Annotated in this window: 111 protein-coding genes and 3 tRNA genes (2 of these 114 only partly in view); 49 read left to right on the forward strand and 65 right to left on the reverse strand. The window is 67.9% G+C overall.

The window, feature by feature from the left end:
- The 7 genes from CAL29_RS25785 to fba all read right to left on the reverse strand — a co-directional run.
- On the reverse strand, nt 1–192 hold the start of the coding sequence (locus CAL29_RS25785; protein ID WP_094855768.1) for an L-threonylcarbamoyladenylate synthase. It extends 840 nt beyond the left edge of the window; 192 of the gene's 1,032 nt are visible here — the first part of the coding sequence; its start codon is at nt 190–192; its stop codon lies beyond the left edge, outside the window.
- Nucleotides 193–209: 17 nt separating this feature from the next.
- The gene (locus tag CAL29_RS25790; protein ID WP_094855769.1) at nt 210–1,424 is read right to left on the reverse strand and encodes a 5-(carboxyamino)imidazole ribonucleotide synthase; all 1,215 of its coding nucleotides are present in this window, start codon (nt 1,422–1,424) and stop codon (nt 210–212) included.
- Nucleotides 1,421–1,951 (reverse strand): 5-(carboxyamino)imidazole ribonucleotide mutase, encoded by a 531-nt coding sequence (gene purE / locus CAL29_RS25795; RefSeq protein WP_094855770.1) that lies wholly within the window; start codon nt 1,949–1,951, stop codon nt 1,421–1,423. Before purE ends, CAL29_RS25790 begins: the two co-directional genes overlap by 4 nt.
- 97 nt (nt 1,952–2,048) lie before the next feature.
- Nucleotides 2,049–2,711, reverse strand: coding sequence for a disulfide bond formation protein DsbB (locus CAL29_RS25800; RefSeq protein ID WP_256977750.1), 663 nt, complete (start codon nt 2,709–2,711; stop codon nt 2,049–2,051).
- A gap of 2 nt (nt 2,712–2,713) precedes the next feature.
- On the reverse strand, nt 2,714–2,878 hold the full coding sequence (locus tag CAL29_RS31735) for a DUF5993 family protein (protein ID WP_179284189.1): 165 nt from the start codon (nt 2,876–2,878) through the stop codon (nt 2,714–2,716).
- 366 nt (nt 2,879–3,244) lie between these two features.
- Nucleotides 3,245–4,126 carry a phosphoribosylaminoimidazolesuccinocarboxamide synthase gene (locus tag CAL29_RS25805; protein WP_094855771.1) on the reverse strand — a complete coding sequence of 294 codons (882 nt, stop codon included), beginning with the start codon at nt 4,124–4,126 and terminating at the stop codon, nt 3,245–3,247.
- Nucleotides 4,127–4,138: 12 nt separating this feature from the next.
- Nucleotides 4,139–5,203 carry a class II fructose-bisphosphate aldolase gene (gene fba, locus CAL29_RS25810; RefSeq protein WP_094855772.1) on the reverse strand — a complete coding sequence of 355 codons (1,065 nt, stop codon included), beginning with the start codon at nt 5,201–5,203 and terminating at the stop codon, nt 4,139–4,141.
- A 267-nt stretch (nt 5,204–5,470) separates the two neighbouring features.
- Between fba and CAL29_RS25815 the strand changes: the two genes are divergently transcribed.
- Nucleotides 5,471–5,827, forward strand: a complete 357-nt coding sequence (locus CAL29_RS25815; protein ID WP_094855773.1) for a hypothetical protein — start codon at nt 5,471–5,473, stop codon at nt 5,825–5,827.
- Nucleotides 5,828–5,963: 136 nt separating this feature from the next.
- Nucleotides 5,964–6,488, forward strand: a complete 525-nt coding sequence (locus tag CAL29_RS25820) for a hypothetical protein (protein ID WP_094855774.1) — start codon at nt 5,964–5,966, stop codon at nt 6,486–6,488.
- Nucleotides 6,489–6,566: 78 nt separating this feature from the next.
- Here CAL29_RS25820 and CAL29_RS25825 read toward each other — a convergent pair whose 3' ends face one another.
- Entirely contained in the window at nt 6,567–7,001 is a 435-nt protein-coding gene (locus tag CAL29_RS25825) for a hypothetical protein (protein ID WP_094855775.1), read from the reverse strand.
- A gap of 237 nt (nt 7,002–7,238) precedes the next feature.
- Here CAL29_RS25825 and CAL29_RS25830 point away from each other — a divergent pair, with 237 nt between their 5' ends.
- The 3 genes from CAL29_RS25830 to CAL29_RS25840 are packed head-to-tail and all read left to right on the forward strand — an operon-like array spanning nt 7,239 to nt 9,600.
- A complete protein-coding gene (locus CAL29_RS25830; protein WP_179284190.1) occupies nt 7,239–7,817 on the forward strand; it encodes a YfiR family protein in 579 nt (192 codons plus the stop codon).
- Nucleotides 7,814–9,100: a diguanylate cyclase domain-containing protein gene (locus tag CAL29_RS25835; protein WP_094855777.1), complete on the forward strand. Its 1,287-nt coding sequence runs from the start codon at nt 7,814–7,816 to the stop codon at nt 9,098–9,100. Before CAL29_RS25830 ends, CAL29_RS25835 begins: the two co-directional genes overlap by 4 nt.
- Entirely contained in the window at nt 9,097–9,600 is a 504-nt protein-coding gene (locus CAL29_RS25840) for an OmpA family protein (RefSeq protein ID WP_256977752.1), read from the forward strand. Before CAL29_RS25835 ends, CAL29_RS25840 begins: the two co-directional genes overlap by 4 nt.
- 73 nt (nt 9,601–9,673) lie before the next feature.
- On the opposite strand, the gene CAL29_RS25845 is transcribed toward CAL29_RS25840, so the two are convergent.
- From CAL29_RS25845 to phnG, 7 genes are read right to left on the reverse strand one after another with little or no spacing between them, the layout of a single operon-like run.
- Complete coding sequence (locus tag CAL29_RS25845) at nt 9,674–10,870, reverse strand: alpha-D-ribose 1-methylphosphonate 5-triphosphate diphosphatase (RefSeq protein ID WP_094855778.1); 1,197 nt, start codon at nt 10,868–10,870, stop codon at nt 9,674–9,676.
- Between the two features lie 3 nt (nt 10,871–10,873).
- On the reverse strand, nt 10,874–11,596 hold the full coding sequence (gene phnL, locus CAL29_RS25850; protein WP_094855779.1) for a phosphonate C-P lyase system protein PhnL: 723 nt from the start codon (nt 11,594–11,596) through the stop codon (nt 10,874–10,876).
- Between the two features lie 20 nt (nt 11,597–11,616).
- Nucleotides 11,617–12,405, reverse strand: a complete 789-nt coding sequence (gene phnK / locus CAL29_RS25855; RefSeq protein ID WP_094855780.1) for a phosphonate C-P lyase system protein PhnK — start codon at nt 12,403–12,405, stop codon at nt 11,617–11,619.
- Nucleotides 12,402–13,277, reverse strand: a complete 876-nt coding sequence (locus CAL29_RS25860; RefSeq protein ID WP_094856915.1) for an alpha-D-ribose 1-methylphosphonate 5-phosphate C-P-lyase PhnJ — start codon at nt 13,275–13,277, stop codon at nt 12,402–12,404. Before CAL29_RS25860 ends, phnK begins: the two co-directional genes overlap by 4 nt.
- 32 nt (nt 13,278–13,309) lie before the next feature.
- Nucleotides 13,310–14,512, reverse strand: a complete 1,203-nt coding sequence (locus CAL29_RS25865) for a carbon-phosphorus lyase complex subunit PhnI (RefSeq protein WP_094855781.1) — start codon at nt 14,510–14,512, stop codon at nt 13,310–13,312.
- A gap of 1 nt (nt 14,513) precedes the next feature.
- Entirely contained in the window at nt 14,514–15,131 is a 618-nt protein-coding gene (phnH, locus tag CAL29_RS25870; RefSeq protein ID WP_373559838.1) for a phosphonate C-P lyase system protein PhnH, read from the reverse strand.
- A gap of 46 nt (nt 15,132–15,177) precedes the next feature.
- On the reverse strand, nt 15,178–15,645 hold the full coding sequence (gene phnG, locus CAL29_RS25875; protein ID WP_094855782.1) for a phosphonate C-P lyase system protein PhnG: 468 nt from the start codon (nt 15,643–15,645) through the stop codon (nt 15,178–15,180).
- Nucleotides 15,646–15,838: 193 nt separating this feature from the next.
- Between phnG and phnF the strand changes: the two genes are divergently transcribed.
- From phnF to phnN, 4 genes are all read left to right on the forward strand, one after another.
- Nucleotides 15,839–16,561 (forward strand): phosphonate metabolism transcriptional regulator PhnF, encoded by a 723-nt coding sequence (gene phnF / locus CAL29_RS25880; RefSeq protein WP_094855783.1) that lies wholly within the window; start codon nt 15,839–15,841, stop codon nt 16,559–16,561.
- Between the two features lie 158 nt (nt 16,562–16,719).
- Nucleotides 16,720–17,910, forward strand: a complete 1,191-nt coding sequence (locus CAL29_RS25885) for an alpha-D-ribose 1-methylphosphonate 5-triphosphate diphosphatase (protein WP_094855784.1) — start codon at nt 16,720–16,722, stop codon at nt 17,908–17,910.
- 17 nt (nt 17,911–17,927) lie between these two features.
- Nucleotides 17,928–18,809, forward strand: coding sequence for a DUF1045 domain-containing protein (locus tag CAL29_RS25890; RefSeq protein ID WP_094855785.1), 882 nt, complete (start codon nt 17,928–17,930; stop codon nt 18,807–18,809).
- Nucleotides 18,806–19,450 carry a phosphonate metabolism protein/1,5-bisphosphokinase (PRPP-forming) PhnN gene (gene phnN / locus CAL29_RS25895; protein WP_094855786.1) on the forward strand — a complete coding sequence of 215 codons (645 nt, stop codon included), beginning with the start codon at nt 18,806–18,808 and terminating at the stop codon, nt 19,448–19,450. Before CAL29_RS25890 ends, phnN begins: the two co-directional genes overlap by 4 nt.
- On the opposite strand, the gene CAL29_RS25900 is transcribed toward phnN, so the two are convergent.
- The 11 genes from CAL29_RS25900 to CAL29_RS25950 all read right to left on the reverse strand — a co-directional run bounded on the left by CAL29_RS25900 (nt 19,404) and on the right by CAL29_RS25950 (nt 30,049).
- On the reverse strand, nt 19,404–20,729 hold the full coding sequence (locus CAL29_RS25900) for an MFS transporter (protein WP_094855787.1): 1,326 nt from the start codon (nt 20,727–20,729) through the stop codon (nt 19,404–19,406). The genes phnN and CAL29_RS25900 overlap by 47 nt on opposite strands.
- A 168-nt stretch (nt 20,730–20,897) precedes the next feature.
- Nucleotides 20,898–21,692, reverse strand: a complete 795-nt coding sequence (phnE, locus tag CAL29_RS25905; protein WP_094855788.1) for a phosphonate ABC transporter, permease protein PhnE — start codon at nt 21,690–21,692, stop codon at nt 20,898–20,900.
- A 12-nt stretch (nt 21,693–21,704) separates the two neighbouring features.
- Nucleotides 21,705–22,679, reverse strand: a complete 975-nt coding sequence (gene phnD / locus CAL29_RS25910) for a phosphonate ABC transporter substrate-binding protein (protein ID WP_094856917.1) — start codon at nt 22,677–22,679, stop codon at nt 21,705–21,707.
- A gap of 59 nt (nt 22,680–22,738) precedes the next feature.
- A complete protein-coding gene (phnC, locus tag CAL29_RS25915; RefSeq protein ID WP_094855789.1) occupies nt 22,739–23,575 on the reverse strand; it encodes a phosphonate ABC transporter ATP-binding protein in 837 nt (278 codons plus the stop codon).
- Nucleotides 23,576–23,772: 197 nt separating this feature from the next.
- The gene (locus tag CAL29_RS25920) at nt 23,773–24,777 is read right to left on the reverse strand and encodes a D-2-hydroxyacid dehydrogenase (RefSeq protein WP_218831897.1); all 1,005 of its coding nucleotides are present in this window, start codon (nt 24,775–24,777) and stop codon (nt 23,773–23,775) included.
- A gap of 60 nt (nt 24,778–24,837) precedes the next feature.
- A complete protein-coding gene (locus CAL29_RS25925) occupies nt 24,838–25,596 on the reverse strand; it encodes an amino acid ABC transporter ATP-binding protein (RefSeq protein WP_094855791.1) in 759 nt (252 codons plus the stop codon).
- A gap of 9 nt (nt 25,597–25,605) precedes the next feature.
- Nucleotides 25,606–26,262: an ectoine/hydroxyectoine ABC transporter permease subunit EhuD gene (gene ehuD / locus CAL29_RS25930; RefSeq protein ID WP_094855792.1), complete on the reverse strand. Its 657-nt coding sequence runs from the start codon at nt 26,260–26,262 to the stop codon at nt 25,606–25,608.
- Nucleotides 26,255–26,911 (reverse strand): amino acid ABC transporter permease, encoded by a 657-nt coding sequence (locus CAL29_RS25935; protein ID WP_094856918.1) that lies wholly within the window; start codon nt 26,909–26,911, stop codon nt 26,255–26,257. The genes ehuD and CAL29_RS25935 overlap by 8 nt, the downstream gene beginning before the upstream one ends.
- A 24-nt stretch (nt 26,912–26,935) precedes the next feature.
- Complete coding sequence (gene ehuB / locus CAL29_RS25940; RefSeq protein ID WP_179284191.1) at nt 26,936–27,802, reverse strand: ectoine/hydroxyectoine ABC transporter substrate-binding protein EhuB; 867 nt, start codon at nt 27,800–27,802, stop codon at nt 26,936–26,938.
- 78 nt (nt 27,803–27,880) lie between these two features.
- Nucleotides 27,881–29,044, reverse strand: coding sequence for a mandelate racemase/muconate lactonizing enzyme family protein (locus CAL29_RS25945; protein ID WP_094855794.1), 1,164 nt, complete (start codon nt 29,042–29,044; stop codon nt 27,881–27,883).
- A 108-nt stretch (nt 29,045–29,152) separates the two neighbouring features.
- Nucleotides 29,153–30,049: a GntR family transcriptional regulator gene (locus tag CAL29_RS25950; protein ID WP_094855795.1), complete on the reverse strand. Its 897-nt coding sequence runs from the start codon at nt 30,047–30,049 to the stop codon at nt 29,153–29,155.
- A gap of 196 nt (nt 30,050–30,245) precedes the next feature.
- Between CAL29_RS25950 and CAL29_RS25955 the strand changes: the two genes are divergently transcribed.
- Nucleotides 30,246–31,346, forward strand: coding sequence for an acyltransferase family protein (locus CAL29_RS25955; protein ID WP_094855796.1), 1,101 nt, complete (start codon nt 30,246–30,248; stop codon nt 31,344–31,346).
- On the opposite strand, the gene mctP is transcribed toward CAL29_RS25955, so the two are convergent.
- Entirely contained in the window at nt 31,314–32,822 is a 1,509-nt protein-coding gene (gene mctP / locus CAL29_RS25960; protein ID WP_306430701.1) for a monocarboxylate uptake permease MctP, read from the reverse strand. The two genes, CAL29_RS25955 and mctP, sit on opposite strands and share 33 nt — an antisense overlap.
- The gene (locus CAL29_RS25965; RefSeq protein WP_094855797.1) at nt 32,822–33,001 is read right to left on the reverse strand and encodes a DUF3311 domain-containing protein; all 180 of its coding nucleotides are present in this window, start codon (nt 32,999–33,001) and stop codon (nt 32,822–32,824) included. Before CAL29_RS25965 ends, mctP begins: the two co-directional genes overlap by 1 nt.
- 589 nt (nt 33,002–33,590) lie before the next feature.
- Between CAL29_RS25965 and infA the strand changes: the two genes are divergently transcribed.
- Together infA and CAL29_RS25975 are read left to right on the forward strand one after the other, a co-directional pair.
- Nucleotides 33,591–33,863 (forward strand): translation initiation factor IF-1, encoded by a 273-nt coding sequence (infA, locus tag CAL29_RS25970; RefSeq protein WP_088598683.1) that lies wholly within the window; start codon nt 33,591–33,593, stop codon nt 33,861–33,863.
- Between the two features lie 224 nt (nt 33,864–34,087).
- Nucleotides 34,088–34,321: a hypothetical protein gene (locus CAL29_RS25975; RefSeq protein WP_094855798.1), complete on the forward strand. Its 234-nt coding sequence runs from the start codon at nt 34,088–34,090 to the stop codon at nt 34,319–34,321.
- A gap of 34 nt (nt 34,322–34,355) precedes the next feature.
- On the opposite strand, the gene CAL29_RS25980 is transcribed toward CAL29_RS25975, so the two are convergent.
- The 3 genes from CAL29_RS25980 to CAL29_RS25990 form a co-directional block, all read right to left on the reverse strand.
- Nucleotides 34,356–34,694, reverse strand: a complete 339-nt coding sequence (locus tag CAL29_RS25980) for a hypothetical protein (protein WP_094855799.1) — start codon at nt 34,692–34,694, stop codon at nt 34,356–34,358.
- Between the two features lie 83 nt (nt 34,695–34,777).
- Nucleotides 34,778–35,422, reverse strand: a complete 645-nt coding sequence (mog, locus tag CAL29_RS25985) for a molybdopterin adenylyltransferase (RefSeq protein ID WP_094855800.1) — start codon at nt 35,420–35,422, stop codon at nt 34,778–34,780.
- Between the two features lie 33 nt (nt 35,423–35,455).
- A complete protein-coding gene (locus CAL29_RS25990) occupies nt 35,456–36,394 on the reverse strand; it encodes a DnaJ C-terminal domain-containing protein (RefSeq protein ID WP_094855801.1) in 939 nt (312 codons plus the stop codon).
- Nucleotides 36,395–36,676: 282 nt separating this feature from the next.
- Between CAL29_RS25990 and CAL29_RS25995 the strand changes: the two genes are divergently transcribed.
- The 3 genes from CAL29_RS25995 to yfcF all read left to right on the forward strand — a co-directional run bounded on the left by CAL29_RS25995 (nt 36,677) and on the right by yfcF (nt 38,568).
- Nucleotides 36,677–37,108, forward strand: coding sequence for an Hsp20/alpha crystallin family protein (locus CAL29_RS25995; RefSeq protein ID WP_094855802.1), 432 nt, complete (start codon nt 36,677–36,679; stop codon nt 37,106–37,108).
- 25 nt (nt 37,109–37,133) lie between these two features.
- Nucleotides 37,134–37,541: an Hsp20/alpha crystallin family protein gene (locus CAL29_RS26000; protein WP_094855803.1), complete on the forward strand. Its 408-nt coding sequence runs from the start codon at nt 37,134–37,136 to the stop codon at nt 37,539–37,541.
- A gap of 400 nt (nt 37,542–37,941) precedes the next feature.
- Nucleotides 37,942–38,568: a glutathione transferase gene (yfcF, locus tag CAL29_RS26005; protein ID WP_094856920.1), complete on the forward strand. Its 627-nt coding sequence runs from the start codon at nt 37,942–37,944 to the stop codon at nt 38,566–38,568.
- 21 nt (nt 38,569–38,589) lie between these two features.
- Here yfcF and CAL29_RS26010 read toward each other — a convergent pair whose 3' ends face one another.
- From CAL29_RS26010 to tkt, 3 genes are all read right to left on the reverse strand, one after another.
- Nucleotides 38,590–39,786 (reverse strand): phosphoglycerate kinase, encoded by a 1,197-nt coding sequence (locus CAL29_RS26010; protein WP_094855804.1) that lies wholly within the window; start codon nt 39,784–39,786, stop codon nt 38,590–38,592.
- Nucleotides 39,787–39,927: 141 nt separating this feature from the next.
- The gene (gene gap / locus CAL29_RS26015) at nt 39,928–40,938 is read right to left on the reverse strand and encodes a type I glyceraldehyde-3-phosphate dehydrogenase (RefSeq protein ID WP_094855805.1); all 1,011 of its coding nucleotides are present in this window, start codon (nt 40,936–40,938) and stop codon (nt 39,928–39,930) included.
- A 14-nt stretch (nt 40,939–40,952) separates the two neighbouring features.
- Nucleotides 40,953–42,998 carry a transketolase gene (tkt, locus tag CAL29_RS26020; protein ID WP_094855806.1) on the reverse strand — a complete coding sequence of 682 codons (2,046 nt, stop codon included), beginning with the start codon at nt 42,996–42,998 and terminating at the stop codon, nt 40,953–40,955.
- 242 nt (nt 42,999–43,240) lie between these two features.
- Here tkt and CAL29_RS26025 point away from each other — a divergent pair, with 242 nt between their 5' ends.
- The gene (locus tag CAL29_RS26025; RefSeq protein WP_094856921.1) at nt 43,241–43,975 is read left to right on the forward strand and encodes a 16S rRNA (uracil(1498)-N(3))-methyltransferase; all 735 of its coding nucleotides are present in this window, start codon (nt 43,241–43,243) and stop codon (nt 43,973–43,975) included.
- 1 nt (nt 43,976) lies between these two features.
- On the opposite strand, the gene CAL29_RS26030 is transcribed toward CAL29_RS26025, so the two are convergent.
- The 3 genes from CAL29_RS26030 to CAL29_RS26040 form a co-directional block, all read right to left on the reverse strand.
- A complete protein-coding gene (locus CAL29_RS26030; RefSeq protein WP_094855807.1) occupies nt 43,977–44,444 on the reverse strand; it encodes a barstar family protein in 468 nt (155 codons plus the stop codon).
- 429 nt (nt 44,445–44,873) lie between these two features.
- Nucleotides 44,874–47,174, reverse strand: a complete 2,301-nt coding sequence (locus CAL29_RS26035) for an NADP-dependent malic enzyme (protein WP_094855808.1) — start codon at nt 47,172–47,174, stop codon at nt 44,874–44,876.
- A gap of 103 nt (nt 47,175–47,277) precedes the next feature.
- Complete coding sequence (locus CAL29_RS26040) at nt 47,278–47,820, reverse strand: hypothetical protein (RefSeq protein WP_094855809.1); 543 nt, start codon at nt 47,818–47,820, stop codon at nt 47,278–47,280.
- On the opposite strand from CAL29_RS26040, the gene CAL29_RS26045 reads away from it, so the two are divergent.
- Complete coding sequence (locus tag CAL29_RS26045; RefSeq protein WP_094855810.1) at nt 47,819–48,448, forward strand: hypothetical protein; 630 nt, start codon at nt 47,819–47,821, stop codon at nt 48,446–48,448. The genes CAL29_RS26040 and CAL29_RS26045 overlap by 2 nt on opposite strands.
- 249 nt (nt 48,449–48,697) lie before the next feature.
- Nucleotides 48,698–49,876, forward strand: a complete 1,179-nt coding sequence (locus CAL29_RS26050) for a pyridoxal phosphate-dependent aminotransferase (RefSeq protein ID WP_094855811.1) — start codon at nt 48,698–48,700, stop codon at nt 49,874–49,876.
- Between the two features lie 10 nt (nt 49,877–49,886).
- On the opposite strand, the gene CAL29_RS26055 is transcribed toward CAL29_RS26050, so the two are convergent.
- Nucleotides 49,887–50,729, reverse strand: a complete 843-nt coding sequence (locus CAL29_RS26055; RefSeq protein ID WP_094855812.1) for a lytic transglycosylase domain-containing protein — start codon at nt 50,727–50,729, stop codon at nt 49,887–49,889.
- Between the two features lie 133 nt (nt 50,730–50,862).
- Between CAL29_RS26055 and CAL29_RS26060 the strand changes: the two genes are divergently transcribed.
- Nucleotides 50,863–52,407 carry a UbiD family decarboxylase gene (locus CAL29_RS26060; protein ID WP_094855813.1) on the forward strand — a complete coding sequence of 515 codons (1,545 nt, stop codon included), beginning with the start codon at nt 50,863–50,865 and terminating at the stop codon, nt 52,405–52,407.
- A gap of 3 nt (nt 52,408–52,410) precedes the next feature.
- On the opposite strand, the gene CAL29_RS26065 is transcribed toward CAL29_RS26060, so the two are convergent.
- From CAL29_RS26065 to CAL29_RS26080, 4 genes are all read right to left on the reverse strand, one after another.
- Complete coding sequence (locus CAL29_RS26065; RefSeq protein WP_094855814.1) at nt 52,411–52,803, reverse strand: hypothetical protein; 393 nt, start codon at nt 52,801–52,803, stop codon at nt 52,411–52,413.
- 19 nt (nt 52,804–52,822) lie between these two features.
- Entirely contained in the window at nt 52,823–53,263 is a 441-nt protein-coding gene (locus tag CAL29_RS26070; protein WP_094856922.1) for a phage holin family protein, read from the reverse strand.
- Between the two features lie 114 nt (nt 53,264–53,377).
- Nucleotides 53,378–53,695, reverse strand: a complete 318-nt coding sequence (locus tag CAL29_RS26075; protein WP_094855815.1) for a DUF883 family protein — start codon at nt 53,693–53,695, stop codon at nt 53,378–53,380.
- Between the two features lie 203 nt (nt 53,696–53,898).
- The gene (locus CAL29_RS26080) at nt 53,899–54,627 is read right to left on the reverse strand and encodes a hypothetical protein (RefSeq protein WP_373559813.1); all 729 of its coding nucleotides are present in this window, start codon (nt 54,625–54,627) and stop codon (nt 53,899–53,901) included.
- Between the two features lie 374 nt (nt 54,628–55,001).
- Between CAL29_RS26080 and cysG the strand changes: the two genes are divergently transcribed.
- Nucleotides 55,002–56,414 (forward strand): siroheme synthase CysG, encoded by a 1,413-nt coding sequence (gene cysG, locus CAL29_RS26085; RefSeq protein WP_094855816.1) that lies wholly within the window; start codon nt 55,002–55,004, stop codon nt 56,412–56,414.
- Between the two features lie 99 nt (nt 56,415–56,513).
- Here cysG and upp read toward each other — a convergent pair whose 3' ends face one another.
- Nucleotides 56,514–57,152: a uracil phosphoribosyltransferase gene (upp, locus tag CAL29_RS26090; RefSeq protein WP_094855817.1), complete on the reverse strand. Its 639-nt coding sequence runs from the start codon at nt 57,150–57,152 to the stop codon at nt 56,514–56,516.
- A 76-nt stretch (nt 57,153–57,228) separates the two neighbouring features.
- Entirely contained in the window at nt 57,229–58,707 is a 1,479-nt protein-coding gene (dacB, locus tag CAL29_RS26095; RefSeq protein ID WP_256977755.1) for a D-alanyl-D-alanine carboxypeptidase/D-alanyl-D-alanine endopeptidase, read from the reverse strand.
- A 171-nt stretch (nt 58,708–58,878) separates the two neighbouring features.
- Here dacB and queA point away from each other — a divergent pair, with 171 nt between their 5' ends.
- The 5 genes from queA (at nt 58,879) to secF (ending at nt 64,651) form a co-directional block, all read left to right on the forward strand.
- The gene (queA, locus tag CAL29_RS26100; RefSeq protein ID WP_094855818.1) at nt 58,879–59,967 is read left to right on the forward strand and encodes a tRNA preQ1(34) S-adenosylmethionine ribosyltransferase-isomerase QueA; all 1,089 of its coding nucleotides are present in this window, start codon (nt 58,879–58,881) and stop codon (nt 59,965–59,967) included.
- On the forward strand, nt 59,964–61,100 hold the full coding sequence (gene tgt / locus CAL29_RS26105) for a tRNA guanosine(34) transglycosylase Tgt (RefSeq protein ID WP_094855819.1): 1,137 nt from the start codon (nt 59,964–59,966) through the stop codon (nt 61,098–61,100). Before queA ends, tgt begins: the two co-directional genes overlap by 4 nt.
- A gap of 204 nt (nt 61,101–61,304) precedes the next feature.
- Nucleotides 61,305–61,652 carry a preprotein translocase subunit YajC gene (gene yajC, locus CAL29_RS26110; RefSeq protein WP_094855820.1) on the forward strand — a complete coding sequence of 116 codons (348 nt, stop codon included), beginning with the start codon at nt 61,305–61,307 and terminating at the stop codon, nt 61,650–61,652.
- A 111-nt stretch (nt 61,653–61,763) separates the two neighbouring features.
- On the forward strand, nt 61,764–63,644 hold the full coding sequence (gene secD / locus CAL29_RS26115; RefSeq protein ID WP_094855821.1) for a protein translocase subunit SecD: 1,881 nt from the start codon (nt 61,764–61,766) through the stop codon (nt 63,642–63,644).
- Between the two features lie 77 nt (nt 63,645–63,721).
- Nucleotides 63,722–64,651: a protein translocase subunit SecF gene (secF, locus tag CAL29_RS26120; protein ID WP_094855822.1), complete on the forward strand. Its 930-nt coding sequence runs from the start codon at nt 63,722–63,724 to the stop codon at nt 64,649–64,651.
- A 78-nt stretch (nt 64,652–64,729) separates the two neighbouring features.
- Here the strand turns inward: secF and CAL29_RS32215 are convergent, their stop codons facing one another.
- Nucleotides 64,730–65,314 carry a winged helix-turn-helix transcriptional regulator gene (locus CAL29_RS32215; RefSeq protein ID WP_306430702.1) on the reverse strand — a complete coding sequence of 195 codons (585 nt, stop codon included), beginning with the start codon at nt 65,312–65,314 and terminating at the stop codon, nt 64,730–64,732.
- Nucleotides 65,315–65,339: 25 nt separating this feature from the next.
- On the opposite strand from CAL29_RS32215, the gene CAL29_RS26130 reads away from it, so the two are divergent.
- Nucleotides 65,340–66,221 carry an SDR family oxidoreductase gene (locus CAL29_RS26130; RefSeq protein ID WP_094855824.1) on the forward strand — a complete coding sequence of 294 codons (882 nt, stop codon included), beginning with the start codon at nt 65,340–65,342 and terminating at the stop codon, nt 66,219–66,221.
- Nucleotides 66,222–66,228: 7 nt separating this feature from the next.
- On the opposite strand, the gene CAL29_RS26135 is transcribed toward CAL29_RS26130, so the two are convergent.
- On the reverse strand, nt 66,229–66,972 hold the full coding sequence (locus CAL29_RS26135) for a phosphatase PAP2 family protein (RefSeq protein ID WP_094855825.1): 744 nt from the start codon (nt 66,970–66,972) through the stop codon (nt 66,229–66,231).
- A gap of 374 nt (nt 66,973–67,346) precedes the next feature.
- Here CAL29_RS26135 and miaB point away from each other — a divergent pair, with 374 nt between their 5' ends.
- From miaB to lnt, 5 genes are all read left to right on the forward strand, one after another.
- Nucleotides 67,347–68,786: a tRNA (N6-isopentenyl adenosine(37)-C2)-methylthiotransferase MiaB gene (gene miaB, locus CAL29_RS26140; protein WP_094855826.1), complete on the forward strand. Its 1,440-nt coding sequence runs from the start codon at nt 67,347–67,349 to the stop codon at nt 68,784–68,786.
- A complete protein-coding gene (locus tag CAL29_RS26145; RefSeq protein WP_094855827.1) occupies nt 68,783–69,817 on the forward strand; it encodes a PhoH family protein in 1,035 nt (344 codons plus the stop codon). The genes miaB and CAL29_RS26145 overlap by 4 nt, the downstream gene beginning before the upstream one ends.
- Nucleotides 69,807–70,298, forward strand: coding sequence for an rRNA maturation RNase YbeY (gene ybeY, locus CAL29_RS26150; RefSeq protein ID WP_094855828.1), 492 nt, complete (start codon nt 69,807–69,809; stop codon nt 70,296–70,298). Before CAL29_RS26145 ends, ybeY begins: the two co-directional genes overlap by 11 nt.
- Nucleotides 70,299–70,422: 124 nt before the next feature.
- Nucleotides 70,423–71,298, forward strand: a complete 876-nt coding sequence (locus CAL29_RS26155) for an HlyC/CorC family transporter (RefSeq protein ID WP_094855829.1) — start codon at nt 70,423–70,425, stop codon at nt 71,296–71,298.
- A complete protein-coding gene (lnt, locus tag CAL29_RS26160; protein ID WP_373559814.1) occupies nt 71,295–72,926 on the forward strand; it encodes an apolipoprotein N-acyltransferase in 1,632 nt (543 codons plus the stop codon). The genes CAL29_RS26155 and lnt overlap by 4 nt, the downstream gene beginning before the upstream one ends.
- 165 nt (nt 72,927–73,091) lie before the next feature.
- Here the strand turns inward: lnt and CAL29_RS26165 are convergent, their stop codons facing one another.
- Nucleotides 73,092–74,177: an aldo/keto reductase gene (locus CAL29_RS26165; RefSeq protein ID WP_094855831.1), complete on the reverse strand. Its 1,086-nt coding sequence runs from the start codon at nt 74,175–74,177 to the stop codon at nt 73,092–73,094.
- A 383-nt stretch (nt 74,178–74,560) separates the two neighbouring features.
- Here CAL29_RS26165 and CAL29_RS26170 point away from each other — a divergent pair.
- The 3 genes from CAL29_RS26170 (at nt 74,561) to CAL29_RS26180 (ending at nt 74,882) form a co-directional block, all read left to right on the forward strand.
- Nucleotides 74,561–74,636, forward strand: a tRNA-Ala gene (locus CAL29_RS26170).
- A gap of 55 nt (nt 74,637–74,691) precedes the next feature.
- Nucleotides 74,692–74,767: transfer RNA gene (locus CAL29_RS26175), tRNA-Glu, on the forward strand.
- A 38-nt stretch (nt 74,768–74,805) separates the two neighbouring features.
- Nucleotides 74,806–74,882, forward strand: a tRNA-Asp gene (locus CAL29_RS26180).
- A 148-nt stretch (nt 74,883–75,030) separates the two neighbouring features.
- Here CAL29_RS26180 and CAL29_RS26185 read toward each other — a convergent pair.
- On the reverse strand, nt 75,031–76,041 hold the full coding sequence (locus tag CAL29_RS26185) for a Bug family tripartite tricarboxylate transporter substrate binding protein (protein ID WP_094855832.1): 1,011 nt from the start codon (nt 76,039–76,041) through the stop codon (nt 75,031–75,033).
- Between the two features lie 222 nt (nt 76,042–76,263).
- The gene (locus tag CAL29_RS26190) at nt 76,264–76,533 is read right to left on the reverse strand and encodes a metal/formaldehyde-sensitive transcriptional repressor (protein WP_094855833.1); all 270 of its coding nucleotides are present in this window, start codon (nt 76,531–76,533) and stop codon (nt 76,264–76,266) included.
- A 182-nt stretch (nt 76,534–76,715) separates the two neighbouring features.
- On the opposite strand from CAL29_RS26190, the gene CAL29_RS26195 reads away from it, so the two are divergent.
- Complete coding sequence (locus CAL29_RS26195; protein WP_094855834.1) at nt 76,716–77,588, forward strand: nickel/cobalt efflux transporter; 873 nt, start codon at nt 76,716–76,718, stop codon at nt 77,586–77,588.
- A 160-nt stretch (nt 77,589–77,748) separates the two neighbouring features.
- Here the strand turns inward: CAL29_RS26195 and CAL29_RS26200 are convergent, their stop codons facing one another.
- From CAL29_RS26200 to CAL29_RS26210, 3 genes are all read right to left on the reverse strand, one after another.
- On the reverse strand, nt 77,749–79,152 hold the full coding sequence (locus CAL29_RS26200) for an MmgE/PrpD family protein (RefSeq protein WP_094855835.1): 1,404 nt from the start codon (nt 79,150–79,152) through the stop codon (nt 77,749–77,751).
- A 75-nt stretch (nt 79,153–79,227) separates the two neighbouring features.
- Nucleotides 79,228–80,586 (reverse strand): MmgE/PrpD family protein, encoded by a 1,359-nt coding sequence (locus tag CAL29_RS26205; protein WP_094855836.1) that lies wholly within the window; start codon nt 80,584–80,586, stop codon nt 79,228–79,230.
- Between the two features lie 15 nt (nt 80,587–80,601).
- On the reverse strand, nt 80,602–81,645 hold the full coding sequence (locus tag CAL29_RS26210; protein WP_094855837.1) for a Bug family tripartite tricarboxylate transporter substrate binding protein: 1,044 nt from the start codon (nt 81,643–81,645) through the stop codon (nt 80,602–80,604).
- A 425-nt stretch (nt 81,646–82,070) separates the two neighbouring features.
- Between CAL29_RS26210 and bioB the strand changes: the two genes are divergently transcribed.
- A complete protein-coding gene (bioB, locus tag CAL29_RS26215) occupies nt 82,071–83,195 on the forward strand; it encodes a biotin synthase BioB (protein ID WP_094855838.1) in 1,125 nt (374 codons plus the stop codon).
- A gap of 6 nt (nt 83,196–83,201) precedes the next feature.
- Here the strand turns inward: bioB and CAL29_RS26220 are convergent, their stop codons facing one another.
- From CAL29_RS26220 to CAL29_RS26235, 4 genes are all read right to left on the reverse strand, one after another.
- Nucleotides 83,202–84,623 (reverse strand): MFS transporter, encoded by a 1,422-nt coding sequence (locus CAL29_RS26220; protein WP_094855839.1) that lies wholly within the window; start codon nt 84,621–84,623, stop codon nt 83,202–83,204.
- Nucleotides 84,624–84,692: 69 nt separating this feature from the next.
- Entirely contained in the window at nt 84,693–85,196 is a 504-nt protein-coding gene (locus tag CAL29_RS26225) for a peroxiredoxin (RefSeq protein ID WP_094855840.1), read from the reverse strand.
- Between the two features lie 213 nt (nt 85,197–85,409).
- Entirely contained in the window at nt 85,410–86,291 is an 882-nt protein-coding gene (locus CAL29_RS26230) for a dienelactone hydrolase family protein (RefSeq protein ID WP_094855841.1), read from the reverse strand.
- An 18-nt stretch (nt 86,292–86,309) separates the two neighbouring features.
- A complete protein-coding gene (locus CAL29_RS26235; RefSeq protein ID WP_094855842.1) occupies nt 86,310–89,960 on the reverse strand; it encodes a DUF748 domain-containing protein in 3,651 nt (1,216 codons plus the stop codon).
- A 462-nt stretch (nt 89,961–90,422) separates the two neighbouring features.
- Between CAL29_RS26235 and moaC the strand changes: the two genes are divergently transcribed.
- Genes moaC through CAL29_RS26260 form a run of 5 tightly spaced genes read left to right on the forward strand, consistent with a single transcriptional unit; the run spans nt 90,423 to nt 93,527 of the window.
- Nucleotides 90,423–90,917, forward strand: coding sequence for a cyclic pyranopterin monophosphate synthase MoaC (gene moaC / locus CAL29_RS26240; protein ID WP_094855843.1), 495 nt, complete (start codon nt 90,423–90,425; stop codon nt 90,915–90,917).
- Nucleotides 90,918–90,972: 55 nt separating this feature from the next.
- Nucleotides 90,973–91,263, forward strand: a complete 291-nt coding sequence (locus CAL29_RS26245; RefSeq protein WP_094855844.1) for a MoaD/ThiS family protein — start codon at nt 90,973–90,975, stop codon at nt 91,261–91,263.
- A gap of 4 nt (nt 91,264–91,267) precedes the next feature.
- The gene (locus CAL29_RS26250; RefSeq protein WP_094855845.1) at nt 91,268–91,744 is read left to right on the forward strand and encodes a molybdenum cofactor biosynthesis protein MoaE; all 477 of its coding nucleotides are present in this window, start codon (nt 91,268–91,270) and stop codon (nt 91,742–91,744) included.
- Nucleotides 91,741–92,259, forward strand: a complete 519-nt coding sequence (gene moaB / locus CAL29_RS26255; protein WP_094855846.1) for a molybdenum cofactor biosynthesis protein B — start codon at nt 91,741–91,743, stop codon at nt 92,257–92,259. The genes CAL29_RS26250 and moaB overlap by 4 nt, the downstream gene beginning before the upstream one ends.
- A gap of 50 nt (nt 92,260–92,309) precedes the next feature.
- The gene (locus CAL29_RS26260) at nt 92,310–93,527 is read left to right on the forward strand and encodes a molybdopterin molybdotransferase MoeA (RefSeq protein WP_094855847.1); all 1,218 of its coding nucleotides are present in this window, start codon (nt 92,310–92,312) and stop codon (nt 93,525–93,527) included.
- 49 nt (nt 93,528–93,576) lie between these two features.
- On the opposite strand, the gene mobA is transcribed toward CAL29_RS26260, so the two are convergent.
- Both mobA and moaA read right to left on the reverse strand, forming a co-directional pair.
- Nucleotides 93,577–94,293: a molybdenum cofactor guanylyltransferase gene (gene mobA, locus CAL29_RS26265; protein ID WP_094855848.1), complete on the reverse strand. Its 717-nt coding sequence runs from the start codon at nt 94,291–94,293 to the stop codon at nt 93,577–93,579.
- Between the two features lie 7 nt (nt 94,294–94,300).
- Nucleotides 94,301–95,428 (reverse strand): GTP 3',8-cyclase MoaA, encoded by a 1,128-nt coding sequence (gene moaA / locus CAL29_RS26270; RefSeq protein WP_094855849.1) that lies wholly within the window; start codon nt 95,426–95,428, stop codon nt 94,301–94,303.
- Between the two features lie 176 nt (nt 95,429–95,604).
- On the opposite strand from moaA, the gene fdhD reads away from it, so the two are divergent.
- A complete protein-coding gene (gene fdhD / locus CAL29_RS26275) occupies nt 95,605–96,435 on the forward strand; it encodes a formate dehydrogenase accessory sulfurtransferase FdhD (RefSeq protein ID WP_094856925.1) in 831 nt (276 codons plus the stop codon).
- 12 nt (nt 96,436–96,447) lie between these two features.
- Here the strand turns inward: fdhD and CAL29_RS26280 are convergent, their stop codons facing one another.
- Nucleotides 96,448–97,353 (reverse strand): AraC family transcriptional regulator, encoded by a 906-nt coding sequence (locus tag CAL29_RS26280; RefSeq protein WP_094856926.1) that lies wholly within the window; start codon nt 97,351–97,353, stop codon nt 96,448–96,450.
- 146 nt (nt 97,354–97,499) lie between these two features.
- On the opposite strand from CAL29_RS26280, the gene CAL29_RS26285 reads away from it, so the two are divergent.
- The gene (locus CAL29_RS26285; RefSeq protein ID WP_094856927.1) at nt 97,500–98,711 is read left to right on the forward strand and encodes an MFS transporter; all 1,212 of its coding nucleotides are present in this window, start codon (nt 97,500–97,502) and stop codon (nt 98,709–98,711) included.
- Nucleotides 98,712–98,890: 179 nt separating this feature from the next.
- On the opposite strand, the gene CAL29_RS26290 is transcribed toward CAL29_RS26285, so the two are convergent.
- The 3 genes from CAL29_RS26290 to CAL29_RS26300 form a co-directional block, all read right to left on the reverse strand.
- A complete protein-coding gene (locus tag CAL29_RS26290) occupies nt 98,891–99,358 on the reverse strand; it encodes a universal stress protein (RefSeq protein ID WP_094855850.1) in 468 nt (155 codons plus the stop codon).
- 104 nt (nt 99,359–99,462) lie between these two features.
- Nucleotides 99,463–99,804, reverse strand: coding sequence for a TIGR01244 family sulfur transferase (locus tag CAL29_RS26295; RefSeq protein ID WP_094855851.1), 342 nt, complete (start codon nt 99,802–99,804; stop codon nt 99,463–99,465).
- Between the two features lie 215 nt (nt 99,805–100,019).
- Complete coding sequence (locus CAL29_RS26300) at nt 100,020–101,423, reverse strand: aminotransferase-like domain-containing protein (RefSeq protein ID WP_179284260.1); 1,404 nt, start codon at nt 101,421–101,423, stop codon at nt 100,020–100,022.
- A gap of 189 nt (nt 101,424–101,612) precedes the next feature.
- Between CAL29_RS26300 and CAL29_RS26305 the strand changes: the two genes are divergently transcribed.
- The 3 genes from CAL29_RS26305 to CAL29_RS26315 all read left to right on the forward strand — a co-directional run bounded on the left by CAL29_RS26305 (nt 101,613) and on the right by CAL29_RS26315 (nt 104,207).
- Nucleotides 101,613–102,551, forward strand: coding sequence for a DMT family transporter (locus CAL29_RS26305; RefSeq protein WP_094855853.1), 939 nt, complete (start codon nt 101,613–101,615; stop codon nt 102,549–102,551).
- Nucleotides 102,548–103,198 carry a LysE family translocator gene (locus CAL29_RS26310; protein WP_094855854.1) on the forward strand — a complete coding sequence of 217 codons (651 nt, stop codon included), beginning with the start codon at nt 102,548–102,550 and terminating at the stop codon, nt 103,196–103,198. The genes CAL29_RS26305 and CAL29_RS26310 overlap by 4 nt, the downstream gene beginning before the upstream one ends.
- A gap of 61 nt (nt 103,199–103,259) precedes the next feature.
- Nucleotides 103,260–104,207, forward strand: a complete 948-nt coding sequence (locus tag CAL29_RS26315; protein ID WP_094855855.1) for an alpha/beta hydrolase — start codon at nt 103,260–103,262, stop codon at nt 104,205–104,207.
- Nucleotides 104,208–104,319: 112 nt separating this feature from the next.
- Here the strand turns inward: CAL29_RS26315 and CAL29_RS26320 are convergent, their stop codons facing one another.
- Entirely contained in the window at nt 104,320–105,129 is an 810-nt protein-coding gene (locus CAL29_RS26320) for a ChbG/HpnK family deacetylase (RefSeq protein ID WP_179284192.1), read from the reverse strand.
- A 90-nt stretch (nt 105,130–105,219) separates the two neighbouring features.
- Between CAL29_RS26320 and CAL29_RS31740 the strand changes: the two genes are divergently transcribed.
- Entirely contained in the window at nt 105,220–105,615 is a 396-nt protein-coding gene (locus tag CAL29_RS31740) for a GtrA family protein (protein WP_179284193.1), read from the forward strand.
- Here the strand turns inward: CAL29_RS31740 and CAL29_RS26330 are convergent.
- Together CAL29_RS26330 and CAL29_RS26335 are read right to left on the reverse strand one after the other, a co-directional pair.
- Entirely contained in the window at nt 105,575–107,251 is a 1,677-nt protein-coding gene (locus CAL29_RS26330; protein ID WP_094855857.1) for an ArnT family glycosyltransferase, read from the reverse strand. The genes CAL29_RS31740 and CAL29_RS26330 overlap by 41 nt on opposite strands.
- A complete protein-coding gene (locus CAL29_RS26335; RefSeq protein WP_256977756.1) occupies nt 107,248–108,237 on the reverse strand; it encodes a glycosyltransferase family 2 protein in 990 nt (329 codons plus the stop codon). Before CAL29_RS26335 ends, CAL29_RS26330 begins: the two co-directional genes overlap by 4 nt.
- 411 nt (nt 108,238–108,648) lie before the next feature.
- Here CAL29_RS26335 and CAL29_RS26340 point away from each other — a divergent pair, with 411 nt between their 5' ends.
- Together CAL29_RS26340 and CAL29_RS26345 are read left to right on the forward strand one after the other, a co-directional pair.
- Nucleotides 108,649–109,689, forward strand: coding sequence for a TRAP transporter substrate-binding protein (locus tag CAL29_RS26340; protein ID WP_094855859.1), 1,041 nt, complete (start codon nt 108,649–108,651; stop codon nt 109,687–109,689).
- 55 nt (nt 109,690–109,744) lie between these two features.
- Nucleotides 109,745–110,309, forward strand: partial view of a TRAP transporter large permease gene (locus CAL29_RS26345; RefSeq protein WP_373559815.1) — the beginning only. Its footprint extends 1,364 nt past the window's final position; the window shows 565 of its 1,929 coding nt (coding positions 1–565); it begins with the start codon at nt 109,745–109,747; its stop codon lies off the right edge, out of view.

Below are 110,309 nucleotides of genomic sequence, written 5' to 3' on the forward strand. Positions count from 1 at the left end.
GACGTGGACGATGACGGGATGATTCGAGGGCCGGCCCTTGGCGGCGTAGATGCGCGCCACCGCCCGCGGGTCTTCCGCGTCGGCGCCCAGGCCGTAGACGGTCTCGGTCGGGAAGGCGACCAGGCCGCCGCGCAGCAGCACCTGGGCGGCGTGCTCGATGTCCTGGTCGCTGGCGGCGCGGGCCTGGCTCATGTTCGCGTCCCCGCCGCTCACTGCGGCGCCGGCAGGCCCAGCGCCGCGGCCACGCGCGTGGCGTCGGCGCGGGCCTGCGCCATGGTGGCGGCGACGATGGTCACGTGGCCCATCTTGCGGCCGCGCCTGGCCTCGCGCTTGCCGTAGAGGTGCAGCTTGGCGGTGGGCACGGCCAGGGCGGCGGCCCAGTCCGGCTCGCGCTGCGCGTCGCCGGCGTCCGGGTACCAGATGTCGCCCAGGATATTCAGCATGATGGCCGGCGCCAGCAGGGCGGTGCTGCCCAGCGGCAGGCCCGCCATCGCGCGCGCCTGCTGCTCGAACTGGCTGGTGACACAGGCGTCGATGCTGTAGTGGCCGCTGTTGTGCGGCCGCGGCGCGATTTCGTTGACCAGCAGGCGGCCGTCGCGCAGGACGAAGAACTCCACGCACAGCACGCCGTGGTAGTCGAGCCCCTGGGCGATGGCGAGCGCGGACGCGGCGGCCTGCTGCTCCAGTTGCGCGTCGGGCCCCGACAAGGCGGCCAGGGCGACCGTCGACACCGCCAGGATGCCGTCGCGATGCGCGTTGCGCGCCACGGGAAACATCACGGTGGCGCCATCGAAGCCGCGCACGATGACCACGGAGATTTCATGGTCCAGCGCCAGCAGGGCTTCCAGCACGCAGGGCACGCCGCCGAACTCGTCGAACGCGGCCAGGGCCTCGGCGCGCGTGGCGACGCGGGCCTGGCCCTTGCCGTCGTAGCCCAGGCGCGCCACCTTGAGGATGCCGGGGAACAGCGCCTCGTCGGCCTGCTCCAGGTCGGCGCGAGCGCGCACCGCGGCATGCGGGGCCACCGCGATGCCCTGGGCGGCGACGAAAGTCTTCTCGGCGATGCGGTCCTGCACCACGGCCACGGCGTCGGCGGCCGGGCTGACGCGGCAATGCGCGGCCAGGCTGCGCAGGCTCTGCGCCGGCACGTTCTCGAATTCGGTGGTGACGGCGCGGCACAGGCGGGCCAGCTCGGCCAGGCCCTGCTCGTCGTCGTAGGCGGCGTGGATGTGCTTGTCGGCCACCATGGCGGCGGGGCCGTCGGCGGCGGGGTCCAGCACCGCCACCTTGTAGCCCAGGCTCTGCGCGGCATGGCAGAACATGCGGCCCAATTGGCCTCCGCCCAGCAGGCCCAGCCAGTCGCCCGGCGCGATGGGGGTGAACGCGGCGCCCCCGGGCGCGGAAGTGGTCGGCGCGCCGCTCATGCCGATGCTCCTTCGGGAGGGACTTTCATATTGCGGGCCGCCTCGGTCTGGCGCGCGCGGAATTCGAGCAGCCTGGCGTGCAAGGCATCGTCGGTGGTCGCCAGGTTGGCGATGGCATGCAGCGCGGCATTGGCGGCGCCGGCCTCGCCGATGGCGAACGTGGCCACCGGGACGCCCTTGGGCATCTGCACGATGGACAGCAGGGAGTCCTCGCCACGCAGGTAGCGGGACGGCACGGGCACGCCGAAGACCGGCACTTCCGTCAGCGCGGCCATCATACCCGGCAGGTGGGCGGCGCCCCCGGCCCCGGCGATGATGGCGCGCAGGCCGCGCGCGCGGGCCTGCGCGCCGTACTCGGCCATGTCGTGCGGCATGCGGTGCGCGGAGATCACCCGCGTTTCGCAGGGCACGCCGAAGTCCTGCAGCATGGCGACAGCATGCTTCATGACCTCCCAGTCGCTGGAGGAGCCCATGATGACGCCGACCCGCGGCGCGGTCGGGGACGAGGTGGTCGTAGAGGCAGTCATAAGCCGGAGCGCAGTCGTAAAACCTGGGATTTTAACCGGCCCCGCCCGCCGGTTCTCAGGCGGCTCGCCGGCGGCGCTCCCGCCGCGCTTCGGCGCCCTACCTCGGCGCGTCGGCGGACGGCGGCGACGCCGGCTGGGCGGCGGGCTGCAGGTCGGCCAGCACGGGCGTGGGCCACCATTCCGGCGGCAGCCAGGCGTATCCCTGGCCGGGCGCCGGGCAGTCGGAGAGACCGCATTGCAGGCCGGCCGCCCCCGTCGCGGCCAGGGCCACGGCCAGGAACAGCCACATGGGCAAGGCCGCCAGCACGCCGACGCGGCGCGGCATGGCGTTGTCGCCGGCCCGGCGGTCGAAGGCCAGCATGAAGGTGCAATAGACCAGCAGGACCGCGTAGCCCGCCAGCGCCCAGGTCGCCGGCCGCAGGCCCAGCAGGGCCGGGGGCGCCAGCGGTCCCGGCGCGGCTGCGACCGCGCCGACCAGGGGCGGCAGCACCTGCAGGCCAGCCGCCGCCGCGCCGCCCAGCGCCGCCGCGAGCACCACGGCGTAATGCGCCGGCGAGGGGCCGAAGCGCAGGTTCAGGAGCAGGCCGGCGCCGGCCAGCAGATACGCCAGGCGCTGCAATTGCGCGGCCGCGTCGGGCGCATAGCCATAGCCGAACTCCCAGACGAGCGAGAGGCCCAGGATCGCGCAGAGGACCAGCAAGGCCAGGGCATTGAGCAGCACCGAGGCGGGCCGCGGCGGGCGCATGGAGAAGATCATCATGATCAGAGCCGCAGTCCGGCGAGCGGCGCCAGGTGCCACTGGCCGGCCGTGGTCACGGCGAAGAGGACCAGCGTCAATATCCAAAACGTGAAGCTCGCGCCGCGGCGCCCCCGCAGTCCGAACCAGACCGCCAGCGTGCCGAGCAGAAACGGCAGCAGCATGACCATGTCGACGCCTCCCCTTTTAGCCCCCATCCGAGCGAATGCGCCGCACTATAAATGAAGCGCGCGGAAAAGACGACTTCAGGCGTCAAGGCGGCAAAAAATGCCCCCACGCTGCGCGGCTACGCCGCTTGCTGTCCCCCGAGGGGGCGTTTTTGCCTTGGGACGGCCCAGCGGCAAAAAACCGCGGCGGCAGGAAAAACGGCCTCGGTATAAGGCAGCGGCGGTATCAGGCAACGGCATAACGCAAGGGGCATAACGCAACCCCATGAAAGCAGACGGCCGCCCCAAGGGGCGGCCGTCATGCGTATCCGTCATGCGTATCGGAAGAGGTAGCGATGGCCTTGCGCGCAGGCCATCGTCAAGCAATCCTCAGGCCATCAGGCGGTCCAGGGCCTCGCGATACTTGGCGGCGGTCTTCGCCAGTACGTCGGCGGGCAGGCGCGGCGCCGGCGGCGTCTTGTCCCAGTCCTGGGTTTCCAGCCAGTCGCGCACGAACTGCTTGTCGAAGGACGGCGGGCTGATGCCGACCTTGTAGCCGTCGGCCGGCCAGAAACGCGAGGAGTCCGGCGTCAGCACTTCGTCCATCAGGTGCAGCGTCCCCTGCTCGTCCAGGCCGAATTCGAACTTGGTGTCGGCGATGATGATGCCCTTGGTGGCGGCGAAGCGCGCGGCCTCGCCGTACAGCTTGAGCGTCACGTCGCGGATGCGCTCGGCCATTTCCTGGCCCACTTCCTTGACCACATGCGCGAAATCGACGTTTTCGTCATGCGTGCCGAACTCCGCCTTGGCGGCCGGCGTGAAGATGGGCTGCGGCAACTGGCTGGCCTGCTGCAGGCCGGGCGGCAGCGCGATGCCGCACACCGCGCCGGTCGCCTGGTAATCCTTCCAGCCCGAACCGATCAGGTAGCCCCGCGCCACCGCCTCGACCAGGATGGGCTTCAGGCGCTTGACCACGACGGCGCGGCCGCGCACCTGGTCGACTTCGTCGGGCGCGACCACGTCCTCCGGCCGCACGCCGGTCGAATGCGTGGGCAGGATATGGCCCAGCTTGCCGAGCCAGAACTCGGTCAGCTCGGTCAGGACCTGGCCCTTGCCGGGAATGGGGTCATCCAGGATGACGTCGAACGCGGAGATGCGGTCGGTGGCCACGATGAGCAACTTGTCGTCGCCCACCGCGTACATGTCGCGCACCTTGCCGCGTCCCAGCAGCGGCAGGGACTTGATGCTGGATTGATGCAAGGCGGTAGTCACGTGCTGGTTTCCTTACTGCACGACCTGGGCCAGCTTGCCGCTGGCGTAGGCCTGGGCGATATCGGTCAGCGGCGTCGCCTTGATCTTGCTGGCGTTGCCGGCGGTGCCGAATTCCGTATAGCGCTTGACACAGATCCCCTTGGCCGCGGCGCGCGCCGGCTTCAGGTATTCGCGCGGGTCGAACTTGGCGGGATTCTCGGCGAAGAAGCGGCGGATGGCGCCGGTCATGGCCAGGCGGATGTCGGTGTCGATGTTGATCTTGCGCACGCCGTACTTGATGGCTTCCTGGATTTCCTCGACGGGCACGCCGTAGGTTTCCTTCATGTCGCCGCCGAATTCGCGGATTTCGGCCAGCAGTTCCTGCGGCACGCTGGAGCTGCCGTGCATCACCAGGTGGGTGTTGGGCAGGCGCTTGTGGATTTCCTTGATGCGGGAAATCGACAGGATGTCGCCGGTGGGCTTGCGGGTGAATTTGTAGGCGCCGTGGCTGGTGCCGATGGCGATGGCCAGGGCGTCCAGTTGCGTCTTGCGCACGAAGTCGGCCGCCTGCTCGGGATCGGTCAGCAACTGGTCCATGGTCAGCTTGCCGTCGGCGCCGTGGCCGTCTTCCTTGTCGCCCTGCATGGTTTCCAGCGAGCCCAGGCAGCCCAGTTCGCCTTCCACCGTCACGCCGACCTTGTGCGCCATGTCCACCACCTTGCGGGTGACGTCGACGTTGTAGTCGTAGTCGGCGATGGTCTTGCCGTCTTCCTTCAGCGAGCCGTCCATCATCACGCTGGAGAAGCCCAGGTTGATGGCGCCCTGGCAGATGGCCGGCGATTGGCCGTGATCCTGGTGCATCACCACGGGGATGTGCGGATACGATTCGACGGCGGCCTGGATCAGATACTTCAGAAAGCCCTCGCCGGCATACTTGCGGGCGCCGGCCGAGGCCTGCATGATCACCGGGCTGTCGGTTTCGGCAGCCGCTTCCATGATGGCCTGGACCTGTTCCAGATTATTGACGTTGAAAGCAGGGATGCCATAACCATGCTCGGCGGCGTGGTCGAGCAACTGGCGCATCGAAACTAGGGCCATGAGAGAGATCCTCCAGGGGTGCTTATTGAAAAATGATGGAAACCGGTGAATGCGGCGATTTTACCGGGGACCGGAGGAAAGTTCTTGCAACCATGGATTTACGTCTTCCAGCGGATTGTTTCCGGGTTTATCCCTGGCCACCCCGGGCGCCGATGTTACGCTGAACCTCGTGCCGCGCCGGCGGTCATTAACGACGTGTCGCGGACGTTCGCGCCCGGCCCTGTCGTTCCGGCGGGCCGCGTCTCTGTCTCTTCGAAGGAAAGCCCCATGAAAATCAGGATCTCCGCTGCTTTGCTGCTCCTCGCCGCCGGCGCCGGCGCCCAGGCGCAAGTGCCGATCTCGGCCCAGACCGCGCCGCCGCCGGCCGGGGCGGGCGGCGTGCAGGAATACAGTTTTCCTTCGCAGCCCGGCAGCTATTCGCCGCCGTCCACGCTACGCATGACCGTGTCGCCGCAGGCCGCCCCGATGCAGCCGCCGCCGGTCCGCGATACGCCGGAAAGCCTGCGCAAGTACACCGAGTGCCGGGATGAGGCGGACCGGGCCTCGACCTCGGCGGCCAAGATGCGGGATGCGGTGGGCCAGTGCCTGCAGGAACTCAATGCCCGCCGGGCGCAAGGCGAGTAAGGCACATCCGAGGCACACCCGAGGCAAACCCGGGGCACGCCCGGGTCGCACCAAGGTCACACCAGGGACGGGCGGCGCGGTTAAACTCCGTTTCGACGCATCAAGTTACTTTTCTCGTACGCCGCGCCTGCCCGTCATGACTGAGAACGCCAATTCCGCCCCCCCGACCATATTCCTGTACACCGAGGAAAAACGCGGCAATCAGCTCGTCGAATCGGTGGTCATCGGCCAGATTTCCGATTTTTCCGGGTCGGAGAAGCTGATCGTGGTGCAGGATCCGCATACGCGCATCAATTTCGTCTATCGCATCGACGCCTTCAGCAATAACCTCGACGCCGTCTCGATCACGCACTGCGCGGAGGCGGATTTCGCCGCGCGCAAGAACATCACGATCCGGGGCGCCACGTTCAAGCTGGGCCCTCCCTCCGACGCCATCAAGCTGCTGCGCGGCAAGAACCAGTGGATCCAGGACAAGGGGTCCATCCTCTCCGTCCTGCTGCAAGGCGCCGCCACCAACACCAAAAGCGTCGGCATGGTGCGCACCCAGATCCAGCGCGAACGTCTCGACCGGATTCCGCCGGGCGTCCAGGTGGAATACCTGCGCGACCGCGCGCGGGAAGCCGAGCCGCCCCCGGCCGGCGAGGATCCCGCCGTCTCCTGAGACCAGCGCCGCCGGCGCGGTCCGCGCGCCGGCAAAAGGTCCGAAGGTTCGCCAACGCCCGGGCGGGCGCGCCGCCGCCTACTCGTTCACCGAACAGGCGATGGGCTCGCCGCCCTGGAATTCCACGTCGTAGGTGTGTTCGTCGTCCCACGGCAGCGTAAACCACAGCTCATAGTCCTCGGCGTCCTCGTCGAACAGCCAGACGGCGCGCAAGGTGGCGTGGTCGACCATGGCGGACACGGAATCGCCGGGCGGCAACTGGTCGGGCGGCACGCCCGCCTCCAGCCAGTCGTCGCGGGAATAATTCTCCAGCAGCAGTTCGGCGGCCGCTTCGATGCGCTCCTCCAGAACCCGCAGCAGCGCCTTCAGGTTACGCACGCCATAGGCCGTCGGCGCCTCGCCGGCGGTCTGCATCATGACGTGGATGGGCGGACGGCCGGACGCAAAGGACACCTGTTCGGCGGCCCATAGTTCCGGTTCTTCCTGGTCCTGGACAAAATGGGGGTCAACCATGAGGGGTCTCCTGAAGACAAAACGCGATTCGGCGCGCCAATTTTTGGAAATTTTCAAAACGAAACGGCAGCGACGGGGTTACAGTCCTCATCGTAGCGTGTAATCTTTGCCGCCAAATAGGCGATGAAGCGTAACTATATTCCTCCCTTCCGGCGGTTTCAGGACATTCTGGCTTCAAATTTCCGCCGAATAATGGCTACGGTTCCCGCACAATAAATAACGAACCCCAACACTTCCTTGTCACAGGTAGCATCCATACGCCTTCCGAACGGTCTTCTGTCGTGCGTCGCTTCGTGCGGACTGAGCCTGGGCCTGCTGCTGGGCGGCGGGCCGGCGGCGCGGGCGGACGGCGCGCCGGCCCGCGCCGCCGCGTCGGCCCGCGCGGTGGCGCAGGTGGTGACGGGCATACTCGGATACGCGCGCTGGCCCACGCCGCCGCATCCGGAATTGCCGCTGCTGTGCGTGACGGGCGCCTCGCCCTATTCCGCCGTCCTGCTGGCGGGCGGCGAGGCGATGTCCAGCGTGCGCACGCGCCGGGTGGCGCCCGACGATGACCGCCTCGCGCAGATGTGCGAGGCCATCTACGTCGGCGAACTGCCCCGCGCCGCGTTGACGCATTTGCTGCAAGGGGTCGTCGGCAAGCCTGTGGTCACCATTCTTGAAAAAGATCCCGACTGCAGCGCCGGAGGCATGTTCTGTTTGAACATCCAGGGCGCCCAGGTCGGTTTCCTGATCAATCTGGATATCATCGCCCGCAGCGGCGTGCGTATTCATCCGAGCGTGCTGCAGTTGGCGCGCCGCAAGCCTCAGCCATGACAACCCCACCGAGCTCCTCCGGTCCCCGTCTTCCCACGCTGCGCGATGCGCTGCGCCGGGCGCAGGTGTCCGTGACCATCATCGCGGTCGGCCTGGTCGGCCTGGTGCTGACCATCATGGGCCTTGTCGCGCTGCGCGCCTACGCCGAACACAACACCGGGCTGATCGCCCGCTCCATGCTCTATACGGTGGAGGCCTCGGCCGTCTTCCACGACGCGCCCGCGGCCCAGGACGCGCTGGCCCTGATCGCCAACGCGGAAAGCGTGGGCACGGCCATCGTGTTCGACCGCGACGGCCTGGTGCTGGCGCAATGGGGCCGTCCGCCCGACCAGCGATTTGCCTGGATACGGCGGCCGTTCGAAAGAATCTTCACGCCTCCGCCCATCGTCACCCCCATCGTGCATCGCGGCCATACGGTCGGCACGCTGCTGGTGACCGGCCACCCGGGCACCATGCTGGCCTTCCTGCTCAAGGGGGTGGCCGGCATCCTGGCCTGTCTGGTTGCCAGCGCCATGCTCGCGCGCGCCATCGCGCGGCGCACCTTCGAGAACATCGTCGAGCCCCTGCGCAACCTGGCCCAGGTGGCGCACGCGGTGCGCAACGAACGCGCCTTCGGCGCGCGGCTGCCGCCGGCCGACATCGCCGAGCTCAACGCGCTGGGCGAGGACTTCAACGCCCTGCTGGACCAGTTGCAGGCGTGGCAGAACCAGTTGCAGCACGAAAACGCCGCGCTGGCGCACAAGGCGGCGCACGACAGCCTGACCGGCCTGCCCAATCGCTCGCATTTCGAGGAAAGGCTGCAACAGGCCATCCACGACGCCGGCGTGCTGGGGCAGCAGGTCGCGGTGCTGTTCATCGACAGCGACCGCTTCAAGGAAATCAACGACCAGCAGGGCCATGCCTCGGGCGACGCGGTGCTTATCCACATCGCCGCGCGCGTGCGCAACCTGCTGCGCGAAGGCGACCTGGTGGCGCGGCTGGGCGGCGACGAATTCGCCGTGCTGATCTCGCCGCTGCGCGATGTCGAGACGGCCCGCCGGCTGGCCGCCAAGATCCTGGCGAGCATGCGCGAGCCCATCCGCCTGCCGGGCGGCAGCGAAACGGTGAGCTCGCTGAGCATCGGCGTCGCCGTCTACCCGGACCACGCCAAGGACGCGCGCAGCCTGTTCGAGGCCGCCGATAGCGCCATGTATCACGCCAAGCGGCAGGGCGGCGACAGCCAGGCCCTGGCCCAGCCGCGGCCCGAGACGCCCACCCTCTATCCCAAGGAGATCCCATCGTGAACGTTTCCCGTCCCTTCCTTGCCCGCCTGGCCGGCGCCATGGCCATCGCGGCGAGCGCCCTGCTGCTGGCCGCCTGCCAGAGCGTGCCGGGCGGCCTCACGCCGGCGCAGATCGCGGTGCTGAAGGAAGAAGGATTCACGCAGACCGACGAAGGATGGGAATTCGGCATCTCGGACAAGGTGCTGTTCGACAGCGACCAGGCGGCGGTCAAGCCGGAGAGCGTGGCCAACATCAAGCGCCTGACCGGCAGGCTGCTGGGCGTGGGCCTGGACCGCATGCAGTTGAACGGCCATACCGACAACCGGGGCAGCGACGCCTATAACCGGCAGTTGTCCCTGCGCCGCGCCCAGGCCGTGGCGGACATCGTCGTCGCCGCCGGCGTGCCGGCCGCGAACGTCCAGGTGCACGGCCTGGGCGCGGCGCATCCGGTGGCCGACAATGGCAGCGCCGCCGGGCGCGCCGAGAACCGGCGCGTGGCCGTGGTGATCGTCACGCCGTAGCGCCCTCTCCGCGTTCCAAGGAAACGGGCCGGCGTTGCCGGCCCGTTGCGCTTCGGGTGTCAAGCCACGACCTTCAGGCCACGACCTCCAGCCCGCCGCCGCCGGCGTGCGCGGCCACGGCCACGGGGTAATGCGCGGCGAACACCAGCCGGCCGCTGCTCCACGTATGGCTGACCAGGGGCAGCCCGTTCACCACGTTGACCGCGATCAGGTCGGCGCGCAGGCCGACGCGGATATGGCCGCGGTCGTCCAGGCCGCAGGCCCGCGCCGGATTCCCGGCCACCAGGGCGCTGGCCTGGGACAGGGTCAGGCCGGCCTGCGCGGCGGCGGCGAAGGCCGCGGCGATCAGGGTCGACGGCTGGTAATCCGAGCACAGGCAACTGGCGACGCCGGCGCGGATGGCGTCGATGGCGCGCATCGATCCGCTCTGGCTCTGCCCGCGCAACACATTGGGCGCGCCCAGGATGGTAGGCAGGCAGCAGGACACCGCCGCCTTGGCGGTATCCAGGTTGATGGGGAATTCGCTCATCGACACCCCCAGGTTGCGCATGGCGGCGATGCGATGCACCGAGTCGTCGTCGTGGCTGGCGGTGGGCACGCCGGCGGCGCGGGCCTGCGCCAGCAGGGTCTCCACGCGCTGCGCCGAGCCCTCCATGCCGGCCAGCTTGGCGCGCGCGGCCTCCTCGGCCTGCTCGCGGCTGAAACCGTGGTTGCCCATCACGTAATCGAGATAGGCCTCCAGGGTCTTGAACTGCCCTTGCCCCGGCGAATGGTCCATCACGGACAGCAGGTCCACCATGCCCGCCTCGATCAGGCATTGCAGATGGGGCATCGCCGTCTCGTCGCTGATTTCGTAGCGGCAGTGGATGCGGTTGTCGACCAGGCCGTGCCGGCGGAAGGCGTGCACGGCGCGGATCAGCTCGGCGACGGTCTCGTTGTTGCGCACGCCCCATTCGCGGTTGGCGAAGGACAGCGCGTGATACGGCGTGCTGATGCCGGCGGCGGCGTTGCGGCGATCCACCTGGGCGACCGCGAAGTCGAAGGGGAACAGCACGCGCGAGCGCGGCTCGGCTTCCTTCTCGATGGCGTCGCAATGCAGGTCCACCAGGCCCGGCATGAGGATCTGTCCTTGCAGGTCCACCTCCCGCGCGGCCCCCGCGGCGGCGGGCTCGATGGCGGCGATGCGGCCGTCCTCGATCAGCACGGCGCCGTTCTCCAGCACGGTGTCGGGCAGCACGACGCGGGCATGGGTCAGTAGCGTGGCGGTCATCGTCTACTCCGTCAAGGCGGCAACGCCGGCCGGGCTGGCGGGCTTGAGGGCCAGCACGCGGCTGGCCACGGCGTCGCGCACCGCTTCGTCGTGGAAGATGCCGACCAGGCAGCGGCCCTCGGCCATCGATTCGCGGATCAGTTCGACCACCACGGCGCGATTCTCGGCGTCCAGCGAGGCGGTGGGCTCGTCCAGCAACAGCACGGGATGGCCGCCGATCAGGCCGCGCGCGATGTTGACGCGCTGCTGCTCGCCGCCCGAGAAGGTGGCCGGCGGCAGGCGCCACAGGCGTTCCGGCAGGCGCAGGCGCGCCAGCAGCACGGCGGCGCGTTCGCGCGCCTCGTCGAGGGCGACGCCGCGCTGGCGCAGCGGCTCGGCCACGACGTCCAGCGCGCCGACTCGCGGGATGGCGCGCAGGAACTGGCTGACGTAGCCGATGACGTCGCGGCGCAGGCGCAGGACGCGCTGTTCCGGCGCGCCGGTCAGCGTCACCCATTGCCCGCCGTCGCGCACGCGGATGACGCCGGCGGTGGTCAGGTAGTTGCCATACAGGCAGCGCAGCAGCGTGCTCTTGCCGGTCCCGGACGGTCCCGACAGCACCAGGCATTCGCCGCGCGCGGCGTCGAAGTCGACGTTGTCGAACACGGGCAGGCGCACGCCGCCCTGGTTGTGCAGGGTGAACATCTTGCCGACCCCGCGGGCTTCTATCATGGTCTGTGCTTGCATGGTCTGTACTCGTTTTAGGGTCAGCTCTGCAGGATGGAGGAAACGAGCAACTGGGTATAAGGATGCTGCGGATCGTCCAGGATCTGGTCGGTCAGGCCGCTTTCCACCACGCGGCCGCCGCGCATGACCAGCGTGCGATGCGCCAGCAGGCGCGCCACGGCCAGATCGTGGGTGACGACGATGGCCGCCAGCCCCAGGTCGGCGACCAGTTGGCGCAAGAGGTCAAGCAGGCGCGCCTGCACCGATACGTCCAGCGAGGCGGTGGGCTCGTCCATGAAGACCAGGCGCGGGTGCGTGACCAGGTTGCGCGCGATCTGCAGGCGCTGCTGCATGCCGCCCGAGAACGAGGACGGCGCGTCGTCCAGGCGGCCGACGTCGATCTCCATCTTGCGCAGCCAGTTGCCGGCCACCTCGCGCAGGCTGCCGTAATGGCGCTGGCCGATGGCCATCAGGCGTTCGGCGATGTTGGCGCCGGCGCTGACCTGCATGCGCAGGCCGTCGCGCGCGTGCTGCCGCACGTAGCCCCAGTCGGTGCGCGCCAGCAGGCGGCGCTGCGCGCCGGACAGGCTGGCCAGATCGGTCGGTCCGCGGTCGCGCAGGTCGTAGCGCACGCTGCCGTGCTGGGCCTCGACCTGGCAGGACACGGCTTGCAGCAGCGTGCTCTTGCCGGAGCCGGACTCGCCCACGATGCAGAGGACTTCGCCGGGGTAGAGATCGAAATTGATTTCGCGGCAGCCGTGCACGCCGTCCCAGGTGTGGGTCAGGTCGCGCACCGACAGCAGCGGCGGGTCGATATCGCTTGCGTTCATGCCTGTTCCTCGCGCCGCGCGGCGCAGTATTCCGTGTCGGAGCAGACGAAGCTGCGGGCGCCCTCGTCGTCCAGGATGATCTCGTCGAGAAAGCTGTCCTGCGATCCGCACAGGCTGCACCGGTGCTCCCAGCGCTCGATGGTGAAGGGGTGGTCGTCGAAGTCCAGGCTTTTCACCTTGGTGTACGGCGGGACCGCGTAGACGCGCTTCTCGCGCCCGGCGCCGAACAGCATCAAGGCCGGGTTGCCGTCCATCTTGGGATTGTCGAACTTCGGAATCGGCGAGGGCCGCATCATGTAGCGGTCGTTCACCAGCACCGGGTAGTCGTAGGTGGTGGCGATGTGGCCGTGGTGCGCGATGTCCTCGTACAGCTTGACGTGCATGCCGCCGTACTCGGCCAGGGCGTGCATGGTGCGGGTCTCGACCTCGCTCGGCTCCAGCCAGCGCAGCGGTTCCGGGATCGGCACCTGGAACACCATGATCTGCCCGGCGCGCAAGGGCGTTTCCGGGATGCGGTGGCGCGTCTGGATGATGGTGGCGGCCGCCGTCGACTCGGTGGTGCGCACGCCCGCGACGCGGCCGAAGAAGCGGCGGATGTTGACGGCGTTGGTGGTGTCGTCCGACCCCTGGTCGATGACCTTGAGCACGTCGTCGGCGCCGATGATGGCGGCGGTCACCTGGATGCCGCCGGTGCCCCAGCCGTAGGGCAGCGGCATTTCGCGGCTGCCGAACGGCACCTGGTAGCCCGGGATGGCGACGGCCTTGAGCAAGGCGCGGCGCAGCATGCGCTTGGTCGATTCGTCCAGGTAGGCGAAGTTGTAATGCGGATCGCGCGCGACGGCGGCGGCGTCCTGCGGAGCGGGAGTATCCATGGGAATCCTGCGGGCCTCGTGTTCGTGGAAAGTCATGCCTGCTGCATCCCGGCATCCTCGGCGACCGTGGACGCCGGAATGCCGTCGGCGGCATCCGTGGCTGTATCCATATCCGTGTCCGTATCCGCGGGCGCGTTTGCGGGCGCGCCGCCCACCGAGCCGTGGGCGCGTTCGGCCTGCAGGCGGCGCAGCAGCGCCAGGCTGGACTGGAAATCGACGTAGTGCGGCAGCTTCAAGTGCTGCGTGAAGCCGGACGCCTCGACGTTGTCGCTGTGATAGAGCACGAACTCGTGGTCGTTGGCGGGCGACGTGCCCGCCTCGCCCAACTCGCGCGCGCGCAGCGAGCGGTCTATCAGCGACATCGACATGGCCTTGCGCTCGCCGTAGCCGAACACCAGGCCGTAGCCGCGGGTGAAGATCGGCGCCTGGTGCGCCTTGCCGGTGAACTGGCTCACCATCTGGCATTCGGTGACGTCGATCTCGCCGATGGTCACGGCGAAGCCCAGTTCCTCGACGTACAGCTCCACCTCGACCGAACCGTAGCGGATCTCGGCGACGAAGGGGTGGGTGTTGCCGTAGCCGCGCTGCGTCGAATAGCCCATGGCCAGCAGGAAGCCCTCGTCGGCGCGCGCCAGGTTCTGCAGGCGGGCGGCGCGGGTGGCGGGAAAGGCCATGGGCTCGCGCGTCAGGTCGAACGGCGCGGGATCGCCGGCGGGAATTTCCTCCGGCTCCATCAAGGACTCGCGCGCCAGCAGGTCGGTGACGCGCGGCATGCCGGACGCCAGCGGCTCGGACGCGGGCGGCCGCGTCGCGGGCGCGGGCGCCGCGTCGTCCTCCAGCGAGAAATCGAGCAGGCGCTGGGTGTAGTCGTAGGTCGGGCCCAGCACCTGGCCGCCGGGCAGGTCCTTGAAGGTGGCTGAGATGCGCCGCTGCAAGCTCATGCGCGCGGTCTCCAGCGGCACGCTGTAGCCGAAGCGCGGCAGCGTGGTGCGATACGCGCGCAGCAGGAAGACCGCTTCGACGACGTCGCCGGCCGCCTGCTTCAAGGCCAGCGCCGCGAGATGCGGATCGTAGAGCGAGCCCTCGGCCATCACGCGATCCACCGCCAGCGGCATTTGCGCGCGGATCTGCGCCAGCGTCAGCGCGGGCACCGCCGGATCGCCGCGCCGGAAGCTGTCCAGCATGCGATAGGAATTCAGGATGGCGCGTTCGCCTCCCTTGACGGCTACGTACATATCAAGCCTCCACCCGCGTCGTGCGCGGCAGACCGCAGATCTCGCGGCCGTGCGTCAGCAGCACGTCCACGCCTTGCGGGAAACGACGGTGATTGACGGTCAACTGCCGCCGGAAATCGGCCGGCAGCCCGGCGGGCGCCAGCGCGCGGGCATCGGCGATGCCGGGTCCCGTCAGGCGCAGCGCGGGACCGCCCTGCCAGCCGGCGACCTCGATCAGCATGGTCGTCGAGCGGTCCGGGTAGGCGGGATCGCCGGCATTGCAGTCGGCCAGGCCGGGCGCGGCATGGCCGGCGGGCACGACCACGAAGCTGGCCTCGGCCGGCGTCTCCACCAGCGGGCAGCCGCAGTGAAAGCGCAGGAAGGCGGCGACGGCGCCGTCCAGGCCGGGCGGCAGCCAGACAGGGGTATCGACGTCGGCGAGGGTCAGCAGCAAGGCCGCCAAGGCCGGCGACAGGCCGGCCGGCACGCCGCAGTCGGCCGGCAGCGCGCGCGGCAGGCCGGGCTCGGCCATGGCCTGGAGCGCGACGCGGAACACGGCCTGCGCCTGCACGCCGGGATCGGCGAAACCCGGCAGCAGGTTGGTCACGGGCGCCGCGGCGGCGCGCGGGGACTGCGGAATGAGAGGGGACGTCACGGAAAGGGGCATCTCGATAGGGGCGGACATCTCAATTCTCTCCACGCACCATGGTGAAAAACTCGACGCGCGTCTGCGCCGCCTCGGCGGCGCGGCGCGCGCGGCGCTCCTCCTGCGCCCGGGCCAGGGGCGCGATGACCGAGGCCTGCACCGGCTCGCGCCAGTCGTCCATCTGCAACAGGCCGTCCAGGACGGCGGCCTGCTCGGCGTGGCGCAGCGAGCGGCCCTGCACGTAGGCGGTGCCGACCACGCCCTGCTCGAAGGCCACGGCGCAGCGCGTCACCGACATTTCTCCCAGGTTGAACTGTTCGCCGGTGCCGCCGGCGCGGCCCCGCACCATGGCCATGCCGACTTCGGGCGCGCGCAGCGGGCGGAAGGCCGGCAGCGGCCCCAGGGCCCGATAGGCCTGGTCCAGCGCGGCGCCGTCGGCGAGCGCCAGCACCCGCATCCATGCGGCGCGCGCGGCTTGCGATCCGGTCGGGGAGGTCTGCGTATCCATGCGTTTCCTCTAAACGTCTATACGAATAGATGCTAGTATGAGCCTCCACGCGAGGCAGTTCAACATGGCGGCGATGAATTTTTGATGACAGGTGCGACTCGCGGCGCGCTCCCCGCTGAGGCAAAATCCAGCATTCCTTCATTCACACATTCAGGGACGCGCCCTCGTGCAGCGCGCCCGACGGGAACTCAACATGTTCGAACGACGATCGGGCATCGCGGTCTGGCGACAGATCGGTGAAGCGCTGGCGATGGATATTCGCAACAAGCTCTACAACCCGGGCGAGCAACTCCCGCCCGAGCCGGAGCTGGCGGCGAAGTTCTCCGTCAATCGCCATACGATCCGGCGCGCCATGGGCGAGCTGGAGCAGATCGGCCTGGTGCGCATCGAACAGGGGCGCGGCACCTTCGTGCAGGAACACGCCATCGACTACGCCATCGGCAAGCGCACGCGCTTTTCCGAGAACCTGCGCAGCCAGGGCCTGCTGGGCCACGTCGAAGTGCTCGGCAGCCAGGCGGAACGGGCGGCGGAAATCGCCATGCAACTGGGCCTGCCGCGCTCCGCCACCCTGTTGCGGGTGCAACTGCTCGGCAAGGCCGAGAACCGCACCATCAACGTGTCGGACCATTATTTCGAGGAACGCCGTTTCCCGGGCTTCGCCGACAAATTGAAGGAAGCGAAGTCCATCTCCAAGGTGTACAGGCAGTTCGGCATTCAGGACTACACCCGCAAATGGTCGCGCATCACGGCCACCTTGCCGGACGAAGCCCATGCCCGCCTGCTCAACCAGCCCAAGACGCGCCCCATCATCCAGGTGGAATCGCTGAACGTCGACGCCGAGGGACGGCCGCTGCAATACGGCATCACGCGCTTCGCCGGGGACTGGGTGCAGTTGATGATCACCGGCGACGATTAGGAAGACGGCGGGCGGGCGCGGGGTCTAACGGTCCGTCCATCAAAGGTCCGCCCATCAAAGATCCACCCGCCAAACATCTAGACATCTGTTCGTCATCAAGCAGGCATATAGTTGCCTTTTCGGCCGCGCGTCCGGTCCCCCACACAAGGCTGCCGCATATGAATACGTCCGTCTCTTCCCATTCCGCCCTGCCCGGCATCGCCGGCCGCCGCGTCCTGACCGCCGACGGCCTGCGCGCCGCGCGCCTGGGCTTCAGCGGCGAGCGCATCGCCGCCGGCGCGGGCGCCGCGCCTCTGCTGGACGCGGGCGACCTGCTGGTGCTGCCCGGCATCATCGACCTGCACGGCGACGCCTTCGAGCGCGCCGTCATGCCGCGCCCGGGCGTGACGTTTCCCTACGAGAACGCCCTGCACGACGTCGACCGCCAATTGCTCGCCAACGGCATCACCACCGAATTCCACGGCGTCACCCTCTCCTGGGAAGGCGGCCTGCGCGGCGAGCCGTATGCCGAGCGCATGTTCGACGCGCTGGACCGCATGCGCCCGACGTTGGGCGCCCGCCACAACGTGCACCTGCGCTTCGAGACCCACCACGTCGGCGGCATCGATACCGCGCGCGCGTGGATACAGGCCGGCAAGGTCCAGTTCCTGGCCCTGAACGACCACCTGCCCAGCATGGCCAAGCGCCTGGGCAACGACCGTAAATTGCTCCAGTACGCGGAACGCGCCGAGTGCGACCTGGACACTTTCCAGGATCGCATCCGCGCCGCCATGGCCTGCGCCGACGAAGTGGCCGGCGCCATGCGCCAGTTGACCGAATGCGCGAAACAGGCCGGCCTGGAGGTCGCCTCGCACGACGATCCCGATCCCGCGACGCGCCGCTACTACCACCAACTGGGCTGCCGCATCGCCGAATTTCCGCTGACCGCCGAGGTGGCGCGGGTAGCGCACGAACTGGGCGACTTCACGGTCTTCGGCGGACCCAACGTGGTGCGCGGCCGCAGCCATACCAACGCGCCCAACGCGACCGAGATGATCCAGGCCGGCTTGTGCGGCATTCTCACCTCCGACTATTACTATCCGGCGCCCCTGGCGGCGACGATGAAGCTGGCCGACAACGGCGTGCTGCCGCTGGCCGAGGCGTGGGCGCTGGTGTCGCGCAACCCGGCCCGCGCGGCCGGCCTGCGCGACCAGGGCGCGCTGGAGCCGGGCATGCTGGCCGACGCCATCGTCGTCGACGACAGCGTGCCGGGCGTGCCCAAGGTGTGCGCCGCCATCGTCGGCGGCCGGCTGCGCTATGCCGCGCAGCAGTTCGAGATGGAATTGTTGCGGCAGGCCCAGGCCGCCTGAACCGGGACTTCGCCATCATGAGCCCGGACCCGCAACGCGCACGGCGGCTGGAGGCGGAGCGCGCGCCGGAGGCCCCGGCCGCCCCGGCGGCTGTCTCCCGCCCCTCGGACGCGCCCGCCCGGCATGCCTACCGCTACGCCGTCTATCTTGCGCCCACGGGCGCCTGGCGCGACATCGGCAGCCGCTGGCTGGGCCGCGACGAAGAAAGCGGCGCCCCGCTGCCGCGCGACGCGGGCGACGACCCACGGCGCGATGCGTGGACCGAGGCGCCGCGCCACTACGGGCTGCATGCCACCTTGAAACCGCCGTTCCGCCTGGCGCCCGGCGCCGACGCGGCGGGCCTGGACCGGGCCGTGCGCGCCCTGGCGCGCGCCCACCGGTCCTTCGGCATCGCGCTGGAGCTGCGCACGCTGCGCGGCTTTCTTGCCTGGTGCCTGGTGGAGGACGAACCGGCCTGGGGCGCGCGCCAGGACGACGTCGCCGCCGGCCGCGCCGCCCTGCACGCCCTGGCCGACGACGCCGTGCGGCGCCTCGATCCCTGGCGCGCCCCGCCCTCCCGGGACGAACTGGCGCGCCGCCTGCGCGCCGATCTCGACCCGGCGCAGCGCGCCATGCTGGAAACCTGGGGCTACCCCTATGTGCTGGACACCTTCAAGTTCCACATCACCTTGACCGGCCATCTCGCCGGCGACGCCCTGGCGGCGGCGCGCGCCCAACTGGCGGCCCTCGGCGCGGGCAGGCTGGAGCGACCGATGCCGGTGGACGCCGTCACCGTCTACGTGCAACCGTCGCCCGATGCGCCCTTCGTCGTGGCGCGCCACTACGGTTTCGACGGCGCCACGCGCGACGGCGCGGGCGCGGACTATCTGCCGCCGGCGGCGGCGGGCGCGGCGCGATGAGCGCGCCCGCCCTTCCCGGCCGCCGGGACGGCAACCATGACGGCAGCCGCCTGGTCTACGTCATGGGCGCCTCCGGCAGCGGCAAGGACACCTTGCTGCGCCTGGCGCGCGCCCGGCTCCAAAGCCAGGACCGCGTCCTGGTCGCGCACCGCTACATCACCCGTCCCGCCGGCGCCGACGAAGCCTCCGTCTACCTGGAACCCGCCGAGCACGCGCGCCGCGCCGCACTGGGCTGCTTCGCGCTGCACTGGGCCAGCCATGGCCTGGCATACGGCATCGGCGTGGAAATCGACGCCTGGATGGACGCCGGCATCACCGTGCTGGTCAACGGCTCGCGCGCCTATCTGCCGCAGGCCTGCGCCCGCTATCCGGGCCTGTGCGCGGTAACCGTGCACGTGGACCCGCACGTCCTGCGCGACCGCCTCGTCCATCGCGGACGCGAAAGCGCCGGCGACATCGCCGCGCGCGTGGCCCGCGCCCAAGCCGTCTTCGACATTCCCCAGGAGTGCGAGACGGCCACCGTGGACAACAACGGCGACGCCGGCGACGCGGCCGCTGAACTGCTCGCCATCGCGCGCCGTCGCTGCCACGGTCTTACAACAGCGGTTGGCGCGCGCGCTCCTTCAGGCAGAGCACGGTAATGAGGCCGACGGCCGCGCCGAACATCCCGTAGTAGACGACGGACATCTTCTCGCCGGTCCAACTGATCAGCATCGTGGCGACGGCTCCGGCGAAACCGCCGAAAATCATGACCGCGAAGTTGTAGCCTATGGCGAGCGAGGTGGCACGCACCCGCGCCGGGAAAAGCTCGCAGACGAAGGCGCAGTACGCGCCCTGGAACAGGCCGAGCACGAACATCAGCCAGCATTGCACGAAGGTCAGCACGACCAGCGTCGGCATCGTGCCGACCAGGCGGAACAGGGGATACGCCGTCAGCAGGCTGATCAGCGCCGACGCCACCATGGGCTTCTTGCGGCCGATGCGGTCCGAGATGGCGCCTGAAAAGAGCGTGCCGGCGATATAGGCGAAGGCGGCGAAGAGCGAAGCGGTCACGCCGCTCTTGAACGACAGGCCGAGCGACCCCGTGGCGTAGCTGGGCATGTAGTAGTAGAAGAGATATGTGCCGATCGTACCGTAGATGGTCATGCCGAAACCGGCCAGCACCAGGCGCCAATGCGAAACCAGCGATTCGAGGAAGGGCGCGCGCTTGACCGGGGGCGCCGTGTGCCGGGCGTCCAGGTATACCGGCGATTCCGAGAGTCGCGATCGCACGTAGAGGCCCACGGGCACGATCAGCAGGCCGATCGCGAACGGAATGCGCCAGCCGAAGGCGCTGATCTGCTCGGGCGTCAGCATCTCCGTGATCCCGACGCTCACCGCCGCGCCCAGCACCATGGAGCAGGCCTGGGCGATCATCTGGAAGCTGCCGTACAGGCCGCGCCGCTCGACAGGCGCGTGCTCGACCAGGAAAGCCGTCGCGCTGCCGACTTCGCCGCCCGCGGAAAAGCCCTGCAGGAAACGCCCCACCAGCATGAAGATGGGAGCGGCCAGGCCGGCCTGCGCGTAAGTCGGCGCGAAGGTGATGACCGCCACGCCGACCGCCATCACGGAGATGGTGACGAGCAGCGCGGACTTGCGCCCGCGCCGGTCGGCCAGGTTGCCGATGACGATGCCGCCGAGCGGACGCGTGAGAAAGCCCACGCCGAACGTGGTCCAGGTCGCGAGTATCGCAGCCGTTGGATTCTCGCTGGGGAAGAACTGCTTCGCGATGACGGAAGCGAAGAAAGAGAAGACGGTGAAGTCGAACCATTCGAGCGCATTGCCGACGGTCGAGACGATGATCACGCGCCAGTCGATGCCTTGCGAGGCGGTTCGAGCGGAAGGCTGGCGGCCGGCAACGTTGATGGAGGCTTGTTCCATGAGGCAATCCCCTTGCGGTTGTTGGCAAGCTGGATGCCATGATACTGATTCAGTACCGGCTGTATCTAGCGGAATTCCCTGTATCCGTGCGGCGGCGATTCCCTACGGGAACCTGAACGCGAGCAGCCTCCGGGCCGCGAAAACGGCTTTCATCGATGCCGGCAAGCGCTAGATCAACACGCGGCGCACGCGCGCCGAGAGCATATCGATGGCGACCACGAACACGATGATGATGATCATCACCGCGCAGGTCTGCGCATACTGGAAGCTGCGGATGATGTCCCACAGCACCATGCCGATGCCGCCCGCGCCCACGATGCCCACCACCGAGGCGGAGCGCACGTTGGACTCGAAGCGGTACAGCGAGAAGGAGATCCACAGCGGCAACACCTGCGGGATCACGCCGAAGACGATTTCCTCGATGGCGTTGGCGCCGGTGGCGCGCACGCCCTCGACCGGCCGCGGATCGATGGCTTCGACCGCTTCCGAGAACAGCTTGGCCAGCACGCCCAGCGTATGCACCCACAGGGCCAGCACACCGGCGAAGGGGCCCAGCCCCACCGCCACGATGAACAACATGGCGAACACCATCTCGTTGATCGCGCGGCAGGCGTCCATCAGGCGCCGCACCGGCTGGTAGACCCAGACCGGCACGATGTTCGAGGAACACAGCAGGCTGAAGGGCACCGCCATGACGATGGCCAGGAAGGTGCCCCAGATGGCGATCTGGATCGTGACCAGCATCTCGTCCAGGTACATGCGCCAGTCGCGAAAATTCGGCGGGAAGAAATCCTTCGCGAAATCGCTCATGTTGCCGGAATCGCGCAGCAAATCCAGCGGGCGCATGTCGGCGCCTTTCCAGGAAGCCACCAGCAGGGCCAGGACCACCGCCCACACGATCAGCGTGGGCAGCGAGGTCCGCGGCGGGCGCGCGGGAGCGGCGGTCGAGAGGGTCACGCTCATGATGCCGTCCTGTTATTTGGCCGAAGCCACTTGCTTGGCCAGCTCGGCCAGCTTCGCGTCGATGTCGGCGATCTTCTTGCGCTTCTCGTCGGCGCTCAGCGTGGCGTCGGTCTCGACCTTGGCGCGCTGGCCCGCCAGGTTGATCTGGCGGATGGGGACCAACTGGCCATCGTCCGAGCGGGTGAAACCCTTGTATTGCAGGACCGCCAGCTTTTTGGCTTCATCCTCGGTCTTGCCGTAGTTGAGGAAGAAATCCTGGATCCTGGCCTTCAGGTCGGCCGGCAGATCCTTGCGGTAGACCATGGGGTCGGCCGGGATCAGCGGCGACTTCCACAGGACGCGGATCTGGTCTTCGGGGTTCTTGCCGGTGTTCTGGCGATAGCGGTCGATCGCCTCGGTGTTGGTGATCGCCACGTCCACCTGCCGGTTCATGGCCGACATCAGATTGGTTTCGTGATTGGCGACGCGGAAATTCTTGAAGAAGGTCTTGGGATCGATCTTGTTGGCGCCCCACAGGTAGTAGCCCGGCACGGCGGTGCCCGAGGTGGAGTTGGGATCGCCGGCGCCGTAGCTCAGCGTCTTGCCGTTCTTCAGCACGTCGTCCACGGACTTGAGGGGGCTGTCCTTGGACGTCACCAGCACCGACCAGTAGCCGGGGCTGCCGTCCTTGGCGATCACGTGGGCGAACACTTCGCCCTGCGCGCGGTCCACGGCCTCGATGGCGGACAGGTTGCCGTACCAGGCGATCTGCACCTTGTTGAAGCGCATGCCTTCAATGATGCCCGCATAGTCGGAGGCGAAGAAGGGCTTGACCTGCACACCCAGGGCCTTGCTCATGTCGTCGATGACGGGCTGCCAGCCGGACTTCAGATTGGTCGAGGATTCGGTCGAGATGATGCCGAAGTTCAAGGTTTTTCCGTCCTGCGCGTGGGCCGTGGTGGACAGGGCCGCGGTGGCGATCAGGGCGAGAAACGTTCTGCGTAGCATGGTGGCTCCGGGAGCGGGCAGGTCAAAAGGGAACAGCGGGAAATCCAGGCGGCCGCCGGTCAGGCGGCGACCCATTGCGGCGCGGCGACGGCGCGGCCGGCGGCGGCGCCGTCCACGGCGTCGGCGCCGGGCATCAATTCGTTCAGGTCGGCGCCATACAGGTCGCGCAACATGGCGGCGGAGAGTTCGGCCGACGGGCCGTCATAGACCACCTTGCCGCGCCGCAAGGCGATCACGCGCGGGCAATAGCGCATGGCGACGTCGACCTGGTGCAGCGACACCACCACCGCCACGCCGCGGCTGCGGTTGATCTGCGCCAGCGTGTCCATCACGCGGCGCGAGGACTCGGGGTCGAGCGAGGCGATGGGTTCGTCGGCGAGGATGGTGCGGGCGTTCTGCACCAGCGTGCGGGCGATGGCCGCGCGCTGCTGCTGGCCCCCTGACAGGGTCGAGGCGCGCTGAAACGCATAGCCGTCTATACCAACTTGAGCCAATGCCTGGAGCCCGACGGCGACCTCGTCGCGGCGGAACCAGCGCAGGAGGCTGCGGTACATGGGCATGCGCGGCAGCATGCCGGCCAGCACGTTGGTGATGACGGGCAGGCGTCCCACCAGGTTGAATTGCTGGAAGACGAAACCGATGCCGGCGCGGGTGCCGCGCACGCGCTTGCTGATGCGGCCCTGGCTCTGGATCGTCTGGCCGTTGACCGTGATCTCGCCGCAGTCGCCGGCCACGAAACCGGCCAGATGGCGCAGCAGCGTCGACTTGCCCGAGCCCGATGCGCCCAGCAGCGCCACCATTTCTCCAGGGGCGATTTGCAAGCTGACATCGTCCAGCGCCTTGTCGGCGGCACGGAAGGACTTGCTGAGCCCCTTGACTTCGATCGCGTAGGTCATGCGCGTTCCTGTTCATTCAAGACTTGCGGTAGTGTGTGCAAGCGCGATGACAGGCTGATGACTCGAAAAAGGGGGCGGGGAAGGGTTTTACGCGCAAAACCGCGGCGATGTCATGCCGCTGAAATATTCCCCGTATCGGACTGCGGCATCAAGGCATGGCGCGACGCCAGCCACGGGCCACCGTCAGGGACTTCGATTCAGTAACCGATCGACGCATCGACCACGTTGTCCAGGGGGCGCCCAGCGGCCAGGTTGGCCAAGTTGCGGCCAAAAATCGCCAACGATCTATCGATATAGCCGACCGGATCGTCGGCGGATACGTGGGGAATCACCATCAGGTTGGGCACATCCCACCATGGCGCCGTTGCCGGCAGCGGCTCCGGGTCGAAAACATCGAGCACCGCGCCCGCCAGGCGCCCCTCCCGCAGCAGCTCCGCAAGCGCATCGTAGTCGACCACCGCGGCCCGGGCCATATTCACCACGCCCGCATGCGGCGGCAGCATCATAAGCTCGCGGGCGCCGATCGCGCCGCGCGTCGCGGCCGTCAACGGGCACGTCACCAAGAGAAAATCAACGCTAGGCAATGCTTGCGCCAGAAGGTCCGGATGGAACATGCATTCGACGTGCGGATGGGGGGCGCCGCTGCGTCGCACACCCCAGATATTCAGCCCGAGGAGCTTCGCCTTCTCCGCTATTGCCCCGCCGAGCGCGCCCACGCCATAAATCAGGACGGTCTTGCCGCGGATCGGACGCGCCAGCTTGCGCTTCCACGCATGGCTGCGCTGGCTGGTCATATGCTGCGGGACGTGGTCGTTCAGCATCAGTAGCGCCAGCAGGCCGAACTCGCCGGCCTTTTCCGCGTGTATGCCGCTGCTATTGGTCAAAACCGCGCGGTCGGGCAACCAGTCCAGCGGCAGATAGCCTTCTACGCCGGCGCTGGTGCAATGGATCAGCTTGAGGCGGCCGCCATGGCGGTTGAGGCGCGCGGTATCCAGCTTCGCGCCGACGAAGAAGTCCGCCTTCTCCAACGCGCCAATGTCGGGGGCATCCGAGAAGGCATCCACGATGTCGACGTCCATGGGCAGGCCGCGAATCGCGGCCCGCACGGCGGCCGGTTCGATCAGATAGGCGGGATCGCGGCCGCGGATATTCTCAACATAAATCAGCATCGGGATAGTCTCACGCTTCCAGGTATCGGCCATGCATCGCGCCGCCCGATGGCCGTCGGCACACCATCGCGAACCGGCGTCGCGCGTCGACGGTCAGTGCAGCAACTGCGCCAGGAAGCGCTGGCTCCGCTCATGCCGCGGCGTGTTGAAGAATGCCTCGGGGGCAGCCTGTTCAACCACGGCGCCTGCATCCATGAAGACGACCCGGTCGGCGACTTCGCGCGCGAAGCCCATCTCATGGGTTACGCAGATCATGGTCATTCCCTCGCCCGCAAGCGACTTCATGACGTCCAGGACTTCCTTGATCATTTCCGGATCCAGCGCCGAAGTCGGCTCATCGAACAGCATGATGTGCGGCCTCATGCACAAGGACCGCGCGATGGCGACCCGTTGCTGCTGTCCACCCGAGAGCTGGCTGGGATACTTCAACGCGTGATCGGCCATGCGCACTCGGTCCAGGAAACTCCGCGCCGTATCCTCGGCCTGCTTCCGGTCCTGACGGCGCACGCGCGTAAGTGCCAGCGTGCAGTTCTGAAGGACCGTCAAATGCGGAAACAGGTTGAAGTGCTGGAATACCATCCCGGTGTCCTTGCGGATTTCCCGCATGCTGCGGATGTCCTTGCCAACTTCGCGGCCGTTCGCGATGATGGCGCCGCCTTCGTGCTTTTCCAACCCGTTGATGCAGCGTATCAGCGTCGATTTCCCCGAACCGGAAGGTCCGCAGATGACAATGGTCTCCCCCTGCTCGACCCGGAGATTCACGTCGCGCAAGGCATGGTACTTGCCGTACCATTTATTCAGGCCGACGATTTCGACCGCGTGCTGCGTCGTATTTGGCAAAGTGTCTGTCATCAACGTGTCTCATCGATGGGCGGAACGCAACATGCGCAGTTCCAGAAGCCTGACCAATTGCGCAATGGCGACGGCCAGCACCAGGAAGATTATCTCGGTCGCGACCATGGGTTCCGCGAAGCGAAAGCTGTCCGAGCCGAGCTCCAACGCCATGCCGAGCATTTCAGGCACCGCGATAACGGCGAGATAAGGCGTCGCCTTCAGGAGCGAGACGAAGTAGTTGCCCATGGGGGCGGCAATCTGTCTCAGCATCTGGGGCATGATGACGCGAAGCAATGTATCCGCCCGTGAAAGCCCCAGGCTCACTGCCGCCTCGGTCTGGCCGCGCGGAACCGCGTCTATCCCTGCCTTGAACACCTCCGCCAGATACGATGCGTAGTACAGGCCCAGCGAGAAAACCCCGATGAACAATGCAGGCAGCGTTACCCCGTACTGCGGCAGCACGAAATAGAAGAAGTAGATCTGGACGAGAATCGGGGTAGACCGGATGAAATCGATAATGAACCGGATGACCACGCCAAGCGGCCGGTTCGTCCGGCGCAGCAGCTCGAGCGCAAGGCCACCGGCGGCCGCCGCCACATTGGCCAAGACCGTCACCCAGAGCGTCGTGCCGAGCGCCTTGAGGATGACGGGAAAGGAGTCGAGCAGGAACTTGTAGTCAAACATTCGACCTCCGGTCCACGTGGCCATGCCGCCGTTCGAGGTAGCGTCCGAGAACGGTCAAGGGATAGCAGACGGCGAAGTACGAGACGAGCAGCGCCAGATAGGCGGGAGCGGGCATGAAGGTCACCTGGGCGATTTCCTTTGCCCGATAGGTCATGTCAGCGAGACTGAGCAACGACACCAGCGCGGTGCCCTTCACCAGTTGGATGAAAAGGTTGATGAAGGTCGGGATGCCGCTGCGCAATACCTGGGGCAACTGGATGAACACCAGGTTCTGTAGCGGGGAGAGACCCAGCGAGATGCCCGCCTCCGACTGGCCCCGGTCCAAGGCCTGTAATCCCCCGCGCACGGCTTGCGAGCCGTAGCCGCCGATATTCATTCCAAGGACCATGCTTCCTACCGTCATTGCGCTCAACTCCACGTGCGCCATCGGTAGCGCATAGTAGAAAACGAAGAGCAACACGACGATGGGCGAGCTGCGCCAAAACTCGATGAACGCCGTCACGATAAAACGCCGCCATCCGGCCCACTCATGTTGCAGAGTCCCGAACACCAGGGCGAACGGGATGCCGTATAGAAGCGCAATGGCGATAACCCCCGCCGTTGCCCAAAATCCGCCCCAAATGCTTATCAGAATTTCCGAGAAGGCCATCGACATATACCCCGGCAGCGCTTTTCAGCCGGCGCAGATCTTGGCGCTGACCAGACCGTCCGGCGCCTTCTCCTCGGGCGTGAATCCGTATTTTGCGGCAATCTTCTGCACGGTCCCGTCTGCCTTCAATTCGGCGAGTTTCGCGTTGAAGGCATCGCGCAAGGCGGCATTGTCCTTGCTGAAAGCGGCGCCCACATACGAGACGAGCACCTCGCCGGTCTTCGGATCGGTCGGACCCTTGAAAGGTTTCGCCCTTTCGATTTCGTTTGCGAGGTTCGGGCGTTCGAGCAGCGCGTTCGCTGTCCCGGATGTGAAGACAAGACCATCGACCCGATGCGACGTCAGCGCGGCAACGGACGATTCCGTGTTCTGGAACTGTTGCAATTGATCGCCAGTCACGCCGGCCGCCGCGGCATTCTTGGCTTGCTGGCTGCCCCGGGTTCCACCGATGGTGATCTTCGGGTTCTTGAGCACATCCTCGAAACCATGGATGCCCTTGGGATTTCCCTTCGCGACAAGCAAGGCGTCAAGGCTGCTCAGCTCGGGATCGCCGAATTCGACCAGTTTGCAACGCTCCGGCGTGAGCACGATACCGGAATCGACCACGTCGTATCGCTTCGACAGCAAACCGGGGATGAGCGAGCCGAAATCGCTCACCACGAAGTTCAGCTTCTTGACCCCCAACGACTGGAATACGGCCTTGACGATGTCCGCATTGATGCCCTTGATTTCGCCGTCGGTGTCCTTGTAGGCCCATGGCTTGTTGTTTCCGATACCCACGGTCAACGTGTCCACGTTGACCGTGGGGCTCGCATAGCCGGCGGCGCCGGTCACGACGCCGGCCAGGGCTGCCGAGATAGCGACGAACTTCTTGGGATTGAACTTGATCATGGCGTTCCCCGTATGGTTTTGATGATTGACTCGCTGCGCCGGGCGATTGCGGCCGGGCATCCTCGATACTGCTATTGCTTACTTGACCGTGTAGGCGAGAAATTCCTTCACCGCATCGCTGCGCAGGTTGACGCCCCAGCCCGGTTTGTCGCTGATATCCAGGCGGCCGTTCTTGATGCGCGCTTCCGGGGGATCGTCGAGGATCTCGATATATCCCGGCATGGTTTGCCAATACGGATAGATTTCCTGGATCGCGAAATTCGGAATGCAGGCATCCAGGTGTAGCGCGATCGCCGTAGACAGCGGGCTACCGCAAACGTGGGGTTGCACGCGGACGTCATAGGCCTCCGCCATCGCCGCGATCTTCTTGGCCTCCAGAATTCCGCCCGTGAGCGCGATGTCGGGCTGGATGACATCGACGGCATGCGACTCCAGCATGGGACGGAAACCATACCGCGTATACACGCGCTCACCCGCGGCGACAGGAATGCGCACCTGCTCCGATATTTTCTTTAGGGCGCCCACGTCAAACGGATCGCATGGTTCTTCAATGAAGAAGATGTCCAGCTCTTCCACCTGGCGACAAAATCGGACCGTTTCGTCGCAAGTCAGTCCGCCGCTCAAATCCAGCATGATGTCGACGTCGGGCCCGACGGCCTTGCGAGCGGCCTTCAACTTCTCCAGCGAGAGCTTGAGAATATCCTTGCCCAGGCTGCGCATCGAGGGATGACGCGAAGTCGCGCGAGGATCCGGGTCCCGATAGGCGAAGGGATAGCATTTCAAGGCATCGTAGCCTTCCGCCACCGCTTTCTCGGCGGCATCGGCGAATGGCTTGACCTCCCGGTGCGGCTGCCCCCACCCGTTCGAGTAGAGCCGCACGTCATCGCGGATTCTGCCGCCCAGCATTTCATACACGGGCACGTTCAGCGCCTTGCCCTTGATGTCCCAGAGCGCCGTTTCAATGGCGCTGATCGCGCCGAAGACGATCGGTCCGCCACCCTTCGCCCAGAATGTATGGTCGTACATCTCCGACCAGAGCGCTTCGATCCGGAACGGGTCCTTTCCAATGAGAATACGCTCGGCGATGTCCTTGATCATGCCCGCCGCGGCCGTTTGTCCCAGCCCATAGGCGATCCCGGCTTCCCCGATCCCCGTCATGCCGTCGTCCGTTTCCACCTCGACGATCACCGGATGCAGCCGGGCGGTATGAACCGTATACACCCGTACCTCGCGAACTTTCATTAGCTGTATTCCCAAGAATTAGTGGCAATCGTCCTGTAAATGGGCGATGGACGATTGTAGATGGTCGACCATATATTGCACGAGTATAGGAACAGGGAAACGATGCCGTCAAGAAGTAAAAACCCCGGTTTTCCCCCCCGGCACGGCAGGATCCGCGCCCTCCTTGCCCTGTCGCGACTCGACGCCGCGAAGATGGGCGACGAGCTTCTCGCCCGCCGCCACATTATGTTCGGCGGACAATCGCGCGGCGGTTTCGGCATCGCCCGCCAGGATTGCCTCAACGATGGGGCCATGGTGCGCGGGGACCGCCGCGTAGACATTTTTGGGGATAAAGTCGCTCCACGTGATGTAGAGCGAAATCTGCTGCTCCACCACTTTGTACCATTGCGCCAGCCGGGAATGGCCGCTGAGTTCGATGATGACCTGATGCAGGTGGAAATCCGCTCTCGAAACCGCTCGATTGTCCTCGGCCAGACAGGCATCCAGCAAACGCTTGTAGGCCGATTCGAGATGCCGCCGGCCAGCGCCGGTCAAGTTCGCACACGCCAGCCTGGCGCCCAACGACTCCATGCTGGCCCGCAGCGTATACAACTCCCATGCATCGTGAGACGTTATCCGCATCGTTTCCCAGCCGGTATAGGGCACCAATTGCACCAGGCCTTCCTGCACCATGCGCTGCAGGGCGCCGCGCACCGTCGCGCGCGACAGTCCGAACCGATCGGACAGGAATGCTTCGGTCAGCTTCGAACCTGGGGCAATCTGACCGCTAAGGATGTACTCCCGAATTGCATCGGCCGCCATTTGTTCCGCCGACTGCTTCTCAATCTTCCCTAAAGTCATGCTCGCAGCCCTCAATAATGTTGCGTAGTTTACTCGCTGCGTATTGACCGTCCACGCATGGCAGCTTGCGCCCGAAGCCCTGCGGCGCGCATGCGGAAAGGTGTGCAAAAACGTCTGACGAGCGCTCCCCGGCGCAAACGAAAGACCGTGGAATTCGAACGGCATCGGGCCGGCATGCTGCAAGAGATTGCCATCAAAGAACGGCCGCCTCACGCTCACGATGCAGGCAACGGAGCATATACGGGATCACTACGGCCTTTGGCCGACGCGCCGGCGCGTCGGCCCGCGCAGAATCCTCCCTGGGACCGAATCGTGACGAGGCCCCGGCCCGCCTTGCGGGCAGTCAAGAGGAGATATATCGGTGGGCCTGCTGAGAACCTTGTTCGCCCTTTCCGTCGTGCTCGACCACTCGCCCCTCAACCAGGGCCACGTGCTGGTCGGCGGACGCCTGGCGGTGCAGCTCTTCTACGTGATCTCCGGCTTCCTGATCTCCTACATCCTCAACGCCAACGATACGTATCGCAGCGCGGGACGCTTCTATACGAACCGCATCCTGCGCATCTACCCGATGTACATCGTGGTGGCGCTCATCGCCCTGGTGACGAACCTGGCCATCCATCCCGCGTTCATGGAGGTCTACGACCGCAGCCCCCCGCTGGCGGACCTCTGTCTGATGCTGGCCAACGTCTTCATCGTCGGCCAGGACTGGATCATGTTCGCGGGCATCAAGAATGGGCTGCTGGCCTGGACCGGCGCCTATACGAACAGCGACGTCCCGCTCTACGACGGCCTGCTGGTGCCGCAGGCCTGGACGCTGGGCGTGGAGCTGACCTTCTACCTGATCGCGCCCTTCGTCCTGCGCTCGCTGCGAACCGTGCTGCTGCTGTTCCTCGCGTCGCTGGCCTTGCGCGTCGCGCTGCTGGGGATGGGCATCGCCCAGAGCGACCCCTGGTCGTACCGGTTTTTCCCGCTGGAGCTCGCGTTGTTCCTCGCCGGCGCCCTGTCCCATCGCCTGCTGCTGCCCCTGTTCACGCGGCTGAGCCGGCGCCTGCGCTTCCTGCCGGAACTGGCGACCGGGCTGTTCGTGCTGTACACGCTATTCCACTTTTCGGTGCCGCTGAATCACAACGCGCGCGACGCCCTGGTGTTGATGATCTTCGCCACCTTCCTGCCGCTGGCGTTCATCTTCCAGTCGCGCTATCGGCTGGACAAAAAAATCGGGCAGCTAAGCTACCCGATCTATATCTGTCATGCCGTCGTGATGCTGCTGGTGGGGCAGATGACCGCCCTGCTCGGCATCACGGACGCGCTGGCGATTTCCGGCCTGAACGTCCTGCTTTCGATCGCGGCGGCGTGGCTGTTGTACCAGGCCATCGACCACCGCATCGAGCGCCTGCGCCAGCGCGTCAAGACGGAATCGTCCGCGCCGTCAGACGCTGCCGCCGACGCGCTGCGCGCCTGAGCCGGGCCTGGCCAGGCTCAGGACCGCCTGCACGACCACGGCCACCACGATGTTCACGGCCAGCGCGAACAGGCCCGTGTACATGGCGTAGCTGTCGCCGCCGACCACGAAGGTATGCACGGGCTTCACGCCGTCGGCGATCGCCAGCCAGGAACCGATGCCCAGGCCCGCGATCCAGCCGATCAGCAGCGACGTGCCGCGGAACCAGTTGAAGAACAGGCCGAAGACCACCGCGGGGAAGGTCTGCAGGATCCACAAGCCGCCCAGCAACTGGAGATCCAGCGCGTACTGGGTTGGAATGAAGAGGATGAACACCAGGGCGCCGACCTTCACCACCAGCGACACGATCTTGGCGACCTTGGCCTCGCCCGCCGGCGACACCTGCGGGTTGACGTAGGCCTTCCAGAAGTTGCGCGTGAACAGGTTGGCCGCGCCGATCGACATCACCGCCGCGGGCACCAGCGCGCCGATGGCGATGGCCGAGAACGCGAAGCCCGTGAACCAGCTCGGGAACAGCGCGTTGAACAGCGCCGGCACCGTGTCGTTGGGCGTTTGCGGATGGACGCCGGCGGCCCAGGCCATGTAGCCCAGCAAGGCGATCAGGCCCAGCAGCAGCGTGTAGGCCGGCAGGTAGATCGCATTCTTGCGGATGGTGGTCGCGCTGTTGGCGGCGAAGATCCCGGTCAGGGTGTGCGGATACATGAAGGCCGCCAGCGCCGAACCCAGCGCCAGGGTGGCGTAGGGCAGGAACTGCGAGGGCTTCAGCAACAGGCCCGTGGCGCCGCCCTTGGCCGTGTAGGCCTCGTTCGCCTTGGCGAACACCGCGCCATAGCCGCCCAGCTTCAGCGGCACCAGCACTACCGCCACCAGGACCACGATGTAGATCATCAGGTCCTTGACGAAGGCGATCAGCGCCGGCGCGCGCAGGCCCGCCGAATAGGTGTACAGGGCCAGGATGACGAAGGCCGCCGTCAGGGGCAGTTCGCCGGTCAGGCCCAGGGCCTTGATCACCACTTCCATGCCGACCAGTTGCAGGGCGATATAGGGCATGGTGGCCAGCACGCCGGTGGCGGCGATGGCCAGCTCCAGCGGCCGCGACTGGAACCGCGCGTAGACCACGTCGGCCGCGGTCACGTGGCCGGCCTTGTGGGCGACGCGCCACAGGCGCGGCATGATGCAGAAGACGATGGGATAGACCAGGATGGTGTACGGCAGCGCGAAGAAGCCATAGGCGCCCACGGCGTAGACCAGGGCCGGCACGGCGATCACGGTGTAGGCGGTGTAGAAATCGCCGCCCACGAGGAACCAGGTGATCCAGGTGCCGAAGCGGCGGCCGCCCAGGCCCCATTCGTCCAGGTGGGCTTCGCCCGAGCCGCGCTGCCAGCGCGAGGCGAGAAAGCCCATGATGGTGACCAGCGCGAAAAAGAAAATGAATACGCTGAGCGCGGTCCAATTGATGTGCGGAGCGATACCCATCACTCGTCCCCCTCGTCGCGCGTCGAGCGGAAGACGATCCAGGTCAGCGCGGCGGTCACCGGCACCCAGAGCAGTTGATACCAATAGAAGAAGGGGAAACCGAACAGTTCAGGGGTCGCCTGGTTATAGAACGGTACCCACAGCAGGCCGAAGAACGGCAGCAGTAGAAGGATCCTCATGGGGCCTTGACTCTTATAGAAGGGATTGTGTCTCGAATTGTCAGGCCGCCCCTGCGGCGGTTTGTCGGCCGGCGCATGTGCGACGGGCGGAGAATACTCGCCCCATGCCCCCCTCGCAAATAGGAAATGTAGGGACCTTAGGGGTTTTCCATTAGCTAATGCGCTGTTAAACTATCACTCAGAAAAGCCTGATAGACAGGTAACTTACGCCGTGCTGAAGTGAACGAGGCCATCCGGCCAGGCACGACATCACGCACCTCATCCCGCTCGCGATGCAGTCCGTCCGGGCGAGTCCATGCCGCAGGACGGTTCGCCGTCGCGCGGTATCCGTGGGAACCGGATATCCGGCCCCGTCCGCCAGGACGCAGCCGCCTCCCTCTGCTCCCTTCCATGCCTCGGCGACCGCACGCCGCCTGGGCCATTACGTTACCGGCGGCACCGGCACTGCCGCGCTTGGTTCACGCGTCGCTCGCGCTTGGCTGGCTGCCTGCGCCCGCCCCGCATTCATCTTGCCCGCCTCGCGGCGGGCTCGCCCGGCCGCCGCCGTGTCGCCACGCGCCGGCATTCGGGCCCATCAGGAGAAATACGCATGGCTAAAGAAGAACTCATCGAACTGGACGGCATCGTCGACGAAGTGCTGCCCGACAGCCGCTATCGCGTCAAACTCGACAATGGCATCGAAGTTGGCGCCTATGCCTCCGGCCGCATCCGCAAGAACCGCATCCGCATCCTGGCCGGCGACCGCGTCACGCTGGAAATGTCGCCCTACGACCTGACCAAGGGACGCATCAACTTCCGTCACAAGGACGAACGCCCGCAGGCGCCGCGTCCCCAGCGCCAGCAGTACGGCGCCCGCCGCTGAAAGCCGGGGCTCCGGCACCTCGGGGATGCGCAAAACGCATCGGGCGGGCCCCAACCCGCCATCAATTCCGCCGTTTGAAAGACGTAAAAACGAGGTTTAATTTACGTGTTTTCAATGGCGGTTTTTTTGCCTGGGGCCGCCCCTAGGCAGAAAGTTATCTACTAGCGATGTCGACGGACGATCAACTGCGCAGGGCGATGGATCGGCTCACCCGAGCCGAAAAAATGCAGGCACGGGCCGAGAAGGTCTGGAAGAGCCTGGACACCTCGCGCGCGGCCTTCATCAACAGCCTGCGCAACACGGGCTTGTCCTACGCGCAGGCGCAGAACAAATTCGACGACTTCGTGGAAGAACAGCGCCGCCTGCGGATCCGCCTGGCGCTGGAAGTCGAGGCGGCGCAGCGCGACTATCTGGAATTGGCGCAGCGCGCCGCCGGCGCCGAAGCGCGGGCCGCCTGAGCATCCCGCCCGCGGCCCGGCGCCGGGCGAGCGATCACATGCAGAGATTCGCGGCCTGCACCAGCTCCTGGGAGCTCCACGACGAACGGGCCGACATGCGGATCTGCACGCTGCCATTGGCCCAGCGCTGCACGCGCAACGCGCTCGAGATGCCGGTGGCGCTGCCCGTCGTCACGTCCACGCCCCCATCGATATTCGTGAGCTTCACGTCCTCGCCCTGGCGGCGCCAGGCGTCGGCCACGCATGCGGCATAGGTTTCCGGCGAATGCTGGGTATGGCCGTAGAAAACCGGATCCTTTTTCAGCAGGTCGCTGGACGTCGTGCAGCCGGCCAGGAGAGTCAGGGCGGCGATGGCCAAATAACGCTGTTTCATGTTTCTGCTCGAACGATAAGACGAAGCAGGACTATAGCGCCATCGCCCTGGGCGCAGGTCCAGACACGGGTCCAGACGCGGATTCAGCCGCGCGGCGGCCGCAGCGCCGATTTCGGCCGGAACGCCTTGACCACCTCGGGCCGGGTCTCCACGTATGGGCCGCCGATCAGGTCGATGCAATAAGGCACCGCGGCGAAAATCCCCGGCACCAGCGAGGCGCCGCCGGCGTCGCGCAAACCCTCCAGGGTCTCGCGGATGGCCTTGGGCTGCCCGGGCAGATTGACGATCAGCGCGGCGTGATCCGGCGTCTCGCGTATCACCGCCACCTGGCGCGACAGGATCGCGGTCGGGACGAATTTCAGGCTGATCTGCCGCATCTGTTCGCCGAAGCCTGGCATCTCGCGGGTGGCCACGGCCAGCGTGGCCTCGGGCGTGACGTCGCGGCGCGCGGGCCCGGTGCCGCCGGTGGTCAGGACCAGGTCGCAACCCACCGTGTCGACCAGTTCGACCAGCGCGGCGGATATGCCGGCGGCCTCGTCGGGAATCAGGCGTTCCGCGCCCTGCCAGGGCGTGGACAGCGCGCTGTCCAGCCATTCGCGCAAGGCTGGCAGGCCCTGGTCCTGATAGGCGCCGGACGAAGCGCGGTCGGAAATGGAAACCAGGCCGACGATCAGTTCGTCGGGATGGCGGCGAAGCAGGCGGGAGGCAGGCGTGGCGGCGGTAGTCATGGCGCCACTATACCGCCCGCGGCGCGGGCCCGATCACTTTCCCAGGCCCGCGCGCGGGTTGAACGGAATGTCGCGCGCCATCCGGCGATACGCCTCGCGCGCGGCCTCGGTGTCGGCCGGCGGCCAGGCCACCTCCAACTGCAGGTACAGGTCGCCCGGATGCGCGCCCGGCAAGCCCTTGCCCTTCAGGCGCAGCTTGCTGCCGGGCCGCGAACCGGCGGGAATGGTGACCTCGACCGGCCCTCCCGGCGTGGGCGCCTGCACCTTGCCGCCCAGTGCCGCCTCCCAGGGCGCGACCGGCAGCGTCAACGACAGATCGCGTCCGTCGACGCGATACAGCCGATGCGGCTTGATCCGCACCTCCAGGTAGAGGTCGCCGGGTTGTCCGCCCGCCTGGCCCGGCATGCCCTGGCCGGCCAGGCGGATGCGCTGGCCTTCGCGCACGCCCACGGGGATGCGCACGCTGAGCTTGCGCTCCTGCAGGCGTGGACGGCCCTGCGCGTCCATCTTCATGGAGCGCAAGCCGATCTCGCGCGTCGCGCCGAGCAGGATGTCCTCCAGCTCGACCTCGATCATCGCGTGGTAGTCCTCGCCACGCGCGCGGCTTTCGCGCGCCGGGCCCCCGCGGCGCCGCTGGGCGGCGCCGAACAGCGAGGAGAAGAACTCGCTGAAGTCCGCCTCCTCGCGCGGATCGCCGCCGGAGAACTCGAAGCCCTGCTCCCAACCGGGCGGCGGACGATGGCCGCCGCCGGCCGCGACGCTGGCCGCCAGGTCGTCATAGGCGGCGCGCTTCTCGGGATCGCGCAGCACGTCGTAGGCTTCATTGATGTCGCGCATGCGCGCTTCGGCGTCGGCTTCCTTGCTGACGTCGGGGTGGTATTTGCGCGCCAGTTTGCGATAGGCGCGCCGCAGGTCGTCGTCGGAAACACCCCGCTCGACGCCAAGCGTGTCGTAGTAGTCCTTGAACTCCATGCTCGCTCACAAGAAAAAGTGCCCCACGCCGCCTGCCGTTCCTAGGCGCTTTACCCCGAAGCCGGGGCGGCGCATCGATGAGGTGGAATATAGGGACGATCGCGTGGTTTTCAATGTAGGTTCGCGCCTGCTTGAAATTGTCAAGACCCTCCCTACATACGTGTCATGCAGCGCTGGCTGCAGCCGAAAACCGACGCCAGGCCCTCTCGCCGCATCCCCGAGGATGCGTTTCGCGCCCGGCCCCGTGCGTCACCCCTATCCCCGCGACGGAGGACGTTCGAGATGTTTCAATCCCTGCTGGACCTGCCCACCGGCGTATTCGCCGAATTCGACCGCTTGCAGCGCGCCCTGGCGCCCGCCGCCGGCAGCATCCGCGCCGTGCCGCGCGCCTTTCCCGCCATCAATATCGCGCAGAACGCCGAGTCGGTGGACATCGACGTCTTCGTGCCGGGCATCGACCCCGCCCAGCTCGACGTCCAGGTCGACCGCGGCCTGCTGACCATCAGCGGCGAGCGGCGCGGCGCTACCCCGGAAGATGGCGCCAAAGTCAGTATCTACGCCTCCGAACGCTACACCGGCCGTTTCAAACGCGCGATCAGCCTTTCGGACGACGTGGACGCGGACAAGGTGTCGGCCCGCTATCGCGACGGCGTACTGCGCATCTCCGTGCCCCGCCGCCAGGCCGCGCAACCGCGCCGCGTCGCCATCCAGTAATCATCGATATCCCGAGGACCAGACCATGACCACCGTTATGCCCCAAGAAGCCGGCGCCAAGGAAGTTGCCGCCAAGGAAGTTACTGCCCGATCCGCCGGCAGGGCCGCCGCGCGCTCCCTGCTGCCCCGCGTCGACGTCACCGAGGACGACCAGGGCCTGACCCTGCTGGCCGACCTGCCGGGCGTGCCGCGCGACAAGCTGGACATCCAGATCGACGGCACCACGCTGAAGATCGAGGGCGAAGTCGCTGCCTTCGGCGGCACGCCCACCCACACCGAAGTCGCCGCGGACCGCTACCAGCGCGCTTTCACGCTGAGCCCCGAACTGGACGGCGCCGGCATCGTCGCCGAGCTGACCAACGGCCTGCTCAAGCTGCGCATTCCGAAACGGGAAAAGCCCCAGCCCCGCCGCATCGACGTCGCCCTGGATTGAAAAAAAACCCCACGCCGCGCAGCCTGCGCCGCTTGCTGCCCGCGAGGGGCGCTTTCATCTTGGGAGCGGCCCGGCGATGAAAAAAGGCCCCCACGCCGCGCGGCTGCGCCGCTTGCTGCCCCCCGAGGGGGCGCCTTTCATCTTGGGAGCGGCCCGGCGATGAAAAAAGGCCCCCACGCCGCGCGGCTGCGCCGCTTGCTGCCCCCCGAGGGGGCGCTTTCATCTTGGGAGCGGCCCGGCGATGAAAGCCATCGCGCAATAGGAAAACCGGACAGGCTTCGAATCGACGTTCGAGGCCTGTTTTGTCATGGGCGCGCGCGTCCCGCGCGGGCGCCTGTTAAGCTATGCCGAACGTAGCGGGGCCTGTTTTCCCCCCTTTTTTCCCGATCCGGAGCCGACCGTGGCAGTACCGCTCACTCTCTATATCGACAACCGCCTGCTCAGTCCCTACGCCATGTCCGCCTACGTCGCGCTGGCGGAGAAGAACCTGGACTTCGAACTGCGGCTGGTCGATCTGGACCAGGGCGAGCAGCGCATGGCGCCCTTCCTCTGTCGCTCGCCGACGGGCAAGGTGCCGGTGCTGGCGCATCACGATTTCTACCTGAGCGAATCCAGCGCCATCGCCGAATATCTGGAGGACGTCTTTCCCGCGCCCGAATACGCGGCGATCTGTCCGGCCGATCCGCGGGCGCGCGCCCGCATGCGCCAGGTCCAGGCCTGGCTGCGCAGCGACCTGGCCGCGCTGCGGCGCGAGCGTCCGACCGAAGTCGTCTTCGAAGGCCTGAAGCCGGCGCCGCTGTCCGACGCCGCCCAGCTCGACGCCACCCGCCTGGTCCGCGTCGCCACCTGCCTGGTGCCGGCGGGGCAGAAACACCTGTTCGACGACTGGTGCGTCGCCGATGCCGACCTGGCCTTGATGCTCAACCGCCTGGTCCTGTCGGGCGAGGACGTCCCCGCCCGCCTGCGCGACTACGCCGCCGAACAATGGGAGCGGCCCTCCCTGCGCCGCTGGCGCGACGGCAGATAGGCCGCCCGGGCCGCGACGAGCTTATCCCGCGCGTTGCTCCAGCACTTCCACCGCGGGCAGCGTCTTGCCTTCCAGGAACTCCAGGAACGCCCCGCCGCCGGTGGAGATATAGCCCACCTTGTCGGTGATGCCGAACTTCGCGATGGCGGCCAGCGTGTCGCCGCCGCCGGCGATGGAAAACGCCGGCGAGTCGGCGATGGCGCGGGCGATGGTCTCCGTGCCATGGGCGAACTGCTCGAATTCGAACACGCCCACCGGACCGTTCCAGACGATGGTGCCGGCCTGCTTGAGAATGTCGGCCAGGGCCTGGGCGCTTTGCGGCCCGATGTCCAGCACCATGTCATCCTCGGCCACGGCATCGGCCGGCTTCACGGTGGCCGCCGCGTCGGCGCCGAAGGACTTGGCGCACACCACGTCGGTGGGAATGGGCACGTCGGCGCCGCGCTTGCGCATGGCGTCGATCACCGCCACGGCTTCCTGCACTTGATCGGGCTCGGCCAGCGACTTGCCGATGGGCTTGCCGGCGGCCAGCAGGAAGGTGTTGGCGATGCCGCCGCCCACCACCAACTGGTCCACCTTGGACGCCAGCGATTGCAGGATGCTCAGCTTGGTCGACACCTTGGAGCCGCCCACGATGGCCACCAGCGGACGCTTGGGCGCGTGCAGGGCGCGGCCCAGCGCTTCCAGTTCGGCGGCCAGCAACGGGCCGGCGCAGGCCACGGGCGCGAAGCGGGCGATGCCGTGCGTGGTGGCTTCCGCGCGATGCGCGGTGCCGAACGCGTCGTTGACGTAGACGTCGCACAGCGCCGCCATCTTGCGCGACAAGGCTTCGTCGTTCTTCTTTTCGCCGGCGTTGACGCGGCAGTTCTCCAGCAGCACCACCTGGCCGGGCGCGACGTCCACGCCGTTCTCGACCCAGTTCTGCACCAGCGGCACGTCCTGCGCCAGCAGCTCGGCCAGGCGCTTGCCCACCGGCGCCAGCGTGTCTTCCGGCGTCAGCATGCCTTCCTCCGGTCGTCCCAGGTGCGAGGTGACCATCACGGCCGCGCCGGCCTGCAAGGCCAGCTTGATGCCCGGCACCGAGGCGCGGATGCGCGTGTCTTCGCTGATGTTGCCGTTGTCGTCGAACGGGACGTTCAGGTCGGCGCGGATAAAGACGCGCTTGCCTTTGAGCGCGCCGGACTGGGCCAGCGCGGACAGCGTATTCACCTTGGACATGGATGCTTCTCCTCCGGGGCCCTGTGCCCCACAAGACGAAGGGGACGGCGCGTCCCCTTCGTATGGTTCCTATCGGGCCCTTTCCCCCCGCGGAAACGGCCCTGGCCGGCGGCCGGTCCCCACCGGCGCCGGACGGCGCGCTTACTTCGCCGCCATCAAGGCCACGGTGGTGTCCAGCATGCGGTTGCTGAAGCCCCACTCGTTGTCGTACCAGGACGAAACCTTGACCAGCGTGCCCGAGACCTTGGTCAGCGTGGCGTCGAAGGTGCTGGAAGCCGGGTTGTGGTTGAAGTCCACCGACACCAGGGGCTCGGTGTTGTAGTTCAGGATGCCCTTGAGCGAGCCTTCCGACGCCTTCTTCAGGATGGCGTTGACTTCCTCGACCGAGGTTTCGCGCTTGGCGATGAAGGACAGGTCGACGATGGAGACGTTGATGGTCGGCACGCGGATGGCGTAGCCGTCCAGCTTGCCGTTCAGTTCCGGCAGCACCAGGCCCACCGCGGCGGCGGCGCCGGTCTTGGTGGGGATCATGCTCATGGTGGCCGAACGGGCGCGGCGCAGGTCTTCGTGGTAGACGTCGGTCAGCACCTGGTCGTTCGTGTAGGCGTGCACGGTGGTCATCAGGCCCGAGACCACGCCCAGCTCGTCGTTCAGCGGCTTGACCAGCGGGGCCAGGCAGTTGGTGGTGCACGAGGCGTTGGAGATGACGGTGTCGCTGGCCTTCAGGACGTTGTGGTTGACGCCGTAGACGATGGTAGCGTCGACGTCCTTGCCGCCCGGCGCAGAGATGACGACCTTCTTGGCGCCGCCCTTCAGGTGGGCGCCGGCCTTTTCCTTGGTGGTGAAGAAGCCCGTGCATTCCAGCACCACGTCGACCTTCAGGTCGCCCCAGGGCAGTTCGGCCGGGTTGCGGTTGGCCAGGACGCGGATGCGATCGCCGTTGACCACCATGTATTCGCCGTCGACCTCCACCTTGCCGGGGAACGGGCCGTGAGCCGTGTCGTAGCGGGTCAGGTGGGCGTTGGTCTTGGGATCGCCCAGATCGTTGATGGCGACGATTTCGATGTCGTGCTTCTTGCCGCTTTCGTAGTGCGCGCGCAGAACGTTGCGGCCGATACGGCCATAGCCATTGATGGCAACACGGATAGTCATGTCTGGATCTCCTTTTACAAAACCTGTTTGACGGCCTCGGCCACCTTCTCCGGGGTCAGTCCGAAATACGTGAACAGGGCGCCGGCCGGAGCCGATTCGCCATACCGATCGATGCCGACCACGGCGCCTTCCAGGCCGACGTACTTGTGCCACAGGCCGGTGGTGCCGGCCTCGACGGCGACGCGCGGCAGGCCCTTGGGCAGCACGCTGGCGCGCCATTCGGCGTCCTGCTTGTCGAAGACGTTGGTGTTGGGCATGGAGACCACGCGCACGGGCACGCCGTCCTTGGCCAGCGATTCCTGCGCGGCCAGCGCCAGGCCGACTTCCGAGCCGGTGGCGATGATGACGGCGCGCGCCTCGGGCGCGTCGCGCAGCACGTAGCCGCCGCGCGCGATGGCGGCGGTGGTGGCCGCGTCGCGCGGCACGAAGGCCAGGTTCTGGCGCGACAGCAGCAGCGCGCTGGGACCGCCATCATGCACGTCCATGCCGATGCTGGTCGGGCGCGAGACCGATTCGATCCAGGCCACCGCGGTTTCGGTGGTGTCGCAAGGACGCCAGACCGACAGGTTGGGAATCAGGCGCAGGCTGTTGGCGTGCTCGATCGACTGGTGGGTGGGACCGTCCTCGCCCAGGCCGATGGAGTCGTGCGTGAACACGTGCACCACGCGCTGCTTCATCAGCGCGGCCATGCGGATGGCGTTGCGCGAGTAATCGGAGAAGGTCAGGAAGGTGCCGCCGAAAGGCAGGTAGCCGCCATGCAGCGCGATGCCGTTCATGATCGCGCCCATGCCGAATTCGCGCACGCCGTAGTTGATGTGGCGGCCGAACTGGATGCCCTTCTCGCCGGCGCGCACCGGCGCCACGCCCTTCCAGTCGGTGTAGTTGGAGCCGGTCAGGTCGGCCGAGCCGCCCAGCAGTTCGGGCAGGGCCTGGGCCAGCGCGGCGATGGCGTATTGCGAGGCCTTGCGGGTGGCGACCGTCTCGGCCTTTTCCTCGGTCGCGTCGAGATAGGCCCGGGCCTTTTCGGCGAAATCGGCCGGCAGGTCGCCCTTCATGCGGCGCAGGAATTCCTTGGCTTCGGCGGGGAACTGCGCGGCATAGGCGTCGAAGCGCTGCTGCCATGCCGACTGCGCCTCGGCGCCGCGCGGACGCGCATCCCAGCCGGCGTAGATGTCGGCGGGGATTTCGAAAGGCGGGTAGTTCCAGTTCAGCGCGGCGCGGGTGGCGGCGATTTCGTCCTTGCCCAGCGGCGCGCCGTGGACGTTGTGGGTGCCTTCCATATGGGGGGCGCCCTTGCCGATGACGGTGCGGCAGATGATCAGCGTCGGGCCGCCGTGGCTGGCGGCGTGGCCGTGGGCCTGGCGGATGGCGGCGTCGACCGCGTCGGCGTCGTGGCCGTCGATGGCGCCGATGACGTTCCAGCCATAGCCCTCGAAGCGCTTGGCGGTGTCGTCGCCGAACCAGGCGTCGACGTGGCCGTCGATGGAGATGCCGTTGCTGTCATAGAAGACGATCAGCTTGGACAGCTTGAGCGTGCCGGCCAGCGAGCAGGCTTCGTGCGAGATGCCTTCCATCAGGCAGCCGTCGCCGACGAAGGCATAGGTGTAATGGTCGACGATGGCGTGGCCGGGGCGGTTGAATTCCGCCGCCAGCAGCGCCTCGGCCAGCGCCATGCCGACGGCGTTGGTCACGCCCTGGCCCAGCGGGCCGGTGGTGGTCTCCACGCCCGGGGTGATGCCCACTTCCGGGTGGCCCGGCGTGCGCGAATGCAACTGGCGGAAATTCTTCAGCTCTTCGATCGGCAGGTCGTAGCCGCTCAGGTGCAGCAAGGAGTACAGCAGCATCGAGCCGTGGCCGTTGGACAGCACGAAGCGGTCGCGGTCGGCCCACGCGGGATCGGCCGGATTGTGACGGAGGTGGCGGGTCCACAGGGCCTGGGCGATTTCCGCCATCCCCATCGGAGCCCCCGGGTGTCCGGAGTTGGCCTGTTGCACGGCGTCCATCGCCAAAGCGCGGATCGCATCCGCCAAGGAAGGTTGACGGGCTGTCGGATTGCTCATTCGTGAGGGCTCTCTCGCCGGCTGCAACGTAACAGGGCGCCGGTAGGGTTGCAAAAGCTCAAGATTTTAGCACCGCGGGATTACCCTGCCGGGCCCGGCCCATCGGCCGGATGGATGACGCGCCGGCGCGCCGGGCTGGCGGGCGGGACACGTGGCGCGGCCGGAATGCGGTCAAAATAGCGCGTTTGCCGCCCACAATAGCGGTTTCCGTCCTGGTTTTCGTCACCGCCCTGTCCGCCGCCATGCCCATGCCCCGTTTTTTCGTCGACCTGCCCCTGGCCGCCCACAGCCGCATCGCGCTGCCGGAGGCTGCCGCGCACCACGCCGTGCGGGTGCTGCGCCTGCGCGACGGCGATAGCCTGTCCCTGTTCAATGGCGAAGGCGGCGAATATCCCGGGGTATTGCACGTCGACGGGCGCGCGGCCGCGGTCGAACTGGGCGCCTTCGACCCGCGCGAAGCCGAGCTGGCCGGCGCGATCACGCTGGTGCAGGGCCTGCCTTCCGGCGACAAGATGGACTGGATCGTGGAAAAGGCGGTCGAGCTGGGCGTGCGCACCATCGTGCCCATCGCCGCCCGGCGCAGCGTGCTGCAATTGAGCGGCGCGCGCCAGGACAAGCGCCTGGCCCATTGGCGCCGCGTCGCCGTGTCGGCCAGCGAGCAATGCGGGCGCAACCGCCTGCTGCATGTGGCCGAACCGGTGACGCTGGAACAATGGCTGGCGCAACCCGCCGCGGGACTGCGCGTGCTGTGCCATCCCGAGGACGGCCAGCCTTATGCCGATACGCTGCGCGCGGCCGGCGAAGCGCGCGCGCTGGACCTGCTGGTGGGACCGGAAGGCGGGTGGGACGATGCGGAACTGGCGGCCGCCCGCCGGGCCGGCGCGCGGGCCGTTACCTTCGGCCCGCGTATCCTGCGCACGGAAACCGCCGGCCTGGCCCTGGCGGCCGCCGCGGCCGCCGTGCTGGACTGGGCTTGACTCAGTCGCCCTCGCCGTAAGGCGCGGCCGCGACGCCGGGCTCGGCCATGGGATGCGCGCCCGCGTGCTCGATCACATAGGAAAACAGCCGGCCGTTCTCGCGCGCGAATTCGGCGGCGTCGGCGCAGACGGTCTCGATGCGGCCGGCATCCTCTTCCAGCACCGGATCGCCCGAGTGCAATTTCTGCAGGCACAGGACCGCGCCGACTTTCTGGTCGAGCACGGTATCGCACAGGCAATCGTAGAGGGCATCGAAATTGCCGCCGAAATACATGGGGAAGTCGACCGCCTTGGCGATGGCGCGCAGGACCGCAGAGCGGCTGCGGGCGCGGTCGCAATCGGCGACGAATACGCTGGCTCCCAAGGCGCGCGCGGCATCGGCCAGCGACGACGGATCCAGGGATGCGGGATCCAGAGCGCCGCCGCGCCGCAACTGCCGCTGCAAGGCGGATTGACCGGTATTGGCCATGCTGGGGACCTCCTGGAAATACGCCCGTCAGGGACGGTCAACAGGCCCCCGGGCTTTCACGCTGCATCGTATCGGCATATGCCGGCCCAATCAATCGTTCGCGCAAGGTTTGTCCCACCTGAAACGGCGGACCGGCGTGCCCCGCGCGACACGCATCGGACAATACACTGAGTCCGGGGAAAAAACCAAGAGACCTTGTCATCGGATAGTGACATTTACGTGGCACGTCGACGGTCCAGCGACCGACGGCGCGGCAACGCCACGCGTCCGCGCGAACGCGCACGCCCGCGCGGACACGGTCCCGAGGACAAGCGGCCGCACGGACACACGGACATCAAGGGAAAAGGTATGCAATCGGCATGCCATGGCAGGCCGCGCCGATTGCATGCGCGCGGGAAGGCGGGGGCCGAGGCCCCGCCCCGGCGCGGCTCAGGCGATCCTGGCCGCGCGGTTATTGGCGTCGACGACCGTCAACGCCGTCATGTTGACGATGCGCCGCACCGTCGAGCTCGACGTCAGGATGTGCACCGGCGCGTTGGCGCCCAGCAACAGCGGGCCCAGCGCGACGTTGCCGCCCGCGGTGGTCTTGAGCAGGTTGTAGGCGATGTTGCCGGAGTCGACGTTGGGGCATACCAACAGATTGGCGATGCCCTTGAGCGTGGACGACGGCAGGATGCGCAGGCGCAATTCCTCGTCCAGCGCGCAGTCGCCGTGCATTTCGCCGTCGATCTCGATATGCGGCGCCTGTTCGCGCACCAGGCGCAGGGCCTCGCGCATCTTCGCGCCGGACGAGGAACTGCCCGACCCGAAGTTGGAACGCGACAGCAGCGCCACCTTGGGCGCCAGGTTCATGCGCTCCATTTCGGCGGCGGCGGCGATGGTGTATTCGGCGATCTGCTCGGCGCTGGGCTCGTCGTTGATGTGCGTATCCACCAGCACCACGGTGCGCTCGGCCAGCAGCAGGATGCTCATGGCCGCGTAGGTCCTGGCGCCTGGCTTCTTGCCGATGACCTCGTCGATCATGCGCAGATGGTCGCCATAGGCGCCCACGGTGCCGCAGATCATGCCGTCGGCGTCGCCCAGATGCACCATCATGGCGCCGATCAGCGTCAGGCGGCGGCGCATTTCCACGCGCGCCATTTCCTTGCTGATGCCGCGCCGGCACATGATTTCCCAGTAGGTGGTCCAGTAGCGGTGGAAGCGCTCGTCGTACTCGGGGTTGGTGACCTCGACGTCCTGGCCGAGGCGCAGGCGCAGGCCCAGCTTCTCGATGCGCGCGGCCAGCACGGCCGGACGCCCCACCAGGATGGGACGGGCCAGGCCTTCGTCGACCACCACCTGCACCGCGCGCAGCACGCGCTCGTCCTCGCCCTCGGTGAAGACGATGCGCACCTTGCCGCCGTCGCGCACGAACTGCTTGGCGGCCGCGAACTGCGGCTTCATGAAGGCGCCGGAGTGATAGACGAACTGCTGCAACTGGCCGACGTAGGCCTCCATGTCCGTCAGCGGACGGGTAGCCACGCCTTCTTCCATGGCGGCCTTGGCGACGGCCGGCGCGATGCGCACGATCAGCCGCGGATCGAAGGGCTTGGGAATGAAGTACTCAGGACCGAAGCTCAGATCGTACGTGCCGTACGCCGCGGCCACGATTTCGTTCTGCTCTTCCTGCGCCAAGCCGGCGATGGCGTGGACCGCCGCCTTCTCCATGCCGCGCGTGATGGTGGTCGCGCCCACGTCCAGCGCGCCGCGGAAGATATAGGGGAAGCACAGCACGTTGTTGACCTGGTTCGGATAGTCCGAACGGCCGGTCGCCATCACGGCGTCGTCGCGCACGCTCTTGACCACTTCGGGCAACACTTCCGGCGTCGGGTTCGCCAGGGCCAGGATCAGCGGGCGGGGGGCCATCTTGGCGACCATCTCCGCCTTGAGCACGCCGCCGGCCGACAAGCCCAGGAACACGTCGGCGCCCTCGATCGCCTCGGCCAGCTTGCGCAGGTCGGTCTTGCGCGCGAAGCGCTGCTTGTCCGGATCCATCAAGGCGGTGCGGCCCTCGTAGACGACGCCCTCGATGTCGGTGACCCAGATGTTTTCCAGCGGCAGGCCCAGGTCGATCATCAGGTCCAGGCAAGCCAGCGCAGCCGCGCCGGCGCCGGAGGCGACCACCTTGACCTTGTCGATGTCCTTGCCCACCACCTTCAGGCCGTTGATGAAGGCCGCGCTGACGGTAATGGCGGTGCCATGCTGGTCGTCGTGGAAGACGGGGATCTTCATGCGCTCGCGCAGCTTGCGCTCGACGGTGAAGCACTCCGGCGCCTTGATGTCTTCCAGGTTGATGCCGCCGAAGGTGGCTTCCAGGCCGGCGATGATGGTCACCAGCTTGTCGGGATCGGTCTCGTTGATCTCGATGTCGAAGACGTCGATGCCGGCGAACTTCTTGAACAGCACCGCCTTGCCTTCCATCACCGGCTTGGAGGCCAGCGCGCCGATATTGCCCAGGCCCAGCACGGCCGTGCCGTTGGTGATGACGCCCACCAGGTTGCCGCGGCTGGTGTAGCGCACGGCGTTGACCGGATCCGCGACGATTTCCTCACAGGCCGCCGCCACGCCGGGCGTGTACGCCAGCGCCAGGTCGCGCTGGTTGGTCAGTTGTTTTGTGGGCGTAACCGAAACCTTGCCGGGGCGGCCCTGTTCATGATATTCGAGCGCGGCCTTGCGTAAATTGGCGTCCATGATCGCTTTCAAGGGTGGAAAAAACTGGCAGCAATGTTACTCCTTGCCACCCCGGTTTCGCGCATGGCGGGGCAAATCGAATCCCATGCGCCACCGTTGGCCGCTACGGCAGCGGCGCTTCCGGATACAGGCCGGCCGGATCGAAGGCGTCCTTGATATGCGCATCCAGGGCCCGCGCTTCGGCGGGATAAGGGGTGGCCTGGACCTGGCCGGAACCGGCCGCGGCAACGGCCTGCAGCACCACGCTCTCGATCCAGGCCAGCGCGCCTTCATGGCCCGCCAGCAGGCCGGCGAGATTGGCTTCGGCCGGGGGCAGCGGGTTCAGGGCATCGAGGCGGTAGCGAGCGGGCCAGGCGGCCTGGCCTCGGCACCAGGCCGCACCGGGGCGGCCCGACAACATATACAGGGCCGGGATCAGCGCCTGCCCCGTGGCGCTGCGCAGCGGCAAGCCGCCGCTCGCGCCGAAAGGCCCCAGCGTTTCCAGGGCGCCGTCGGCCAGCATCACGTCCACGCTGACCAGCCCGGGCGGGCAGGCCAGGCCCGGCGTCCCGTCCATATGGCGGCGCCCCGCCAGCCAGGCCGCCACCGTCATCTCCCCCGGCAGCCCGGCGAACTGCGCCAGCCCCGCCTCGACCAGCCTCGCCATGGTCACGCCCGGCCCGGCGCGCCAACGCGATGCCGACGTTAACGACGCCGACGCTGATGTGGATGTGGATACCGGTCCCGATGTCGATTCCGACACCGACGCCGGAGTCGATGCCACTGCCGATACGGATGCCAGGGCTGGGGCCGATCCCGCGGGTGCCGGCGCGGACGCCGGCGGTGAGGGCAGCGTATCTTCCACGTGCTGCAGCGCATCCAGCCCGCTGGGATCCACCCACAGGCAAGGCCGCCCCGGCGCCTGGCCGCGGGTTTCCGCCAGGGCCATGACGACGCCATATTCCTCGCACAATCCGCGCGCCACGCGCACGTCGGCCACGGAGACGGGCCGCCAGCGCGCCGCGCTGGCCGGCGCCTCGGCCAGGGGCACGGCCTCGGCCAGGGACGATGCCGCAACGGATGCCGGCGCGGATGCCCCGGCGGATGCGGGCAACGACGACGATGATGGCCCCGATGCCGCGGCGGCAGCCGGCACCGCCCCCATGGCCGCGGCCGCGTCGATCGCGCGCAGTTCTCCCTCGCAGGCGCGCCGCAAGCGTCTCAAAAACGCCTCCCACGGCGTTTCGGGCGGGCGACGGCCCAACAGGAATGCGCGGCGTCCTGCCTCCATATGACTACAATTCCTCTTTTGGCTTTCTTTTGGTTCTTTTGACTCTTTTGGCCCGGATGCCTTCATCGGCCACGCCCTTGGCCCCACGTGGCCGCCAGACGGCGCCGATGCCCCCGCGCCAACGCGGGCACGGACCAGCCCCCTTTCATTGCCGCCCCGGCGCCCATGCGCCGATGCCGCCCTGCCCGCCTTAACAGCCTTAACAGCCTTAACCGCTTTAACCGCCTTAACCGCTTCCGCTTCGAGAATCCCCATGCCGCGCCTTGCCTCCCGCACCCAGGACTTCCTGACTTTCCAGGTCGTCGAATTATTCAAGCAGGCGCAGGCGCTGCGGGCGGCAGGCCGGGACATCATCAGCCTGGGCATCGGCGAACCCGACTTTACCGCGCCGCCCCAGGTGGTGGAAGCGCTGGAGCGCGCCGCCCGCGCCGGCCTCAGCGGCTACACCGCGCCCGCCGGCGTCTCGGCCCTGCGCGAAGCCATCGCCCACTACTACGAAACGGAATTCGGCGCCCGCGTCGACCCTTCGCGCGTCATCGTGACCAACGGCGCCTCGGGCGCCCTCGCCCTGGCCTGCGCGGCGCTGGTCGACCCGGGCGCCGGCGTGATGATGCCCGACCCCTCCTACCCCGCCAACAGCAATTTCGTCCTGGCCAGCGGCGGCCGGCCGCAATTGGTGCCCAGCACGGCGGACAAGCGCTACCAGTTGTCGGCGCAGGACGTGCGCGAGAACTGGGCGCCCCACACCCGCGGCGTGCTGATCGCCTCGCCCAGCAATCCCACCGGCACCTCGGTGGCGCCGGCCGAACTGGGCAAACTGCTGCGCGAAGTGCGCGAGCGCGACGGCTTCACCTTGATGGACGAAATCTACCTGGGCCTGTCCTACGAACAGCCGCCGCGCTCGGCGCTGACGCTGGACGACGACATCGTCGTCATCAACAGCTTCTCCAAGTACTTCACCATGACGGGCTGGCGCCTGGGCTGGCTGATCGTCCCGCAGAGCATCGCGGGCACCGTGGAGAAAATGGCCGCCAGCCTGCACATCTGCGCGCCGACGCTGGCCCAGCACGCGGCGCTGGCCTGCTTCCTGCCCGACACGCTCAAGGTCTACCAGCAGCGGCGCGAGGCCTTCCGCCAGCGCCGCGACGTCCTGTTGCAGGCCTTCGCCGGCATGGACCTGGCGGTGCCGGTCAAGCCGGACGGCGCTTTCTACATCTACGCGGACCTGTCGAACCAGGGACTGGACAGCATGACGTTCTCGCGCCGCCTGCTGCAAGAGGCCGGCGTGGCGGCCGTGCCGGGGGTGGATTTCGGCCCCGCCCATGGCGACCACACCATGCGCTTCGCCTACACCCTCGGCCTGGACCGGCTGGAAGAGGCCGCCACGCGCATAGCGGGTTTTCTGGAAACCCTGCGCGAACCGGCGCTTTGAGACTGGCGCGTCAGTCGCGCGCCAGCGGGATGCCGGACGCCACCGCCAGGCGGCGGCGCTCGGCCAGCACCTTGTCGCCGTAGCCGCCGTCATTGGGGCCGCTGGAACCGACGTAGCAGGCCAGGCCGCCCGACACCGAGCCGCGGCGGTTGATGCAGTCCTTGAGGATGCCGGCGCCGACCCGGATGTTGGCCACCGGATCCAGCGCGCCGTTCTTGCTGCCCAAGGTGTCGAACTTCGACCGGTGCACGCTGGTCATGACCTGCATCAGCCCCTGGGCGCCGACGCTGCTTTCCGCGAAGGGGTTGTAGCGCGACTCGATGGCGATGACGGCCAGCAGCAGCAAGGGATCGACCTTCAGCTCGCGTCCCACCTTGTAGGAGGTGTTCACCAGCACGCCGGTGGCGTCATAGGCCACCTTGTACTTGCGCGAAATGTAATTCCGCAGGGCCTCCACCTGCGCGGTGGTGGCCGTCGTCTCCAGGCGCGGGCGCACGGGCGCCGGCGGATGGGGCAAGGGGGTGAGGTAGCCGGTGGCATTGCTGCCGGTGGTATCGGGCACGGCCAGGGCCACCGCGGCGCCGGTGTCGGTATCCATATCGCCGGCCAGCAGGCCGTCCTGGTCCGAGGACGCAGTGGGGGCAACGGAACTTGGCGCAAGCGCCGTCAGCAAGGCTTTGTGCACCTGCAAGGCCTGGTCGCGCAGACCGGGCAAGGCGAATCCCATGCTTACCGTCACGATGACCGCGATACCCAGGTAGACTGAGCAAATCCGCAGCCATTCGGCAAGATAGCGATGCACTCCTTGTGCCAGGTGCCTGAAAAGGACGCTGGCGGCTGACGCATCGGGCATGGAGACCTCCTGCGTAGTTGTAAAGGAGGGGGATGTTAACCTTTATCGCCGGACGCGTATGTAACCAAGCCTCTAATAGGTTTGCAACTTTGCGTAATTTAATCTAACTCTCCTTCATCTTCCCGAGATCGCAGTGAAATACCGAGACCTCAGAGACTTCATCGCCCAACTCGAAGCGCGCGGCGACCTCAAACGCATCCGGACGGCGGTCTCGACGCGACTGGAAATGACCGAAATCGGCGACCGCGTGCTGCGCGCCGGCGGCCCGGCGCTGCTGTTCGAAAACGCCCGGCACGAAGACCGCCCTGCCGGCATGCCGGTGCTGACCAATCTTTTCGGCACCCCGCAGCGGGTGGCCTGGGGCATGGGCGCGGCGGACGTCGCGGCCCTGCGCGAGACCGGCGAACTGCTGGCCTCGCTGCGCGAGCCGGAGGCGCCGAAGGGCCTGCGCGACGCCTTCGCCAAGGTGTCCATGCTGAAGTCGGCGCTATGGGACATGAGCCCGAAGACCGTGCGCGGCGCGGCTTGCCAGGAAATCGTGCTGGAAGGCCAGGACGTGGACCTGGGGCGCCTGCCGCTGCAGGCCTGCTGGCCCGGCGACGTGGCGCCGCTGCTGACCTGGGGACTGGTGGTCACGCGCGGCCCCAACGCCAAGCGCCAGAACCTGGGCATCTATCGCCAGCAGCCCATCGCGCGGAACAAATTGATCATGCGCTGGCTGTCGCATCGCGGCGGCGCGCTGGACTTCCGCGACCACGCCCAGGCCTACCCGGGCCAGCCCTTCCCCGTCGCGGTGGCGCTGGGGGCCGACCCCGCCACCATCCTCGGCGCGGTGACGCCGGTGCCGGACACGCTGTCCGAATACCAGTTCGCCGGCCTGCTGCGCGGTTCGCGCACGGAAGTCACGCAGGCGCTGGGCAGCAAGCTGTCCGTGCCCGCCTATGCGGAAATCGTGCTCGAAGGCCATCTGCTGCCGTCCACGGACCCGCGCGCGGTGGCGCCCGTGGTGCCCGAGGGCGTCAATCCGCCGCCGGACACCGGCTACGAAATGGCGCTGGAAGGCCCGTATGGCGACCACACCGGCTACTACAACGAGCGCGACTGGTTCCCCGTGTTCACCGTCGACCGCATCACCATGCGGCGCAATCCGATTTACCACTCGACCTACACCGGCAAGCCGCCCGACGAGCCGGCGGTGCTGGGCGTGGCGCTGAACGAAGTCTTCGTGCCCCTGCTGCGCCGCCAGTTGCCGGAAATCGTCGATTTCTACTTGCCGCCGGAAGGGTGCAGCTACCGCCTGGCGGTGGTGTCCATCCGCAAGCAGTATCCGGGCCACGCCAAGCGCGTCATGTTCGGCCTGTGGAGCATCCTGCGCCAGTTCATGTACACCAAGTTCATCGTGGTGGTGGACGAAGACATCGACCCGCGCGACTGGAAGGAGGTGGTGTGGGCGATGACCACCCGCATGGACCCCGTGCGCGACACCACGCTGGTGGAGCACACGCCCATCGATTATCTGGATTTCGCCTCGCCGGTCTCCGGCCTGGGCGGCAAGATGGGCCTGGACGCCACCAACAAGTGGCCGGGGGAAACGCAGCGCGAATGGGGCACGCCCATCGTCATGGACCAAGCGGTCAAGGACCGGGTCGACGCGATCTGGGGGGAATTGGGGCTATAGACCCTATACGCCGCCGTCAACCGGCCCGGCGCGCTCGTCGTCCTGGTGCTTTTCGCGCCAGACGCGCAGCGCCTGCCAGCCGACCAGGGCGCCGGCGGCCAGTTTCAGCAGCTTGGATTTCTTGCTGCCCCCCATCACCAGCGCGGAGACGCTGGACATGACCATGGGATAACGCCGCAACAGGTTGAACGCCTGCCACGCCAGCTTGCTGCTGCCGCCGCTGGCCAGTCCTTGCAGGCTGCCCGGCAGCACGCTTCTCAACAGATGCGAAGGAGACAAGGCCACCCCGGCCTCGGCCAGGTTGTGCACCAGCGCTTCGCGCTCGACGGCCGCCTTGGCGCGCAGCAGCTCCAGGCGAACGGCGCGGTCGACGGCGGGCGACAATTTCTTGCTCATCTCGGTCCCCCGGATTCAATCAAAGACGGTCGCGCCGCGCCTGGCGCGCCTGGGCGGCGGCCGCTTCGGCCGCTTCCTCGGCCTGCGCCGCCGCGCGCACACGATCGAGCAGTTGCACGTCGCGGCCCAGTTCCTCCAGCGTGGCGGCGAAGGGCACCGGCCCGTGCAGCAGATGGCGCCACACAACCACCAGCAGGATGACCCCCAGGACGGCATAGCCGGCCGCGAGCACGCCCAGCGCCATATAACGCGAGTCCGTGGGCCAGAAATACACCGCCACCAGAATGGAAAACACCAGCACGGCGAGGGTCAGGAACAGCAGCGCCGCGAACGACAGTCCCAGGACGCGCAGCAGCCGGCCCTGCTCGGCGCGGGCTTCCAGCGTCAGGAGTTCGAAACGCGTGCGGACCAGCTCGACCAGGCTCGAGGCGACACCCAGCAAGGATTTTCGGATAGCCATGGCGGAACAGGATGAGGCGGGGAAGTCGAAGATGCGGCCGGCTTCGCAAGCGCCGTGCCGCATCTTTCATCCGCCGCGGTAGGGAACAGGCTTCGGAACGGATTGCCGCGACGATCAGCGACGGCTGATCAACAGGCCCAGCAGCAGGCCGACGCCGCCGGCGATGCCGATGGCCTGCCACGGATTGTCATGCACGTAGTCGTCGGTGGCGCGGGCGGCCTTGCGGCCGCGTTCCAGGACGGCGTCCTGCACGTCGTAGAGCGTTTCGCGAGTGCGCTTCAAGGTGGCCAGCGCGCGTTCACGCAACTCGGCGGCCTTGTCGCCCGTGGTGGACGCCGCTTCGCGCAGCAGGTCCTCGGCGTCATTCAAGCTGCTCTTGACATTGTCGATCAGGGTTTCCTTGACGGCTTCCGGGGATTTTCTCGCGTTCATGGTTCGCTCCTTGCGTTACGTGTCCGGGGCCGGTGGGAACAGCAGGCCCGATACCGATTGATGATACCAGCCGGATTTGCGCTATCTGTCGGCGGCGTGACGCTTTTGCTACCGACTGCAACGCGGCCACCGGCCATCCATGGGGTTCGCCGCTCCGTTCGCCGCTCCCATGCGCCTGTTGCCGCGGCCCGCGCCTATCCCTGCTACTTCAACTGCGTGATCTCGACCGAGGACCTGATGCCCTGCTGGTCGATGTCCTGCTTCATGACCAGGTTCACCGCGGGACAATACCAGTCGGTGACCGTGGAGTTGATGCCCGGGATGGGAATGGTCAGGCTCTTGAAGGTGGCCATGGTGGGATCGGAGTTGCGCTCGTAGCGGACGGGGAAGCACGTCTTCTTGCCCAGCGCGGTGTCCAGGGGCTGCTGGGCGCCCACCGTCTTCTGGCCGATGCGCACGGTAGTCGTGGGCGTGCCGCCGACCGGCGCTTCCTTGCCGATGCGCAGGCGGAAGTTGGAGCCCGGCAGTTTCTGGCCGGCCGCGAGCTTGCCGTCGTAGGCGAAGAGCCCCAGCATGCGCAGGTCGAACTGGCCATCGCCGCTGGGCTTTTCGCCGGCATTCTCGTACTTGACGAAGGTCGCCTGGCCGGCCCTGACCGTCATCAGGTAGTCCAGCTTGGATTTGCCGGGCGGCAGGCCGGCGTAGGAAAACGTGGCAACCCCGTTGACGCGGGCCCGGCAGTTGTCGCCGTTGGTCTTGTCGACTTCGCTGAAGGCCAGGTCCGCCCCCAGCGCCAGGTTGCCGCGCCCGGTCAATTGCACCGCGCCGCCTTCGTGCATGAAGGCGGCGTCGCAGACGCCCGCCTGCGCGGCGCCGGCGCCCAGGGACAGCGCCAGGGCGCCGGCCGCCAGAATCTTGGAATGGGAAAACACCGTGGAAACCCCGCTATGAAGCTATACGCCGCTGCGTCATGGAGCGGCAATCATCGCCGATACTACACTGTCCGGCGTCTATTCAGACCCGTCCGGCCGGCCGGAAGTTTTATGCCTTGCATATATATTTCTTGCGACTTTTATACATTTAAATAATATTGAAATTCCCCCTTCTTCGTTCTCCGGGGACGGGAACCAAATTTAGAATGCCCATTCGCGTGGTGCTCACGCCCGTACCGGCCGCCGCGGCACTCGTGCCGTGGCCCGGAAATTCGCCCCCTGACCGCGTCTTCGCCCGCCCTTCCGGGCCTCGATGCCAGCGGCCATTCCCTTGATCGACGCCAGCCGCCCCGCCCCCCGTCCGGATATTCCTCATGAAGCTGTTCCCGCTATTCGCCGACCTGAATCAGCGACCGGTCCTGGTGGTCGGCGGCGGCGCCGTTGCCGCCCGCAAGGCCCAGGCCCTGCTGGAAGCGGGGGCCCGCGTCAGCGTCGGCGCGCCGCGCCTGAACGCGGCCCTGGCGGCGCTGGCCGCCGCGGGCCGCGTCGCGCACCTGGTCGGCGATTTTCAGCCGGAGTGGCTGGAAGGCGCCTGGCTGGTCGTGGCCGCCACCGACGACCGCGCGGTCAACGCGCACGTATCGCGCTGCGCCGAAACGCGGCGGATCTTCTGTAATGTGGTCGACGATCCGGCGCTGTCCTCGTTCCAGGTGCCGTCCATCGTCGACCGTTCCCCGCTCATCGTGGCGATTTCCTCGTCAGGCGTGGCGCCCGTGCTGGCCCGGCGGCTGCGCGAGCGCATCGAATCGCTGTTCGACCATGCCCTGGCCCCGCTGGCCGAACTGGCCGCGCGCCATCGCGCCGCCATCCGCGCCGCCCGCCCCGACCTGGGCGCGCGCCGCCGCTTCTACGACTGGCTGCTGGACGGCCCGGTGGCGTCCCTGCTGCGCCAGGCCCGTCCGGCCGAGGCCGAGGCGGCGCTGACCAAAGAACTCGACGCGCCCGAGCACGTCCCCGCGGGCAGCGTGGTGCTGGTGGGGGCCGGGCCGGGCGACCCGGGCCTGCTGACGCTGCGCGCGCTGCGCGCCCTCAACGAGGCCGACGTCATCCTGTACGACCGCCTGGTCAGCCCAGATATCCTGTCCCTGGCGCGCCGCGACGCGGAGCGGGTCGACGTGGGCAAGCACCCGGGCGAAGACCACCACGCCACCCAGACGCGCATCCATGGCCTGATGGCGGACAACGCCCGCCTGGGCCGGCGCGTGGTGCGCCTGAAGGGCGGCGACGCCTTCATTTTCGGCCGCGGCGGGGAGGAGCTGCAATTCCTGCGCGCGCGCAATATCAGTTATGAAGTGGTGCCCGGCATCACGGCGGCGCTGGCCTGTGCGGCGCACGCCGGCATTCCGCTGACACATCGCGCCCATGCGCAATCGGTGCATCTGGTGACGGCGCACTCCAGCGCCGAGGCCGATACCCTGGATTGGCCGGCGCTCGCCGGCGCCACCCAGACGCTGGCCTTCTACATGGGCGTGGGACAACTGGACTCGCTGGCGCGCCGCCTGATCCAGCATGGGCGCGATCCGCTCACGCCCTTCGCGCTGGTGGAAAACGGCAGCCGGCCGCAGCAGCGCGTGTTGACGGGCCAGTTGGAGGACCTTCCGCGCCTGGCGCGCGCCCACGGCATCCACGCGCCGGCCATGCTGATCGTCGGCGAGGTGGCGCGGCTCGGCGACGAGCTGCACTGGTTCGGCCAGCACCTGTCGGAACGCGCCGACGCCACGGTGTAGGCGCGCCGGCAACGACCGGGCAGGCCTCGCCGGCCCGCGCCTGGCGAGTCGCCGTCAACGCGGGACCGCCGCGCAGGCCGACCGCCGGCAGGCGACCGCCTATTCTTCTTTCTGCTTGGTCCCGAAAATCCGGTCGCCGGCGTCGCCCAGGCCAGGAATGATGTAGCCGTCCTCGTTGAGCCGCTCGTCGATGGCGGCCGTATAGATCCGCACGTCGGGATGCAGCTTTTCGATGTGCGCGATGCCCACCGGCGCCGCCACCAGCACGAGGGCGCGGATGTCGCGGCAGCCGGCCTGCTTGAGCAGGTCGATGGTGGCCGCCATGGAGCCGCCGGTGGCCAGCATGGGGTCGATGATCAGCGCGGTGCGCTGGTCCAGCTCGCCCACCAGCCGTTCCAGGTAGGTATGGGCCTGCAGGGTTTCCTCGTTGCGGGCGATGCCCACCACGCTGACCTTGGCGCCGGGCAGCAGGCTGAGCACGCCGTCCAGCATGCCGATGCCGGCGCGCAGGATGGGCACCACCGTGACCTTCTTGCCGGCGATTTTCTCCACCTGGATGGGGCCGCACCAGCCCTCGACCGTACACGGCTCCAGGGGCAGGTCCTTCGAGGCCTCGTAGGTGAGCAGGGCGCCGACTTCCTGCGCCAGTTCGCGAAAGCTCTTGGTGCTCAGGTCGGCGCGGCGCATGATGCCCAGCTTGTGGCGTATCAGGGGGTGGCGTATTTCATGCACGGGCATGGCGGTCTCCGGTATCGATGCGGCTGGCGCATCGTAGCCCGATTGCGCCGCCGCGCGCCAGCAGGCGGCCCGCCGCCTACCGGTCCGCCAGCCAGGCGATCAGCGCATCGTCGAAGGCCCGCACCGACTCGGCCTGGGGATGGTTGACGATGCTCACCACGATGTAGCGCTTGCCGCTGGCTCCCAGGACATAGCCCGCGATGGAACGCACGCCGTTCAGGGTGCCGGTCTTCAGGTGCGCCATGCCCTGCGTGCCCTTGCCGCGCATGCGCCGCCGCACCGTGCCGTCCAGGCCGGCGATGGCCAGCGAGGACATGTACTCCGGCATGAACGGCGAATTCCACGCCACCGTCATCAGCGAGGCCAGGCTGTCGGCCGACACCCGCGCCACGCGCGACAGGCCGGCGCCGTTGTCGACCACCAGCTCGGGCATGTTCAGGCCCTGGCTGGCCAGGATGCGCTTGACCACCTCGCCGCTGCTTTCCACCGTGGCCGGACGGCGGCCGCCCTCGGCGCCCAGGGTCAGCAGCAGCGTGCGCGCCATGACGTTGTTGCTGCGCTTGTTGATCTTGCGGATGATGTCGCCCAGCGAGGGCGATTCATGGGTAGCCAGCACCACGGCGTCGCCCGGCACCATGCCGGCCCGCACCCGGCCGCTGAAGGTGCCGCCGAGTTCGCGCCAGAGCAGGCGGAAGACCTCGGTGGCGAACTCGGGCTGCCCCAGGGCCAGGCGGTAGACGTCGAATTCGCCACAGGAACCCGCCACCTTGCCGGACAGGCGCAGCGACACGCCCTGCTGGGTGATGACGGGATCCGTGTTGATGTCCGGCGAGCCCGGGCAGCGGATATCGCTCCATTCGACCTGGCCGGCGATCTTCACGCCGGGCAGCGGGGGGTCCATGACGACGTTCCACCGGCGCGCCGCCGGATCGGGCGTGAACAGCAGGCGCACCGCGCCGAAGCCCACCATCAAGGCGTCCGGATTGGCGTTGTAGGGCCGGTCGGGCGCGCTGTCGAAGGCGCCGGGATCCACCGCCACGTTGCCGAACAGCGTGCGGTCGACGACCAGGTCGTTGATCTGGCGCACGCCGTGCAGGCGCAGGTCGCGCAGCAGCGTCCAGAGGTCCTGCATCAGCAGCAGGGGATCGCCGCCGCCGCGCAGGTAGAGCGGCCCCGGCAGCACGCCGTCCGGGCCGGCGTGGGCGCCGGGCTCGGCCAGCAATTCGGTGCGCCAGGTGTAGTTGGGCCCGAGGTCGGACAGGCCGGCCCAGGTGGTCACCAGCTTCATGACCGAGGCCGGGTTGCGCGGCTCCTTGGCGTTGATGGAAATCAGCCGCGGGCCGCCGATCTCCTGCACCACCAGCGACAACGAGGAATCCGGCAGCTTGCTGGCGCGCCAGGTCTGGGCCAGTTCGCGCGGCAGCACGTTCTGCGACGCCGGCGCCAGGCCCTGGGCCTGGACGCCCGCCGCCAGCGCCAGCGCCAGCGCGGCCAGGCCCGCCGCCGCGACTCGTCCGCCCCACGCCCGAATGCGCCTGCCCATCGTTTCGATCATGCCCTGCCCTTCACTCGCCCCGCCCCACGCGGCCTGCGCCGCCCCTGGAGCCCGTTCCGCCAAAACCGTGAGCATACAGGGAACGGCGGCGCGGCCCGCGACGGCCCGCCCGGCGTGGGCCACGGCGCCACCGTACAATAGGGGATTCCAGAAAATTTCCCTTTTCTCCGCGTGTCGTCCCCCCTTACCGTCGCCGATTTCGACTATGCCCTGCCGCCGGAGCTGATCGCCCAGCACCCCAGCCCCGAACGCGGCGGCAGCCGCCTGTTGCACCTGGACGCCCAGGGCCGCCTGCACGACCGCGTCTTCGCCGACCTGGCCGGCCTGCTGCGCCCGAACGACCTGCTGGTGTTCAACGACACGCGCGTCATCAAGGCGCGCCTGACCGGCCACAAGGCCAGCGGCGGCAAGGTGGAAGTGCTGGTCGAGCGCATCGTCGAGGCCGACCGCGCCCTGGCCCACGTGCGGGCCAGCAAGTCGCCCGGCCCCGGCACGGTGCTGCGCCTGGCCGACCGTTTCGAGGCCACCGTGCTGGGCCGCGAGGGCGCGCTGTTCGACCTGCGCTTTCCCGGCGACGTGCTGGAACTGCTGCAGGCGCACGGCGCGACGCCGCTGCCGCCCTACATCACGCATGCCGCCGGGGCCGAGGACGACGAACGCTACCAGACGGTCTACGCCCGCGCGCCCGGCGCCGTCGCCGCGCCCACGGCCGGCCTGCATTTCGACGACGCCATGATGCGGCGCCTGGACGAGGCCGGCGTCGCCCGCGCCTTCGTCACCCTGCACGTCGGCGCCGGCACCTTCAAGCCGGTCCAGGTGGAAAAGCTGTCCGACCACGTCATGCACGCCGAGTGGTACACGGTGCCGCAAGCCACGGCCGACGCCGTGGCGCGGGCGCGCGCCGCCGGCGGCCGCGTCATCGCCGTGGGCACCACCAGCGCGCGCGCGCTGGAATCGGCCGCCGCCCAGGCCCTGCCGCTGCGCGCCACCCAGGGCGACACCCAGCTTTTCATCACGCCCGGCTACCGCTTCCAGGTGCTGGACGGCCTGGTCACCAATTTCCACCTGCCCCAGTCGACCCTGCTGATGATGATTTCGGCGCTGGCCGGCATGGAGCCCATCCGGCGCGCTTACGCCCATGCGGTGGCCGAGCGCTACCGCTTCTTCAGCTACGGCGACGCCATGCTCATCGAATCGCCCCTGGCGCCCGCCTCCCTGGCGTCCTCCCACCCCGCCGCCTCCGGCCCCGCAGCAGTATGAACGGACTGAACTTCGAACTCCTCGCCACCGACGGCGCGGCCCGCCGCGGCCGCATCACCTTGAACCACGGCGTGGTCGAGACCCCCATCTTCATGCCGGTCGGCACCTACGGCAGCGTCAAGGCCATGCTGCCGCACGAACTGAAGGAGGTCGGCGCGCAGATCGTGCTGGGCAATACCTTCCACCTGTGGCTGCGTCCCGGCAACGAGATCATGCGCAAGCATGGCGGCCTCCATGGCTTCATGGGCTGGGACAAGCCCATCCTGACGGATTCCGGGGGTTTCCAGGTCTTCAGCCTGCAAGGCATGCGCAAGATCACCGAGGAAGGCGTCAAGTTCGCCTCGCCCATCGACGGCGCGCGGCTGTTCCTGACCCCCGAGGAATCGATGGCCATCCAGCGCGCGCTGAACTCCGACATCGCCATGGTGTTCGACGAGTGCACGCCCTATGAGATCGACGGCCGCGCCGCCACCCAGGAGGAAGCGGCGAAGTCGATGCGCATGTCGCTGCGCTGGGCGCGCCGGTCGCGCGATGCCTTCGACAAGCTGGAGAATCCCAACGCGCTGTTCGGCATCGTGCAGGGCGGCATGTACGAAAACCTGCGCGACGAGTCCCTGGCCGGGCTGGCCGACATCGGTTTCCACGGCTATGCCATCGGCGGCCTGTCGGTGGGCGAGCCCAAGGAAGACATGCTGCGCATCCTCACCCACGTGGCGCCGCGCCTGCCGGTCAACGCGCCGCGCTACCTGATGGGCGTGGGCACGCCGGAGGACCTGGTGGACGGGGTGGCGCGCGGCATCGACATGTTCGACTGCGTCATGCCCACGCGCAACGCGCGCAACGGCTGGCTGTTCACCCGCTACGGCGACGTCAAGATCCGCAACGCGCGCTACCGCGACGACACCCGGCCGCTGGACCCGACCTGCCGCTGCCATACCTGCGGCCACTTCTCGCGCGCCTACCTGCACCACCTGCAGCGCGCCAACGAAATCACCGGGGCGCGCCTGAATACCCTGCACAACCTGCATTTCTACCTGAACCTGATGGATGAAATGCGCGGCGCCATCGCCGCCGGGACCTTCCAGGCCTGGCGCGAGCAATTCGCCGCCGACCGGGCGCGCGGGGTGGATTAGGGCCTGCCGCCCCCCGGGCCGGCGGCCCGGCCGGACCCGCGCGGCACGCCCCGCTGGCCGGCCCCGGCAACATCGCTACAATAGCGGGCTGCCCTGTCCCAGGCTCGCGCTCAACAGTGGCGAAAAACATACCAAGATCCGCAAATCCGGATCCAAAACCTGCTCAGATCCGGATCCGCTCCGGATCCAACCAAGGAGAACCTTATGTCCCTCATCGATAACCTCGGCGTCGTCGTGGCCCAAGCCGCCGAAGGCGGCGCCGCCGGCTCCCTGCTCGGCATGGCCCCCATCATCCTGATGTTCGTGATCCTCTACTTCCTGATGATCCGTCCTCAGATGAAGCGCCAGAAGGAACATCGCAACCTCGTTTCCGCCCTGGCCAAGGGCGACGAAGTGGTGACCGCCGGCGGCCTGCTGGGCAAGGTCTCCAAGGTGACCGACAGCTACATCACCGTGGAAGTCGCCGAACTGGCCGACAAGCCGGTGGAAGTCGTGGTGCAGAAGACCGCCGTGTCGACCGTGCTGCCCAAGGGAACCATCAAGGCCCTGTAAGCGTCTGACCTGGCCGGCCCGCGTGGCGGGCCGGCATGCCGCGCGGCGCCGGGGGCGCGCGCGGTTTTCTTTCATCCCCCCTGCATTTCGTCCAGATCTAGAGTCACGGCCATGAACCGCTATCCCCTTTGGAAGTACCTGACGGTCCTGATCGCGGTCGTTATCGGCCTGCTCTATACGCTTCCGAATTTCTACGGCGAATCGCCCGCGGTGCAGATTTCCGCCGCCAAGGCGACCATCAAGGTCGACCAGAACCTGCTGGATACGGTCCAACGCACCCTGGCCACGGCCAACATCCCGACGGTGGGCGCCTATTACGAGCAGAACGGCACGCTGGGCACCATCCGCGCCCGCTTCGAGAACACCGACCAGCAACTGCAGGCCCGCGACCTGCTCGACAAAACGCTGAACACCGTCGCCGGCGATCCCCACTACACCGTGGCGCTGAACCTGCTGCCCGCCTCGCCGACCTGGATGCATAACCTGGGCTGGTTCGAGCCCAAGCCCATGTACCTGGGCCTGGACCTGCGCGGCGGCGTGTACTTCCTGCTGCAGATCGACATGCAGGGCGCGCTGACCGCCCGCTACGACTCGCTCGCCGCCGACGTGCGCACCACGCTGCGCGACCAGAACGTGCCCGTGGGCAACGTCGAGCGCAGCGGCCAGTCGGTGCTGCTCACCTTCGCCAACACCGATGCGCGCGACCAGGCCGTGACCGTGCTGCGCCAGCGCCTGCCGGACCTGCAGTTCACCGACACAAACGACGGCGGCAAGGTGCAGTTGAGCGGCGCGCTGAGCCCCGCCTCGGTCACCCGCGTGCAGGAAAACGCGCTCAACCAGAACATCACCACCTTGCATAACCGGATCAACGAGCTGGGCGTGTCCGAGCCCGTGATCCAGCAGCAAGGCAACGACCGCATCGTGGTGCAGTTGCCGGGCGTGCAGGACGTCGCCAAGGCCAAGGAATTGCTGGGCCGCACCGCCACCTTGGAAATCCGCATGGTGGACGACTCGCCGGCGGCCCAGTCGGCGCTGGCGGCCAACACCGTGCCCTTCGGCCTGGAACGCTACACCGATCGCGACGGCCGCCCCGTGCTGGTGCGCCGCCAGGTCATCCTGACCGGCGAAAACCTGCAGGACGCCCAGCCGGGCCGCGACCAGCAGACCCAGCAGGCGGCCGTGCACCTGACGCTGGACAGCAAGGGCGCGCGCATCTTCCGCGACGTCACCCGCGACAACATCGGCAAGCGCATGGCCATCCTGCTGTTCGAAAACGGCAAGGGCGAAGTGGTCACGGCCCCGGTCATCCGCGGCGAAATCGCCGGCGGCCAGGTGCAGATTTCCGGCAGCATGAGCGCCGAGGAAGCCGCCGACACCGCGCTGCTGCTGCGCGCCGGGGCGCTGGCCGCGCCGATGTCCATCATCGAGGAACGCACCGTCGGTCCCAGCCTGGGCGCCGACAACATCGCCAAGGGCTTCCACTCCACGCTGTGGGGCTTCGTGGCGATCGCCGTCTTCATCATCCTCTACTACCGCCTGTTCGGCGTGTTCTCCACCATCGGCCTGGCGGTGAACGTGCTGCTGCTGCTGGCGGTGCTGTCCATGCTGCAGGCCACGCTGACGCTGCCCGGCATCGCCGCCATCGCGCTGACGCTGGGCATGGCGATCGACTCCAACGTGCTGATCAACGAGCGGATACGGGAAGAACTGCGCAACGGCGCCTCGCCGCAACAGGCCATCCACCATGGCTTCGAGCGCGCCTGGGGCACCATCCTGGACTCCAACCTGACCACGCTGATCGTCGGCCTGGCGCTGCTGGCCTTCGGCTCGGGCCCGATCCGCGGCTTCGCGGTGGTCCACTGCCTGGGCATCGTGACGTCGATGTTCTCGTCGGTGGTCGGCGTGCGCGCCCTGGCCAACCTCTGGTACGGCCGCAAGAAGAAGCTGGCCAGCATTTCCATCGGCCAGGTCTGGAAACCCAAGAGCGAATAAGGCGCCGGCCCCGCGCAGGCGCGGGCCGCCCTCCCACAGCCGTACTTCACAGCTAGTCAACGAACGCTAGGCATATCATGGAATTTTTCCGGATCCACCGCACCATACCGTTCATGCGCCACGCGCTGGTGCTGAACGCCATCAGTCTGGTGACCTTCCTGGCCGCGGTATTCTTCATCGCCACGCGCGGCTTCCACCTGTCCATCGAATTCACCGGCGGCACGGTGATGGAAGTCAACTACGCCCAGGCCGCCCAACTGGACGAAGTGCGCGGCGCCGTCGGCAAGCTCGGCTACGCCGACTTCCAGGTGCAGAACTTCGGCACCTCGCGCGACGTGCTGATCCGCCTGCCGCTGGCCCACGGCCAGACCTCGGCGGCGCAGAGCGACGCGGTGCTGGCCGCCCTGAAGGCGGCCGATCCCTCGGTCGAACTGCGGCGCGTGGAATTCGTCGGCCCGCAGGTCGGCCAGGAACTGGTGCACAACGGCCTGATGGCCCTGCTCTTCGTGGTGCTGGGCATCGTCATCTACCTGGGCATCCGCTTCGAATGGAAGTTCGCCCTGGCCGGCGTGATCGCCAACCTGCACGACGTGGTCATCATCCTGGGCTTCTTCGCCTTCTTCCAGTGGGAATTCTCGCTGTCGGTGCTGGCGGGCGTGCTGGCGGTGCTGGGCTACTCGGTCAACGAATCGGTGGTCATCATGGACCGGATCCGCGAGAACTTCCGCAAGCAGCGCAAGGCCAGCGTGCCGGAAGTCATCAACGGCGCCATCACGCAGACCATCTCGCGGACCATCATCACCCACGGTTCGACCCAGATGATGGTGCTGTCCATGCTGTTCTTCGGCGGTCCCACCCTGCACTATTTCGCCATGGCGCTGACCATCGGCATCTGGTTCGGCATCTACTCGTCCGTCTTCGTCGCCGCGGCCCTGGCCATGTGGTTCGGCGTCAAGCGCGAAGACCTGGTCAAGCCGGTCAAGAAGGAAGGCCCGGAAGTGGCCTGAGCCGGGCCGCCCGGCATCGGCGCGATAAGGCGCCTGGTGCAAAAAAAGCCAGCCTCATCCAGGCTGGCTTTTTTTCGTTCATCGATCGCTTCCTACGCCCCGAGGCCGTTGGTCAAAAAGTTCTCGCGACTTTTTTATCGATTCCCAATTGTCTCCGATCCACGCCACCAGATTGTGCAGTGGCTCCAGCAAGCTCAGCCCACGAGCGGTCAGCTCATATTCCACTCTCGGGGGCACCTCCGGGAAAACTTCCCGGAGGACGAATCCGTCCCTCTCCAAGGCTCGCAACGTCGTGCTGAGCATTCGTTGAGATATCCCTGTCACGAGCTTCTGCAACTCGGAAAATCGCGCTCGATGCGTGGGACGTCTTCCCAACAGAACGACGACCATAATGGTCCACTTGTCGCCGACCTTCGCCATGAATTCTCGAACGACCTTCGCTTCTTCGCTATCGCACAGGAGTGCGACCGGTTCTCGCGAGACGTTCTGCTGAATTTTCCTCATAGTTACTTTTTCCTCACTTGCTGAGGTGAATGTTCCTTCTTCCTTTCTATCAAGCGTTCTTTCATTATGTAGCTTACTGGAAGTAATCCTGGTCGTTGGCCATGCGCTGGCGATCGCCTGGTTATTCGCCAGATGTGCACCCGGATTCCTGGCAATCATTGCCCCTTACAAAAGGAGCTTAGTCATGCGTGTATTCTTGACCGGCGCTACAGGCCTGGTGGGGTCCGCCATCATTCCTCAGCTACTTGCGCGCGGCCACAGCGTGCTTGGGCTGGCTCGATCGGAAGCGGGCGAAAAATTCCTGCGTTCTGCCGGCGCAGACGTGCATCTAGGACGTCTTGAGGACTTGAAGAGTATTCACGCTGGCGTCGCAATGGCGGACGCCGTGATTCACTGCGCGTTCGAGCATGATTTTTCCAGATTTAAAGAAAGCGCGGAGCTCGACAAGCGTGTCATCGAGACTTTTGGCGACGTGTTGGAAGGTACGGATCGCCCACTCTTGGTGAGTACGGGCATGCCTTTGGAATCACATGTCCGGCCAATCACAGAGCGTGTGGAACTGCCAGACATATCGCCAACGCCGCGCGTATCTGAACAAACGGCAATATCGCTACAGACGCGAGGCGTTCATGTGAACGTCATACGTCTGCCGCAGGTGCATAGCGTCGCGAAGCAAGGCCTTGTGACGTCTTTGATAGGTATCGCGCGTGAGAAGGGTGTTTCCACCTACGTCGATGACGGATCGAATCGCTGGTCTGCGTGTTACGTCCAGGATGCTGCTCGCGTCTACGCGCTTGCCCTGGACAGACATGAAGCGGGGGCCACCTATCATGCAGTGAGCGAAGAGGGCGTTACGCTCAAGGCGATAGCCGAGGCTATCGGAGATGGCTTGAACGTGCCCATCTCCTCGATTCCCTCAGAAGACGCCGATGCGCATTTCGGTTTTTTCGGGCGGCTCGTGCAGCGCGACTTGTCGGCATCGAGCGCTATCACGCGGCAATTGCTTGGATGGGATCCGACAGGGCCGGGGCTGATCGAGAATATCGTCAGGCATTTGAAAAAATGATCGCCGTTCAGCCCCCCCGCTTGAACCATTGCCACGGCAGGCGACTGGGCCATTGCCGGGCGGGATCGAGGAAATAGGGGGAAAGGAATACGACGGTGACCAGGGCGATGAGGGCGGCGGCGGTGACGTCGGAAGCATAGTGGTCCAGGTTGACCAGGCGGCTGACGGCGATCAGCGTGGCCAGCAGCAGCGCGGGCCAGCGGCAGCGCGGGAACACCATGGCGACGGTGACGGCGACGCCGAAGGCGGTCAAGGTATGGCTGGACGGGAAGGACGTATAGTGCTTGCCGCCGAACATGGGCCCCAGGCCGTAGAAACCGCGCTCGAAGAACATTTCGGGGCGGGCGCGCGCCACCAGGTGCTTGAGCACGCCGGTCACGATACCGCCCATGGCGAGGACGGCCACCATCAACAGGCCGCCGCGCGCCAGGCGGTCATAGGCGCCCGCCCAGGGCTCGCGCCAGCCGCGCCGCATGGCGCGCAGCGACATGGCATACACGAGCAGCGCGCCCAGCGCGTAATTCTCGCCGCGCTCGCCCAACTGGCCGATCATATTGAAGGCGCCGTCGACATCGGCGGACGTGGCCTTTTGGATATAGATCGCCAGGGGCAGGTCCACGTAGGTGGCCAGCAGGGCCAGCACCACGACGCCGGCCAGGAGCACCGCGACCCAGCGGGCGGGCGGCACGAAACGGGTAACGCCGCGGCGGGCGCCGACGACGGTTGAGGGCGAAGGAGGCAATTCGCTCATCGAGAAAATCCAGGCTTCAACGAAAATAGCGGCCCCCTTAGGCAAACGGCGGGGCACGGCGGCTGGGTTACGGCGCGACTACGGGGTTACGGCTGGGACGGCAGGATGCTGCACACACCGTATCGGCGCGTTTCGGCGGGGGGCGGGAAGCCTGTGCGGGAAAGGCCGCTCCGGGAACGCATCACGCATGGATGGCGCGTGACCGCCCTCTCCCCGCCAGCCTTACAGCTCGTTGACCGACGGGCCCGCCGAATAATAGCCCGCAATCGTACCGTTGAATCGCGACAATGAGGAGACAAGAGGCGGTGCGAGGTAAAATAATGTGTTTCGTCCCCGACATGCCCCCGGGATCTACACCCGTTACGGCTTACACCATGCAAGAAATCTCCCTCAAGCGCGCTGGCGTGCACGCCGCCGCGCCGTCCGCGCCCACCCCCAGCGAACCCGCCCGCAAGCTCTTCATCCGCACCTTCGGCTGCCAGATGAACGAGTACGACTCGGAAAAGATGGCCGACGTCCTGCGCGCCGACCAGGGCCTGGAGCTCACCGACAACCCGGAAGACGCCGACGTCATCCTGTTCAACACCTGTTCGGTGCGGGAAAAGGCCCAGGAAAAGGTCTTTTCCGACCTCGGCCGCGTCCAGCACCTGAAGAAGACCAAGCCCGGCCTGGTCATCGGCGTGGGCGGCTGCGTCGCCAGCCAGGAAGGCGAGGCCATCGTCAAGCGCGCGCCCTACGTGGACGTGGTGTTCGGCCCGCAGACCCTGCATCGCCTGCCGGAGCTCATTCGCCAGCGGCAAGCCGACGGCGTGTCCCAGGTGGACATCAGCTTTCCGGACATCGAGAAGTTCGACGCCCTGCCGCCGCCCCGCGTCGAAGGCGCCACCGCCTTCGTCTCCATCATGGAAGGCTGCAGCAAGTACTGCAGCTTCTGCGTGGTGCCCTACACGCGCGGCGAAGAGGTCTCCCGCCCCTTCGACGACGTGCTGGTCGAAATCGCCGACCTGGCCGACCAGGGCGTCAAGGAAGTGACGCTGCTGGGGCAGAACGTCAACGCCTACCGCGGCGCCATGGGCGAGAGCGGGGAAATCGCCGATTTCGCCATGCTGCTCGAATACGTCCACGAGATCCCGGGCATCGAGCGCATCCGCTACACAACTTCGCACCCCAAGGAAATGACGCCGCGCCTGATACAGGCCCATGGGCGCCTGCCCAAGCTGGTGTCCTTCCTGCACCTGCCGGTGCAGGCCGGCAGCGACCGCGTGCTGGCCGCCATGAAGCGCGGCTACACCACGCTGGAATTCAAGTCCATCGTGCGTCGCCTGCGCGAAGCCCGGCCGGGCCTGACGCTGTCCTCCGACTTCATCGTCGGCTTTCCCGGCGAAGAGGAAAGCGATTTCGAAAAGACCATGAAGCTGATCGAGGACGTCGGCTTCGACACCTCGTTCTCCTTCGTCTACTCGCGCCGGCCGGGCACCCCGGCCGCCGACCTGCGCGACGACGTGCCGCAGGAACTAAAGCTCAAGCGGCTGCAACGCCTGCAAGCCCTGATCGGCGAACAGGCCGCCGCCATCAGCCACGGCATGGTGGGCAGCACGCAGCGGGTGCTGGTCGAAGGCCCGTCGCGCCGCGATCCCAACGAACTGATGGGCCGCACCGAGAACAACCGCATCGTCAACTTCCCGGCGCCGGCGCGCCTGGTCGGACAGATGGTGGACGTGGTCATCACCCAGGCCTATACCAATTCCCTGCGCGCCGAAGTGGCGGGCATCGAGCAGGCGCGCGGCGCCGCCGAAGGAGCACGACAAGAATGAGCAGCGCCCCGCGCAGCCGCGGCGCCCGCCGCCCCCTGCCCGTCACCGTCACGCTGGACGGCGACAATACCCACCTGGCCAACCTGTGCGGCCCGCTGGACGAGAATCTGCGCCAACTGGCCGATGGCCTGGCCGTCAAATTGCAACGACGCGGCAACCGCGTCATCCTGGAAGGCGAACAGGCCGACGTCGCGGCGCGCGCCCTGCGCCGCTTCCACGAGCAGGCCGTGCACAAGCCCCTGTCGGTGGACGACATCCAGTTGGGACTGGTGGAAATTGGCGTTTCCCGGCCGCGCGACGCGGACAACGGGGCCACCCCCGCCCTCGACACGCAGGCCCTGCCGGACCTGGACGACGAGAGCGGCGGCATCGCCCTGCGCACCCGCCGCAGCGACCTGCGGCCGCGCACGCCGCGCCAGCGCGACTACCTGAACAACATCCTCAAGCACGACATCACCTTCGGCATCGGCCCGGCCGGCACCGGCAAGACCTGGCTGGCGGTGGCCTGCGCCATCGACGCCATGGAGCGCGACACCGTGCAGCGGCTGGTGCTGACGCGGCCGGCGGTGGAGGCCGGCGAGCGCCTGGGCTTCCTGCCCGGCGACCTGGCGCAGAAGGTCGATCCCTATCTGCGTCCGCTCTACGACGCCCTCTACGACCTGATGGGCTTCGAGCGCGTGCAGCGCCTGTTCGAGAAGCAGACCATAGAAATCGCGCCGCTGGCCTATATGCGCGGACGCACGCTGAATCATGCCTTCGTCATCCTGGACGAAGCGCAGAACACGACGCCGGAACAGATGAAGATGTTCCTCACGCGCATCGGCTTCGGCAGCAAGGCGGTGATCACCGGCGACCCCTCGCAGGTCGACCTGCCGCGCGGCCAGCAGAGCGGGCTGGCGCACGCGGTGGGCGTGCTCCAGGACGTGCAGGGCATCGCCACCACCCGCTTCACCAGCCGCGACGTGGTGCGCCATCCGCTGGTCGCGCGCATCGTCGACGCCTACGAGCAGGCCGCCGAAGATGAAGCCTGAGCTGCCCGCGCCCCCCGCGCTGGCGCTCTCGGTGCAGTACGCGGTGGCCGAGCCGCGCCTGCCGCGCTGGCGCCTGCGCCGCTGGGTGGCCCATGCGCTGGCCGGCGCGCAAGCCGACGGGCTGGTGGACTTCCAAAGCGCGGAAATCAACCTGCGCCTGGTGGGCCAGGCCGAGGGCCGGCGCCTGAACCGGGATTTCCGCGGCCGCGACTACGCCACCAACGTGCTGACGTTCGAGTACGGCGTCGATCCGGCCGGCACCGCGCGCGGCGACATCGTGCTCTGCGTGCCCGTGCTGGCGCGCGAGGCGCGCGAACAGCGCAAGCCCCTCCTGGCGCATGCCGCCCACCTGACGGCGCACGGCACCCTGCACGCCCTGGGCTACGACCACGTCAAAGCGCGAGACGCGCGCCGCATGGAGTCCCTGGAAACCCGGCTGCTGGCCGCCCTGCGCATCCCCGACCCCTACACGCCGCTGTAGGCCGGCGGGGCGTCCGCCCCCCGCGCCGGTGCGCGTTTCCCCCGGGTAATTACGATGTCCGGGTTACAAAACCGGCCGGCAACATCGGTTATGCTGACCCATTCTGTAACTTGTCCTCTGGACGATGCCCGACCCATACCCTGCCAACGAGGCCGACGCGACCCGCCCGGCCAAATCCTCCACCCGATCCCTGCTCGACCGCATCCTGTCCCTGGTCCGGCGCGAGCCCGAAGACCGCGAAGGCATCAAGGCGGTTTTGGAGGCGGCGCACGGACGCGATCTGCTCGACGCCGAGTCCTACACCATGATCAAGGGCGCCCTGGCCGTGTCGGAGCGCACGGTCGGCGACATCATGGTGCCGCGCTCGCGCATGGACCTGCTGGATATCTCGCTGCCCCTGCCCGCCCTGCTGTCCACCATCATCGAGACCGCGCACTCGCGCTTCCCCGTGTATGAAGGCGACCGCGACAACATCGTCGGCATCCTGCTGGCCAAGGACCTGCTGCGCTGCATACTGGAACCCGGCATCGAGCTGCGCTCGCTGGTGCGGCCGGCGGTCTTCATTCCCGAGACCAAGCGCCTGAACGTCCTGCTGCACGAATTCCGCGCCAGCCGCAATCACCTGGCCATCGTCATCGACGAGCACGGCGGCATTTCCGGCCTGGTCAGCATGGAGGACGTGCTGGAGCAGATCGTCGGCGACATCGAGGACGAATTCGACGAAGACGAGGAAACCACCATCTTCGCCGAGGGCGACAACACGTGGCGCGTGCAGGCCACGACGGAAATCGCCAAGTTCAACGAAACTTTCGGCAGCAGCCTGCCCGACGACGACTACGACACGGTCGGCGGCTGGGTCAGCGCGCAATTGGGCCGCATCCCGCGCCGCGGCGAATTCGTCCAGCATGACGGCCTGCGCATCGAGGTGGTCCGCGCCGATGCGCGCCGCCCCTTGTGGCTGCGCGTCAAGCGATTGCCTCCCGCCCCCATCCAGGAATGATGTCCTTCGTCCGTTTTCCGCGCTCGCCGCGCGCGGCCGCCGTGCTCGTGGCCGGCGCCGCGCAAGCGCTCACCTTCGCGCCCGGCCCCTTGCCCGACGCGATGCTGGCCCCCTTGCAGATCGTCGTGCTGGCGGTGCTCGCCTGGCAGGTGATGACCGCCGCCGGGCCGCGCCGCGCGTTCTGGTTCGGCTGGCTGTTCAATACCGCCTGCTACACGGTGGGCCTGTATTGGCTGTTCATCAGCATGCATCGCTATGGCGATCTCGCGGCGCCGCTGGCCGCGGGGGGCGTGTTCCTGCTGTCCGCCTTTCTGGCGCTCTTTCCCGCCGCCGCCTGCGCCCTGGCGCGCTGGCTGGCGCCGCTGCCGCCCGATGGCCACTGGAAGGCCCGGCTGCGCGCGGCGCTGGCCTTCGCCGTGGCCTGGGGCGCGCTGGAGTGGGTGCGCGGCAATCTCTGGACCGGCTTCCCCTGGCTGAACATCGGCTACGCCCACGTCGACAGCCCCTACGCGGGTTGGGCGCCCTTGCTGGGGCTGTACGGGATCGTCCTCATCGCCGCCTTCGCGGCCGCGGCCCTGGCCGTGCTCTGGCAGCCCCGCAAGAATGCGGCGCGGGACGCGCGCCTCGCCGTCCCGGCTGGGCTGGCGGTGCTGCTGGCGCTGGCGGGCTGGGCCTTGGGCCTGCGCACCTGGTCGCAACCCATGGGCGCGCCGCTACAGGTCCGCCTGGTCCAGGGCAACGTCGGGCAGTCCGACAAATTCGATCCCGCGCTGATGGAGCAAGGTCTGATCCAGCACATGAACCAGGCTTCGCTGCCACCGCCGGCGGGCACGCCCGCGCCGCAGTTGATCGTGCTGCCGGAAACCGTGCTGCCCGTCTTCCAGGACCAGTTGCCGCCGCAGGTCTGGGACATCTGGAAGCGCATCGCCGCCGAGCGCCAGGCCACCATCATCATGGGCGTGCCGCTGCATCGCGTGGTCAACGGCAAGGATCGCTGGACCAACAGCGCCATCGGGTTCGACGGCGACAGTTCCACCGAGGCCATGCGCAGCGGCGAGATCGCCACGCGCTACGACAAGCAGCACCTGGTCCCGTGGGGCGAGTTCGTGCCGCCGGGCTTCCGCTGGTTCGTCGATCTGCTGAACATTCCGCTGGGCGATTTCGACAACGGCGCGCGCTGGCAGGCGCCCTTCCCGGTGGACGGCCAGCGCATCGCGCTGAACATCTGCTACGAGGACCTGTTCGGCGAGGAATTGCTGCCCGCGATACGGCCGGGGCCCAACGGCGAGGCCGGCGCCAGCATCCTGTTGAACATCAGCAACCTGGGCTGGTTCGGCGATTCGTGGGCTCTGCGCCAGCATTTGCAGATCGGCCGCATGCGCACGCTGGAGACCGCCCGGCCGATGCTGGCCGCCACCAATACCGGCCTGACGGTCGCCATCGATCCGCGAGGCCGCGTGCAGGCGGCGTTGCCGCCGATGACGCGCGCCGAACTGGCGACGCAGGTGCAGGGTATGAGCGGGCTGACGCCTTATACGCGCACCGGCAACCTGCCAGCGGAACTGCTGATCGCCATCGGGCTGGGGGCGTTGGCGGCGCGGCGGCCGCGAGGGCGGCGGCCGGATTGATGTTCGATCGATGGGCTGATCGATGCCCGATCGATGTGCCCGGTTGATGTCTGATCGGTGGCCTATCGATGCCGGATCGATGCCGGATCGATGCCGGATCGATGCCGGATCGATGCCGGATCGATGCCGGATCGATGCCGGATCGAAGCCATTCGGCACGGCGGATCAGGGCAGGTTCAATCCGTTCAGGCCGCTGTTGCGCTCGTCCACCAGCGGCAAGGCCGCGCCGGCCTGGCGGGCCGGCGACGACGGCCCCGTTCCCACGCCGCGGGTCTCGATAACGGCGGCGATCTCCGCCATGTCGTCGGCATCCAACTCCATCGTGGCGGCGCCCAGCCAGCCGTCCACCTGCGCCGGAGCGCGCGCGCCGACGATGGCGCCGCTCACGCCCCGCCACGCCAGCGTCCAGGCCACCGCGGTCGCCGCCACGGTCGAGCCATGGCGTTCGGCCACCGGTTTCAGGGCTTCCGCCAGCGCCAGGTTGCGCCGCAGATTCGCGCCCTGGAATTCGGCGTCGCGCGAACGCCAGTCGTCGGGCGCGAGCTGCCCTGCCCGTTCCGCGTTGAAGTGCCCCGTCAGCAGCCCCGATTGCATCGGGCTGTAGACGATGACGCCGGTGCCGTGCGCCGCGCACCACGGCAGCAGGTCCGCGGCCGCGTCGCGGCGGATGGCGGAGAACGGCGGCTGCAAGGTATCCACGTGGCCCAGGCGCTCGGCGTCTTCCAGTTGCGCCACGTTGTGATTCGATAGTCCGATGGCGCGCACCTTGCCGGCCTGCTTCAGGTCGAGCAAGGCTTGCCAGTATTCGTCGATCGGCGCGCCGTCGCCGGAAGGCCAGTGCATCTGATAGAGATCGATGCGTTCGACGCCCAGGCGCCGCAACGAAGCCTCGGCTTCGCGCCGTATGCTGGCCGCGGCGCCCACGCGGCGCGGCGCCGCCCGGCGATCGTGCTCGTCCCACACCAGGCCGCACTTGGTGAAGACATAAGGGCGCTGGCTCGGCGCCAGTTCCTTCAGCGCGGCGCGCACGATTTCCTCGGAATGGCCCAGTCCGTAGACCGCCGCCGTGTCGATCCAGTTGATGCCGCGCTCGACCGCGTGCCGGATGGCCGCGACGGACAGGCTGTCGTCCTGTGCGCCCCAGCCGGCGGCCCAATCGGCGCCGCCCACTGCCCACGCGCCGAAGCCGACGCGGGTGATGGACATATCGGTGCGGCCCAACGGGCGCGTGGGAAAAGACGTGTTGCTCATGCCGTGCTCCTGAATCCGGTTATGCAATGCGGCGGGCCCGCGCCCCGCGCGTTCGCGCCGGCATGCGTGGCCAGGGCCCCCGTGCGTTGGCCTAGCATGCCTTCTTCCACGGCCGAAACGGCATGGCTTCCGTGTCCGCCCGCGTGTTTCGTCGTCCCACATAAGACCTTGCCGGCGGGCGCAAGTGCCACGCCCAAAAGAAATTTCGCACTTCACACAAATTTTTTGGGATCCGACTTGCACAGGCCAAAAAGTTCATGCATAATCTCGTTTCTTCGCCGACGGAACAAAACGAAGTCAGCAAAGACAGCGGTAAAAGCGCGGTTCAGTGTAGTTTCTGGCCCGGGTTTTTATGGCAGGATTTGTTGAAGACGTCCGGATACGGGGGTATAGCTCAGCTGGGAGAGCGCTTGCATGGCATGCAAGAGGTCAGCGGTTCGATCCCGCTTACCTCCACCACTCCAGCCGGACGCGAAGTTGCAGTAAAGTAGTTCAGTTGTTCGTGCAGTTCCAGGTCCCCTTCGTCTAGAGGCCTAGGACATCACCCTTTCACGGTGAGTACAGGGGTTCGAATCCCCTAGGGGACGCCAGTTTACTCTGGCTAGGATGTAGTAATACATACCGCTGCGGAGCGGTAGTTCAGTTGGTTAGAATACCGGCCTGTCACGCCGGGGGTCGCGGGTTCGAGCCCCGTCCGCTCCGCCAGAATTCATGAACGATGATGTGACATCATGGTTCGAAAAAAGCTCCGATGCTTATACGCTCGGAGCTTTTTTGTTTTTGACGTCGCGCATGGATGCATCGATTCTGCCGTCGCGCTGAGGGAACGGCAGAATCTATCCGCGCGGAATCGTCAATCGATGTGAATGCCCAGGCGCTGGATGAGTTCGCCGTTGGTCTTCAGGTCGTGCTTGTAGATGGCAGTGAAGTCGTCCACGGTATTGCGGACAGGGACGGCGCCGAGGGTTTCGAGTTTCTTGGCCCCTTCGGGCGTGTTCATGACTTCGTTGATGGTGGCGTTCAGTTTCGCGACGATCGCCGGGGGCGTGCCCTTGGGCGCCATCACGCCGTACCAGGCTTCGGGCGAGAAGTCCTTCACCCCTACTTCTGCGAAGGTGGGAACGTCGGGCAGTTGCGGACTGCGCGCCTTGCCGCCGATCGCCAGGGCGCGCAGCTTGCCTTTCCGAAGCTGCGACATCACCGTGCCCAGGGTGGCGAACGAGAGGTCGACGCGGCCGGCCAGCATGTCGAGCATGCCTTCGTTGCCGCCCTTGTAGGGGATGTGCCGGATCCGCAGGCCGGATTTCTGCATGTATTCGGCCAGCGCCAGATGGGGATCGGAACCGTTGCCCGACGAGAACGCGGTGTACTGGTTGGGATGCGCCGCGACATCCTTGACGAAGGCGGCATAGTCGGGCGCTTTCACGGAGGGGCCCACCACCATCACATTGGGCACGTCCAGCACGATGGCGACCGGCTGGAAATCGGTCTCCGGATTGAAAGGCAGATTGGGCGTGAGCCATTTCAGGTTCACGTGGCTGCGCGTGACGAAGAACAGGGTGTAGCCGTCGGCCGGCGCCTTCGTCAATTCAGTCGCCGCGATCGCGCCGTTCGCGCCTCCGCGGTTCTGCACGATGATCTTGGCCTGCGGCCATTTCGTGACGATGCGATCCACCAGAAGGCGCGCGGCATTGTCCGCCGGACCGCCGGCGGGAAAGCCGACCAGCAAGGTAATGGGCTTGGAAGGATAGTCCTTGGCGGCATCGTCGCCGGCGGCATGGGCGCCGCGGGCAGTGAGGGCGGCAAGGCATGCGATTGCACCGGCCGCGACGAATCTGGCCACGGATTGGCTCATTGGCTTCATGTTGTCTCCTTATATGGCGTTGTGGCCCGAAGCGAGGGCCAAACCTGTTTTTTGTCGATGATAGGGAGACGGCGCCTGCCTGTTATGAAAATTGGGCAAGGCTATGTTCTCCAATGCGCTCGCGGCTGTCATGCAGCTTAAAGAAAGCGTGCTGGAGGAATAGTGGGTTGCGTGATTTCACGCCACGGATACGGTCAAACGGGAGCCGTATATCCGGCAGGCCTATTTGAGATAGGACTTGATGGCCTGCATGACGATGTCCAGGTCGCGCTGGCGCTGGCTCAATTCCGGCTCATGGACCACATGGTCTTGCAGATGGCCTTCGATGATGGTGCTCATGAAGCCATTGACCGCGCCGCGTACGGCGGCCGCCTGTTGCAGGATGGCGCCGCAATCGTCTTCCTGGTCGAGCTGGCTCTCCAGCGCCGCCACCTGCCCCTTGATGCGCCGGACACGGGCGAGCAGCTTGGCTTTGTCGCGGATGGTGTGCATGGAAGTGGCCTCGGACGGTAAACCGGCGGGAAAGCCAATGCCGGGACGGTGGAAATTAGCACGCAATATACTAGGGGGGAGTATAGTTGGAGACTGCCCCCGACCGCTGGCCGCGCCGCTCATGCGCTCCCCCGGGCGGGCCCTTCCAACGAATCGCCGGCAGACGCCCTGCACATGCTTCCATGACCGACTTCGCCACGCTTCTGCAGCAAGGCAACGCCTGGCTCTTTCTGCCCAGCGCCATCGCGCTGGGCGCGCTCCATGGCCTGGAGCCGGGACATTCGAAGACCATGATGGCGGCCTTCATCGTGGCAATACGCGGCACCCTGAGGCAGGCGGTGCTCCTGGGATTGTCCGCGACGCTGTCGCATACCGCGGTGGTATGGGCCGTGGCGATGGCGGGCCTGTACTTCGGACGCAATTGGGACGCGGCGACCAGCGAGCCCTATTTCCAGATCGTCTCGGGGGTGTTGATCGTCGGCGTCGGGGCGTGGATGCTGTGGCGCACGGGGCGCAACCAGTGGCTGGGCGATGCGCGCCATGCGCATGAGCATGATCACGTCCACCATCACGAACACGGCCACGATCACGATCACGATCACGCTCATGCGGCTCGTCATGACCATGTTCATTCCCATGACCACGACAACCGCCATGCGGGCGATGAACCCATGCATCAGGACGCGCACGAAAAAGCGCACGCGGACGCCATCCGCCGCCGCTTCACCGGCCGCGACGTCACGACGGGCCAGGTCGTCCTGTTCGGCCTGACGGGCGGCCTGATCCCCTGCCCCGCCTCCATCACGGTGTTGCTGCTCTGCCTGCACCTGAAGAAAGCCGCGCTGGGCGCCACGCTGGTCCTGGGCTTCAGCATCGGCCTGGCGCTCACCCTGGTCGCCTCCGGCGCCCTCGCCGCCCTGGGCGTGCGCCACGCCGCCCGCCGTTGGAACGGTCTCGGCGAATTCGCCCGCAAGGCCCCCTACCTGTCCGGCGTCGTCATCGTGCTGGTCGGCCTGTACGTGATCCACCAAGCCGCCACGGCATCCGCCGCATGAGCCGGAACAGGCTCTCCCGCACCTCCGGGAAATCTGCCGTGCCTAAGAAGCGGAACGTAGATGCGCTTCTGGAACGACTGAACAAGTATCGAGGCAAGCTGCCTCCCGATTTCAAGTTCAATCGGGATGCGGCCAACGCGCCGGAATAATTGCGCCCGACTTATTCCCCCGGCTGCATCAGCGCCGTGAATGCGCGGGCGTCGTGGCAGTTTTCCAGGGACCAGACGGCGTCGCATAGAGCGGTGGCGCGGGGCTCGCCGAGGACGGGGGCGAGCAGGCCCAGGGCCTTGGACTGGACTTCTTCGCGCGTCATGGGGTTCAGGGGGGTGCCGCGCACGGCCTTGGTGTGTTCGGCGACCGTGCTGCCGTCGTCCAGGACGATTTCCACGATGCCCTGGCGGCTGGGCATGGCGCGGGACAGCTCGTCGTCCCCTTCCAGCGAGATCAAGGCGCGCAGCGCCAGCACCTGGGGATCCTGCATGCGCGCGCGGTCGTGCGCCGAATGGAAGTCGATGTCGCCGTCGATCAGCATGGTCGCCACCAGGTGTTGCAGGCAGATCTCCGGCATGTCGCGGTTATTGACGATGGTCAGCGACTCGTGCGGAATGCGCACGCGCACGGCCTTGATGGCGTCCGGCTTCAGCTTGTGGCGATGTACCAGCGCATGCGTCGAATCGAGCGGCGCCTGGATAGGCGAGCCGACGGTCCAGCGCTTGATGCCGGTGCCGAGGATTTCATAGCGCACGCCCAGCTCGCGCCCCAGCGCGAGGCGGTCGGGGTCGTCGCCGAAGGCATGATAGAAGTTGCGCTCGCCCGAAAACACGTCGTCCACGCCCGTGCACCCGCTGGCCACCATGATGGCGGCGCTTACGCCGTTGCGCGCGGCCATGCCGCCGAAGTCGAAGGATTTTTCGATGTGGTCCTTGTCGCGCATCCAGCAAGCCACGCCGGACGCCTGTTGCGCGGCATAGGACATGACGTAGCGGCATTGCGTTTCGTCCAGGCCGGCCAAGGCGCCGGCCGCCGCCGCCGCGCCGAAGTTGGGGCCGAAGGTATGCGTCGAATGCCCCGCCACCCGGAAATCGTAGGCGTGCAGCGACAAGGTCAGGCGCGCGCAGACGTCGTAGCCCAGCACCATCGCGCGCAGCATGTCCTGGCCGCCGCGGCCGAAGAACTCGGCCGCGGCCAGCACCGCCGGCACGATGCCGCATCCCGGATGGGTCAAGGACGCCGCATGGGAATCGTCGGTTTCATCCGCGTGAGCGAACATGCCGTTGGCCAGGGCCGCATGCACCGGCGACGCATGCAGGCGCGTGCCGGCGACCGCGGACCGCGCGCCGGTCTCTCCCAGCGCCTTGAGATAGGCGATGGCGGCGGCGCCGGCTTTCATCTGCGCGCCGGACACCATGGACGCGATGGTGTCCAGCATGTGCGCCTTGGCCTTGTCGACCACCTCGTCCGGCAAGGGCTGCGCCAGCGCGCGCGCCAGATAGGCGGCCAGCTCGGGCATGGGCGTCAGGGCGTCCTGGACGGGATCGGCTTGCTTGCTATGGCTCTTGGTCATTCCTGCATCCTTGCAAATACGACGGCAACATTACGACGGCAAAATTACGACGGCGGATCGCGACGGCCACGGCGATCAGCGCAGCAGCGCCACGAACTCGCGCACGTCGGAAAGTTGCTCGAAGGTCCACGTCGCCCTGGCGATGGCGGCCGCTTGCGCCGCATCGCGCGCGCCCTCGGCATTGGCGAGGAACTTGGCCTCGATGGCCGCGTCCGACATGGGATTGTCCGTGGTGCCGGTGGCGTGCTCGACCAAGGTCTCGAACACCTCGCCCGCGCGCCGGACGCTGGCCCAGGCCTGGTCGCGGCGCAGGCTCTCGTCCACGCCGATGGTGATCTTCCCGCGCAAGGCGGCGACCTGTTCGTCGGCGGCGCGCGCGTCGGTGTACTGGGCAATGCCCGCGGCGCCGTCGATCATCGCCACCGCCGCGCTGTGATAAATGCTGAACTTCGAATGCAGGCCCGTGGTCGGCGCCACGGTGCCGGTAATGGCCACGACGGCGGGATTGACCTTGACCTCCACCGCCTCGACGCCATCCAGCCGGCCGCCGAGCTTGTCGCGCAACTGGATCATGGCGTCGATGGCAGGATGCAGGACCACGCCGCAGGCATAGGGCTTGTGCCCGTTGGTGGCGATCATCCATTCCCGGCCCAGGCCGGCCGTCAGGCGCTCCAGGTCCGTGCTCTTGCTGTAGATGCGCGCGAAACCGCGCTTGCCCTCGACGATCTCCTCGCTGCTGTCGAAACCCTTCTCCGCCAGCAGCGCCGCCAGCAGGCCATTGGCGGCCGCCTTGCCGGCATGGAAGGACTTGCACATGGTGCCGCGGTTCTGCTGCATCCCGGCCGCCTGCGTGCCGGCGATGCCCAGGGCATGCGTCATGCGTTGCGCATCCAGGCCCAGCAGCTTGCCCACCGCCGCCGCGGCCGCGAAGGCGCCCAGCGTGCCGGTCAGGTGCCAGCCGCCGGGATGATGCTCCGGCGCCGCCTGGCCGATGCGCACGCCGGCCTCGAACCCCGCCACGTAGGCCGCGATGAAGGCGCGCCCATCGACCGGGCGCAGCTCCGCCGCCGAGAGCAGGGCCGCCAGCACGGGCGAGCTGGCGTGCAGGATGACGCCGCCCATGTGGGTGTCGTCGTAGTCCAGCAGATGCCCCATCTGGCCGTTCATCAAGGCCGCATCGGTGTGCGACAGGCGCGTGCCGCGCGCCAGCACGCTGGCCTTCCCGGCGCTACCGTTCTCCGTCAACGCCGCCAACAGCTTGTCCAGCGTGGGATGGCGATAGGCGGCGAAGGCGCATCCCAGCCAATCGAGGATGCCGCGCCGCGCGGCATGCACCACGCCGGCGGGCAGTTCGTCATAGGAAAAGCGCGCCAGGAAGGCGGCCAGGTCCTGGGTATAGGCGGGACCGTCGCCGCTGCGGATATGCATGCCCATCGTGTCGCTCTCTCTTCAATTGGCCTTGATATGCGCGTTCCGGATCACTTCGGACCAGCGCGCGGTTTCGTCGTCCAGCATCTTGCGCGCCTCGGCGGCGTCGCCCTTGGCGGCTTCCAGGCCGTAGTTGGCCAGTTGCTTGCGCATATCGTCCGAACGCATGCCTTCCTGGGCCTTCTGCTGCAAGGTCTTCAGCACGTCGGCGGGCACGCCGGCCTGCACGTAGACGCCGTACCAGCCGGTCACCTGGTAGCCCTTCAAACCGGCTTCGGTGAGCGTCGGCACGTCGGGAAACTGGCTGGTGCGCTCGGCGCTGGTGACGGCCAGCGCGCGCAACTTGCCGCTGCTCAACATGGGGGCGGCCTCCATGGCCGAGGAGAACATCATGTCGACCTCTCCCCCCAGGAGGGCGGTGAGCGCCGGCGAGGCGCCCTTGTAAGGCACGTGGACGATGTCGACGCCGGCCTTGGCCTTGAACAGCTCGCCGGCCAGGTGGATGGCCGAACCGGTGCCGGCGGACGAGTAGTTCATCTTGCCCGGGTGCGCCTTGGCCTTCGCGATCAGCTCGCCGACCGATTTGATGGGCGAATCGGCGCGCACCACCAGCACGTAAGGCGTGGTGCCCACCAGCGCGATGGGCGCGAAATCCTTGGGATCGATGCCGGATTGCGGATACAGCGCGGGCGCCGAGGCCAGCGCGATATTCCCCAGCAGCAGCGTATAGCCGTCCGGCGCGGCGTGCGCGGCCGCCTGGATGCCGATGGTGCCGCCGGCGCCGGGCCGGTTGTCCACCACCACGGACTGGCCCAGGGCCTTGCCCAGTTCCAGCGCGGCCGGACGCGCGGCGCCGTCCACCGCGCCGCCCGGGGCGAAGGGAACGATGAGGCGCAAGGCGTGATCGGGAAACGCGGCTTGCGCCGGCGCGGCCGTCACGCCCAACAGCGCGACGCAAGCCAGCAGGAACGACAGGACGGAAGCCGCCCCGCGGCGCGCGCGGGAGCGGGAGCGGAGGGAAGGACAGGGGGCGGCAGTGACGCTGCCGGTCGGCGTGGGATGCATGTTTGTCTCCGGTTAATGACTTATGGATCGGCGGATTATGGGTGCAGCCCTGGCCGTCCGAAACGTGCTTCCGCAGAAGGGGTGTTCACGATTTGTGAGGACTTCCCCTTTCAACGTCGTTCAATTACGGACAAGTCTAGCTTTTTCTCCGAATTTTTGGTATGCCATTTATGGTATCCCATAAGCGACTGGCGCGTTTTCCACATGCCCGGCCTCAGATACAAAAAGAAACAACAAACCGGGCAAAAAATTTATCGCCCGTAGGCGGCACGTTCGCGCATCGTCGCGCCCTATTTCCGCCTTCTGCCACCATGTTCCGTCTTCGCACGGTTAAATCCGGCGCTTTTCGTCCTTTGCATACGGCCTTCCCTTGTTCCTACGATCGGCGCGGCTGGCCTCCCCGGCCTCTCAATGACGGAGCCCCGATGAACCCCACGCCGAACGAAACGCCGAAGAATCCGGCCCCCGCCACGCCCGCCGCGACGACGACCGCCAAGTGGCGCGTCGAGGACATCCTGGCGCTCTACGACCTGCCCTTCGCCGAGCTGGTCCATCGCGCCCAGACCGTGCACCGGCAGCATTTCGACCCCGCCGAGCTGCAGCTTTCCAGCCTGCTTTCGATCAAGACCGGCGGCTGTCCGGAGGACTGCGGCTATTGCTCGCAATCGTCCGTGCACGATGCGGGGGTCAAGGGCCAGCCCCTGATGCCGCTGGACGAGGTGGTGGCGGCGGCGCGGGAGGCGCGCGACCAGGGCGCGCAGCGCTTCTGCATGGGCGCGGCCTGGCGCTCGCCCAAGCCGCGGCAGGTCGAGGCGGTGGCGCGCATGATCGAAGCGGTCAAGGCGCTGGGCATGGAGACCTGCGTCACCCTGGGCATGCTGGACGACGGACAGGCGCGGCAACTCGCCGACGCCGGCCTGGACTACTACAACCACAACCTGGACACCTCGCCGGAGTTCTACGGCAGCATCATCAGCACCCGCACCTACCAGGACCGCCTGGATACCCTGGAAAACGTGCGGACCGCGGGCGTGAAGGTGTGCTGCGGCGGCATCATCGGCATGGGGGAAAGCCGCGTGGCGCGGGCGGGACTGATCGGCCAGTTGGCGAACCTCGACCCGTATCCGGAGTCGGTGCCGATCAACCACCTGATCCCCATTCCGGGCACGCCCCTGGCGGACGCGCCGCCGCTCGATCCCTTCGAGTTCGTGCGCACCATCGCCGTGGCGCGCATCGTCATGCCGCGCGCCGTGGTGCGCCTGTCGGCCGGACGCGAAAGCATGGACGACGCGTTGCAGGCGCTGTGCTTCCTGGCGGGCGCGAATTCGATGTTCTATGGCGAGAAGCTGCTGACCACGGGCAATCCGCGCCTGCAGCACGATCGCGACTTGCTGGCCCGCCTCGGCATGCGCGCCGCGGGAACGGCGCCCGAACCGACGGCGGCTCCCATCGTCCGGCATGAGCCGGTGACGAAGGCGCTGGAGAAGGAACTGAAGAAGGCGCTGACGAAGGCGCCGGCGGACGCTACGCGGGAAAGCGCCGCGCGCTGAGCCGCGTCACAGCGAAGGCGGCCGCGCGCCCTCGCCCGCCGCGGGATCCGGCGCCGCCACCGTGCCGGTCACCACGCCCGTCTCCGGGCCGGCGGCCATGGCGCCGGAGGCGTCGGCGCTGCCTTCGGCGCGCGCCGGCTGGGTGGCCGCGGCGGCGTCCGGCTCGACCATTTCCAGCGTCTGGTCCACGGCGGGATCGACGCGCGGATCCAGCGTGGCGACGGCGGCCGGCGAACTCTGCAAGGTGTCGGGCATGGGCACGAAATGCACCGGCGCCGCCTCCACCTGGTGCTCGCCGGTGACGCGGGCCGGACGCACGCGCCACACCAGGACGACGGCACAGGCCGACACGAAGACGTAGTACATGTTGGGCCCCGCCCAGGACATCAGGGCGCCCGCGATCAAGGGGCCGATGCAGGCGCCGATGCCGTAGGCCATCAACAGGATGGCGCTCAGGCCGACGCGCTTTTCCGCCTCGACGTGGTCGTTGGCGAAGGCCGCGCCCAGGGGATAGAGCGTGAATTGCAGGATGCCGAAGAGACAGGCCAGCAACAGCATCAGCCAATAGGGCCAGTCGGTCCAGCCCCACATCAGCGCGGTGAAGACGGCGAGGATGAGCGAATTGCAGCGGATCAGCCGGGCGCGGTTGATGCGGTCGGACAGCCAGCCCATGGGGAATTGCGACAACAGCCCCGCCGTCACCGACGCCGCCACGAACACCGCCACCTGGGTCGTGCTCATGCCGTGGCGCGCCGCATAGACCGGCACCAGGCCATAGAAGGCGCCCGACAGATTGCCGGCCATGAACAGCACGGTGAGCGACAGCGGCACGCGCCGCGCGAAGAACTTGATGTCCAAGGGCGCCGGCACCGGCGTGGCCGGGTGGGTGCGCGCCGTCAAGGCGATAGGCACCAGGCACAGCACCTGGAAAATCGCGACCAGGGTCAGCGGCCGCAGGTCCAGCGAGCCATACATCGTCAGCGAGAGCTGGCCCAGCACCGTTCCCAGGCCGGACACCAGCATGTAGACCGAAAACACCCGCCCCCGCAAATGGTTTTCCGTCTGCTCGTTGAGCCAGCTTTCCAGCACCATGAACTGCGTCACCATGGCGACGCCGGCGATCAGGCGCAGCAGCAGCCACAGGGGCAGCACTTCGAAGGAGGCCTGGGCCAGCACCATGGTGGCGGAGACCGCCGCACAGGCCACGAAGGCGCGTATGTGCCCCACGCGGATCAGCAGCTTGTGGCCCAGGCGCGCGCCGCAGACCAGGCCCAGGTAGTAGCCGGCGATCAGCAGGCCGACCCAGAAGGCGCTGACGGACTGCGCGGTTAGGCGCAGGCCCATGAAGGTATTGAAGAGGCCGGTCCCGCACAGCATCAGCAAGGCGGCGGCGTAGAGGGAGGAAAACGAGTAGAGAGTCGAGTACATCTGACCTGTGAACCGCGGCGCCGGGTGCTTCCCGGGACGGCGCCGCGGCGCCGTCCCGGCCGAAATCGATCAGACCTGGCCGAGCATCGTGGCCGCGTCGCTGACTTCGAACTTGCCGGCGGCTTCGACGTTCAGCTTCTTGACCACGCCGTCGTCCAGCAGCATCGAATAGCGCTGCGAACGCACGCCCATGCCGCGCGCGTTCAGGTCCAGCTCCAGGCCCAGGGCCTTGGTCCAGATCGCCGAACCGTCGGCCAGCATGCGCACCTTGCCGCCGGTCTTCTGCTCGCGGCCCCAGGCGCCCATGACGAAGGCGTCGTTGACCGACACGCACCAGATTTCGTCCACGCCCTTGCCCTTGAGCGCGGCGGCGTTCTCGACGTAGCCCGGCAGGTGCTTGGCCGAGCAGGTCGGCGTGAAGGCGCCCGGCACGGCGAACACGGCGATCTTCTTGCCCTTGACGAGGTCGGCGACCTGGAAGGCATTGGGACCGAGCGCGCAGCTATCGGTCTCGGTTTCGATGAATTCGGTCAGCGTGCCGTCGGGCACCTTGTCGCCGACTTTGATGGTCATGACAGTCTCCAGAAGTGAAACGCGGACGGTTGTCCGCGTCGAAAAGCGATCCCCGCGCCGCCTGCATCGCGAAGGAGGCGCCCCGGGCCCGGACCGCCGGGCATCGGGGCCGCCCCGATGGATTTCCCACATGGTAGCGCCTTCCCGGCCCCGCCGTCGAAGGCGCCCGTGACCGAATCGACCCGTGGGCCTTTCGGCACATGGCTGCCGGCCTTACTTCAGCTTGTGCTCGGCGAACCAATCGAGGGCGCGCTGCCAGGCCTGCTCGGCGTCCTCCTTGACGTAGCTGGGCCGATAGTCGGCGTGGAAGGCATGTCCCGAGTTCGGATAGAGGTCGATGACCGAGGCGCGCGCCGCCTTGTCGCCCCGCTCCAGCGCGGCGCGCATCGCGGCCACGTCGTCCTGCGTGATGCCGGCGTCCTTGCCGCCGTAGGCGCCGCGTATGGGCGCGTGCAGCTTGCCGGCCAGATCGACCGGGAAGTGCGGACGCAGCCGCGGATCGGTCTTGCCGCGCAAGGGACCGTAGAACGCCGCGCCCACCTTGAGCCTGGGGTTGTGCGCCGAGTACAGCCATACGATGCGCCCGCCCCAGCAGAAGCCGATGATGCCCAGCTTGTCGGCGTCGCCGCCATGGCCGGCCGCCCATTTGGCGGTGGCGTCCAGGTCGGACATCACGTCGGCGTCCGGCACCTTCTGGACGACCTCGGCCTGCAACTTGGCGATCTCCGTGTACTTGGAGGGATCGCCCTCGCGCGCGAAGAGGTTGGGCGCGACGGCCAGGTAGCCCTGGTGCGCCAGCCGCCGGCAGACGTCCTGGATGTATTCGTGCACGCCGAAGATCTCCGACACCACCAGGACGGTGGCGAGATGCTTCTTGTCCTTGGGCGCGGCGCTGTACGCCCACATCTTGCCGTCCTTCACCGGAATCTCGACCGGGCCCGCCGTCAGGCCTTCGGCGCTGGTCTTGATCACCGATTGCGCGGCGACCGGCCCGGCGGCCGCGGCGAAGCCGGTGGCGAGCGCGGTGGCCATGAAGCCGCGCCGGTCCAGTCGCAGGGGAGGAAGAAGACTATCCAAATGCTTGTCGTCGCTCATGGAATACGCTCCTGGGATTCAATGCTTCAGGGAAAACTCGACCCGGCTGGGTGCGTCCTTGTCCTTGATGCCTTCCGCCGACAACTCGGGCGCGACCACGAAAATCCGGTCGGCGGGCGCGCCCTGCGCCTGCAAGGCCTCGTACACCGCCTGGGCGCGCGCATCGGCCAGGCGGCGCAACTGCTCGTCGCCCACCGGCGCCGCCTTGCGCAGCAAGTCCTCCATCTGGTCGGGCGGCAGCGATTTGGCCATGCCGATGAAGTTGCGCGGCTTGTTGTCCATCTTGGTGTTGTCGTAGACAGACTCCAGGTACTTGGCGCGATCGGCGGCCGACAGGGGCGTGTCGCTCAAGCGCGTGCTCTTGCCGGTGGCGCGGGCCTGCGCGGCGCGGATGCGCTGGTCGACCCAGGCCTGGCGCAGGCCCTGTTCGTCGGTGACCGGGTCGGCGCGGCCGGCGATGTCCATCTGCAGCGAAGGACGGTCGGCCAGGGCGGTGGCCAGCTTGCCCAGGCGGTCGCGCGCGGTGTCGTCCAGCTTGTCGCTGCCCGGCGCGAACGTCACGTAGGACAGTTCCTCCCCGCCGCCGAAGGCGGAAGCGAGCAGGCTGAAGGGCGAGGTCACCGCCTTGACCACCAGATTGCCGAGGACGCCCAGGATGATGCGGCCGACCGAGAAACTGGGATCGTCCAGCGAGCCCGACACCGGCAGGTCGATATCGATATTGCCGTTGCGGTCCTTCAGCAGCGCCACCGCCAGCATCACGGGCAGCGTCGTGGCGTCCTTGCTGTTGGTCTTCTCGCCGAAGGTCAGTTGATTCAGCAGCACATGGTTGCTGGCCGACAGCGCGCGGTCCTTGATGCGGTATTCCAGGTCCACCGACAGCTTGCCCCGCTTGATCGGGTAGCCGACGTACTTGGAGGAATAGGTGGTGAAACGCGGCAGGTCGACGCCGCGGGCCGTGGCCTTGAGGTCCAGGGTCAGGAATTTGGCGAAAGGGTTGACCACGCCGCTGATGGACAGCGGCGCGGTGCGGTAGACGCGGCCGTTGACGCTGACCTTGGCGGGCTGGGGATTGGTCGACGACAGCGCCGAGACCGAACCGCTGACGCTGGACAATTCCGCGGTGTAGTTGGGCTTGACGAAGCGGTCGTTGAAGGTGGCGCGGCCGTTCTTCAACGTGACGCTGCGCACGGTGATGTCCGGCATGCCGCCGCCCGACTTGCCCGCGGGGGCGGGCCGCGGCGCGGCGCGCGTCTGCGTGTCCTGCGTGATGGAGCCGCCGGCCTTGCCGGGCTCGGCCACCAGGTCCATGACGTTCAGCCGGCCTTCGCCGTTGAGCAGCACATTGCCGTAGAAGTCGTCCAGGACGATGTCGCCCAGGTCCAGGCGCGGCTTGTCGCCCACCACCTGGATGGCCATGTTGCTGAAGGCGAGCGTCTTCCAGGCCAGGAACTCGGCCCGGTTGACGCGATCCAGCAGGTTGAGGTCGTCGACGTTGACGGCGCCCGTCCAGCTCGCCTGCATGGGCTTGCCGCCGGCCGCCGCCGTGAATTTGGCCTCGCCCTTGGCGCCCACCGAAATCGAGCGCACGGTGGCGTTGAGGCTGGACGCGGCGTAGGGCGCGAAGCGCGCCAGGTCCAGCTTGGACAGATCCACCTTGGCGCTGACCTGCAGGGGTTGCAGCGCAAAGCTGCCCTGCGTGGCGAGCGCGCCCTGACCCAGCAGGCCGTCGGCCTTGAGGTCGAAGTTCGACGAGCCGGAACCCAGGGTCCACTTGTCGACCGCCAGGGCCAGGTGCTTGAGGCCGACGTCCACGGCCGGGTTGACGCTTTCGTCGCGCGCGGCGATGTCGGCCGCGTCGACCTTGATGTCGCTGGCCTCGACCGCCAGCACGTTGTTGCGGTCGGCCACGTTGACCTGCGCGGACACGCCGACCGTGCCGCTTTGCAGCAGCACCGGCGCGGCGTTGCGCACGGCTTGCGCGAAGGGCGCCAGCGGCAGGCTGGCCGCGCGCACGTCCAGGTCCAGGGCCAGCGGCTGCATGATCAGCTTGCCGACGCCGCGCAGCTTGGCGCCGTCGGCGTTGTCCATGGTCAGCCAGAGGCCGATGGGCTGGTCCTTGGGTTGCGGGAAGCGGACCTGCTGGACCGTGACGTCCAGCTTTTGCAGCGCATAGTCGAGCTTGGTGGCGGCGTCGCGCAGGTGCACGTTGCCGTTGCCGATGTTGATGGCGCCGACCGTCACCTGCCAGGGCGTGGAAGCGTCGTGCCGGGGCGCGGGCGCGGGCGCGGGCGCGGGTGTGGGTGTGGCGGGAGCCGGAGTGGCGCCATTGCCCGACGGCGCCGCCGGCGTTGCGGCTGCCGCCGCGGCGGGCTTGCCGGCGGGCGGAGGCGCGGTGGCCGTGGATGCGGCGGCGGGGGCGCCAGCGGGCTGAGCAGCGGCGGGTTGGGCAGTGACAGCCGGAGCAGGCTGGGCAGGGGCGGATTGCGCGGCGGCGGCGTCCTTGGCGTCCCCGCCCTGGCCCGTGGCCGCCGAGGGCGGCGCCATGGTCTTGACGGTGGAGACGGCGGGGGCGCCCGTCGTCTTGTCGCCCGCGCCCAGGCGCTGCAACTTGTCGATGATGTCCAGCCAATTGATCCGCTGGTTGGCGTCGCGCCGGGTCTGGATGCGCGGGTCCAGCAGCTCGACCTCGCCGATCGCCGCCGTGCGGCCGATGACGTCCACGTCGACCTGCCGCACGTTCAGGCTGCGCCAGGCCGCCAGCTCGTCGCCGGCGCTCTCGCGCAGGTCGAAATCCCGCACGCCGAGGCTGCCGGTGACCCGCAGCTTGACCGGCGCATCGTGCGGCTGCTCGAAGGCGATGTGCAGGTCGGAATCCAGCAGGCCGTGCTGGAGCTTGATCGGCATCGGCGCCGGCCAGGCATCGGCCCATTGATCCAGCGCCAGGCCGGTGAACACCACGTCCAGCGTCGACGCCGGCACCTTGTCGAACGGCCGCGCCGTGCCGCGCATGTCGAAGGGACTGCCGTTGATGCGCGCGTGGAAACGGGGCAGCACGTCGATGTCCGTGGCGTAGCCGAAATTCGAGATGAAGGGCACGCCCAGGGCGATTTCATCGATGACCTGCTTGCGGCCGGTGACCTTGTCGTCCAGCGTGATGGACCCGCCCTTGAGCAGCATGTTGTTGAGCGAGAAGCGCGGCAGCGGCTTGTCCTTTTCCTCCTCCGGGACCGGCGGCTGGGCCGCGGCCATGTCGGCCAGCTTCTGCTGGATGTCGGAGAAATTGAAGCGGGCCGGCCCTTCGCGCACCAGCGCCACCTTGGGCTCGCGCAGCTCCAGGCGGTCCACCACCGGCGCGAACCAGACCAGGGACCGCCAGGCGACGCTGGCGTTGGCCTCGCCCACCGCCAGCAGCGGCGTCGGCGAGCCCGGCTGCGCGACCTGCAGGTCGTGCACGCGCAATGTCAGCGTGAAGGGATTGAAGGTGATCTTGCCGACCTGGACCTCGCGGCCCAGCATTTCCGCGACCTGCCCGGTCAACGCCTTGCGCGTGAAATTCGGCACCTGCCACGCCGCCAGGGCGAAGACCAGGAGTATGAAGCCGACAATACCCAGACCGATGCGGCCCAGCCGCCGCGAAAATCGTATCCTGGGTATCCGCAAAGACATTGAAGCGTTCTCCTGTAGGCTACGGGCGATTATCGCCCCCGACGCATGAATGCGTCCATTATCATTGATAGGCTCGCCGGGCCCGGCGGCCGGATCTGGTCGCGGCGCCCGGGTCCGCCGGCGAACCGGTTTCGGATTTCGGGTTTCGGTTTTTGAATTTCGCATCCCGCCGTTCGCGGCGGGCCGCGGCCCCGCCGCCGCCCGGGGCGGAGCATGCGGGGCCTTGGCGGGAACGAAACCGAATAGTGTCCGAATTCCGTCGCCGCGTCCGCCTTTATGCCCGGGCAATTCGTTTCAAACCTTGACCACGAGGCCTCGCGACCCCGAGGTCCCGGCGCTCAAGGTCTCGACAAATCAAGGCCTCGGGACCTGCCGACCATCCGGCCCCCCGGCCTGTGACTATCTATCCACCCGGCCTCGCGGCCGCTTGCCCTGGAGCCTCCCCGGCCTTCCCCCACCGCCATGTCTTCCACTCCTCCCACATTGAGCCACCTCGACGAATCCGGCCAGGTCCGCATGGTCGACGTCGGCGACAAATCCAGCACCGCGCGGATCGCCGTGGCCTCCGCCCGCGTGCGCCTGAACGCCACGGCCTACGGCCTGCTCACCCAGCCCGGCCGCGGCAAGGGCGAGGTGCTGAACACCGCCCGCGTGGCCGGCATGCTGGCCGCCAAGCGCTGCGCCGACCTGATTCCCCTGTGCCACAGCCTGCCGCTGTCCTTCGTCGGCGTGGACTTCGCGCTGGACGACGCCAGCCACACGGTGTCGGTGCGCGCCACCTGCCGGACGGATTTCAAGACGGGCGTGGAAATGGAAGCCATGACCGCCTGCAGCGTGGCCGCCCTGACCGTCTACGACATGTGCAAGGCGGCCGACAAGGGCATCGTCATCGAGCAGGTCCGCCTGGAATACAAGGCGGGGGGCAAAAGCGGCGAATGGCGGGCCCCGACGGAGTAGAATTCCGGGTGGATTTCTGCCCGCCTGGGCGCGGAGGTGCGCGGTGAACGGCGCAATGATCACGAGTGGCGAACCCGCTTCGTCCACGGCCGCCGGCGCGGCCATCCAGCTTCTTTATTTCGCCCGCGTGGCCGAGCTCACCGGCCGCCGCGCGGAGCGCTATGCGCTGCCGGGCGGCGGCCCGGTCACCGGCAGCGACCTGCTGGCGCAACTGGGCCAGCGCTATCCCGAGCTGGCCGGCGCCAGCCGCCTGCGCCTGGCGGTGAACCAGACCCATGCCAAGCCCGGCGTGCTGATCCATGCCGGCGACGAGGTGGCGGTCTTCGAACCCGTCACCGGAGGCTGAGGCCATGATCGTCGTCCAGGAAGCCGACTTCGACGCCGGCGCCTTGCAGGCGGCCCTGCGCGATCGCTGCGCCGGCGCGGCGGGCGCGCTGGTGACCTTCACCGGCTACGTGCGCGACTTCTCGTCCGGCGACGCCACCCGGACGCTGACGCTGGAACACTACCCCGGCATGTGCGAGCGTGAACTGGAGGACATCGCGAAGCAGGCGTGCGAACGCTGGCGCGTGGTGGACTACGTCATCGTGCATCGCGTGGGCACGCTGCCGCGCAATGCCCAGATCGTTTTCGTGGCGGCCGCCAGCGCGCATCGCGGCGACGCCTTCCAGGCCTGTGAGTACATCATGGACGCCCTCAAGACGCGGGCGCCGTTCTGGAAACGCGAGACCCTGGCCAGCGGCCGCAGTTTCTGGGTCGAGCAAAAGCAAAGCGATACCGACCGCGCCTGTTCCTGGGACGGTCATTCCTCGAAGGAAGCATCATGATCGACCAGAAAAACGACAAGAAACTGTCGCTGGCCTGCGCCGTGCTGACCGTCAGCGACTCGCGCACCGCGGGCAACGATACCTCGGGCAACTGGCTGGCCGAAACCCTGGCCCGCGACGGGCACAACTGCGTGCGGCGCGACCTGGTCAAGGACAACGTCTACGCCATCCGCCGCATTATCAGCGAGTGGATCGACGACGCCGCCGTGCAGGTCATCATCACCAACGGCGCCACCGGCTTCTCGCACCGCGACGCCATTCCGGCGGCGGTCACGCCCCTGTTCGACACCGAGATCCCCGGCTTCGGCGAACTGTTCCGCCAGATCTCCCACGCCGACATCGGCAGCTCGACCATCCAGTCGCGCGCCCTGGCGGGCATCGCCAACGACACCGTCATCTTCTGCCTGCCCGGCTCGACCAGCGCCTGCGAAGCCGCCTGGAACAATATCCTTTCCGAGCAGTTGGACAGCCGCCACAAGCCCTGCAACTTCGCCTCGCACTTCAAAAACCGATGACCCCGGCGGGCCTCGCGCCCGCCCGGGCCGTCCCCCACACGGAACGCCGCATGCTGGAATTCGACGACGCCCAACGACAACTGGCGCAAGGCGCTGCCGCGCCCACCCGCAGCACGCGCGTGCCGCTGCACCAGGCCCCCGGCCTGGTGCTGGCCACCGACATCGCCGCCACCCTGGACCTGCCGCCGGCCGACAACAGCGCCATGGACGGCTACGCCCTGCGCTACGAGGACTACGCGGCCGCCGGCGGCGCCCATCGCGCGCTGCCGGTCCAGCAGATCGTCTACGCCGGCCAGGCGCCCGCGGCCCAGGCCCCGGGCCAGCTCACGCGCCTGTTCACCGGCAGCCTCATGCCCGCCGGCGCCGACACCGTGGTCATGCAGGAAGACACGCGCGTCGTGGGCGACGGCGTCGAGATCCTGGCCGAGCCCAAGCCGGGCCAGCACGTGCGCCTGCGCGGCGAGGACGTGTCAGCCGGCCAGCCGCTGCTGGCCGCCGGCACCCGGCTGGAGGCGGCGCACGTGGCGCTGCTGGCGTCGCAGGGCATCGCCGAAGTCACCGTGCACCCGGCGGTGCGCGTGGGCATCCTCACCACCGGCGACGAGCTGGTGACGCCGGGCGAGCCGCGTTCCAGCCACCAGATCTACAACTCCAACGGCGTCATGCTGGCCGCGCTGGTCAACGGCATGGGCGCGCGCGCCACGCACGTGCTGCACGCGCGCGACGACGAAGCCAGCCTGCAGGCCGCGTTGCGGACGCTGACCGACGAATGCGACCTGGTGCTCAGCGTCGGCGGCGTTTCGGTCGGCGACAAGGACCTGGTCAAGCCGGCCCTGGAAAGCCTGGGCGGCACACTGGCGCTGTGGAAAGTGCGCATGAAGCCCGGCAAGCCGGTGGCCATGGCGCACGTGGGGGGCAAGCCCATCGTCTGCCTGCCGGGCAATCCGGTGTCGGCCTACGCGGTCTTCACCGTGCTGGTCACGCCCTTGCTGCGCCGCATGCAGGGACGCACGGAAATCTTTCCCCAGGTCAGCTACCTGACCCTGCGCACGCCCAAGCCGCGCCACGACGCGCGCGAGGAGTTCCTGCGCGTGAAGCGCGTGGTCAATGCGGGTAGCGTCGGGGAATTGCAGGTGTTCGACCGCCAGAGTTCAGGGGTGATGAGTTCGCTGCCCTGGGCCACGGGGCTGGCGCGCATCCCGGCCGGCGTGCCCGTGTACGACGGCGAAAAAGTCGCGTACTACGATTTCCGCCACTGGCAGGCCTGAGGCCCGGCCCCGGCGTCAGGCCCCGTCAGGGACCTGCCCGGGAGCTGCGTCATGGCCGGTCTTTTCGGCCCGATGGCGCCAGCGTGTGCGCCTGCGCCAGTTCGGCCGACGTGTTGAGATTCATGAAGGCGGCCTCGTCGTCGAAGGCTACTTCGACGCAGCCGTTGCGGTCCTGCCAGCGCTCCACCTTGCGCTCGCCGGCGTCGAGATAGGCGCGCAGCGAAGGCAACAGGTCCGCCGGCAGCAGCATGCAGACCGACTGGCGATGGCCGCCGGCGCGGGCCACCGCGATGCGCGCCGCGCCCGCCGATTGCCCGCCCGCCATGGGGGCTGACGGCGGTGCCGCCGCGGCGTCCTGTGCGCGTCCGGCCTCGGCATGCAGCGCCAACGCCAGCCGTTCGACCAGGTCGCCGGGCAGGAAGGGCGTGTCGCAGGGCACGGTCGCCACCCATGGCAAGGGGCTGCCCGCCAGGCCCGCCGCCACGCCGGCCAGGGGCCCTTGCCAGGCCCCATGCGCCGGATCGTCGGCCAGCACCGGCCCATAGCGCGCATAGACCTCCGCGTTGCGGTTGGCGCTGAGGACCAGCCGCGCCACCTGCGGCGCCAGCGCGCGAGCGACGTGCTCGACCAGCGGCGCGCCGCGCAGGGGCGCCAGGCCCTTGTCGATCTCGCCCATGCGCGAGCCGCGACCGCCGGCCAGGATCAGGCCGGCGATATTGCCGCCGGCGCCCGCCAGCGGCAATGCGCCAACGGCCCGCGCGCGCATCGCCGGATCAGCCACCGATGTAGCTCATTTCGATCTTGTGCTCGCCGGCGGCGGCCAGGCCGGCATCCGCCTGCGCGCGATGTTCGGAATAGTTGTCGCCGCGCCCGCGCCAGATGCCCGCTAGGGCTTGCGCCAGCCGCGTCTCGTCGGCGCCGCCGCGCAGCAGTGCGCGCAGATCGTGTCCATGGGTGGCGAACAGGCACAGGAACAACCGCCCTTCGGGCGACAGCCGCGCGCGCGTACAGCCGCCGCAGAAAGCCTGCGTCACGCTGGAGATCACGCCGATCTCGCCGGCGCCGTCGGCATAGGCCCAGCGCGCGGCCACGCGGCCCATTTCCTCGTCCTGCAAGGGGCGCAGCGGCCAGGCCTCGGCCAGGCGCGCCACCACGTCGGCGCTGGGCACGACCTCGGCCATGTTCCAGCCGTTGGTGCTGCCCACGTCCATGTATTCGATGAAGCGCAGGATATGGCCCGAGCCGCGGAAGTGGCGCGCCATCGGCAGGATCTGGTCGTCGTTGGCGCCCTTGCGCACCACCATGTTGACCTTGACCGGCGCCAGGCCGGCGGCCGCGGCGGCCGCGATGCCTTCCAGCACGCGGGCGACGTCGAAATCGCTATCGCTCATGCGCGCGAAGACGGCGGGGTCCAGCGCGTCCATGCTGACGGTGACGCGGTCCAGGCCAGCGTCCTTCAGCGCCTGGGCCTTGCGCGCCAGCAGGCTGCCGTTGGTGGTCAGCGTCAGTTCCGGCTTGCGGCCTTCGGGCGTGCGCAGCTCGGCCAGCAGGGCCACCAGGGTCTCGATATTCCTGCGCAGCAGTGGTTCGCCGCCCGTCAGGCGGATCTTGCGCACGCCCATGGCGACGAACACGCGCGCGGCGGCGGCGATTTCCTCGAAGGTCAGCAGGTCGCGATGGGGCAGGAATTCGTGATGCTTGTCGAAGACCTCGCGCGGCATGCAATAGGTGCAGCGGAAGTTGCAGCGGTCCGTGACCGAGATGCGCAGGTCGCGCAAGGGCCGCCCGCGCGTGTCGAGCAGGGGCTCGCCATGCGCGGGCAAGGGGGCGAACGCGCGGGCCGGCGCCGGCGCCAGGCCCGCCGCCTCGCGGCGATCGGTCAGGAAAATCACTCTGGACATAGGAGAATCATAGCTTTTACGGGCCGTCCCCGCCGCCGGACTTTTCCCGGCGGCCCGCCATGGCGGCGCGATTGCCCATCCGTTTCCCCGGCGCCGGCGTGGTATACAACTCTTTTCATCCCAAGCACGGACCCGCCGCCGCGCCGCCGCGGCCGCCGGTCCCTTTCCGCGACATCATGGACACCGATTCCCCGGCGCATCCCACCTGGCTTCCGGCCCAGGTCCTGCGCGTGCGCGACGGCCGGCTGGCCGAGGCGCCGCAAACCGACCGCCTGGCCGAGGAAACGCCCATCGCGCTGGAATACAACGGCATCAGCCACGCCACCATGCTGGCGACCCCGGCCGACCTGGAGGATTTCGCGCTGGGTTTCTCGCTGACCGAAGGCATCGTGGAGAGCGCGCGCGACGTGCGCGGCATCGAATTGCGCGAGGAATGCGACGGCGTGGTCGTGGAAGTGGAGATTTCCAGCGCCTGCGCCGCGCGCCTGAAGGAACGGCGCCGCGCGATGTCCGGGCGCACCGGCTGCGGCCTGTGCGGCGTCGAGACCCTGCCCGAAGTCGTGCGCGACGTCGCGCCCGTGGCCGGCGCGCCCGCCCTGCCCTTGGCCGCGGCTCTGGCCGCCATGCAAGCCCTGCGCGAGCGCCAGCCGCTGCACACCGCCACCGGGGCCACCCACGCCGCCGGCTGGGCGGACGCCGACGGCCGGCTGCAATGGGTGCGCGAGGACGTCGGCCGCCACAATGCGCTGGACAAGCTGGTGGGCGCCCTCGCCCGCGCGGACGTCGGCGCGGCGCAACGGGCGGGCAGCCTGATCGTCGTCTCCAGCCGCGCCAGCTTCGAAATGGTGCAGAAAACCGCCGCCGCCGGCGTCGGCATGCTGGCCGCCGTGTCCGCGCCGACCGCGCTTGCGCAGCGCCTGGCGCAACGGCTGGGCGTGGGCCTGATGGGCTTCATGCGCGGCGACGACGCCACGGTCTACGCCCGCCAGGAACGCATCGCCGGCTGATGCGCCGCGCCGCTAGGCCCGCTCTCGCAGATAGGCGCTGGGGGCCGCGCCGAAACTGCGGCGGAAGGCCGCGGTGAACGCGCTGGGGCTGTTGTACCCATGCTCCAGCGCCACCTCCAGCACGGACGCGCCCGCCGCCAGGCGGGGCAGGCTGAGCAGCAGCTTGGTCTCCCGGCACCACTCGCCCAGGTTCATGCCGGTCTCGCGCAGGAACAGGCGGGCCAGGGAACGCGGGTGCATGTGCAGCACGCGCGCCCAGGCCGCCAGGCTGACTTCCTGCGCCGGATCGCGCACCAGGCCGCGGCACAGCCGGGCCAGGCCCGTGTGGGCCGGCATGGGCACGTGCAGGGACAGGGGCTGGGCGCGTTCGATCTCGTCCAGCACCAGCGTCATCAGGTGCTCGTCACGGCCGCCGGTCACGTAGTCGCGCGGCAGATCGACCGCCGCGATCACCAGTTCGCGCAATAGCGGGCCGACTTCGAAGACCTGGCAGCTTTCCCACAGCCCCGGCCGCAGGCCCGGCTCCACGAACACCGTGCGCATGGCCACGTCGCCCGCCATCGCGATTTCATGCCGGGTGCGCGGCGGTACCCAGACCGCCCGTCCCGGCGGCACCACCCAGCTTCCGATCGCCGCCCGCACCAGCATCACGCCGGAAATGGCGTACAGCATCTGCCCGCGCCGGTGCGCATGGGGCGGGATGACGGTCCCGTCGGGCGGATCCATCGCATACGCCACCACCGGCCGCACGGTCTGCTCGCCATGCACCAGGGCCCGGTCGCCGGCGCCGATGTCCAGCCAGTCCTGGCTGTCGTCGGCCACGGGCGGCGCGGCCCAGGCGCGGTCGCGCGGCGAAGCGGGGGTGAACAGGGGCGCGCCCGCGGTTCCGGCGGCGGCGTTTCCCGATGCTGCGCGCATCCTGGTTTTGGTCTTGTCCATTTCCCGACGACGAAAGTAGTTTTATAGAGAGAATTCCAACCCCTGCCTTTTTAGCATGTCTTTTTCTCGACGAAAGGCCCGGCACGATCGCGCCAGGCCATCCCATGCGACAAGAAGCCACGCAAATGCACGCACATCGCCATTCCCATCCCAAGCCGGACCGCGTCCGGCTGGGCCTGCTGACCAGCACCCATGCGGTCAACGACCTGTACCAGGGGCTGGTCCCCGCCCTGCTGCCCTTCATGGTGCTGGAGCGCGGCTACAACTACACGGCGGCGAGCGGCCTGATGCTGGCCGCCACCGGCCTGTCCAGCGTCGTGCAGCCGCTGTTCGGCCTCTACGCCGACAAGGCGCCGCGCGGCTGGATGGTCCCCCTGGGCTTTCTCGTGGCGGCGCTGGGGCTGGTGCTGGCGGGCATGAGCGGCGGCAGCTACATCGCGACCTGGCTGGCCGCGGCGCTTTGCGGCCTGGGCATCGCCGCCTATCACCCGCCCGCGACCGTGGCGGCGCGCGCGGCGGGCGGCGGTTCGCAACGGGCCATGAGCGTCTTCGCGGTGGGCGGCACGATAGGCGCGTCGTTCGCGCCCTTCCTGGCCAATGCCGTGGTGGGCGGCGGCGCGCTGGACCGCAGTTGGCTGCTGGCCCTGCCCGCCGTGCTGATGGCGATGCTGTGGCTGGCCGCCACCACCGGCGCGTGCAAGCGCGGCGGCGCGCATGCCCAGGCGCGCAGGATCGCGGATCACGCGACCAACGACTGGCGCGCGTTCGCGCTGCTGTGCGGCGTGATCGTCGGCTGGTCGATTCCCTATGTCACCGTGCTGTCCATGCTGTCGCTGTACGTCACGCGCGAACTCGGCGGGGCGCCGTACATGGGCGCGGCGGCGCTGACCAGCTTCACCGCCGCCGGGGCGGCGGGCACGCTGCTGGGCGGCTGGCTGGCCGACCGCTGGGGCCGCATGCCGGCCATCCGGCTCGGCTACATGCTCGCCCTGCCCGCCATGGGCGGCCTGGCGCTGGCGCCCGACGCCGTGTGGGCATGGTGCTGCACGGGCGCGCTCGGGGTCGCCATGTTCCTGCCGTTCTCGGCGCAGGTGACGCTGGCGCAGGACTACCTGCCGCGCAATCCCGCCACCGCCAGCGGCATCACGCTGGGCCTGGCCATGTCGATCGGCGGCATGGTGTCGCCGCTGTTCGGCCTGCTGTCCGATGCGCGCGGGCTGCGCTATACGCTGACGTGCGTCCTGGTGGTCCTGGCGGTGTCGGCCGCGCTGGCGCTGCGGATGCGCAACCGCAGCGTGTCGACGGCGATCGGCGTCGAAGGGGCCGCTCGGGCGTAAAGCAATGACCATGCGGCGGCAAGGGCCCACGCCCGCATAGGGCAAAAAGCCCCGCCATCCTGAAGGAGGGCGGGGCCATGCCTAAGTCTGGCAAGGGGCATCGGAGCGCAAACGCCCCGAGCCGGAGAACTGGGTGCCAGAAGTGGACGCCAGAAAACTGGACGCCGCGGAAGCGCGCTTTACTTCTCTTTTTCTTCCTTGACGCGATACACGAGCACCGCCGTGTGCGCCAGCGACAGCACCTTGGCCGTCACGCTGCCCAATAGCAGGCGCGACAGGCCGCTGCGGCCGTGGCTGCCGATGAAGATCAGGTCGCAGCCCGTTTCCTGGGCGGCCTGCACGATGCCGTCCGCCACGTTGAAGTTGGACACCGCGCGCGAAGTCGCCTTCACGCCCGCCGTTTCGGCGCGGTCCATCACCGCCTTCAGATAGCGGGTCGATTGCTCGGCCGAGGCTTTTTCGTAGTCTTCGTCGGTGATCGCATAAGCGGCCGCCATGCCGTCGAATCCGATGGTCGCGGCGAAAGGCTGGGTGACGTACAGCGCGACCACTTCGGCGCCGACGGACCGGGCGAAGCAGACGCCGGCATTGGCGGCCTGGGCCGACAAGGGCGAACCGTCAGTGGGAATCAGGATTTTCTTGAACATGGTGCCTGCTCCTGGAACGTGGAAATTTCAATTTACAGGAAAACAGACGCACGCGGATGAGCATTCGCCAGGGGACGAGCCGGGGGCCGCGGCGCCGCCGGGCATCAGCTCTGCTGCGCCGCCAGAAAAAGATTGGTGCAGCGCGTGCCCGAACGGCAGTAGGCCAGCACCGGCGTGGGCATGGTGCGCAGCAGTTGCGCGAAGTGGGCCACGTCCTCGGCCGTCATGGCGCCGCTGACGATGGGCTGGTATTCGACCTGCAGGCCGGCGTTCAGGGCGGCTTCCGACACCTGGGCGGCGGTGGGCTGGTCCTGGCCGCCTTCGTAGTCGGGACGATTGATGATCACGCTCTTGTAGCCGGCGGCGGCCACGGCGGGCATGTCATCGGGCGACAGTTGGGGAGCGACCGAGAAATCGTCGGTCAGCACGCGGACGGAAAGAGACATGATGGCTTCCTTGAAGGGTCGGCAGCCCGCGTCGCGCCAGGCGCGGCGGCGGGCCTGAAACCGACAGTATATTCAGGAAATCGCGGCGCGAATCCGGTGCGGCGCGGGCCGTCCGGCAGCCGCGCCACGGCGCGCGGACGCCGCGGCAAGCGCCCGCGCCGATCGGCCGCGGCAGGCCTCGCCGTCCCGGCCCCCGCCCGCGCAGTGCGGAGCAATCATGCGCGGTCCGGCCCCCCGTGCAGCGCCGCCAGCTTCTTCCACGCCGCCTGGTTGTCCACCATGCTGACCGAGAATCGCATATAGGTCGACGGCGCCTGGGTCGGCGAGAACAAGGTGCCGGGCGCGAGCAGCAGGCCCTGCCCGGCCGCCGCGCGCGCCAGCGATTCCGAGTCGCGGCCGCAATCGGCCCAGACGAACATGCCGGCCGGGGGCGGCTGAGGGATCTGGAAGCCCAGCCGCAGCAACTGCCGCACGCAATGCTCGCGGGCGTGATCGACGCGATTGCGCACCCGCTCCATGTGCAGGCGGTACTGGCCCTCGGCCAGGATACGGTGCACCACCCGCTCGCCCAGTTCCGACGAGGTCAGGCCGGACAGCATCTTCAGGTCGGTCAGTTGCTGCTGTATGGCCGGCGCCGCCGCCACGTAGCCGACGCGCAGGCTGGCCGCCATCATCTTGGAAAAGCCACCGACGAAAATCACCCGCTGCAAACGGTCCAGCGTCGCCAGGCGCATGGCCTTGCCGGGATGCAGCTCCGCGTAGGTATCGTCCTCGACCAGCATGAAATCGTGCTTCTCGGCGATGCGGAGCACGTCGTAGAGCGCGCCCGCCGGCAGGCCGTGGCCGGTCGGGTTGTGCACGGTGCTGTTGACGATGAACAGCTTGGGCTTGTGCTGCGCGGCCAGGCGCTCCAGCGCCGGCATGTCGTAGCCGTCGGGGGTGCGCGGCACGCCCACCACGCGGGCGCCGAAGGCGGCCAGGCGGCCGAAGATCAGGAACCAGGCGGGATCCTCCACCAGCACGGTGTCGCCCGGACGCACCAGCAGCCGGGCGATCAGGTCCAGCCCCTCCGTCACGCCGGCGGTCGTCAACAGGTTTTCCTCCGCGTGCGCGGGAATGTCCATGCCCTGCAACTGCGCCGCGAGCTGCTGGCGCAGGGCCGGGAAGCCTTGCGGATGGCCATAGCTGACGAGATGGCCGCGCACGCTGCGCCCGACCGCGCGCACCGCGCCGGCCACCATCTCGGGATCCAGCCATTCGGGCGGCAGCAGGCCGGCGCCGCCCGGCATGTCGGGCGTGGCGGCTTCGCGGAACATGCTGCGCAGCAGCCACGCGATGTCGATGCGCGCCGGCGCGTGCGGCGCCTGGGGCGCGGCCGCCGGCTGCGGCGGCAAGGCGCGCGGGGCCACGAAAAAGCCCGCGCCGCGGCGGGAATTCACCAGGCCGCGCGCCGCCAGCTTCTCGTAGGCCTCGACCACGGTGAAGCGGCTGACGCCGGCCTGCCCGGCCATGGCGCGGATGGAGGGCAGGCGCGCGCCGGGGCGCAGGACGTCGTCCTCGATGCGCCGCGCGAGATCGGCGGCCAGTTGCGTCGCCAGGGTGGTGTCGGCGCCGCGCACGGGCTGCCACGAAGAGGAGGTATCCATGAAGCGCAGGGAGCGAGGAGGGAAACTGTCATGGCCGCAGGACCAGGCCAGTTATCGGAACTATCCGACCAAGTGTACCGGTACTGTACCGCACACCTTACGTAGAGTGTCAGGCACGCGGCGGACCGGCAATCCGGATTCGCCCTGATGCCGGAGACATGCATGCCACCCCCCGCTTCTTCCCTGCCCGCCCCACCGGAGGCCCTGCCCTCCGCCACCCGGCCCCATCATCGCTGGGACGGTTATGGCCACGGTCTGGTGGGCGTCCTGATCTTCAGCCTCACCCTGCCGATGTCGCGCCTCGCCGTGGCCGAGCTGCATCCCCTGCTGGTCGGCCTGGGACGGGCGCTGGCGGCGGCGGTGCCGGCCATCCTGCTGCTGTGGCTGACGCGCAGCCGCCGCCCCAGCCGCGACGAATGGCGCGCGGTCGTCCTGGCGGCACTAGGCGTGGTGGTGGGCTGGCCACTGGCCTCGACGCTGGCCATGCGCACCGTGCCGTCGGCCCATGCCGCCGTCATCAACGGCCTGCTTCCGCTGTGCACGGCGGCCTTCGCCGCCCTGGGCAGCGGCGAACGCCCCTCCGGCCGCTTCTGGCTGTGGGCCGTGGCGGGCGCAGCGCTGGTCGTCGGCTTCGCGCTGCGCGAAGGCGGCGGCGCGCCCCAGCCGGGCGATCTCTGGCTGCTGCTGGCGGTGCTGCTGGGCGGCATGGGCTACGCCCAGGGCGCCCGCGCGGCCCGCACGCTGGGCGGATGGCGCACCATCTGCTGGGCCCTGGCCATCAGCGCGCCCTTCATCGCCGCGCCCGTGGGCTGGCTGGCCTGGCAGGCGCCCTCCGCGCCTTCGGCCACGGCGTGGCTGGCCCTGGCCTACCTGTCGTTCTTCTCCATGTTCATCGGCTTCTTCGCCTGGTATCGCGGCCTGGCGCAAGGCGGCATCGCGCGGGTCGGCCAGGTGCAATTGCTGCAGCCTTTCCTGACCGTCCTGGCCGCCGGCCTGCTGTTCCACGAAACCGTGCCGCCCGGCACGCTGCTGTGCGCGCTGGCGGTGATCGCCGTGATCGCGGGCGGGCGCCGCGCCGCCGTGCGTGGAGCGCGTCCATGAACGACTTTTCCACTCATGTGCCGCTGCTTTCCGGGAGCCTGCTCGCCCCCTTGGCCCTGTTCGCGCTGGTCAGCTCCATCACCCCCGGGCCGAACAACGTCATGCTCGCCGCGTCGGGTCTGAATTTCGGCTTCCGCCGCACCCTGCCGCACCTGCTGGGCGTGTCCATCGGCTTCACGCTGATGATCCTGCTGGTGGGGGCCGGCCTGGGCACGGTCTTCCAGAACGCGCCGGCGCTATACGTGGTGCTCAAGTACGCCGGCGCGGCCTATCTGCTCTACCTGGCCTGGAAGATCGCCCGCGCCGGCGAGCTGAGCGAGGACGGCCGCCGCGCCCGGCCCATGACCTTCCTGCAGGCCGCCGCGTTCCAGTGGGTCAATCCCAAGGCCTGGGTCATGGCGGTCGGCGTGGCGGCCGCCTACATTCCCGCCGACGGCTTCTACGCCAACCTGCTCGTCGGCACCCTCGTCTGCGGCGTCATCAACCTGCCCAGCGTGGGGATGTGGGTGATGTTCGGCAGTTCCCTGCGCGGCCTGCTGCGCCAGCCCGCCGCCGTGCGCCTCTTCAACGGCGGCATGGCCCTGCTGCTGGTGGGATCGCTGTATCCGGTGGCGGCGGATCTGGCCCGCGCCTTGGCGGGAAACTGAAGGGCAGGATAGACTGGAGCGCGGCCCGGGAACCTGGCCGCCGTGCCCCGGTCTACCTGATATGTCCCTGTCTCGACGTCTCCCCCTCCGCAGCCTGCTGGCGCTGATCCTGATGGCGGCCCTGTGCGTCTTCGGCTGGATCAAGCTGGACGCCTGGCAGCGCCAGGCGATCTTCGCGTCCGCCACCGGCGACCGGCCCTGGTTCCGCGACCCGCCCGCAGGCACGGAAGTCTTCGACCTGGACGTGGCGCCCGGCCAGAAAGTCCATGCCTGGTTCTGGAAGAGTCCCGACCCGCAGGCCGCCACCGTGCTCTATCTGCACGGCGCGCGCTGGAACCTGAACGGCAGCGCCTTTCGCATGACGCGCTGGACGGAACTGGGATATTCGGTGCTGGCGATCGACTATCGCGGCTTCGGCCAGTCCACGCCCCTGCTGCCTTCCGAAGCCTCGGCCGGGGTGGACGCCGCCGCGGCCTTGCGCGAGCTCGCGCGGCGCCAGCCCGATCCCGGGCGCCGCTTCATATACGGCCACAGCCTGGGCGGCGCCATCGCCATCGACCTGGCGACCCGCCAGGGCACGCCGCCCTTCGCCGGCCTGATCGTCGAATCCAGCTTCACCAGCATCGACGCCATGCTGCGCACGCTCAAATGGGGGCGGCTGCCGGGCGCCGGCCTGCTGGTCACGCAACCCTTCGACTCCGTCGACAAGATAGCCCGGCTGCGCACGCCGGTCCTGTTCATCCACGGCACCGCGGACACCGTCATTCCGTCCACCATGAGCGACCAGCTCTATGCCGCCGTCCACGATGTCGCCCCGCCGCTGAAACGGCTGGTGAAAATCGAAGGGGCCTCGCACTCCGGCGCGGTGCGCAGCGGCGCGCGCTACGATCGCGCGGTGCAGTCTTTCATCCGCGACGCCCGCGCGGCGTGGACGACGACGCAGCGGCGCGCGGACCGTCCCGCCGCCGCCGGCCCCGCCGCCACGGCCGATCCGCCGGCGCCCGCCTGAGCGCCGGGGCGCGCGGGCCGGCGCTTGCCTGCCGTGGGTGGGGTACCTGCCGGAGCTTATCTGCCGGGGCTTATCTGCCGAAGCCCGCCTGCCGAAGCTTCTCTGCCGGGCCTTACCGGCTGGCCTTCATGCGCAATACCATCGATGCGTGGCCGCCGCGCGGCAACTGGCGCGCGACGCGCAGACCCTCGCGCAGCAGGACCTCGGCGAAACCGGCATCGTTCAGCACCTGGAACTCGGCGCCGCGTTGCGCCGCCATGTCGGTGTCGCCGGGATAGGGCATGGCCGGATGGCACATCAGCAGATCGCCGTCCTGCATGTTCTCCAGCCACAACGGCAACAGCGCCGCATACGCCGCGCTGCCGCCCTGGAAGTCATAGACGCCCAGCAGGCGGCGATTGCTGCGCAGGCCCGCCGCCGCGGCCGCGCGGCCGAACCCATAGGCGCCCAGCGCGCCGATGACGCGCGCCTTCCAGCGCAGCGCCGCGGGCAGGCCCGCCTGGCGGCCCGGCGCCGAGCACCGCACCCAGGGCGCCTGCGCGCCGTAGCGGCGCGCGATGGTTTGCAGCAGCGCTTCGCGTATCTGCGGCAACTGGTGCACGTGCTGATGGCCGTCGACGAAGTCCGGACGCCGTCCCATGGCCGCCTCGAAGGCGTCGAGCTGGCGTTCGATCTGGCGCGCCACGCGCGGCACGTCCAGGGTGCGCGCGTAGCTGCGCGCGATCAGTTGTGGCAAGGGCAGATACAGGCCCGGCTGACCCAGGGCTTCGGTGAAATTCAGGTGCACGCCGGCATCGACGTCCAGCTCGCCCAGGCTGCGCGCGTCCTGCTGGAAAGCGGGCGCGTGCGTCATGCAGCTCACCGCGCTGAGACGGCGCTTGCGCGCAAGCGCGAGGATGCCTTCGTCGATCGCCGCGTTCATGCCAAAATCGTCGGCGCAGACGATAATGCGCCGCGGACTGCGTGAACGGGTGCCGTCGCCCTGTTCATCGCGGCCGGAGGATTTTTCCGCATGCGGGTTCTGATACGACAACTGAGCTGGTTCATCATCGTCGGCTGCGCGGCCGCCGCCACCCACTGGCTGGTGGCCGTGGGCTGCGTGCGCGGCCTGGGCCTGCAGCCGTTGTGGGCCAACGTCATGGGTTGGGGCGTCGCTTTCGTCGTGTCGTTCAGCGGTCATTTCTTGCTTACCTTCCGGCATCAGGCCGGTGCCTGGCACGAAGCGGCACGCCGCTTCTTTTTCGTATCGGCGGGGGGATTCGCGGTCAACGAACTCTCCTACGCCTGGTTGTTGCACCATACCGAAGTGCGATACGACATCCTGCTGGCGGCCATCCTGGTGGGCATAGCCGTGCTCACCTTCGTGGTCAGCCGCCTGTGGGCGTTCCGCCGCAGTGCTGCCGCCTGAACGCATCCCCGGCTTCCATGTACCACAAGCTGCCGCGCGGCGCCTTGTACCGCGGCGCCTCGTCGCGCAGCATCGCATATTTGCCGAAGCTGTCGCCCGGGTCGGCCCAGATCCAGAAACCCTGGCCGTCCGGCGCCGCGCACATGCGCCGCCGCATTTCCGCCTCGGAGATCAGGAGCTGGCGCATGCGGGCCGGATCGAACATGCCGGCATCGTAAAGCTCCTTGCGCCAGTTGTCGCGCTTGGCGATGCCCGGGCGATCCCAGTCGTCCACCACCCAGGCCGGCTTGGCGCTGTGCAGGACCATGGGCAGGTCATAGGGGTAGAAACGCATCGCGATGAGGGTGTCGCCCGGCCGGAATTCGGCCCGCGCCTGGCGCCCGATGGCCACGTTGTTCGGCTTCGCATAGTGCGCGGCCAGGACGTTGGCCACCACGCACAGGACCGCCGCGCCCGATAAGGTCAGGCCTAGCGCGCGGGTCCGGCGGCCGGACGGGGCGTCGCCGCGGCCCAGGCCCGCGGCGATGACCTCGGCCACCAGGGCGGCCACCGCCGGGAGCACGGGCTGGATATAGCCCACCAGCTTGGACGCGGGGATCGAGAAGAACACCACGATCACGCCGAGCCAGCACAGCATGAGCCAGCGCACGTCGGCGGCGCTGGCGGGATCCGCGTTGACGGCCGCGCTGGCATCGGTATCGGTGCCGGCATCGGCCGCCGGCGCCTTGCGGACCGCGGCGGGATTGGCCCAGAACGCCTTGCGCAGGCAGCCGCCCAGCCAGAGCGTCCAGGGCAGCGCCAGGCCCAGCACCAGCGGCACATAGAACCAGAACGGCTGGACGTTGTTGAAGCCCGTGTCGGCGAAGCGGTCGAGCTGCTGGTAGATGAAGAAGTAATGCAGGAAATCCGGGAAGCGTTGCTGCATCGCCCAGAACCAGGGCAGCGCGACCGCCAGGAACACGACGATGACGGGCGGCCACAGCAGCACGGCCAGGCCGCGCCAGCGGCGGCGCAGCACGATCCAGAGCACCAGCACCGCGCCCGGCAGCACCACGCCGATGAGGCCCTTGGCCAGCACGCCCAGGGCCGCCAGCAGGCCCGTCAGCACCGACAGCGCGTGATAGCGCTGGCCCGCGCCGGCGCGCATCACCGCGGCGGCGCCGGACAGGATGGTCATGCCGATGAGGCCGGCCACCAGCGTATCCAGGTTGGCGAACTGCGCGCCGCCGAAGAAGAAGGGCTGGGTCAGCAAGGCCAGCAGGCCGATGACGGCCGTGGCTTCGCCGCGCCAGCGGCGCAGGAAGACATACAGCGCCATCGCCACGCCCCAGGCCGCCAGCCACGAAGGCAGGCGCGCGGCCCACACGCTGGGCCCGAACACGCTGTAGGCGGCCTCGGCCAGCCAGTAATAGAGCGGCGGCTTGTGGAAAAAAGGCATGCCGTTCAAGGTCGGCAGGAGATGCGAGCCGTGGCTCAGCATTTCCCAGGCGACGCCGCCGTAACGGCCTTCATCGGGCAGGGTCAGCGGGCGCAGCCAGGATAGCCAGAGCAGCCAGGCGCCCGAACCCAAAAAAATTGCCGCGCGCGGAGGCGCGGCCAGCAGACGCCGCAAGGCGCCTGTACCAGTACGAATCATTTGGCGGCCGGTTTCTCGGTGAAGACCTTTCCGCGCTGCTCACGCACGACATACAGCGGACGACCTTTCACCTCGTCGAAGATGCGGCCGACGTATTCGCCGACCACACCCAACGACAATAGATTGATGCCGGCAAAGAACATCAGGGCCGCCACGATGGTGGTCCAACCGGACAAGGGATTTCCATACAGCCAGAAATCGATGACCAGGTAGCAGCCGTAAGTGAACGAGAGCAGCGCGAACAACATGCCTATCATACTGACAACGCGCAGCGGCCAGGTGGTGAAGGCGGTCAGGCCGGCAAAAGCCAGCTTGAACAACTGGCGCGCGTTGAAGTGGCTGTCGCCATGGGCGCGCTCGGCGGGGCTGTAGGGCAGCGCCTCGGTCTTGAATCCTACCCAGGCGTACAGGCCCTTCATGAACCGGGTGCGCTCGGGCAACGCGTTCAGCGCCTGCACCACGCGGCGGTCCATCAGGCGGAAATCGCCCGCGTGCTCCGGCACCTGGACGCGGCGGCCATTGCTGAGCAGGCGGTAGAAGGCGCGCGCGCCCAGGCGCTTGGCCCAGTGCTCGTCGTCGCGATTCTCGCGCACCGCATAGACCATGTCGGCGCCGGCGCGCCAGCGCGCCAGCATTTCGGGGATCAGGGCCGGCGGGTGCTGCATGTCCGCGTCCAGGCAGATCACCACGTCGCCGGAAGTGCTCTCCAGGCCCGCGCTGAGCGCCGCTTCCTTGCCGAAGTTGCGCGAAAGCTGCACGTAGCGGATGCCGTCGACCGCCGTCCACTCCCGCATCATTTCGGGCGTGCCGTCCGTGCTGCCGTCGTCGGTCACCACCACTTCCCAGGACGTGCAGAGACGGCTGAGCATGGTGATGAGCGCAGGGAGCAGCACCCGGAGATTGGCGCTTTCGTTAAGGCAGGGGACGACACACGAGATCCGGATGTCATCGAGGTCTTCAGACCGGGGCGTTACTTCTGGCAACATACTAGGCAATAAAGCGCCGGTCCGCGATTCGATATGCATGATTCACCGCAAGGTAAAGGACTGCAGGCCCGCAGTATCGTCCCGACGTCGTTGAATTTTCATCAAACGCGATGCATGCCTGGCGGCGACATAATTTGAATTTTTAATATCTTTTTGTAATGCGCGTGGGCGCGCCGGCGTGCCCGCGCCGGCCCTCGCCCGTCCCGGAGGCCTGAGGTTTTCCCCTACTTCTCTCCTATTGCCACGCGCCGGATCAATCCGTAGGATCCGTAAACCGATTTAGTAAATCGATTTACCTAATTTCGAATCTACTGGATCTACCTGATTCGCCAGGGACCTCGAGTACTGGATCGCCCGATACCGGCCACCAAGGACCGGAACACATAACGACGACATTCAGGAGACAAAGCCATGAGGCTGACCCCGCCCCCGGCGCGCCCGTCGCGTCGCGCCTTCTTGCAGACCGCCGCCGCCGGCGCGGCCGCCCTCGCGGCGCCCCGCATCATGGCGGCGCCCGCCGCCGTGGCGCTGCGCTGCTCGTCCTCGCAACCCGCCGACCAGAGCGCCGCGCAGTTCATCTGGTACGAACGCTTCGCCGCCAACCTGCGCCAGTCCGTGGGCGAGCGCATCCGCGTCGACTTCTTCCCCAACGGCCAATTGGGCAAGGAGGCCGACGTCGTGCAGCAGGTGCGCCTGGGCTCGATCGACATGATGATCACCGGCAGCTCGATCTGGGCCACCGCCCTGCCGGAACTGGCCCTGCTCGACATGGGGTTCCTGTTCGATAGCTGGGACCACGTCAACAAGTCCATCGACGCCGGCGTCGGCGCGCAATTCGACAAGCTGCTGCAGACGCGCACCGGCTGCACCTTCCTGGGCTGGGGCAATCATTTCAACGCGCGCAGCGTCTACACCAAGAAGCCGGTGCTGCACGACGCCGATCTCAAGAACGTCAAGCTGCGCGTGCTGCCCACGCCCATCTTCGTGGAGACGTTCAAGCTGATGGGCGCCATCCCCACGCCCATTCCGGTCAACGAGCTGTACACCGCGGTGCAGACCGGCGTGGTCGACGGCTTCGAGCATGATGCCGCCACCGTGCTGTCGAGCAAATTCAACGAGGTGGTCAGCAACTGCTGGCTGACCAACCACCTGTTCAGCCCCTCCATCACCGCCATCGGCAAGCGCGGCCTGGCCAAGGTGCCCAAGGACCTGCTGCCGGCCTTCCACCAGGCCGCCAAGGACGCCGACACCTTCCAGCGCCAGGCCTCCGGCACCAAGGGCAAGGACGCCCTGGCGGCGCTGGAAAAAGCCGGCATCGCCTTCCATCCCATGGATCCGGGCGAGCGCCAGCGCATCCGCCAGACCATGGAAACCAAGCTGTGGCCCACGGTGACCGCGCAGTACCCGGTGACCAAGCCGATGCTGGACATCATCAACGCCCAGCGCGCCTGAAGGCAGCCGGCCGGAACGGGCCGGACTCGAAAAGAAAGCGCAAGGAGATGGAGACATGAGTTCACACGTCATGGCAAACGCCGCCGCGGCCGATGCCTCCCCGGCGGAGGCCGCGCAGGCAATGCACGGACACGGCGCGGCGGCCGCGCCGGCGCAGTGGCCCGCGCTGGCGCGCCTGTGCAAGGTGATCGAATACTTCTGCGCGGCGGTGCTGGCCGCCGACGTCGCGGTGGTGTTCGTCTCCGTCATCCTGCGCTACTTCCTGCACAGCCCGGTGGACTGGGCCGAGGAGGTCGCGCGCAACCTGATGGCGACGCTGGTGTTCCTCGGCGGCGCCACGGTGCTCACGCGCCGCCAGCACGTGGGCATCGAAGTGTTCCGCGGGATGCTGCCGCGCTCATGGCGCGAACCGGCCATCCAGCTCGGCGGCTGGACCGTGGCCGGCGTGTCGGCGGCGCTGCTGTATTCGTCCGTGCTGTTGCTGGAGGATTCGGTCAACGTGACCACGCCCATCGGCACGCCGCAATGGGTCAGCGTCCTGCCGGTCTGCGTCGGCGCGCTGTTCATGACGGTGGCCGGCATCGCCAACGCCGTCAGCGGCGCCACGCGCGCCACCTGGG

The sequence above is a fragment of the Bordetella genomosp. 10 genome (assembly GCF_002261225.1).
Taxonomy (GTDB): Bacteria; Pseudomonadota; Gammaproteobacteria; order Burkholderiales; family Burkholderiaceae_B; genus Bordetella_C.

Excerpts from the sequence above, each read along its gene's own strand:
- phnF (WP_094855783.1), top strand. The coding sequence starts at position 15,839 with ATGTTCGAACGACGATCGGGCATCGCGGTCTGGCGACAGATCGGTGAA.
- ybeY (WP_094855828.1), top strand. The coding sequence starts at position 69,807 with ATGAAGCCTGAGCTGCCCGCGCCCCCCGCGCTGGCGCTCTCGGTGCAG.
- CAL29_RS26285 (WP_094856927.1), top strand. The coding sequence starts at position 97,500 with ATGCACGCACATCGCCATTCCCATCCCAAGCCGGACCGCGTCCGGCTG.
- phnN (WP_094855786.1), top strand. The coding sequence starts at position 18,806 with ATGAGCGCGCCCGCCCTTCCCGGCCGCCGGGACGGCAACCATGACGGC.
- CAL29_RS26155 (WP_094855829.1), top strand. The coding sequence starts at position 70,423 with ATGCCCGACCCATACCCTGCCAACGAGGCCGACGCGACCCGCCCGGCC.
- yajC (WP_094855820.1), top strand. The coding sequence starts at position 61,305 with ATGTCCCTCATCGATAACCTCGGCGTCGTCGTGGCCCAAGCCGCCGAA.
- CAL29_RS26225 (WP_094855840.1), bottom strand. The coding sequence starts at position 85,196 with ATGACCATCAAAGTCGGCGACAAGGTGCCCGACGGCACGCTGACCGAA.
- CAL29_RS25935 (WP_094856918.1), bottom strand. The coding sequence starts at position 26,911 with ATGGCCTTCTCGGAAATTCTGATAAGCATTTGGGGCGGATTTTGGGCA.
- CAL29_RS25990 (WP_094855801.1), bottom strand. The coding sequence starts at position 36,394 with ATGGAGTTCAAGGACTACTACGACACGCTTGGCGTCGAGCGGGGTGTT.
- moaA (WP_094855849.1), bottom strand. The coding sequence starts at position 95,428 with ATGTCCAGAGTGATTTTCCTGACCGATCGCCGCGAGGCGGCGGGCCTG.
- purE (WP_094855770.1), bottom strand. The coding sequence starts at position 1,951 with ATGACTGCCTCTACGACCACCTCGTCCCCGACCGCGCCGCGGGTCGGC.
- CAL29_RS26040 (WP_094855809.1), bottom strand. The coding sequence starts at position 47,820 with ATGGCGAGGCTGGTCGAGGCGGGGCTGGCGCAGTTCGCCGGGCTGCCG.
- CAL29_RS31740 (WP_179284193.1), top strand. The coding sequence starts at position 105,220 with ATGCGGGTTCTGATACGACAACTGAGCTGGTTCATCATCGTCGGCTGC.
- CAL29_RS25975 (WP_094855798.1), top strand. The coding sequence starts at position 34,088 with ATGCAGGCACGGGCCGAGAAGGTCTGGAAGAGCCTGGACACCTCGCGC.
- moaC (WP_094855843.1), top strand. The coding sequence starts at position 90,423 with ATGTCTTCCACTCCTCCCACATTGAGCCACCTCGACGAATCCGGCCAG.
- secF (WP_094855822.1), top strand. The coding sequence starts at position 63,722 with ATGGAATTTTTCCGGATCCACCGCACCATACCGTTCATGCGCCACGCG.
- CAL29_RS26185 (WP_094855832.1), bottom strand. The coding sequence starts at position 76,041 with ATGAAGCCAATGAGCCAATCCGTGGCCAGATTCGTCGCGGCCGGTGCA.
- CAL29_RS26230 (WP_094855841.1), bottom strand. The coding sequence starts at position 86,291 with ATGAGCGACGACAAGCATTTGGATAGTCTTCTTCCTCCCCTGCGACTG.
- tgt (WP_094855819.1), top strand. The coding sequence starts at position 59,964 with ATGAACGGACTGAACTTCGAACTCCTCGCCACCGACGGCGCGGCCCGC.
- CAL29_RS26075 (WP_094855815.1), bottom strand. The coding sequence starts at position 53,695 with ATGAACGCGAGAAAATCCCCGGAAGCCGTCAAGGAAACCCTGATCGAC.
- CAL29_RS26310 (WP_094855854.1), top strand. The coding sequence starts at position 102,548 with ATGAACGACTTTTCCACTCATGTGCCGCTGCTTTCCGGGAGCCTGCTC.
- CAL29_RS26165 (WP_094855831.1), bottom strand. The coding sequence starts at position 74,177 with ATGAGCAACACGTCTTTTCCCACGCGCCCGTTGGGCCGCACCGATATG.
- CAL29_RS26330 (WP_094855857.1), bottom strand. The coding sequence starts at position 107,251 with ATGATTCGTACTGGTACAGGCGCCTTGCGGCGTCTGCTGGCCGCGCCT.
- CAL29_RS26260 (WP_094855847.1), top strand. The coding sequence starts at position 92,310 with ATGCTGGAATTCGACGACGCCCAACGACAACTGGCGCAAGGCGCTGCC.
- CAL29_RS25965 (WP_094855797.1), bottom strand. The coding sequence starts at position 33,001 with ATGAGGATCCTTCTACTGCTGCCGTTCTTCGGCCTGCTGTGGGTACCG.
- CAL29_RS26205 (WP_094855836.1), bottom strand. The coding sequence starts at position 80,586 with ATGGGCATGCATATCCGCAGCGGCGACGGTCCCGCCTATACCCAGGAC.
- CAL29_RS26335 (WP_256977756.1), bottom strand. The coding sequence starts at position 108,237 with ATGTTGCCAGAAGTAACGCCCCGGTCTGAAGACCTCGATGACATCCGG.
- secD (WP_094855821.1), top strand. The coding sequence starts at position 61,764 with ATGAACCGCTATCCCCTTTGGAAGTACCTGACGGTCCTGATCGCGGTC.
- CAL29_RS26000 (WP_094855803.1), top strand. The coding sequence starts at position 37,134 with ATGACCACCGTTATGCCCCAAGAAGCCGGCGCCAAGGAAGTTGCCGCC.
- CAL29_RS25995 (WP_094855802.1), top strand. The coding sequence starts at position 36,677 with ATGTTTCAATCCCTGCTGGACCTGCCCACCGGCGTATTCGCCGAATTC.
- CAL29_RS26210 (WP_094855837.1), bottom strand. The coding sequence starts at position 81,645 with ATGCATCCCACGCCGACCGGCAGCGTCACTGCCGCCCCCTGTCCTTCC.
- CAL29_RS25800 (WP_256977750.1), bottom strand. The coding sequence starts at position 2,711 with ATGATGATCTTCTCCATGCGCCCGCCGCGGCCCGCCTCGGTGCTGCTC.
- phnE (WP_094855788.1), bottom strand. The coding sequence starts at position 21,692 with ATGAGCGTGACCCTCTCGACCGCCGCTCCCGCGCGCCCGCCGCGGACC.
- gap (WP_094855805.1), bottom strand. The coding sequence starts at position 40,938 with ATGACTATCCGTGTTGCCATCAATGGCTATGGCCGTATCGGCCGCAAC.
- CAL29_RS25885 (WP_094855784.1), top strand. The coding sequence starts at position 16,720 with ATGAATACGTCCGTCTCTTCCCATTCCGCCCTGCCCGGCATCGCCGGC.
- bioB (WP_094855838.1), top strand. The coding sequence starts at position 82,071 with ATGAACCCCACGCCGAACGAAACGCCGAAGAATCCGGCCCCCGCCACG.
- CAL29_RS32215 (WP_306430702.1), bottom strand. The coding sequence starts at position 65,314 with ATGATTGCCAGGAATCCGGGTGCACATCTGGCGAATAACCAGGCGATC.
- CAL29_RS31735 (WP_179284189.1), bottom strand. The coding sequence starts at position 2,878 with ATGGTCATGCTGCTGCCGTTTCTGCTCGGCACGCTGGCGGTCTGGTTC.
- cysG (WP_094855816.1), top strand. The coding sequence starts at position 55,002 with ATGAAGCTGTTCCCGCTATTCGCCGACCTGAATCAGCGACCGGTCCTG.
- phnL (WP_094855779.1), bottom strand. The coding sequence starts at position 11,596 with ATGCAAGCACAGACCATGATAGAAGCCCGCGGGGTCGGCAAGATGTTC.
- phnK (WP_094855780.1), bottom strand. The coding sequence starts at position 12,405 with ATGAACGCAAGCGATATCGACCCGCCGCTGCTGTCGGTGCGCGACCTG.
- CAL29_RS25925 (WP_094855791.1), bottom strand. The coding sequence starts at position 25,596 with ATGACAGACACTTTGCCAAATACGACGCAGCACGCGGTCGAAATCGTC.
- CAL29_RS26055 (WP_094855812.1), bottom strand. The coding sequence starts at position 50,729 with ATGCCCGATGCGTCAGCCGCCAGCGTCCTTTTCAGGCACCTGGCACAA.
- CAL29_RS26340 (WP_094855859.1), top strand. The coding sequence starts at position 108,649 with ATGAGGCTGACCCCGCCCCCGGCGCGCCCGTCGCGTCGCGCCTTCTTG.
- CAL29_RS25835 (WP_094855777.1), top strand. The coding sequence starts at position 7,814 with ATGACAACCCCACCGAGCTCCTCCGGTCCCCGTCTTCCCACGCTGCGC.
- CAL29_RS25790 (WP_094855769.1), bottom strand. The coding sequence starts at position 1,424 with ATGAGCGGCGCGCCGACCACTTCCGCGCCCGGGGGCGCCGCGTTCACC.
- fba (WP_094855772.1), bottom strand. The coding sequence starts at position 5,203 with ATGGCCCTAGTTTCGATGCGCCAGTTGCTCGACCACGCCGCCGAGCAT.
- CAL29_RS26130 (WP_094855824.1), top strand. The coding sequence starts at position 65,340 with ATGCGTGTATTCTTGACCGGCGCTACAGGCCTGGTGGGGTCCGCCATC.
- CAL29_RS26235 (WP_094855842.1), bottom strand. The coding sequence starts at position 89,960 with ATGTCTTTGCGGATACCCAGGATACGATTTTCGCGGCGGCTGGGCCGC.
- mctP (WP_306430701.1), bottom strand. The coding sequence starts at position 32,822 with ATGGGTATCGCTCCGCACATCAATTGGACCGCGCTCAGCGTATTCATT.
- phnD (WP_094856917.1), bottom strand. The coding sequence starts at position 22,679 with ATGCTACGCAGAACGTTTCTCGCCCTGATCGCCACCGCGGCCCTGTCC.
- CAL29_RS26315 (WP_094855855.1), top strand. The coding sequence starts at position 103,260 with ATGTCCCTGTCTCGACGTCTCCCCCTCCGCAGCCTGCTGGCGCTGATC.
- CAL29_RS25865 (WP_094855781.1), bottom strand. The coding sequence starts at position 14,512 with ATGTACGTAGCCGTCAAGGGAGGCGAACGCGCCATCCTGAATTCCTAT.
- CAL29_RS25845 (WP_094855778.1), bottom strand. The coding sequence starts at position 10,870 with ATGACCGCCACGCTACTGACCCATGCCCGCGTCGTGCTGCCCGACACC.
- CAL29_RS26200 (WP_094855835.1), bottom strand. The coding sequence starts at position 79,152 with ATGACCAAGAGCCATAGCAAGCAAGCCGATCCCGTCCAGGACGCCCTG.
- mog (WP_094855800.1), bottom strand. The coding sequence starts at position 35,422 with ATGACTACCGCCGCCACGCCTGCCTCCCGCCTGCTTCGCCGCCATCCC.
- CAL29_RS25980 (WP_094855799.1), bottom strand. The coding sequence starts at position 34,694 with ATGAAACAGCGTTATTTGGCCATCGCCGCCCTGACTCTCCTGGCCGGC.
- CAL29_RS26295 (WP_094855851.1), bottom strand. The coding sequence starts at position 99,804 with ATGTCTCTTTCCGTCCGCGTGCTGACCGACGATTTCTCGGTCGCTCCC.
- CAL29_RS26035 (WP_094855808.1), bottom strand. The coding sequence starts at position 47,174 with ATGGACGCCAATTTACGCAAGGCCGCGCTCGAATATCATGAACAGGGC.
- CAL29_RS26135 (WP_094855825.1), bottom strand. The coding sequence starts at position 66,972 with ATGAGCGAATTGCCTCCTTCGCCCTCAACCGTCGTCGGCGCCCGCCGC.
- CAL29_RS25860 (WP_094856915.1), bottom strand. The coding sequence starts at position 13,277 with ATGGATACTCCCGCTCCGCAGGACGCCGCCGCCGTCGCGCGCGATCCG.
- tkt (WP_094855806.1), bottom strand. The coding sequence starts at position 42,998 with ATGAGCAATCCGACAGCCCGTCAACCTTCCTTGGCGGATGCGATCCGC.
- CAL29_RS25920 (WP_218831897.1), bottom strand. The coding sequence starts at position 24,777 with ATGGCCGATACCTGGAAGCGTGAGACTATCCCGATGCTGATTTATGTT.
- CAL29_RS26280 (WP_094856926.1), bottom strand. The coding sequence starts at position 97,353 with ATGCGCGCAGCATCGGGAAACGCCGCCGCCGGAACCGCGGGCGCGCCC.
- CAL29_RS26025 (WP_094856921.1), top strand. The coding sequence starts at position 43,241 with ATGCCCATGCCCCGTTTTTTCGTCGACCTGCCCCTGGCCGCCCACAGC.
- CAL29_RS26045 (WP_094855810.1), top strand. The coding sequence starts at position 47,819 with ATGGTCACGCCCGGCCCGGCGCGCCAACGCGATGCCGACGTTAACGAC.
- CAL29_RS26320 (WP_179284192.1), bottom strand. The coding sequence starts at position 105,129 with ATGAACGCGGCGATCGACGAAGGCATCCTCGCGCTTGCGCGCAAGCGC.
- CAL29_RS25820 (WP_094855774.1), top strand. The coding sequence starts at position 5,964 with ATGACTGAGAACGCCAATTCCGCCCCCCCGACCATATTCCTGTACACC.
- CAL29_RS25825 (WP_094855775.1), bottom strand. The coding sequence starts at position 7,001 with ATGGTTGACCCCCATTTTGTCCAGGACCAGGAAGAACCGGAACTATGG.
- moaB (WP_094855846.1), top strand. The coding sequence starts at position 91,741 with ATGATCGACCAGAAAAACGACAAGAAACTGTCGCTGGCCTGCGCCGTG.
- fdhD (WP_094856925.1), top strand. The coding sequence starts at position 95,605 with ATGGACACCGATTCCCCGGCGCATCCCACCTGGCTTCCGGCCCAGGTC.
- upp (WP_094855817.1), bottom strand. The coding sequence starts at position 57,152 with ATGCCCGTGCATGAAATACGCCACCCCCTGATACGCCACAAGCTGGGC.
- phnC (WP_094855789.1), bottom strand. The coding sequence starts at position 23,575 with ATGACCTACGCGATCGAAGTCAAGGGGCTCAGCAAGTCCTTCCGTGCC.
- CAL29_RS26010 (WP_094855804.1), bottom strand. The coding sequence starts at position 39,786 with ATGTCCAAGGTGAATACGCTGTCCGCGCTGGCCCAGTCCGGCGCGCTC.
- lnt (WP_373559814.1), top strand. The coding sequence starts at position 71,295 with ATGATGTCCTTCGTCCGTTTTCCGCGCTCGCCGCGCGCGGCCGCCGTG.
- CAL29_RS26030 (WP_094855807.1), bottom strand. The coding sequence starts at position 44,444 with ATGGCCAATACCGGTCAATCCGCCTTGCAGCGGCAGTTGCGGCGCGGC.
- CAL29_RS26220 (WP_094855839.1), bottom strand. The coding sequence starts at position 84,623 with ATGTACTCGACTCTCTACTCGTTTTCCTCCCTCTACGCCGCCGCCTTG.
- CAL29_RS26050 (WP_094855811.1), top strand. The coding sequence starts at position 48,698 with ATGCCGCGCCTTGCCTCCCGCACCCAGGACTTCCTGACTTTCCAGGTC.
- CAL29_RS26145 (WP_094855827.1), top strand. The coding sequence starts at position 68,783 with ATGAGCAGCGCCCCGCGCAGCCGCGGCGCCCGCCGCCCCCTGCCCGTC.
- CAL29_RS26305 (WP_094855853.1), top strand. The coding sequence starts at position 101,613 with ATGCCACCCCCCGCTTCTTCCCTGCCCGCCCCACCGGAGGCCCTGCCC.
- CAL29_RS25945 (WP_094855794.1), bottom strand. The coding sequence starts at position 29,044 with ATGAAAGTTCGCGAGGTACGGGTGTATACGGTTCATACCGCCCGGCTG.
- CAL29_RS26290 (WP_094855850.1), bottom strand. The coding sequence starts at position 99,358 with ATGTTCAAGAAAATCCTGATTCCCACTGACGGTTCGCCCTTGTCGGCC.
- dacB (WP_256977755.1), bottom strand. The coding sequence starts at position 58,707 with ATGATCGAAACGATGGGCAGGCGCATTCGGGCGTGGGGCGGACGAGTC.
- CAL29_RS25900 (WP_094855787.1), bottom strand. The coding sequence starts at position 20,729 with ATGGAACAAGCCTCCATCAACGTTGCCGGCCGCCAGCCTTCCGCTCGA.
- CAL29_RS25815 (WP_094855773.1), top strand. The coding sequence starts at position 5,471 with ATGAAAATCAGGATCTCCGCTGCTTTGCTGCTCCTCGCCGCCGGCGCC.
- miaB (WP_094855826.1), top strand. The coding sequence starts at position 67,347 with ATGCAAGAAATCTCCCTCAAGCGCGCTGGCGTGCACGCCGCCGCGCCG.
- phnG (WP_094855782.1), bottom strand. The coding sequence starts at position 15,645 with ATGGATACGCAGACCTCCCCGACCGGATCGCAAGCCGCGCGCGCCGCA.
- CAL29_RS26195 (WP_094855834.1), top strand. The coding sequence starts at position 76,716 with ATGACCGACTTCGCCACGCTTCTGCAGCAAGGCAACGCCTGGCTCTTT.
- CAL29_RS26245 (WP_094855844.1), top strand. The coding sequence starts at position 90,973 with ATGATCACGAGTGGCGAACCCGCTTCGTCCACGGCCGCCGGCGCGGCC.
- CAL29_RS26250 (WP_094855845.1), top strand. The coding sequence starts at position 91,268 with ATGATCGTCGTCCAGGAAGCCGACTTCGACGCCGGCGCCTTGCAGGCG.
- infA (WP_088598683.1), top strand. The coding sequence starts at position 33,591 with ATGGCTAAAGAAGAACTCATCGAACTGGACGGCATCGTCGACGAAGTG.
- CAL29_RS25890 (WP_094855785.1), top strand. The coding sequence starts at position 17,928 with ATGAGCCCGGACCCGCAACGCGCACGGCGGCTGGAGGCGGAGCGCGCG.
- CAL29_RS26065 (WP_094855814.1), bottom strand. The coding sequence starts at position 52,803 with ATGAGCAAGAAATTGTCGCCCGCCGTCGACCGCGCCGTTCGCCTGGAG.
- CAL29_RS26190 (WP_094855833.1), bottom strand. The coding sequence starts at position 76,533 with ATGCACACCATCCGCGACAAAGCCAAGCTGCTCGCCCGTGTCCGGCGC.
- mobA (WP_094855848.1), bottom strand. The coding sequence starts at position 94,293 with ATGCGCGCGCGGGCCGTTGGCGCATTGCCGCTGGCGGGCGCCGGCGGC.
- ehuB (WP_179284191.1), bottom strand. The coding sequence starts at position 27,802 with ATGATCAAGTTCAATCCCAAGAAGTTCGTCGCTATCTCGGCAGCCCTG.
- CAL29_RS25950 (WP_094855795.1), bottom strand. The coding sequence starts at position 30,049 with ATGCCGTTCGAATTCCACGGTCTTTCGTTTGCGCCGGGGAGCGCTCGT.
- CAL29_RS26070 (WP_094856922.1), bottom strand. The coding sequence starts at position 53,263 with ATGGCTATCCGAAAATCCTTGCTGGGTGTCGCCTCGAGCCTGGTCGAG.
- ehuD (WP_094855792.1), bottom strand. The coding sequence starts at position 26,262 with ATGTTTGACTACAAGTTCCTGCTCGACTCCTTTCCCGTCATCCTCAAG.